Raw genomic sequence first — 115,343 nt, 5'->3', positions numbered from 1 at the left:
GTGCCAGCAGGCCGGGGACGTCGGTTCTTTCGAGTTCGCGCTGCTCGTTGTCGGCCGGATTGCTGAACACCGAAATGTGCCCGGTCGCCTTGTCGTACCAACGAAACGCCGGCACGTTGTGGTTGGAACCGTGCAGCACCCCCAGCTGGGTCGCACCCGTCTGACTGCTCCAATCGGTGTACCAGGGACGCAGCCTGTGCGTGTGGCGCACCAACTTCGCCAGTCCTGGCGTGACACCGTCGGCGATCGCGCGACGCAGCACGTCGTAACCGAGGCCGTCGATCTGGATGCACAACAGCCCCGGGGACGCGTTCCCGAGGTCGACGTTGCGCCGCAGCCGAAATCGCTGACGACGCACCTGCATCACTCGGTACGCGGTATCGGAGCGAGACGCGATAGCGCCCGACACCACGGAGGTGAACAATGAGAGCAGCGCTGCGAGGACGAACGCATCTCGTGGTTGGTCCACGACCGCGACCGGTACCAGGTACAGCGCCAGCAGCATGATCACGCCGCCGGCGAGGAACACCCCGATGAACAGCAGCACCGGACCGATCCACGACATCAGCCACATCATCACCGGCCACAGGGCGGCACTGAGTACGCCGAACACCAATGCGAGAACCAGCGCAGCCGGCAGGGTCGGCAGCGGAGTGAAACTCGACCCGTCCAGTGAAACCCCGCCGAGGAGGCGGTCGAGCACGATGATCGCGAGCGCTGACGACCCCCAGAGCACGAGGAACTCGACGAACACTCGCACCACACCGCTCACCGTGCGCATCGCAGCTCCCTCGTCATCTGGAATCGTAAGGGGTATGAGCGCAACGGCGGGGCAGGATGACGAGGCATTCCGTCTCCGCTGGCTCGGACATGCCAGCGCACTGATCGTGGACCGCGGGACGGTCATCCTGACCGATCCGGTGCTGACCGACCGCGTAGCCCACCTGCGCCGCCGCACCGGCCCCACCCCGAGCGGTGAGCATGTGCGCCACCCGGATGCCGTCCTGCTCTCACACCTGCACGCCGACCACACCCACCTGCCGTCGCTGCGGCTGCTCGATCCGGACGTACCGATCGTGGTGCCGTGGCGAGCGGTCGACGGCCTGCCCGCGTTGCGCGAGTTCGCCGATCGCCTGCTACCGCTGCGGCCCGGCGAACAGATAGAGATAGGCAAAGTAACGGTGCGTGCCGTGCCCGCCCGACACGACGGCCGGCGCTGGCGCCGCGGCCCGCAGCTCGCGCCGGCGATCGGGTATGTCGTCGAAGGAGACCGGCGAACCTACTTCGCCGGCGACACCGACCTGTACCCGAACCTCGCCGACCATGTCGGCCCGGTAGATCTCGCCTTGCTACCCGTCGGGGGCTGGGGCCCGACACTCGGCAAGGGTCACCTCGATCCACCACGAGCCGCGGTCGTCGCGCGCCTGGTGCAGGCAGGACTGGCTGTGCCCATCCACTACGGCACACTGTGGCCCATCGGCCTCGACGCCGTCCGCCCCCGGCTGTTCTTCGGTCCGGGCGCCGAGTTCGTCCGCCACGCTGTCCGGGAGGGCGTGGTGGCGGTGGAGTTGCACCCTGGAGATGAACTCGGTGAGCCGGGAATCCAGGGCGTGTAATTATCGGGTCGAATCACCGAGTGGCAGTGCCGGTATCGCTGAGGTTCGCGTCTCTTATCTCCCTCTCCGGACTCCACGTCGAAACAGCCCAGATGATGACGACGTCGAGAGCGATAATCAACAGTGACCAACCCGGGTAATAGGGCAACCACAGAAAGTTCGCCAATATCGAGACGGCCGCGACGATGATGGCCGACACTCGGGCCCACCCGGCGCCTGTGAAGAGAGCGAGGCCGACGATCGCGACGATGACGCCGAGGATGATGTGGATCCATCCCCAGGTGGTGAGGTCGAATTTATAGACATAGTTGATGCCGCTGACGAATACCTCGTCTTCGGCGACCGCCGCGATCCCCTGGAAGAACTGGATGATGCCGACGGTAACCATGATGACGGCGGCCGCCATCGACGTACCTGCCGCGAAACCCTGTTTGCCGGATGGATACTCAGAACTCGCTGGATTGACTCCAAAACTACGATCGGACATGGCTGACCCTTCCCGAGCTACGATGTACCGGAACCACAATTATCTGCCGCCGCGTGGTGCGTTCGCGGCGAGATTCCAATTCCCAACGAACCGGGCGACCCTCGTAAATTCTTCGTCACCGCTTACGACAGGCGTGGTGAGCGCCGTACGAACACACCCCACACTTTCCCGCTGCTCGTCACCGATCGTGTAACTGGCTCTTCGGTTGCGAGCACGGGTTCCGCCGCAAGCATCGGTGCGCTGCTGTACGTGGCATCGAGTGTGCGCATGGCGGCCCGCTCGACCAGTAGGGGAACGAAGTCCCGGATGCGGCAGTCGTCGAACCGGTGGAGAGTCGCCTCGATCAGATCCTCCACCACCCCCGGCTCGAGGTTCGGGAACCGCTGAATCAGCCGTATTCGGACGACGTCTATATTTTGTCTTTCATTGTCGCCCATGAGAAGAATTGTCCCGCTGTGTCGGGCCTGCGGGGACTCATTTCAATATCACTTCGCCTCATTCTGCTTCAGTGTGCATGCGGGTCGGCCTCGGTAACCTCGACTCCGCCGGTTATCTGCCCGCACCGGATTCGGACGCGGTGGGGAACGGGCTGGGTCCGAGAGCGACGACGATCGAGGCCGGGTGGAGTCCGATCTCGGTCCAGCTGGTGGTGACAGTCAGCGACCCGGTGCGAGGGTAGGTGCCGATCCAGTACCACGGCGTCGTCCGGTAAGGCCCGGACTCGCCGGTCGATGGCTCGCTCGAGTGAAGTGGGTCGGCAGGACCGCAGAGTTCGTCGGTATGGACCAGCACGGTCAGATAGGACCACCTCGCCGACCAGTCGTGGGGGTCGGTCAGGGGGCGGGTTTCGTATCGGGCGAAGTCGGCACGAATCCCGGTGACCTTCATCGCCAGTTGCAGCAGCAACCCAGACGGGAAAGCGGTGACCGCGGACAGCTCCAAGGTCAAATCTCTCTCGGCGGCGATCGGCATCGGGGCCTCTACGGGAAGGCCCCGATCTGCGGGTGGCGCGAGAGCCGGCCAGCGATGGCGGCGCATGCCTCATCATTGCATCGCGCATGGTCGATCGGGTCGATTTTCGGCAAGGACAGCAGACTTTCGTGGCCGAGAGGCCAACTGGCCCATATCAGTGCCAGTCGGAGTTGGGAATCGCGGTCATGACCGCCCAGATCATGACCGTGTCGAGTGCGATGACGAGGATCGCCCACGCCGGGTAGTGGGGCAGCCACAAGAAGTTGACCACGATCGATGCTGCCGCGATAGTGACCGTCAAAGTTCGCGCCCATAATCCACCGCGGAACAGGGCGCCGCCGACCAGCGCGATCAGCAACCCGAGCACGATATGGATCCAACCCCACACGGTCAGGTCGAACTCGTAGGTGTACTCGGTGCCGGCCGTCACGACGGCGTCGTTGCCTATCGCGGCGATCCCCTGAGCGATATGCAAGACGCCGATGGTCACCAGCAAGATCGCGGCACCAATCATCGCGTCGGCTGCGATCTTCTGCCTGTCGGTCGACTTGTCGGTCACGACGGTCACCTCTCCGGCTCGGATACTGTGAATCCTTTCCCAGTGTGCGCCGCACACCGGGGACGCGATCCCCGAATTCGCGCATTTCAAAGCCAGTCGCTCGATCGACCCCAGCTAGTGTTCGATAGATCTCAGCTGGCTTGCCGATGCCATGCCAGTTCGCGAAGCCGTACCCAGTCGACGGTGGGTGCGGCTGGGCGCACTCCCGGGCGGTCGCGGGGCACCCGAACCCGAAGCGCGCCGGCCTCGATCGTGCAACGCACAGGGGTGGGCAGGAGCAGTGATTCGCCGTCGACGCCGACCGGAGTCTGGGGTGTGTCGGAATCGACGATCACCTCGGTGGTCGTGTGTTGCGTCAATCCACGCACGTTGGCGCGGCGTAGCAGGCCGATGGCCTGGCGGGCGCTCGCGACCGAGACGGTCACGGCGCCGAGGACGCCGCGGTCGAGTCGGTCTCGCCGGTTGAGGCCGGCGAGATCACTGGTGCCGTACGGATTGTTGCTCACCAGCACTGCTTGCGGGTTCCGCACCGTAATGTCCCCGATCTGGGTCACAAGCGGGGCGCCCGCTCGTCCGGCGAGCAGGTCCGGAAGCATCTGCAGCACGGTGCCGGCCTTGTCGTCGCGGTACGCCGGGCTGCGGACCACCTCGGCGTACACCCCGAAGGAGGCATTGTTGACGAACGGGCGGCCGTTTATACGGCCGAGGTCGACGGTGACCTCGACTCCGTCGCGCAGGGCGTCGAGGCACCGACTCGGGTCGGTGCGGTCGAGCCCGAGGTCCATCGCGAAGTGGTTGCGTGTCCCGGCGCTGATAACCAGGAACGGCAGATCGTTCTCTGCCGCGACCGCCGCGACGAGGGCCTGCGTCCCGTCTCCGCCGGCCACGCCGAGTAGGTCGGCTCCGCGCTCGACGGCCTGGCGGGCCTCGTCGGTGACGTCGAAGGCACCTGGGCCTTCGAGCAGGACCACCTCGGCGCCCAGTTCCTCGGCCTTGCGTTGCAGGTCGAATTTCGCGACCTTGCCTCCACCGGAGTGCGGGTTCATGATCAGCACCGGATGCCGCACCGGCGGGGCAGTCACCTCTCGGACGGCGGTGTCCGACGGCCTTCCGCGCAGGGCAGCGCGGGCGTAGAGCACCGAGAGAAACGCCAGTACAACGGAGGCGACGACGACGGCCAGCAGATCGGCGCGGATGAAGAGGATCAACACCACGATCGGCGTCAGCACGGCGATGGGCAGTGACACCCAGCGCACGACAGCGCGACTGGCGAGAAACCAGTACAGGGCGGCGACGGTGACGACGACTCCACCGACTCCGACGAGGAGGAGGCCGACTGTGCTGAGAAGACCGGCGAACACCAGCGGCACCACAGCGGCGAGGATCGCGAGCGCGAACGCCGCCCGCGCCCACCACCGTCGGGAACCGGTCGTGGTGTGGGCGGCGACGGGTACCGCCGAGCTGTCGTCGATCGCCATCAGGTCCCCGATTGTGCGGAAATACGACCGTCGTCGATCGCTTTCCGCAGCGCGGCATGGTCGTGTTCATTCTGGTCGGCGTAGGTCTCGGCGAAGGCCGCCAGCGCCTTGTCGAAGTCCTCGCCCGAACCGAGGTACCCGGCGATGGCGAACCGGTCGCCGGCGCGTGCGTGCGCATACGCGAGCACCCTGGCACACAATCTGCCGTACATCGACATGAGGTCGGGTTTCATGGTTTCCACGACCGCTGACCCCTTGCCGTCACGCAATTGGCGTACATAGAAGTCCCGCGTCACACCCGCGGCATCGGGTCCCTGCTGCCAGCCAAGGAAGATGTCACTCGCCGCTTGCATCAGCTGCTGCCCGGTGACGACGCGCTCGCCGTGATTCGCGAATGACGGCCCGGGGACGTACTTCTCGAGAACCGACGGCTGCGCCTCCTTGGCCTGCAGGAATAGCGGGTCACCGCCCGGGCCGCGCAGCAGGATGATCCAGGCGCGGGTGCCGACACTGCCCACCCCAACCACCTTCCGTGCCGTTTGGACGTACTCGTATCGATCGAGCAGTACCCGGCGGGCAGCCGGCAGGGTGTCACGGTAATCGCGCAGTCGTCGGTTCAGCTCCCGTTCGATGTCTTCGGCTTGGGACCCGGTGAAGATTTCTTCGATCGGCACGATCAGCGGCGGTGTGCTCACGATTCGCGGCTGCCCGTCTACCACGGTCGTCAGCCTCGACAGTGCCTGCACGCTGTCGCGGCCGCGGGACTTGTCGATCGCCTTACGGACGCGTTTGCGAGTCGAGGAATCCAGGACGTCGCGGAGCTCATCCACCTGGGCGGCCACGTCGATGTGGGAGTACCAGACTTCCAATTCACCGCGCTCTGCCTGGGACGACATGGTCTCGCGGTATTCCGCGGCGCAGGCGAGGACGATTCGTTTGCGTTGTCTACGGCTGAATGCGTTGCTGCGTCCGGCGACGGCGAGACTGGCGACCAGTCTCTTGACGTCCCATTCGAACGGGCCGGGATAGGTTTCATCGAAGTCGTTGACATCGAACGCGAGTGCGCGCTCGGGTGTGGCGAATAGTCCGAAATTGCTCAGGTGCGCGTCCCCGCACAACTGGGTATGCAGGCCGGTGGACTGGGCTCGCGAGAGGTCGTCGGCCATCACCAGTGCGGCCCCGCGGTAGAACGCGAACGGTGACTGGACCATTCGCCCATAACGGATGGGTACCAGATCCGGAACCCGGTCCGCTGCCTGAGATTCGAGCAGTCCGAGCGGATCCCGGTCGGGAGCCGGAACATGTTCGGCCATTACACCGAACGGAATTCGGCGCCGAACCATTTCGCCGTGTTCGAGGCGATCCGCCCGCGTCGGCTGATCGACGACGCCGACGTGTCCCGCATCGGGAAAAGTGTCTCGCTGTGCCATGGCATGCCTCCGCCTTCATGATCTCGCGCATTCTGTCCTGACGTCAGCATTTCGGGTGCAATCGGTCTCGAGCCGGATGATTCCGGCCGCGCGTGCCCGATCGGAGTGGGTCCGCGAAAAAGCAGCCACCGTCTTGGAGATCGGAGGACACTGAAGGTCACGAAGACCACTTCACACGTCGCCCGGGAAGGGAACGATGATGTCCGAGGACTCGTTGGTCAAGCAGGGTGTGGCTAAGGGAACATCGATGGGCGGGGCGGTCCTGCTCGTCACGGTCGGGGTGCTCGAGGTCCTGCAGGGAATCTCCGCGATCGCCAAGGACGATGTCATCGTCGTCGGCATCGAATACACCTATCAGTTCGACGTCACTACCTGGGGATGGTTCCACCTCGTATTCGGCGTGATCGTGGCGGCCGTCGGCGCGGTTCTCTTCACCGGGGCGACATGGGCGCGAGTCGGTGCCATGATGCTGTGTGCCCTCTCGATCTTCGTGAACTTCCTGTGGCTGCCCTACTACCCACTGTGGGCAATCACGATCATCGCCCTGAACGCCGTCGTGATCTGGGCCGTCGCAACCTGGAACCCCGACGAGATCTGAGCGGCGATGACCGACGGCACCGGTACTCCCGCCAGCAACTCACTCGACACCGATGAACGCGCCGAACTCCTCCGCCTACGCGAGGAAGTCGCGGCGCTGCGCGGACACACCACCGGCACTGCCACCGACGTTCCCACTCGAGCGGTTCCGCGGCCACCCCGGCACGGGCTGCGCTGGACGGGCGTGGCGATTTTGCTGGTGTTGGTGGCCGTTCTCGCAATCGCGTCGGTCACCGCACGTTTCACTCGCAGCCAGATCCTCGACACCGACCGCTACGTCAGCACCGTGGCACCTCTGGGCGACGATCCGGCTGTCCAGGCCGAGATCAGCAACCAGATCACCGACGAAATTTTCACCCGAGTCGACGTCGAGGGACTGACCGAAGATGCCCTGACCGCACTGACCGACGTCTCGATTCTCGCCACGAATGCCCCCCGCCTCGACAAGGCCGTCGTCGGCCTCGCACCCGTGCTCACCAGTCAGGCAAAGAACTTCGTCCACGACACCGTCAGTTCACTCGTGCAGTCCCAGCAATTCGAAGACCTCTGGATCCAGGCGAACCGGTCCGCCCACAACACACTCGTCGCGGTGATGACGGGGAATTACGGCCTCAGCTCCGTCGAAGTCGACCAGAGCGGCACCGTCAGTATCTCCCTCGGCACCGTCATCGACAGGGTGAAGGCGGCACTGATCGAGAGAGGCTTTGCGTTCGCGGACAAGATTCCGTCCGTCGACAAGCAGTTCGTTCTGTTCCAGTCACCGGAGCTGGTGAAGGCGCAACGGGCCGTCGCCGCGCTCGACAAGGCGTCGGCAATCCTGCCGTGGCTGGGAATCGCATGTGCCGCCGCCGCGGTCGCCGTCGCCCCCACCGGCCGCCGGCTCCGCGCCCTCGCCCTCGTCGGGCTGTCGATCGCAGTGGGGATGCTCATCCTCGCAATCGCGATTCTCATCGGCCGCGCGATTTACCTCGACAGCGTCCCACCCGACATTCTGTCGCCCGACGCGGCCACAGCCGTCATCGACACCGTCCTGGTACCTCTGCGCACGAGTCTGCGAGCCGTCGCAGTCCTCGGTCTGGTGATCGCCATCGGCGCCTACCTCACCGGCGGCTCGTCGTCCGCCGGCACCGTGCGCCGCGGCTACGGGCAGGCACTTGACTTCGCCCGCCGATCCGGCAAAGGCCGGCCACCGAACGAGATCGAACGATGGGCACATCAGCTTCGGGTTCCCCTACGGTGCGCGATTATCGGTATGGCCGCCCTACTACTGACGTTCTGGCGTTACCCCACCGGACTGGTCGTGTTGTGGATTGTTCTCGGCGCCCTGCTGGCGCTCGCGGCACTCGAACTGCTCATCCGGCCCGCCCGCACAGCCACTCCACAAAACACCGAATCTACGTCGGTGGCATCGCCTTGATTACTGACTGTCCGCGGACGAGACCGCCGAACCCCGAATAGTCCGTCGCTCGAGTATTTTCGACCCGTCTGCCCAGATTGAAGGTTTACGACCACAGCGGGTCGGAACGGCGGACAATTATCGTACCGGGCCGCCTGGTTCGGTGAAGGAAGGGGACGGTCATGTCCGAGACAAGGTCGGTCAAGCAGGGCATCGCGGCAGGCACTTCGGTGGGGGCTGCGATCATCATGGTGACCGTAGGCATCATCCAATTTTGTCAGGGAATTGCCGCGGTCGCCGAGAACGAAGTGTTCGTGGCGGGGGTGGACTATGTCTACAAGTTCGACCTGACCACGTGGGGCTGGATTCACATCGTGCTCGGTGCGCTCGTTGCAGCGGTAGGTCTCGCGTTGGTCACCGGTGCGGGATGGGCGCGGGTGACGGCGATCGTGATTGCAGCGATCTCGATTCTCGCCAATTTCCTTTGGCTGCCCTATTACCCCTGGTGGTCGGTACTCATCATCGCCCTCGACATCGTCGTGATTTGGGCGGTCTCGACCTGGAAGCCGGACCGGGTCTGACCATTCGGCGGGCCGGGGAGTCACCGTGGGTTATAACTCGAAACACGAGGGGTACGGGGTCGACCTGCCCCGGCCGGACGCCGGCGAGACCCTTTCACCGATGAAGGACACGAAGTATCGCCGGCTTCTCTGTCCGCTGCACGGCGAGTCGCAGCCGTCGTTCCGCAACTCGCACGCCGATTTCGCGTCATGACCCGGGCAGGAAGCCTCTCGCAGCTACCGGGGATCGCGACGGCCCTGGCCTATCGTCGCGAGTGGCTGCGCCCCGACATCACCGCCGGACTCGTCCTCACCGCCCTGCTGATCCCCGCCGGGATGGGGTACGCGGAGGCCGCCGGGTTACCCGCCTACGCCGGCCTCTACGCCACCATCATTCCGCTCCTCGCCTATGCGGTGGTGGGACCATCGAAAATCCTCGTCCTCGGTCCGGACTCGTCCCTGGCACCGCTCATCGCCGCGGCGGTGTTGCCCCTCGCTGTGGCCGATGATCCGGAAAGCGCGCTCGCGCTCGCCGGAATCCTCGGCGTCCTCGTCGGGGTGATCCTCCTCGTCGGCGGATTCCTGCATCTCGGCTTCGTCACCGAATTACTATCCAAGCCCATCAGGCTCGGCTACCTGAACGCGATCGCACTCATCGTCGTGGTCGGCCAACTTCCCAAGCTCCTCGGGTTCTCTGTCGACGCGTCCGGTCTCATCAGAGAGATCGGGGAGATCGGACAGTCCGTGATCCGGGGAGAGATCGACCCCGTCGCCGCCGCGATGGGCATCAGTTCCCTCGCCGTCATCATCGGGTTCCGCATCTGGCTGCCCCGCATCCCGGGTGTTCTCGTGGCCGTGATCGGGGCGATCATCCTGTCCGCCGCGCTCGGACTCACCGACGACATCGGAATGGTCGGCGCCCTGCCCGCGGGCCTGCCACTGCCCTCGTTCGGCGGTGTCGACTGGGGAGACGTGGGACAGCTCGTCGGCCCGGCGGCCGGTATCGCTTTGATCGCGTTCGCCGATACCGGGGTGCTCTCCCGCACGTTCGCCGCGCGGCGCGGTGACGACGTCAACGGCAGCACGGAAATGAAGGCGGTCGGCGTGGCCAACATTGCCGGCGGACTGTTCGGCGGATTCCCTATCTCCGCCAGCGGATCACGGACCCCGGTGGCGGAACAGAGCGGTGCCCGCACCCAATTGGCGTGCGTCGTCGGCGCGCTCGCCGTGCTGGTCTTCGTTCTCGTCGCCCCCGGGGTCACCACCTACCTCCCCGACGCGACTCTCGGGGCCGTGGTGATCGTCGCCGCCACTGCACTGGTAGACGTGAAGGGTATGGTCCGGATGTGGCGTATGAGCTCTGTCGAGTTCGGACTCGCCGTCGCCGCATTCCTCGGGGTCGCCCTGGTGGGAGTCCTGCAGGGAATCCTCGTCGCGATCGGACTGTCCTTCGTCGCGGTCGTCGCGCAGGCCTGGCAGCCGTACCGCACCGAACTCGTCCGAACCTCGGACCGTCCTGGCTTCCACGACATCGAACGCCACCCAGATGGGCAGCGCATCCCCGGACTCGTGCTCGTGCGGTTCGACGCCCCCCTCTTCTTCGCGAACGGCGAGATCTTCGACGAATACGTGCGCTCGGTCGTGGCGACAGCACCTACCCCGGTCGAATGGGTGATCGTCGCCGCCGAACCCATCACCGGACTCGACACCACCGCCGTCGACGAACTCGTCGACCTCGACACCTATCTGGAAAGCAAAGGGATCCGGCTGGCTTTCGCGGAAATGAAAGGTCCGATCAAGGACCAACTGATCCGGTTCGGCGTCGGTGACCGGTTCGATTCGACTCATTTCTATCCCACTGTCGAGTCCGCCGTGACAGCATTCCACAACAGAGCCGACCACCCCGGTGAACTGGCCGACGAGTGAACCGGCCACACCGGTCAAGCTCGACAAGATCTCCCGTCACGCGTCGGCTTCAGCGCCGGCGATGGCATACGCCGCGCCGATGAGGGTCAGATGGCTGAACGCCTGCGGGAAGTTGCCGACCTGTCTTTGCAGGCGGACGTCGTACTCCTCGGCCAGCAGACCCAAGTCGTTGGACAGTGCGGTGAGCCGCTCGAACAATGCTCGCGCCTGGTCGGTGCGCTTGTTGAGGGCCAGCGCGGTGACCAACCAGAACGAGCAGGCGAGGAACTGTCCTTCGTCACCGGGTAGTCCATCGTCGGTCTGTGCAGTCGAATATCGCGAGACGAACCCGTCGCGGCCGAGTTCCTGGGTGATCGCGTCGATCGTTCCGCTCACACGGGAGTCGGTACCGGGCAGAAACCCGACGAGGGGAATGGTAAGCACGCTGGCGTCGAGTTCCTCGGACCCGTAGTACTGGGTGAAGGTGTTGCGCTTGGCGTCGAAACCGTGTTCGCACACCTCGCGATGGATCTCGTCGCGCACCTGCGCCCAACGTTCGACGGGAGCATCGAGTGTGAACTCCTCGGCGAGGCGCACGGCCCGGTCGAACACCACCCAGGCCATGACCTTGGAATGGGTGAAGTGTCGGCGTGGCCCGCGGGTCTCCCAGATGCCGTCGTCGGGTTCGCGCCAAATCGTTTCGATGTACTCGACCACGGTGCGCCAGCGCGGCCACCACTGCGGGTCGATTGTTCCGAGAATCTGCGTACCCGCATACAGCATGGCGACGACCTCGCCGTAGACGTCGAGCTGAAACTGTTCGGATGCGGCGTTTCCGACCCGGACCGGTGTGGAGCCTTCGTAGCCGGGGAAGCCGTCGAGGTCGAATTCGGTCAGGCGCCGCTCCCCGCTGATTCCATACATGATCTGGATCTTTTTCGGGTCGCCGGTGCCGACGCGGGAGAGGAAACCACGGAAGGCGAGCGCCTCGTCGGTGTATCCGGCAGCAAGCAGCGCCTCGAGGGCGAGCGCGGAGTCGCGCAGCCAGCAATAGCGGTAGTCCCAGTTCCGCACACCCCCGATGTCCTCGGGCAGGGAGGTCGTGGGCGCGGCGACCATTCCGCCGGTATTTTCCGACGTCATCGCCTTCAGTGCGATCAGTGAGGCGAGTACCTCGTCGCGGTAGGGGCCCGAGTAGGTGCAACGCCCACTCCACTCCCGCCACCACGCTTCGGTGCGCGCCAGCGCCGAGTCGGCGTCCTCGATCATCGGTGCCGGTTCGAACGAGGAGTGCCAGCACAGGGTGAAACGTGCCCGGCCTCCCTCGGTGACCACGAACTCGGCCCCGACGGTGCCCTCGCCGATGTGCAGCGGCACCGGCGTGCTGAGGTGGAAGGTGTCCGGTCCAGCGGTAGCGCGCATTCCGTCCGGAGCCGGTTCCACCCACGGGGAGATGGATCCGTAGTCGGGACGAAGCACCAGTTCCATCCGCATCGGCACCCTGCCACGCACACCCTGCACGATCCGCATCACCCGCGGTGGGCCGTCGCCGCGGCGCGGCATGAAGTCGATGATGCGCACCATGCCATCGGCAGTCTCGAAGTCCGATTCGAGCACCAGCGTGCCGGCACGGTAACGGCGGGCACTGACTCGTGTCTCACCGCTCGGTGCAAGGCTCCACAGGCCGTGCCGCTCGTCGCCGACCAGAGCGGCGAAACACGACGCGGAGTCGAAGCGGGGCAGGCAGAGCCAGTCGATGGTGCCGTTGTCGCCGACCAGCGCCGCGGTCTGCAAATCTCCGATGAGCCCGTAATTCTCGATACGCATGACCGATCCCCTATTCCACCGTCGTCCTCATTCGTCACCGAAAAGATTTGTTGCAGAACACATCACAGCGTGAGAAGAGCGATCATCTGATCTCCCCTCTTGGATGCACGCACAAGAGCGGACGACTGTGCGCCAGGCTTTCAGAATATCGCGGGTCGTAGGGCAACCAGGGGAAGTTGACGAGATCGGCGCCCGGCGACGAGCACATTGACAACGATGTACGTCCCATCCCGAGGGCACCGTCAATCATCCTCTGGGCGTTCGTCGGAGCTCTGCGGTGCGGGGTCTGGGATACGCCTCATGCGGAACGAGTTGAACACCCCGATCAGGCCCGCGAGGATGGGGATGAGTAGGGCGAATTGCAGGGCAAGCGGTCGCGCATCGGTGTTGATGCGGATGATCTCCTCCTGGATTTCGGGGGGTTGGCCGACGAGCAACTGTTCCAGCCGGGTGTTGCTCATGACCTCGGCGTCGTCCTCGAGCACCTGCGCCACCTGTTGCTGTTCTGCCGGCGGGAGCACGGCGCTCGACTGCGCCATCGCAGTGAACGTGAGGGACAGCGTTGCCAGCATGATGGCGCCCGCGAACGCCAGTCCGAACGAGAGCCCGAACGATCCCGCCGCGGAATTGACGCTGGCGGCTTCGCTGATTCGCTCCTCCTCGATCGGGGCGAGTGTGTAATTGTTGAGTTGAGACACCAGTAATCCCAACCCGGACCCGGCGATCATCAAGGGAATTACCAGGCCCCAACCGAACTCGGCACGCGGCACCAGTGGAATCAGTGCTGCGATCCCCACCGTCAGAAGCACGAATCCCCACCGGATGATGCTGCTCGGGCGCCGATCGCCCGCCTTCTTGCCGGCGAGCAACGCCACTGCGAACATGCTGAGGGAGAGGGGTGCGAGGGACAATCCCGCCTGCATCGCGTTGTACTCGAGCACCATCTGTAGGTAGATCGGCAGCGCGATCATCGTGCCACCGAGGGCGATCTGCTGGAGCATCTGCCCGGTGATACCCAGGCGGAATATTTTGGAGCGGAAGAGATCAGGGTCCAGCAGCGTCGGCTTACCAGCACGTTTACGCCGGACGAGCCAGTACGCCAACCCGGCCATCGCAATTGCACCGAGCGCCAGGAGTGCACCCACGGCTTCGCCGCCCTCCTGCCACACCAGGATGCCCAGCACGACGCCGCCCATGCCCAGAACGGAGAGCGCCGCTCCCACCAGGTCGATGACCCGAGGTCCGGTGTACCGAACGTCCCGGACGAGCCGGACGCCGGAAAGCACAACGGCGATGATGACGACTTCGAGCAGGAAACCGACGCGCCACGACAGATAGGTGGTGATGAAACCGCCGAGGAGCGGTCCGACGGCCGCGGCAATCGCAGCGGCCGCCCCGACGAGGGCGTACACCTTCTTCTGGGCGGCCCCTTCGAAGTTGCCGTGGATCAGGGACTGCATGGCGGGCAACAGCAGCGATGCGCCGATTCCACCGAGTATTGCCCAAAAGACGATGATCGCGGTGAGACTCTGCGCGAGTGCCATTGCCGACGCACCCACTGCGTAGCCGAGCAGACCAAGCACGTAAGCGCGTTTGCGTCCGATGAGATCGCCGACTTTGCCGCCGATCAGGATGAACGCCGCAGATACCAGCGCCTCGAGCGCGATCGCCGCCTGAACGCCGCTGACGGTGGCGTCGAGGTCGCGAACCACCGAGGAGATCGACACGTTCATCAGCGACGTGTCCACCACGAGCACGAACATCGCCATCGCCAGCAGTAGTCCGAGCAGGCGCTGTGAGCCCGCTGCCTTCTCCGAGGGATTGCTGGTCTTCGGTCCTCCGTTCATCGATCACACCGTTCTCTCGTCGAAGAACGTCATCTGGCGATCTGGCCGTTCTGCACGGTGCCTCCGCGCCCGGCCGACACGGCCCAGATCACCACGGCGTTGAGGGCGATGATGGTGATCGCCCACATGGGGTAGTAGGGCAGCCAAAGGAAGTTGACGAGGATCGACACGGCGCAGATCACGATGGCACCCACTCGCGCCCAACTGGCACCGGTGAACAGGGCGATCCCGACTGCGGTGACGATCGCCCCCAACACCAGGTGCGTCCAGCCCCACGAGGTGAGGTCGAATTGATAGGTGTAGTCGATTCCGGTGACGATCACCTCGTCCTTGGCGATCGCGGACAGGCCCTGGAGTACTTCGAGGACACCGACGGTGACGAGGAGGACCGCCCCGCCCATCGCGGTTCCTTGCGCCGCACCTTGCTTTACCAGAGATTTCTCGGACATAACCGTCCCCTTCCCGGGCAACGCGTGAAGTGTTCCGGCGAAATCATTGTCCTCCGAACTGGCCGGTTGGCGTGGCACTTCACAATAGGAATGCACCACCGCCAACCACCGGCCATGGCAGGTTCCGTGCGGGTAGGGTTATCGAGCAGCAGATCCCCACGCGCGGGACGAACTGGTATCGGATTCGTGGAGTGCGTCGGGTTGTTCGACACCGCTGCAACCCGAAGCAGGTGTGAGATGGCGCCACGAGACCAGGCAGGTCACGGCTCCGCCACCCTGCGCCGAGTGCTGATCCCGCTGGCGCTGGCACAGTTCATCTGCAGCTTCGCCGGCTCCAACATGAACGTGATGATCAACGACATCAGCGAAGACCTCGACACCAGCGTGCAAGGTGTGCAGGTCGCGATCACCATCTTCCTGCTGGTAATGGCGGCACTGATGATTCCCGGCGGAAAGCTGACCGACAAATACGGGCGCAAGCGTTGTTTCACCGTCGGCTTGCTCATCTACGGTGTCGGTGCCCTCATGAGCGCCGCAGCCCCGGGGCTGGGTGTGCTCATTCTCGGCAACTCCATTCTCGAAGGAGTGGGCACGGCGCTCCTGATTCCGCCGGTATACATCCTCACCACGCTGCTCTTCACCGAAGTCACCTCTCGAGCCCGAGCATTCGGGGCAATCAGTGCGATGGGTGGCATCGGTGCGGCTGCCGGGCCGCTGATCGGCGGGCTCATCACGTCGGCGATCAGCTGGCGGGCGGCGTTCGTGTTCCAGGCCCTGGTCATCGCGGTGATCATTTTGCTGGCCCGCAACATCACCGATCCGCTGCCGCCGGACCGCAGCCGTCCGTTCGATATCGGCGGGGCACTACTCTCCGCGGTCGGCCTCATCCTTGTTGTGACCGGAATCCTTGCCGCGGACAACAACATCTGGCTGACGATCATTCTGATACTTGCAGGTGCCCTCGTGCTGGTGTGGTTTTTCTGGTCGGTGCGCGCCAAGGAACGCGCCGGCACGGAACCGCTGCTGTCGAGCGCCTTGTTCCACAACCGCACTTCCAACCTGGGCCTGATCACCCAGAACACCCAGTGGCTGCTGCTCACCGGCGTCTCGTTCGTGGTCGCGGCTTACCTTCAGGTCGTGCGCGGCTACGACGCGATCGAGACGGGGGTGATCTTCACCGCGGAAACGGCGGGTCTGCTGGCCGCCTCCCTCGCTGCGGAACGGTTCGCGAAGCGCCGCGCGCAACGCACCCTGATCCTCGCCGGATTCCTCGTCGTGACCGGCGGCATCGCCGTCCTGTTGGCGCTGGTGAGCGGCACCCCGAGCGTCTGGGCGTTCGCGCCGGGACTGCTGCTGATCGGGCTGGGTCTCGGTGTCATGCTGACCCCGTCGGTCAACGTCGTGCAATCGAGTTTCGCCGAGCAGCTACAGGGCGAGATCTCCGGGCTCTCGCGCAGCATATCCAATCTAGGGTCCTCCCTCGGCGCCGCGATCGCCGGCACCATTCTCGTCGCCGGGATCACCTCCACTCCCGAGCGTTCGTACGCCCTCGCCATGATTGTCCTCGCGGCCGTCGGCTGCGTCGGGCTCGCCGCGTCCGTGCTACTCCCCCGCACGCTGTCGCCGCCGCTCCCGCCCGATGGCGACGCCCGGCGTGCTTAGGTTGCACCTTTCAGCGCGTTCAGGGCTCACATCGCTAGAAGCGAACCCCTGCAACGCATCCCGCCACTCTGCACACTGGCGTGGTAAATGTGGCTACCCCCGGACGAGTTCGGCGTTGCGCGGCGGGAAGGGTTCGCCGTTGTTGTATTTGCGTGCAAGAACGGCGAGGTAATGGGCGAGGGCTTCGTCGACGAGGTTGGACCAGCTGTTGGGGGCGCCGGCGATGTGGCCGATGGCGGCGACAGCATTCTTGCCGTCCTCGACCTTGGCGCGCTTGATGTAGACCGATTCCTGCTTCTTGTCTGCGGGGGCCCGTTTTGTAGTCTTCTTTTCCTCCCCAAGGGCCACCGGTTCGGCGGAGGCGGCTGCTTCCTGTGCGACGCCCACTCCCTGTTCGACGAGGTTCGGCAGTCGTCGCTTGCGGCGTTCGAAGGGATTGCTGGCGGGTCCTGCGACGTCCACTCCCTGCTCGACGAGGTTCGGCAGTCGTGGTTTGCGGCGTTCGAGGGGGTTGCTGGCGAGTCCGGGCTTCCGTGCGACGCTCGTCAGCACGTCCACGCGACGAGTTCTCGAGTACGTCCCCTCCGGGTGGGCGCCTGCCGGGGGCTGGTGGCGGCGTTCGAGGGGGTTGTTCGCGAGTCCGGGCTTACGTGTCGGGCTCATCACGAGGTCCTTTCGACGAGTTCTTGGGCGGCATCGCGGTAGGCCCGTGCTGCGGACGAGGACGGCGCCCACCTGACGACGGGTTCTTCGGCGCTGTAACTTTCGCTGACACGGACGGACTTCGGGATGATGGTGCGCATCGTCTGGTCGGGATAGGTCTCGCGGAGCGCGGCGAGGACCTGCTGGTCGATGACCTGTCCGAGTTCGACGCGGCCGCACAGAATGTGATTGAGCTTTGCAGTGGGGTTGAGCAGCTCGACCTGCTGGGTGATGTAGTTCTCGATCCGCATGAGCGCCTCGAGTTCCATGGCCCCCGTCATGACAGCGGCGAGCACTTCGGTGCAGGCGACGAGTGCGCTGATGGTCAGGTGGTCGAAGTCTCCGGGGCAGTCGATCAGGTTGAAGTCGACGTCGGGGGCACCGGCGAGGGCTTTGCGCAGGATGCCGTGTGCACCGGGCTTCTTGAGGAAGTAGGGCCCGACGGAATCGAGTTCCTTGGTGGCAGGAATGAGGTGGATCCCGGACGCGGTGATGGTGGTGGCGTCTTCGATGCTCGACACCAGCATGAGTACCGACAGCACATCGTTGTCGACGGCTTCGGGCGTGGCGCCGAGCCAGGTGGTTGCGTTGCACTGTGGGTCGAGGTCGACGACGCGGACGGTGTAGCCGGCTTCGACGAGGGCTTGGGCAAGGTTGACCGTGCTCGTGGTTTTGGTGGAGCCGCCTTTATGGTTGACCACTGCGATGGTGCGGGTCATGGGCCTGTCCCTTCGTGAAAATATTGTGACGTAAAAGTACTCATCCGTGACGGCGTACGTGTCGCGTTGAGTTTTTTCAGTCCTGAGACCATCTCTGGCGGAGGACGATTTTCTGTGACTATCGCTACGAGCAACCGGTCGCCACTCACTGCCCGGACCGGCGATCCGTCACGGTCCTGATCTTCGGGGTTCAACGGACTGGTTTGTGGCGGAACGCTTCTCGTGAATCGATGCCATGAGCTCGGTCAGGCCGGTGTCGGCCGCGATCAGCCCCGCGATGTAGTCGTTCGCAGTCATGCCGTGCGCCTTCGCGGCGCTGGCAGCTGCTTCTTTGAGCTCTGGTGGCACCAGCGCCTTGACGACAGCGCGGGTTCCCTTGCTGGGCCGCCCTCGGCGGCGGGAAGCAACAATCTCGGCCATGCCCGCAATTCTGGGACCAGAAAGTCGAACGACCTAACCGACACGCCGCACCCGACAGAATTGCTCACGGCCGGTCATTGCTTGCAGGCCCGCAGGCCTTGACGACCGGGAGGCGTTTCGCTCGGTGGTGTCTGCGGTCTATGCGGAATGGTCGGGCGAAGGTGGCGCGTGCCATCCGGGTTCGATCCAGGGTTGCTCGTCCGGTAGGCCGAGGCAGAAGCGTGCAGTGGGCGGAGTTGTGCCGAGTTCGAAGGAGACGGCCCCGAACGTCTGGGTCCGGCCTCCCTGCCGGGGTGTGACGCACAGGGGTGCGGTGCGGTCGGCGAGAAGCACCTCGGCGGTGATGCGATCACAGGCCCTGTTGGTGTTCGCCTCGAGGAAGTCGAGGCGAGCCACGGAATCGGTAAACCGTCCTTCTCTCTGCAGTTCTCGTTCGGCATCCGGATCGATGTCGTCGTTCGCCAGCGGGTGGTTGGTGTGCAACAAGAGCGGTGAGTCCGCGGGGCAACTGACCACCACCTCATCGGCCGAACACTCGACACCGTGGAATCCGTTCACATCCCCCACGGCGTAGTGTTGACCGCTCGCATGTGAGATGCGGTGCAGGAAGTCGACCGCTTGGTCGCGAGATGAATGAGCAAGTGCACCCCGAATCGCAGCGGCCACCGGCAGCCCGGCGGAGTTGTGGCGCAACATGCCGAGGGCGTTGACGCAGACGCCGACGCCGGCGTCGTTGACTCCGGTCAATCCGATCATTCCCGCCGAACTGAGCACGAGTGCCGCGGGCCCGACGTCCGGACGGATGCGCAGAACGATCTGGGATCCGTCCATGAAGTCGGGCAAGTCCATGTTCTGGGCGAGATACACGCCATTGGCGTCGGCCTTTCCGAGGACACTGCAGCCGAGTTCGATGTGTTCCCGGTGCACCCACCACTGTTCGTCCATGAAGTTGTACGCAAGGATTTCCGCGAACGGGACCGCTGCCGCCTCCGCGATGCCGCGCATCTCCTCGGCCAGGTCGGGAACGGCGGCCTCCACCGTCGCAAGCAGCCCCGTCGCCGCGAGGTGCTGGCGACTCCGAGCACTCGTACCCTCTCGCCACCGATCGAGAGCGGCCTGTACTGAGTCGCGGGCCTGCTCGCCGTGGGCGCGGCCGCGCGCCCGCCCGTTTCCGGCACATTCGATGACCGTCATCGGACCTCCTCTCGGTCATTCTCGGCTGCCGTGCGAATACAACCCGCAAGGCACGCCGGACAGTCGGCCGGTGGGTGGGCGGCAGCATCAGACGCGTCATTGTTCAGGACTTGACGGTGCGGGTACACGTCTCGGTATGGATCAGTCGCAGACACCGTTGTTGGATGCGTTGGAGGAATATCATCGGCTCGACCGATATGGGTTCTCCCCACCGGGGCATCGTCAGGGACGCGGCGCGGACGATCGGGTGACGAAGGTCCTCGGCGTCGGTCCGTTCCGTTCGGACGTGCTCGCTTCCGGCGGTCTGGATGACCGGAAGTCGAGTAACGGCTACCTGTCCAAGGCCGAGCAGCTGATGGCGGAGGCGGTTGGGGCCGAGCAGGCCTTTTTCTCGACGTGCGGCAGCTCGCTGTCGGTGAAGGCCGCGATGATGGCCGTCGCGGGCAATGATCCCGGCGGATTGCTGGTCTCACGCGATTCCCACAAATCGATCGTGGCGGGGTTGGTGTTCAGCGGTGTGACGCCCCGGTGGATCACCCCACGTTGGGATGAGGAGATGCACTTCTCTCATCCTCCATCGCCGGACCAGGTGCGGGCCATGTGGGAGAAGTATCCCGACGCGGCAGGTGCCCTGATCGTGAGTCCCAGCCCCTACGGCACCTGTGCGGACATCGGTGCCATCGCGCAGGTGTGCCACGAGCGGGGCAAGCCGCTCATTGTCGACGAGGCGTGGGGTGCCCATCTTCCTTTCCACGACGACCTGCCGACGTGGGCGATGGACGCCGGTGCCGACGTCTGCGTGGTCAGCGTCCACAAGATGGGCGCGGGCTTTGAGCAAGGCTCGGTGTATCACGTGCAGGGTGACCTGGTCGACGGCACTCATCTGTCCGCGTGCGCGGACCTGCTGATGACGACGAGCCCGAACGTGATGCTGTATTCGGCCATGGACGGGTGGCGGCGGCAGATGGTCGAGCACGGCGCGGACCTACTCGGCCGTGCTCTTGCGCTCGCCGGCCGCACCAGGGAACGAATCGCCGGAATCGACGGACTGACCGTACTCGAGGACCGGCTGCTCGGTGAGGAAGCGTCGCACGACCTCGACCGGTTGCAGATCCTCATCGACGTCAGCGAACTCGGTGTGTCCGGGTTCCAGTGCACCGACTGGGTGCGGGAGAACTGCCACCTCGACCTCGGGATGCACGATCATCGCCGGATCATGGCGACCATGTCGATGGCCGACGATGACGACACCGCCGACCGACTCGTCACCGCGCTCGACCAAGTCGCCCAGGCCGCTGCCTCTTTCGATCCCCCACCCTCGATTTCGTTGCCGAGCCCTGAGGAGCTGCAGCTCGAATCGGTGCTGTCGCCGCGGGATGCGTTCTTCGGTAAGGCCGAGATGGTCGACGCCGGTGAGGCGGCCGGCCGAATCGCAGCCGAGCAAATCACTCCGTACCCGCCGGGTATTCCCGCAGTGGTGCCGGGAGAGCTGCTCGATCAGGCCGTCGTCGACTACCTGCGCAGCGGTGTGGACGCGGGAATGAACATTCCGGACGCGACCGATGCCTCACTCCAGCAATTCCGGGTCGTTGTCGACAACTGATGAAGGACAACCGATTCCGCCGTCCATCCGGGTGACGACAAAAGGTGTCCCGCTACGCCGCTGGTCGACGTGCAGATCGGATGGCCATCGAGCGGGTGCGCGGGAGACCCTTGTGCTGTGGGCGGTTCATACGGAAGCCCGACGGGCGGTGTGCACTATCTGCGCGATCGCACGGCTGCAATCTGCTCGTGTGTAACCGAGCAGCGCGGTCTCGGTTGCGTCAGGCTCGTAGTGCATTAGGTTGCCCCGGCCCTGGACGATCATCGTGTCGGGCAGCAGGGGGTGCTCCTCGTCCCGTTCGTCGATGCTGCGTGTACCACCCGCGGCGTCGACGAGCATCTGGAAGTATTCGCGAAAGGTCAGATTCTCGTCGCCGACGAGGTACGCCTTGCCCGGTTCGGCGTGTTGAAGTGCACCCCAGATCGCCTGTGCAAGAGAATCAGCCGACATATAGTTCGATCCCCCGGGCGGCGCGAAGTCCGGGATATCGGGCAACTCACCGGCTGCCCACGCGATCATCCGCCCATACCGCCCCGCGGAGACTCCAGAGATAGCACCGAGGATCGATGGTGGATTGAGAGTGGAGACGTTGAACGACTCGTCGGCGAGGACCCGAGCACCCTCGTCGGCCGCACGCCGAGCCGCGATATAGGGGACGGTGTCGGCGAGGTCTGGACGCAGGTGGTGGTAGTAGCTGCCCACCTGGACGAAGCGCGGCACACCGGCGCGCTTGGCGAGCGCAGCGAAGCGGGGAATGCCGGAGATCTGCGTCTTCTCCCAGAATGCCGCTTGGTCAACGTCTCCGCTCATGTGGCGCACGTCTTGGCCGGCAGCGAAGACGATGGCATCGAAAGGGGAAAGCTGCTCGACGGTGAAGGTCTGCTCGGTGTAGTCACCGAGCAGGACCGGAAAGTCTCGGACCGGGGACTCGTCGCCGAGAGGGTTTCGCGCTGCCACGGTCACATCGTTGCCCTGCTCACGCAGATGTAGTGCGGTGTAGGCGCCGATCATTCCGGTGCCGCCGACGATAAGAACCTTCATTCGTGTTCGCCCTTCTTCGCGCCTGCCCCCAGCGCCGCTGGCCGAGGGAGCAGCGGGGTATGCGTGTGAGTGTTCCTGGACCTCGGCGTGGATGGCCGGATGCATCGCCCAACCTAGCCGTTGATCACGGTCTTTTCGATTCGTAATTCCCACTCAGTGGTCATCGGTGGGGCGTGTGGCTCGATCTCCCGGCCACCGCGTGCGGGGACTTCTGTCTGATGATCTCGAAACTACGGTACGAGATTCTGATTCAGGTCACGTCCATTGGTCTCGGGAGTGAGTGCGAGTGCTCCGATCGAGGCGAGAGCGGTGATTGCGGCAATCAAGCTCAACGGCACACTCGACCCGGTTGCCGCGACCAGGCCGCTGGCGATCAGGGGAGTGAATCCGGCACCGAGAAGGGCTGCGGTCTGGTACGCCATGGAAACTCCTGTGTAGCGCACACGGGTAGCAAACATTTCGGACAGCAGCGGCGTCAGCGGCGCGTACATTGCATTCTGCAGGAGTTGCGCAAACATCAAAGCGCCTACCATGACCAACATGGATTTCGTGTTGATCATCGCATACAGCGGAAACGCGAACAACACCGTTCCGATGGCCCCGGAGATCATGACTCGACGTCGACCAAGCCGGTCTGAGAGGGTCGAGAACAGTGGTATGAAGACGATCGATATGGCGACCACTGCGAGAAGCGCACCCATGACATCGGAGACCGCATAGCCAATTCCGGATGCGTAAGCCACAACATGCGTACTTGTCAGCGAGGTCAGGGCAAACGGAGCCAGGCCGGCGGCTACCGCCAAGACGAGTTGCTTCGGACGGCGGAGTACCTCCAGGGCGGGACTGCGCCGGTCCTTTCGTTTGGCTGACGCCTCCACGAAAATGGGACTCTCGACCACGTGGAGTCGGACGTAGAGTCCGATCACCATCAGGATAGCGCTCAACAGGAAGGGAATTCGCCATCCCCAGGTCAAGAGCGCGGATTCCGGGAGGAGAGTCACGACCGCGATCGCTGCCGTCGACAGAAGAAAGCCGAACGGTGTTCCGAGTTGCATGATCCCGGCCCACCGCCCGCGGCGGTCCGCATCCGCGTGTTCGACGACCATGAGCGCCGCACCTCCCCATTCTCCACCCACCGCGATGCCTTGAATAACGCGAAGGACGATGAGCAGGATCGGCGCGAGGATTCCTATCCCCTCATATGTGGGCAGCATTCCGATCAACACACTGGCGATACCCATAGTGGTCATGGTGATTACCAGCATCGACTTTCGGCCGAGCTTGTCACCGAAGTGCCCGAATATCACACCGCCGAGCGGTCGCGCGGCGTAACCGGCGGCAAGGGTTCCGAATGCGGCAACTGTACCGACAGCCGGATTCGAGGCCGGGAAGAACAGTTGCCCGAATACGAGGGCAGCCATGGTGCTGTAGAGAAGAAAGTCGTAGTACTCAATGGTTGTTCCCAGGAGGCTTGACAATGCGACCTTGCGGAGCAGGGATCCGTCGTGCGAGGAAAGACGGTCCTCGGTGGGTGTCGCCTGGCGTGCGGGCGGCACTTGGGGCGGATTCGTCATCAGGTGCTCCTTTGCAGATTTACACGGAAGCTGACTGGCGATGGGCATCCGAACCGATCGGATCGGAAGGGTCATTTCGCCAGTAGGGTTGAGACAAACGTCATTTCACCGGTTCACCATCATCGGTCAACGTAGTTCGCCTTGCACGGAGTCCGGCGGCGTGCTTTTGCATTGCCCACGGGCTCGATGAAATCCGAAAGACCGTGTGGAGCGGTGTGAACCTCCCGGTGACCGGGAGCAAAGGGGTATCGCGGCACCGACATGTCATGAGATGACAAGCATGACCCTCACTTTCACACCAGGCGCACTGTTGCGCGGCCGGCGTGCCGTCGTCACCGGCGGTGTGGCCGGCATCGGAGCCGCAATCGCGCGCAGCTTCGCGGCCCACGGCGCGCATGTCCTCATCGCTGACGTGAACCCCATCGGAGACGTCGACTTCGACGGTGCCGCCGGTGGGCGGCTGGACGCGATCGTGGCCGACGTCTGCTCTTCGCAGGTGGACCCGACGCTCGTCGAGCACCGACCGGACATCCTGGTCAACAACGTCGGACACTTCGTACGTGCGCCCCAAGAGTTCACCGCCGACACCGCCGAGCAGTGGGCCGGCCTACATGAAGTGAACTTCGCCCATGCGCTGCGGCTGACCCACGCACTACTTCCGGGGATGACCGAGCGCGGCCGCGGAGCGGTGGTAAACCTCACCACCGTCGAGGCGCACCGAGCAATTCCGGGGCACACCGTCTACTCCGCATACAAGGCGGCGCTGATGCAATTCACCCGCTCGCTCGCGGCCGAGGTGGGTCCGGCGGGAATCCGGGTCAACGCGGTTGCCCCGGACCTGATCGAAACGGCACAAGTTCCCTACGGAGACTTGGTGCCCGAGCAGGACCGCGCGCTGTGGCCGTTGTGGTCACCGCTCGGCGGCCCCGGCAAACCCGAGGACGTCGCGGGTGCCGCGCTGTTTCTGGCCTCCGACCTGTCCCGGTTCGTCACGGGCAGCACTATCCACGTCGACGGCGGCACGCACGGTGCCGGGGGCTGGGTGCCGCGCCCGACCGGTGGCTGGACAAACCGCCCCCGAAACCCTTGACCAGAAATGGAATAACCGCCGGCCGCAGTCGTCCTACCCGATCCGAATTACGAGTGCAGAGCGACCGGGTGGTCGGTAGCGCTGTCGTCGTCGTGGTCCGGGGGTGACGACTCGGTGCCCGCAAGCTCGTCAAGGAGAGCAAGTCCTTTGTGCCCCCAGTCGATCTCGGACCGGCTCCGGGCGATCATGCCGTCGTAGGTGTAAGCCTTGTACGCGATGATCCGTGCGTGTTCGTGCGCCGGGTAGTGATCGAGTCGCCGGACGATTGCTGGATCCGTACCGGCCTTGATTCCGTCCCGGACGGCGGTGAGCAACTCGACTTGAGTGCTGTAGTACTCGATGTGCTTGTGCAGGATTTCCCGCGCACGATCAGGGTCTGCCCATTCGAAGTAGGCGGCCTGCATGTGGTGGGCATCGCGTTCAGGGGCGTGGTCGAGCGGAGTATTCATCCACGCTCGGAAGGCGGCGATGCCGTCGTCGGTGATGCTGTATTGCGTTTTGGTGCTCCGGGGTCCCCACCTGACCTGCTCGCCCTCGATCAATCCGTCTTTCTGCATGCGGCGCAGTTCGGGATAAATCTGCGAGTCGGGTGCGTGCCAGACGTGCCCGACGGAACCCCCGAACCGCTTGGCGGCGTCATATCCGGTGAGCGGGCCCGCCGTGAGCAGGGCCAGCAATGCGTAGCGAAGGCTCATGTCTCCTCATCGGCCGGGCTGTCTTGCCAATCACTATATCGATAGATAGTGTGTGCGTCACATCACCCAATAGCTATGCATGTAGTTATTGCGGATTTCAGTAGGTGACGACCCCCAAGGACATCGCATGACCGATCTCGGCCCGGGCGGCGCGACCGCCAAGAACATGGCCTTCCCCCTCAACGCGTGGTACGTCGCGGCATGGGACTACGAAGTGACCTCCGCGAAGCTGCTTGCCCGCAGGATTGCCGACAAGCCGATGACGCTTTACCGCACCACGGATGGCCGCCCGGTAGCCCTTGCCGACGCCTGCTGGCATCGGCTCGCCCCGTTGTCGCTGGGCACCCGCATCGGTGCGGACGAGGTGCAGTGCCCCTACCACGGCCTGCGGTTCAACTCCGCCGGGCGATGCACCAAGATGCCGGCGCAGGAGACGATCAACCCGTCGGCGATGGTGGCGTCCTACCCCGTCGAACAGCGTCACCGGTTCCTGTGGGTGTGGCCGGGGGATCCGACGCTCGCCGACCCCACCACGATTCCCGACATGTTCCAGATGGACTCGCCGGAGTGGGCGGGCGACGGCCGCACCATCGACGTCCAGGCCAACTACCAGTTGGTGCTCGACAATCTCATGGACCTCACCCATGAAGAGTTCGTCCACTCCTCGTCCATCGGACAGGAAGAACTCAGCGAGTCCGACTTCGTAGTCACCCACGACGAGCGGACGGTCACGGTCACCCGTTGGATGCACAACATCGACGCGCCACCGTTCTGGCTGAAGAACATGCGTGACAAGTTCCCCGGGTTCGAGGGCAAGGTCGACCGCTGGCAGATCATCGAGTTCCAGGCCCCCGGCACCATTCGCATCGATGTCGGTGTGGCCAAGGCCGGCACCGGTGCCCCCGAGGGTGATCGCAGCCAGGGTGTCAACGGCTTCGTCATGAACACGATCACCCCGGTCGACGAGAAGACGGCGCTGTACTTCTGGGCCTTCCAGCGCAACTACCGCCTCGAGAGCCAACTGATCACCACCCAGCTGCGCGACGGAGTGCACGGCGTCTTCGGCGAGGACGAGGCCATGCTCACCGCTCAGCAGGCCGCCATCGACGCCAACCCGGACCACGAGTTCTACAACCTCAACATCGACGCGGGCGGGATGTGGGTCCGCCGCATCATTCAGCGCATGATCGAGAGCGAGCGCCTGCACACCGCGAATATCGATGCTCTCGCCGCCGAAACGGTGAACTGACATGACCGACAACAAGATTCTCTGGCAGCACGGCCAGGTCACGACCGTCGAGCCCGCCGCCGACGGCATCGCCAAGATCGTGATCGCCACCGAACACTCCCATCGCGCAGCCCCCGGATCGCATGTGGACGTCCGCATCGACAGCGGCGACGTCCGCTCGTATTCGATCGTCTCCGGCGCCGCCGACGGCCGTAGCGTGACGCTCGGGGTCCACCTGTCCCCCACCTCCCGCGGTGGGTCCCGGTATATGCACACCCTGCAGGCCGGTGACCGGATCGAGCTCACCGCACCACTGCAGAACTTCCCGCTGCGTGTCGGCGCACCGCGGTATGTCCTGCTCGCCGGAGGAATCGGCATCACCGCGATGGCGGCCATGGCGGCGGTGCTGCGGCGGGTCGGGGCCGACTACCGTTTCGTCTACGTCGCGCGCAGCCAGACCGCGATGGCGTTCCTGCCGGAACTGCTCGCCTTGCACGGCGACCGCCTGGAGGTTCACATCGACGACGAGGGCACCGGACTGGATGTCAGGGCACTCGTCGCCGCCGTCGACGAGGTGACGGAGTTGTACATGTGCGGGCCGATTCGGTTGATGGATGCCGTCCGCCGCACCTGGGTCGAGCGAGATTTGCCGCTGCCGAATCTTCGATACGAAACCTTCGGAAACAGCGGGTGGTTCCGGGCCGAGGAGTTCGTCGTGAACATCCCGCGGCTCGGCATCGAGACCACCGTCCGGTCGGGTGACTCACTGCTCGACGCTCTCGAGCGAGCCGGCGCGGACATGATGTTCGACTGCCGCAAGGGCGAGTGCGGTCTGTGCCAAGTCGATATCGTCGACGTCGAGGGCACCGTCGACCACCGGGACGTGTTCTTCAGCGAAGAACAGAAGGCCAACTCGAAGAAGCTGTGCGCCTGCGTGTCCCGCGTAGTGTGCGCCGAAGGCGGCGGCAGCGCGACCTTGACCCTCGAGGTCCCATGACCGCCGGCGTCGTACCGTGCGTGATTCCCCAGGTCGGACTGACCTGGGGAATCAAGCGCAGCTTCATCCGCTACATCGCCACGCTGCCCGACGGTCGACATTCGATGTCCGACGGCGCCTATCTGGGCGAGACGAGCTACTTCACCTTCCCCCCGGTTCCCTCACCGGACGTGCCGCAGGTGATGCGGTTCGGCGGAGTGGTGCGCATCGGTGGACACGGTGGGATGCTCGACCTCCTGATTGCAGAGCCGTGGGTAGAGATAACCGAGTCTGGGCAGATCCTGACGGTCGTAGATCCCACCGGCCCGCCGGATCGAACCCGGCGAATCACACTGGCCGAGCTGCACCCTCAAGATTCAGGACTTGCCGAACGGCAGTACACCGCGACCCTCGCGGACGCCGGTTCGGCGATCTTCGATCATCACTACCCGGCGGGTGCCGAACTCGACACGGTCGTCATCCAATAGACCCGCTTGCCGCCGCCGGGGTGGTCCCGCCGGCGAGAGCGGCATGCCACTGCGCCGTCAACACGTCGATCACGTCGGAGAGGTCGGCCGGAGCGGAGCGGACGAGCACGAAGTACAGGGTGCGCTCGAAGCCGAGCATCGTCGTGACCAGCGTCAGTCGTGCCCGTTCCCGTTCCGGGCCGTCCGGGTAGCGGCCGAGGAAGGTCGTCATCGCGTCCGCCGCTTCCGACAGTGTTTGGTACCACCGCTGCGAAACGATCGGTTCCACCGACAAGGCGTGCTCGAGGGTTTCGAGTTGCTGACGCCCGTCCACCCACAGCTGCGAGCTGTTCTCGACCCACCGCCGCAGGCCGTCGATATCGGTCGGATCGAGCGAATCCAGCGTTCGGTAGCTGTCGACGACCTCCGGACTGAGTTGTTCGAGCATGGCGTCGACCAGCTCGGCTTTGGCCTTGAAGTGCAGATAGAGGTTGGCGCGGCTGATGCCGGCGGCCTTCGCGATCGACTCCATGGTGATCTTGTCGTAGCCGTATTCGGAGAACAGGGGAATCGCACACTCGACGATGCGGGCGCGAGTGGCCCTCTTTTTCTTGCCCACGCGCGGTGCGGACGAGTTGGTCGAAGATGCGGTTTCCGTCGTGCTCATGTGGTCAGCCTATCGGGCCGCGACCAGCACACCGAACAGAACTAGACGAGAATCCAGAAAAAAACTAGACATGGATCCAGTTTTTGGTATCGTGTGTCTTGCACCACTCACGAGCCGTCATCGTGCTCGTCCCCTTTCTCGAGGAGTCTCTCCATGAAACTTGCTGGAAAAGTCGCATTCGTCACCGGCGCTGGATCAGGAATCGGCGCCGCCACCGCCCGGTTGTTCGCCGAGCACGGTGCGACCGTCATCGGCGCCGACATCTCCGAAGGCAACGTCAAAGAAGTACTGTCCGGAATCGACCACGGTGAAGGCATCGCCCTCGACGTCGCCGACAGCACCGCCGTCAAGGAAGCCTTCGCGCACGTCGAAAACCGCTACGGCGCACTCCATGTGCTGATCAACGCCGCCGGCATCAACGCACCGACCCGCGAGGAGAATGAGCGCCTGGTCGACGTCAACGTCCGAGTATTCGAAGCACGCAAACGCGGCGAAATCCTGCACCCGGACTTCCTGTCCGGAGTCACCGACGAGCACTTCGATCGCGTCCTCGCCGTCAATCTCAAGGGCCCCTTCTACACCATCCGTGAAGCTGCCCCGCTGATGAAGCGATCCGGTGGTGGGTCGATCGTCAACATCTCGAGCGTGTCCGCGCTGGTGGGAACACCGATGCCGTTGTACTACCCGGCCTCGAAGGCCGGTGTCCTCGGCATGACCCGGGCCGCAGCCGGAGAGCTCGCGCCCCACGACATCCGCGTCAACGCCGTCGCACCGGGCGCGGTGGACACACCGTTGCTGCGCGCACAGCCCGACGAGATCGTCGATTCCATCGCCGGTGTGCAGCCGATATCGAGCCTGGCCAAGCCCGAAGACCTCGCCGCCACCATGCTGTTCCTCGCCTCCGACGACAGCAAGTACTACACCGGACAGACGCTGTCGCCGTCCGGCGGCCTCTACATGTAATTCCGCCCGGACGCACCGACAAGAGAGCGCAACCATGAGCACACCCACGATCACTTTCGACCAGAACGCCCTGAGCCGCATCCGCACCTCGATCACCCAGGACATCGACGCCGGACGCTACGACGGCGCTGTCATCGCCATCGCCCGCCACGGCGAGATCGGACTGCACGAGGCCATCGGCTACGCCGACCGCACCACCGGACGCACCGCAACTGTCGACGACGTCTTCTGGATCTTCTCGATGACCAAGGCGTTCACCAACATTCTGGTTCTACAGGCCATCGACCGCGGTCAGCTGGATCTGACCACTCGGGTCGTCGACGTCATCCCCGAGTTCGTCGGCCGCGACCCGTTCCGCGCCGCGAAGAAGGATCGCGTCAACGTCGGTCATCTGTTGACGCACCGCGCCGGTCTCGTCGCCACCCCCACCCCTCTGCCGTACTCCGAGCTCGGCAACCTCGACGCGGTGATCGACGCGATCAGCCAGCTCGACGTCGTCGGTGAGCCGGGCGGGACCTTCAACTACTCACCCACCCTCAACCACGCGCTACTCGGAGAGATCGTCCGCCGCGTCACCGGATACCGCAGTTTCGGGGAACTTCTCGCCAAGGAACTCTTCGCCCCGCTGAAGATGAACAACACCGCACTCGGAGCCCCCAAGGCATGGGCCGATCGGATGGTGCCCATCAAGGCACACTTCCCACCCGGCGGATGGCTCAAGTCGTCGGACATCGAGGTCATGCAGGAAATCGTCGTGGAGGGGGCAGAAATGCCGTGGGTCGGCGCGGTATCCACCACCAGCGACATCTTGCGTTTCGCGGAAATGATCCGCCGTGGAGGCGAACTCGACGGTGTGCGTATCCTTTCGCCGAGCATCCTCGATCTGGCCACGACCCTGCAGACCGGCACGGCGCCGAACGATCTGTACGCGATGCTGTGCCACGCCCGCGGCTGGGACGTTCCCCCGGGGAACTTCGGTCTCGGCTTCGCACTGCGCGGCGAAGGGGTGTACCCGACGTTCTTCGGCGCATCGACCAGCCCGCGCACCCACGGCAACTACGGCGCCGGATCCACCCTGTTCTGGGTCGACCCCGACAAAGACCTCACGTTCGTCTGCCTCACCGCCGGGGTGATGGAGGAAGGCGACAACCTCGCCCGCTTCCAGCGGCTGTCCACCATGGCCGCGGCCACAGCCCTCTGAACGGACCTCGACATGACCAGCACCTTCGGGCAGCGACCCGCTGCACCACCAGAGTTCAATCCGCTGAGCGACAGCGCACTACTCGACCCGGCCTCGATGTACGACCAGATCCGCACCGAGCGGCCCGTGTTCTGGCACGAGCAGCTCGGCACCTGGGTCGTCACTCGCCGCGAAGACGTCGAGACGGTCCTGATGGACTGGAAAGCCTTTTCCTGCAGAGGTAACGGCGGAAACGTTCCCGTGCCCGAGCAGTTCACCTCCACGGTGACCTCCGAGCTGATGGCGCACATCTCCATCAGCATGGACCCGCCGATCCACACCGAGATGCGTCGGGTCGCCCAGCGAGGCTTTCTCAAGCCGGTCATCGACGCCCTCGAACCGGAGATCGAAGCCCGCGCCCATCGCATTATCGATCGGCTCGCCGACCGTGGTACTGCCGAGCTGATGGAGGACTATTGCCTCGAGCTCACCACCCAGACGCTGATGGCGCTGATGGACCTCCCGGACTCGTTCGAGCCGATGATGCGGCAACTGCGCGACGACCACTTCGCCGTCCTCGCCAGCGGACGAGAGCCGATGGAGGAGCCGCGCCGCACCGAGGTGTGGACGCGGTACACCACTGCGCAACTCGAACTCCGCAAAGTGGTGCGTGAACGCCGTGACAGCACCGCGTCGGATCTCATTTCGGTGATGGCCTCGGCACGCAACCGCGACGGCGAACCCACGCTGTCCGATGAGCGTGTGGCGCTTCATCTGTGTGAGTTCTCGGCCGCCGGGACCGACACCACCGCCCAGGGCATGGCGAACGCCGTCATCTTCCTCTCGCGCAACGAAGATCAACTCGCCGAGGTCCAAGCCGATCCGAGCCTGTGGCCCAGGGTGTTCGAGGAGACCCTCCGTCGCCGCCCGTCCGCGCCGTTCGCATCACGGCAGGCCACCCGTGACGTCGTATTGTCCGGGGTCACGGTCCCCGCCGGTGACATGGTGTGGGTAGCACTGGCCAGCGCCAACAACGACCCCGACCATTACCCGGAACCGAAGAAGTGGAACATCCACCGCGACGAACCCACCGACCACTACGCCTTCACCAAGGGCCGACACACCTGCCTAGGCCAGCCCCTCGGTCGTACCCAGGGCACCGCAGGCGTCCGTGTCCTGTTCGAACGACTGCCCAGCCTGCGCATCGCTCCTGATTTCGAACAGGACTTCCTCCCATTGGTCATGCTTCCGATCCGGCGCAGCCTCGTCGCGAACTGGGATCCGGCCGACAGCACGACCAGCTAGCAAGTCGACAAGGACCATCCCATGCATACGACGCCCCTCACAGATGCGGCCACACCGTTGCTCACCTCCACGGAATCCCGGATGGAGCTGACGATCACGGCACGAACCCCGGTTGCGGACTCCGTCGTGGAGTTGACGCTCACCCACCCGGCCGGGTGGCCACTGCCTAACTGGGCCCCCGGCGCACATCTGGATCTCGTCCTCGGACCCGATCTCATTCGCCAGTACTCCCTGTGCGGTGACCCGAGCGATCGCGCCTCCTACCGGGTGGCGGTGCTACGCGAACCCGACAGCCGCGGGGGTTCCCTTGCGGTGCACGAAAAACTTGCCGTCGGCGACACCATCGTCACCCAGGGACCGCGTAACAATTTCGCGTTGGTCGACGCACCGGAGTATCTGTTCATCGCCGGGGGAATCGGAATCACTCCACTGATTCCGATGATCGCCGCTGTGGAAGCCCGTGGCATTCCCTTCCGTCTCGTGTACGGCGGCCGCGCACGAGCATCGATGGCTTATGTCGAGTTACTGGAAAGCCGCTACCCCGGGTGTGTCGAGGTTTGTCCCCAAGATCAGGTGGGACATCTCGATCTGCCCAAGATCCTCGGCGAGCACCGACCCGAACGGCGGGTATACACCTGCGGACCTGCACCGCTACTCGACGCGATCGAACGATTCTGCACGTCGTGGCCGTCCGGATCGGTGAATATGGAACGTTTCCGGGCGAAAGAAGCCGACCCCGGTGCAATCGACACCGAATTCGAGGTCGAGCTGACGCAAACGGGTGTCACGGTCACGGTCCCCGCCGATCGGTCCATCCTCGATGTCGCCGAAGAAGCCGGCGCAGTCGTGATCTCGTCCTGCCGGGAAGGTACCTGCGGCAGCTGCGAGACGCCCATACTCGAAGGCACTGCCGATCATCGTGATTCGCTGCTCACTCAGGAGGAGAAGGACGCCCAGGAGACGATGTTCATCTGCGTCTCCCGCTCCTGCTCGGGCCGACTGGTGCTCGACCTGTGAGCGTCCGGTCGCCATTCGAGGTCGAAACCCCACACAGAAGGACAATGATGACAGCGAGTGCAAACCGCGCGGTGACTTATGTCGGCCCCGGCAAGGTCGAAGTGCGTGAGATCGAATTCCCGAAACTCGAACTGCGGGACGGACCGGGGGTCAACCCGGCCAATGTCGGACGCAAGTGCGAACACGGAGTCATTCTGAAGGTGGTCTCCACCAACATCTGCGGAAGCGACCAGCACATGGTTCGGGGCCGCACCACCGCCCCCGAAGGATTGGTCCTCGGGCACGAAATCACCGGTGAAGTCGTAGAAGTGGGCCGGGACGTCGAATTCATCAAGGTCGGCGACTTGTGTTCGGTGCCGTTCAACATCGCCTGCGGGCGGTGCCGCAACTGCAAGGAACGCAAGACAGGCATCTGCCTCAACGTCAACCCCGACAGGCCCGGATCAGCATTCGGGTATGTCGACATGGGCGGCTGGGTAGGCGGTCAGGCCGAATACGTCATGGCACCGTACGCCGACTTCAATCTGCTCAAGTTCCCCGACAGAGACCAGGCGCTGGAAAAGATCCGCGACCTGACCATGCTCTCGGACATCTTCCCCACCGGCTATCACGGCGCTCTCACAGCGGGCGTGCGCGCAGGATCGACTGTCTACGTCGCGGGCGCCGGCCCAGTCGGACTCGCCGCGGCTGTCGGTGCCCAGCTCCTCGGCGCTGCTGTCGTGATCGTCGCCGACCTGAACGCCGAGCGCCTTGCTCAGGCTCGCTCGTTCGGTTGCGAGACCATCGACGTCTCCCACGGCGCCCCGCAGGACCAGCTCGAGCAGCTGCTCGGCGACCCCGAGGTCGATGCGGCAATCGATGCCGTCGGCTTCGAAGCACGTGGTCACGGCGGCGACGCCGGGCACGAACAGCCCGCGGCAGTACTCAACTCACTGATGGAGCTGACCACCGCCGGAGGCGGCATCGGCATCCCCGGGCTGTATGTCACAGGCGATCCCGGCGCCGCCGACGACGCCGCGAAAGCTGGCTCACTGTCATTGAGTCTGGGCACCGGATGGGCGAAATCGTTGTCGTTCGCCACCGGACAGTGCCCGGTCATGAGCTACCACCGCGAGCTGATGAACGCGATCCTCGCGGACCGGGTGCAGATCGCGAAAGCCGTCAACGCGACCGTCATCACGCTCGATGATGCACCGCGCGGATACAGCGCCTTCGACAGCGGAGTGGCCCAGAAGTTCGTCATCGATCCACACGGGATGATCGCGGTCTGACCCCCGTTCGTGGCTCCTCCATCCACTCCATGAAACAGGTGAGTCTGGCGACCACTGCCCTGCCGGTCGGGGACGAGATTTGGCTGGGGACGCTCAGTGGTGACCGGATCGTGCGGTCGACCCGGGGCTGAGCCCAATGACCACCACGGATCTCCTCGTGGTGGTCACTGGTCGGGCGAGACGATCGTCTAGCTGGCCGCATCGTGACGTGCCCCAGGTACGAACCTACGCCGCCGTGATAGGGGCAGGTGGTGTTTCGATTGGTGACTTGGATTCTGCTGCAACAGTTGTCGAGAGTCTGACCAGTGCGAGCAAACACGCCATGGACACTGCCAACGCGACCACGATCGCCGCGGCAATCGCGTACGGCGTGCCGGTAGCGTCTACTTAAATCTCATACTATCTGCCACTGACGTGGCCGATGCCGGAGATGTAGGTACGTCACGGCTACCCGTAACACCGTGCGATGTGGCGGGTTTGACCGTGTCCCACACCGACGCTTGAGGTGCAGGAACATTCTTTTTCTGATTCACCCCCGCCTGTGGTGTCGCGGTGGGAACACTGCGGCGGACCCGGCGATGCCGTGGCCGGCTCGGGGTGGGACTGGTCTTGTCGCGGCACTGCCGGACCGGCGCATGCTCGGTGTTCCGGATTTCCGGGTTCTTCCCGCGCTTGTGAACGACTCTGCTGCGCCCGAGCAGTGCACGTTTAGCGAGGTTCACCGCTGCTACGTGGTCGCGATTGCCGCCGACCTTGCACCGTGCGCACCATGCCCGGTGGTAGCCGCCCGGGCGGGAGAGTGTGTCGTTGCAGCCCGGGCACAGCGCCGACGTGCCGCGGGCCGGGACGGACACCACCGTCACGCCGACCCCTGCGGCGGTGTGTGCGAGAGCGTCGACGGCCTTGCGGCGGGCGGACTGCGCGGCCCGGTTGTTGTTCACCCGGCCGTGACCCCGGGTTTCGAGGGTGGTGAGGTCTTCGACCCCGATCACCTTCGCACCGGCCGCGGCGGCGTAGTCGGTCACTTCCCGGCCGAAGTGGAAGGCGAGTTCCCGGTTGATCTTGCCCCGTTTGACACCGACCGCGGTGCGGTGGGCGTCGAGGACCGCGATCTTGTTTTCCAGGTTGGCGCGCACCTCGGGTGGTGCGGTCGCGGCGAGCCGCGTCAGTCGTGCGGCTTTGCGGTGCAGGTGTTGGCCTTCCGCTTGGAGGCGGGCCAGTTTGATTCCCAGGCCCCGGTCGTCGTAGGTGAAGCCCCGGTAGTCCGAGACCAATCCGTCGGGGCGTTCGGTGACGATGGCGGCTGCTCCGAGGGTGGCCAGTGACCAATCCACTCCCACCGCGGTTGATCCCGACGTCAGATCGGGCGCTGGAATAGATTCGGTGGCAGCGCAGCGCAGCAGCAGGCCTCGGTGGTCGAGGACGAGGGTCGGCAGATGCCAGTCCGTGATTGCTCTGGTGTGCAGGTGTGGTGGGATCGCGGCGGTCAACCGGACCCGCCGCCAGTGCGCCCGATCTGTCGGGGCGGCGGCGGTGGGCAGTTTGACCGTCAGCACCATGACGGCGTCTGCGACGGTGATCTGCGAGAGTTGGCGATCGGCAGAGGAAAGCCTGGCCATCACCGGCGTCTGCGGCGGTCCCTGCACGTCGGTGATCCGCAAGCAAGTAGTGGGAGCACCCGCGCTTGCGGTGGTGCGCGAGCGCGCTGCGAGTTGTCGTGCCACGCCGCGCGCGAAGCCGGCCGGCACACACTCACCCGCAGCAGTCGGCGGCGCGATTCGGCCGGTGACGGGGTCGAACCTGGCCGACAGCGAACCGATGGCGGTATCCCGATACGCCAAGGTCCGCAGAGTGCCGATCGCCTGGGAGGTGACCACCCGGGTCACCCGCGACGGCACGTACACCCCGGTCGGGTAGGACGGGTTCCACCCCAGACGCGCCGCAGCGACATGCCCCTGCATCGGGAGCTTCCGGCCCGAACTGTCACGTCCGGCGGCGAGGGCATCGAAGGTGGCCGGTTGCCACAGCCTCGACACCAACTCCGATTGCGCGGCGCCGATCAACTCGAGCAGCCACCGCACACGACGATCGATGGTATCGAGCCCGATCGGGGCGTCGGTAGCATCGTCGACCGCCCTGTACAGGCGGGTAGTGTACGAAAACTGACGCGGCACAGTGAATCCGGCAACAGTCATCGGCTATCCCTCCTCCAACCTCGCTGCCGCATCGCCCGAGAAGTCGGCGTTGATTCTGTTTCGACCGCAGCCGGTAGCACCGGCCCGAAAACGACGCGAGCAACGCCATGAAGTCATCCATCAACTCCTCCACCAGCGACTTGTCGCCATGCTCCCGCAGGACCTCGACCGTAACCCCGACCACCGACAAATACCTTTTCGATCCAGGCGACTCCGAACCGGGCCAACCGATCCCGCCACACCACCCGCACCACCGTGAAGTGGCCTTGGGCGGCGTCGTCGAGCATCCGGTCCAAACCGGCCCGCGTTAGTCATCGGCCGGAGGGGACACTACCGACTCTGTCATTCGATCTCCTTCGGTATGGATCGGCATCACCCCGACGGGTAATGCCCATATGTGCTGTCAGTGTTTACTTTTCGAGTCGCAGAGGGATGCTTGACCAGCCGGTACGCAGCGCTCTGCCCGATGTCTCGGCGGGTGCGGCGAGCGTAATGGAACGGGTGCCCGCGAGAAGCTGCGTTCCGAACGCGAGAAGTTCCTGCCGCGCGATGGGCGCGCCCACGCACATGTGCGGACCGAATCCGAACGTCAGGTGCTGGTTGCGGTCGCGATCCAACCGAACCCGGTGCGGATCGGCGAACCGTTCCGCGTCGCGGTTGGCTGAGGCGACATTGATCGCGACGAGCTCGTTTGCCGGGACTGTGGTGCCGGCAATCGTGACATCGGCGGTGGTTCGACGAACGGTCTGATGCAGCGGCGGCCCCAGGCGCAGCACTTCCTCGATGGCAGCGGGTAACAGATCCGGGTCGGCCCGCAGGCGGGCCTGGTCGTCGGGGTTCGTGGCCAGGTAGTGCGCCAATGATCCCATCGCCGAGCTCGTGGTATCTGCGCCCGCGGCGAAGATCTGGGTCCCGAGCGAGAGCACCTGTTCACGTGAGATCGGTTCGCCGTCGGGTCGCAGTTCGAGGATCCCACTCATCACATCCTGCTCGGGGTCCCGCGGATGCTCGGTGCGATCGGCGATCAGGGTGTTCACTGCGTCGTCCCACAACGTCGCCTGCAGGGCGCCGAAGGCACTGATGTCGTGGCGTAGAGAGTCGGCGCGGTCGAGGGTGGCAGCGAGTTCGACCCATCCCTCGTCGCTCAGTCCGAGCAACACCGAAAGCACCTGCGGCGGAACGGTACGCGCGACGGACCGGTAGATATCCCCTTCTCCTGCTTCGATGAGCGGAGTGAGTTGTTCGGCCACGATGTGGTCGATTTCCGGTGACAGCCGCGCGACCCGGTCGGGTCGGAAGTACCTGTTGAGGAAGGTTCGGTAGAAGGTGTGTTCCGGCGGATTCGTTGCGATGGGTATCGGCCGATTCGGCGACGGGTACTCGACGAAGGGGCGCCCACTCGCGAAGTTCTTCCAGTCCCGGCTGGCCTTCGAGGCGTCGGCGAAGGTCAGCACACTCCAGAACCCATCGAAGTCGTCACTGTGTACGACCGGAGAGGACGCACGCAGTCGGTCGTACTCGCTGTACAGGTCGGATGCGGTGCTCGGTCGATAGGACGCGGCTGAATTCGCATCGTTGCGCGCGCCCGTATTCGTAGTCGTCATGGTGTACCTCTCGGCAGATCGATCCCGCTGAATTAGAGGATTCCGCGGGTATCCCACGGGGAAGAGAATTGGTTCCCGCAACATCGAATCGGAGTGACACCCCGATCGGTTCGGCTACCGTCGAATGTAATCTTTGCCATACAAATCGGCAATACCCTGCTGTGAATCAGTTCGCTTGGGGCGCTTGGGATACGCGTGACGGACTGATCTGGCCGGCGGACACGACGCCGCCACCCTCGCACTGACCGGGGCGGGATGGCTATCCGGTGAGGTTGATCAGCTCGAGCTCGTTCCCATCCAGGCGTTTCGGAGGAGCTCGCCCAGTTCCGCGCGGGACACGGGGCGCGGGTTCGAGGCGGGCACTACGGGCAGGATCAGATCGGTGGCCTCGTCGAGGTCACCCTCGGACAGCCCGACGTCGCGTAGCGCGGTGGGCGCCTCAACAGATTTCAGCAGGGCACGCAGGCCGTCCACCGCGTCGGTCGCGCCGAGTGCGGCTGCCGTTCGTGTTGCCGCGGCCTGCGCATAGGGTGCGTTGAAGGCCAGGACGTGGGGCAGGACGATGGTGTGTGTTTGGGCGTGGGGCAGGTCGAACCGACCGCCGAGCACGTGGCAGATCTTGTGGTGCAGACCCGATCCCGCGCTGGCGAAGGCGACCGCAGCGAGATAGGCGCCGTAGAGTGCGTGCTCGCGTCCGGCGAGCGATTCGGGTCGGTCGGCAACCTCGGGAAGGGCATCGGCGAGGGCGCGGATCGCCTCGGTGGCGAGCGCGGAGTTGATCGGATTCGCGCGCGGCGCCCAGAGTGAGTCGACGCAGTGCGCGAGGGCGTTGCAGGCGCTGGCGACACTGAGCTCACGTGGGAGAGATCGGGTGAGTTCCGCGTCGTAGACGACGGTGTGGGGAAGGACGCGGTCGTCCTGGCCGGTCGTCTTGCGGGCTGCCTCGGTGATTCCCCAGACATTCGTCGCTTCCGAGCCTGCGTAGGTGGTCGGGACGGCAATGATCGGCAACCCGGTGGTCAAGGCGACGGCTTTGGCCAGTCCGGTCGTCGACCCGCCGCCGATGCTGATGAGCAGATCGGCACCGCGCTCTCGGGCAATGCTGCGAGCCTGTTCGGCTTGCTCGACGGGCACGTGGGGGCGCACGTCGTCGAATCGCACCGCGACATCGAGGCCGCCGAGGACTGCGTCGACGAGCGACCGATCGCCTCGAGCGGCCACGACCATGGGCGTGGATGCGCTCAAATCATAGGTCGCCGAACGTAAATGGTTCGCCGCCTGACCTGAACCGAACATCACGCGCTGGCCGAGGGTGCGGTGGTCGAATATCGGTATCTCGTTCATGAGGTTTCCTCGCGGACTCGTCGCGGGCCGAATGGGCCGACGGTATGTTCACTGGTCGGATTCGAGGGCGGCGAGCGCTGTGGTGGCGGCGGTACGCACGTGGGCCGCGCACAGTGCGGCGGCGCGGGAGGCGTCGCGTTCCTTGATCGCCCGGACGACGCCGCGCAACTCGGCGACCGCCTGCTCGGAGCGGCCGGATGTGGACAATGACGTCGCCCGCAGGATCCGGACTCGTGCCTGAATGCCCTCGATGAGCTGCTTGAGAGAGCTGCTGGCAGCACCTTCGACGAGGACGGTGTAGAACTCGTCCTTGGCCGCGAGGATGCTACGGATCTCCCCGCCGGCGGCGGTCACCTCGGCGAAGTGTTCCACCGCCGCGTCGAGCCGCATGACTTGGGACGGGGTGGCTCGTTCGACGAACCGGGTCACGATGATCGATTCGAGTGCGGCACGAACCTCGTAGAGATCGGCGGCTTCGGTGACCGTGGGCGCGCTCACCATGGCCCCGCGCTGCGGCACCACCGTAACCAGGCCCTCGGATGTCAATTCCCGCAATGCTTCTCGGACGGTGGTGCGTGAGACGCCGAGTTGCTCGATGAGTTCTCGCTCGATCAACCGTTGCCCCGGGCGGAGCCGGAAGTCGAGGATTGCTTCGCGCAGCGCCGCGATGACCTGCTCCCGAAGAGGGGCGGCCGCCTTCCCCACCGGACTCGTTGCCCAGACACTGGCCGTCTTCGTCGCCATCGGATCAGTGTACTTTTTGTACGTTGGTCATACAATTTCCGGGATTGCCGACTCTTCGACCCACCGGGCGATCTCGGTGTGGTCCGCGGCGGAATCGAGTGTCTCCGACGCTTGGCTCCACAGCGAGACCGCGTGCTCGCCGAGGAGGCTGGGCCGGCCGAGCTGCCGCGCCAAATCGGTGGCAATGCGCATATCCTTGAGCATCAGGTTCAGCGCGAAGCCGGAATCGTATGTCTTCGGCACAATGAAGTTCGGCCACTTGTTCTCGGTCGATCCGCTCCGTCCGCTCGAGCCGTTGATGACGGTGAGCATGACTTCCGGGTCGAGACCGAATCGCTCCCCCGCGAGGATCGCCTCACTGGTCACCATCAGATGAGTAGCCGAGAGCAGGTTGTTGAGCGCCTTCAGCGCATGTCCGGCGCCGATATCGCCGACGCGGACGGGTCGGCCCAGAAGTTCCAGGATCGGTAGCGCAGCGGAGACAACGGACGGCGCGCCGCCGACCATGATAGTCAGCGTGCCGTTGACGGCACCTTTCACTCCGCCGGAAACCGGGGCGTCGATCAGGTCCACGCCCCGTTCGTCGGCGATGCGCCGGGCGAGTGCCCGGGTGCGCATCGGCTCGGACGAGCTCATGTCGACCACGACCGCACCGGGCCGTAGCACCGCGGCGAGTCCGTCGTCGAGGACCGACTCCACTACTGCAGAGCTCGGCAGCATCAGGATTGTCACGTCGGCGTCCGACGCGGCTGCGGCTGCCGAGTCCGCCGCCACGCCGCCGTGTTCCGTAAAGCGTTGTACCGCTTTCTCGGACAGATCGAAGCCGATCACTCGGTGGCCTGCCTCGAGTAGGCGGCCCGCCATGGGGGCGCCCATGTTTCCGAGCCCCACGAATGCGACCGTGGCGGTCGACGACAGGTCGTGAGTCGGCAGATCAACACCGACAGCAGTGTCAGACATCGGCGCGCAGCTCCTTCAGGGTCGCCTCGGCGATGCGGAAGGATTCGAGCGCGGCAGGAACACCGACGTACACCGCGGCCTGGAGGAGAACCTCCTGAATCTCTTCGTCGGTGCAGCCGTTGGTCACTGCCCCACGCACGTGCACCGCGAGTTCGTGAGAACGGTTGACGGCGGTCAGCATCGCCAGGTTGAGCAGGCTGCGGGTCCGGGGAGGCAGTCCGTCGCGGGTCCACACGGTGCCCCAGCAGTACTCGGTGACGAGTTCCTGGATGGGACGGGAGAACTCGGTGACGTTGCTCAGAGAGCGCTCGACATGCGCGGCTCCGAGGACCGCCTTGCGCATGGCAATGCCATCTTCGTAGGTCTCCTTGTGCGTCCGACTGGTGGTCATGGATTACTCACTCTCGTTCAGATTGTATGACGATAGTTGCGATAGCGCTGCAGACTTTGCTGATCGCCCCGTGATCAGGCATGCAGTAAACCGGAGAATCGGCTCACCCGGTCGAGTCAAGGCCGTAGTCCCGACGCGGCTGCCCAACATCGGCCCACGTGGTGCACCTTTCGGTGTCACCATTTCAGTCTCCCCCCAGAACTAGACTCATGTCAAGTATTGCGGTGACTCGCGTCACTCGGTACGGTAGCTTCAACACGGCAGATTGTCATACATATTTCCTCCGCGGGCTCACCACGATGCGTCGCATCGTCGCCGGATACGAGCGGAACACCAGGCTGCCCACTGCAGAAGAAACGGAAGAAGACATGACTGAACAGACGGTGCTCATCGCAGGCGCCGGCCCGGTCGGGATTCTCAATGCCCTGGGACTCGCGCGGGCGGGAATCTCCGTCACCGTGCTCGAGCGGGGCAGCGAGGTAGTGCAATCACCGCGCGCCATGGTTTATCACTGGTCCGTGCTCGACGGACTCGAGCGACTCGGGCTGTTCGACGCGGCCGCCGCTCGGGGGTTCCTCAAACAGGGGTACACCTACCGTGTCCATGCCACCGGCGAGCAGGTGTCCTTCGGACTCGACGCACTCGAGGGCAGGGTTGCGCACCCCTACAACCTGCATCTCGGGCAGAACGCTCTCGTCGAATTTGCACTCGAGGAGCTTTCGGCGTTTCCGCACGCGAAGGTGTTGTGGAACACCGAGGTTCACTCAGTTGATCAAGATGACAACGTTGTGCGGGTGAGGACCATCTCGGACGGCGACCCCCTTGTCTTGACCGCACAGTGGCTGATCGGCGCCGACGGGGCACGCAGCACGGTCCGTGAGTCGGTCGGTATCGCATTCGACGGGCACACGTGGCCCGAGCGGTTCGTGGCCACCAACATTCGCATCGATCTCGAAGCTCACGGCTGGCCCCTGACGACCATGCTGATCGACGATCGGTACGGAGCGATCATCTCCAAGATCGACAACACCAACCTCTGGCGGTTCACCTACTGCGAAGACGAGGCATTACCGATCGAGACGGTGCTCGACCGCATGCCCGAGTACTTCGGAGCCGTCTTTCCGGGCATCGACGACATCGAGCTGGTCGCCTTCTCCCCTTATCGGATGCATCAACGCGCCGCTGCCACGTTCCGTGCCGGCAGGGTGCTCCTCGCGGGCGATGCCGCCCACGCCACGAACCCCACCGGTGGCCTGGGGCTGACATCCGGGTTGTTCGACACGTACGTCCTCTACGAGGCTTTGGCCGCGGTGATCGACGGTCGAGTGTCCGACGAGGTGCTCGACGAGTACGCCCGCCTTCGCCGGGAAGTGTTCGTCGACAAGGTCAGTCCCGCAGCGTCGGCGAACAAGAAGCTCGTCTACCACTCCGGGAAAGGTGCGGCGCTCGACGACGCGATGGCCGGGCTGCGGCAACTGTCCTCCGACCCCGACGCCTTGTTCGCGCGGTTGATGTTCCCCAAGTCCTTGGAGACGCCGTCTTTGGTTGCGGAGGTGCACGCATGAAGGTTTTGAATGAGCGGGTGGCGGTCGTGACGGGCGCAGCGAGCGGGATCGGGCTTGCCTTGGCGCGTCGCCTGGGCGCCGAGGGAATGCATCTCGTGCTCGCCGATGTGGATTCAGACGCCCTCGAACACGCCACAGCCCTGGTACGGGCCGACGGTGCGGAAGCCATCGGAGTGCGCACTGATGTTCGCAAGCTCGATGCCGTGCAGGAGTTGGCCGCGCGCACGATCGAGCGGTTCGGTGCGGTGCATCTGGTCTGCAACAACGCCGGTGTCGAGACCGGTGGATCCTTTCTGGAGATCCCCGACGGTGCGTGGCAATGGGTGATGGACGTCAACTTCTACGGTGTACTCCACGGCTGCCGGGTGTTCCTTCCGCTCCTGGCCCAACATCCACAGGCACATATCGTCAACACCGCCTCGGTCGCCGCATTCACCAGCGGCACAGCAACGATGACCCCGTACTGTGTGTCCAAATCGGCCATCCTGAGCCTGACGGAATCCTTGGCCGTCGAACTGCATACCGCGGGCAGCACTGTGGGGATCTCGCTGCTCGCACCCGGCCCGGTGAAGACCCGGATGCCCGATGCGGAGCGGAACATGCCCGACGGCCTCGAACCCGCCCGCGAACCACATCGAGTCGCGCTCATGGAGGAACTGCGGACCAAGGCCCAGCAGGTGGGACTCGAGCCGGCCGAGGTCGCCGACATGACTGTGCAAGCGATCCGGGACAACCAGTTCTTCGTGCTGCCGCATCGCGAGATGGCACTTGCGGGTGTACGCCGGCGTCTGCAGTGGATGGAGACCGGCGAGCTGCCGGCACCCCGCAAGGCCGGTACCTGAGGCCGGCCCGGCCCGTCCCCACCATATCTGAGAACCGAGGAACCATGACTACTGCCGTAACCCATGCTCCAAGTTCGGATTACGACCCGTTCGATGCCGAAGTCTTGCAGGATGTCCATGCGCATGACGGTCTCCTGCGTGAGGTCGCGCCTGTCGTGCACATCGACAAGTACGATTTCTACGCGGTGACCCGCCACGCCGAAATTCAGAAGGCGCTGCGTGACTGGCGCACGTTTTCCTCGACGGATCGTCCGTTCTACCAGCCGAACCCGTTCCGGCCCAATGCACCACTTATGCAGGACCCTCCCGATCACACGCAGACCAAGTCGGTGATGATGCGAATCTTCTCCAAGGAGAACATGGCGAAGATGCAGGCGTACTTCACCGAATCGGCCTCACATCTGGTGGACGACCTTCTCAGCGGTGGTGTGGTGGACCTCGACGGATACCGTGACGTTGCCGCCCGGTACGTGCTGCAGGTCTTTCCCGATGTTCTCGGATTGCCCACGGAGGGCAGGGAACTACTGTTGAAGTTCGGTGATGCGGTGTTCAACGCGTTCGGCCCACAGAACGAGCATCACCACGCCAAGATGCGCAGCGGGGCCCCGGCACTCGCATGGGTCGAGGAAAATATGAAGCGGGAACTGCAGAGCGACGGCGGAATAGGCTGGCAGCTCTACGCTGCCGCGGACGAGGGTGTGATCAGCGAGACCGAGGCCGAACAGCTTCTCAAAGCCGTTTTCGGTGCCGGCTTCGACACCACGATCTTCGGGATCTCCGGCATGTTGCGGGCGTTCGCCGACAATCCGGAGCAGTGGCAGTTGCTGCGTGCCCGGCCTGATCTGGTCGAGTCCGCGTTCGAGGAGGCGCTGCGCCTGTACCCGCCGTCCCGATTCGGTGGCCGGGTCGCGCTCCGGGACACCGAACTCGGCGGAATCACCATCCCCGCCGGAACCAAGCTGCTGCTGATGTGGCTCGGCGCCGGACGGGATCCCCGCAAATGGACCGACCCGGACCAGTTCCGGATCGACCGCCACGACGCCGGAAGCCATCTGTCCTTCGGCTTCGGCATCCACACCTGCGCCGGGCAGGCCGTCGCACGGTTGGAAGCGAAGAGCCTGCTCAGCGCGTTGGTTGACCGTGTCGAGCGGATCGAACTCACCGGTGAGCCCCGCCGCGCGATCAACTTCCAGGCGTTCGGGCACGAATCGATTCCGATCCGCCTCGTTCCGGCCGGTTGAGCCGATGACCGCCACCACACAATCGGCGCACTCGGCCCCGCATCGCAGCGCACCTGCCGCGTGGTTGCGGCGTGGGGAGTTCTGGGTGCATACCGGCACCGGCACCACACGGTGTGCCTCGTACGTCCGCTGGGAAGCGCCCGGCACCGAAACCGGTGAGCTGCCGGTCGTGCTCGTGCACGGCGGAGGTGGACAGTCGCTCGACTGGACCACCACACCGAATGGTGAACCCGGATGGGCGCCGTTGCTCGTCGAGGCCGGTCACCCGGTGTATCTACCGGATCGCCCTGCCCATGGCCGCTCCCCCTACCGTCCTGACGTCCACGGCGACCTGATGCCGGCGGCAGCACCCGCCGACGTCCAGCGACTGTTCGCTCCAGGACCGAACGACAGCCGGCACCGGGCGCACACCGAGTGGCCGTGGACGCGGGAATCGGGGTCCACCCAGTTCGACGCTCTCGCATCCGCAGTGCAGCCCCCTCCACGAAACCTGGCCAATGGGCACCGGCTCGACGGTGACATGCTCGTCGCGCTACTCGAGCGCATCGGACCGGCCGTGGTGATCACCCATTCCGCCGGCGCACCCGCCGGCTGGATCGCCACGCAGCGCCGGCCGGACCTGGTCGCAGCCCTGGTGGCCGTCGAACCTCTCGGTCCGCCCTTCCGCGACCTCGGAGACCGGGGCCGACTCGCGTATGGATTGACCGCGGTCCCGCTCGACAACCGATCCCGCACCGACTCGGTCGATCCGGCGCGATCGCAACGACTTCTCGGACTCGCCTCGACACCGATCGCCGTGGTAACCGCCGATGCCTCGGGCCGTCACGACGACGATCTCGCCACGGTGACGTTTTTGCAGGCCGCTGGCGTCCGCGTCGACCACCTCGTACTCGCCGATCTCGGGTTGCCGGGACACGGGCACGGCCTCATCTTCGAGCGCGGCCACGATCGCACACTGTCGATCGTCCGGGACTGGTTGTCCACCAGCATCACTCGTCACACCCCTCCTGCCGAAGGACTGTCATGACCGTATCCACCGCACTGCGCATGTGGGCGCTCGACGCACCGACAATGGATCTCGATGCCGGAGATCTGGTCGTCGGCGCCGAAGGCATGATCACCTTTCCACTTCCGGCGTTCCTGATCGAACATCAGCGTGGACTCATCCTCTTCGACACCAGTTTCTCGCCGGTGCTTAACGACGACCCGCGCGCCTATTTCGGTGACCTGGCCGAGACCCTCAATATCGTCACGCACCCGGAACAACGCATCGACCGTCAACTCGGAAAGCTGGGTTTCCGCACCGAGGACGTCACCCACGTCGTCCTCTCGCACACCCACTCCGACCACGCCGGCGGCCTGTACCTGTTTCCGCAGGCGAAGTTTTTCGTCGGCCCTGGAGAGTTCGACTGGGCGGCCGACCCGAGCGCCATGCAAGCCCATCTCATGCGGCCTGACGACCTGGCACCGACCCGTGAGTTCGACTGGACGACGATCCGGACGGCACAGCACGATCTGCTCGGCGACGGGTCCATCCAGATCCTGCACACTCCCGGCCACACCCCGGGAGAGCTGTCCTGCGTGGTGAACCTGCCCTCGCAGTCCATCGTTCTGACCGGCGACACCGTCCACCTGCGAGAAGGTCTCGACCGAGAGGCACCCGACCCTCACGACTGGGATCCGGTGGCCGGGCGCGAAAGCATCCGCGCCCTCAAACGACTGCGCGACGACGAAGGTGCCCGCATCTGGATCGCGCACGACCCCCAGGACTGGTCCGCATTCGGTGGGCCACTCGTCGCCCAGGAGTGATTCGAATGATCCTCGTCGATTACCGCTGTGGCGCGTGCGCCGTCACCACCGAAACGCTCACCTGCACCCCTGTCCCGCCACACCGGCTATGCCCGCGCTGCGGGGGCGACGCGCACCGCCGCTACGGCGCTGCCGGACTCACCGGACGCGCCACCGCACCTGCCGCCGGCAGTACCGCGTGTGTCGACAACCCTGATGTCCCCGGACTCTGCCACGTCGGCCCGGCCGCCAAACGCACCCTCATCGCACGTCACCGCGGCGACACCGACACGCTCGCGCGCGAGCAACAGCGGCAACGCGCGGAATACGAACGGTCCGGACCTCCGGATTCGGGCCAGATCCGCGGCCACAGCCACTCGGCGCCCGCACGAAGCGGAGTGGTCTCATGACATCGAATCCTCATCTGCACGGCGACCTGCTGCCGCACGGAGTCCGTGACCTGGGGCAGGCACCGCTGGTGGTGTATGCCGTGCACGGTCGAGGTCAACAGCCGGGGTTCATGGCGGAGGTCGCGAACAGGATCGCCAGGCCGGAAACGGCGTACCTGCTGCCCAGCGCGGACGGCAGCAGCTGGTATCCCGAAAGCTTCCTGAAGCCGCACGAAGACAACGAACCGTTCCTCGGCCACGCCCTCGACGCCGTCGACACCCACCTGTCCCGGATCTCGGACCAGGGAGTGCCTGCAGAACGCACCGTGCTCATGGGTTTCTCGCAAGGGGCGTGCCTGCTTGCGGAGTACCTGCTACGTACCGGTCGCCGCTTCGCCGGTGCGGCCCTGCTCACCGGCGGCTACCTCGGCCCCGAAGAGAAGTCCTGGTCCGCGGGCGGTAAGCCCTTCGACGGGATGCCGGTGCTGCTCGCCACGTCGGCGCGCGACGAATTCGTGCCATTGGCAAGGGTGCATGCCACCACCGAATCGTTCGTCGAACTCGGTGCCTCGGTACGCCTGCATGTCGACGACGACCCCGAGCACCGCGTCAACGACGACGTCATCGATCACACCCGAAAACTGTTCGACACCATCACCAAAAGGAGATAGCCCATGGCCTACGTAGAAGGCTCGCACCATGTCACCCTGTCCGTCGGCAAGGCCCAGGACGACGTCGATTTCCACGTGAAAACCCTCGGCATGCGCTTCATCAAGCGGACCGTCCTCTTCGACGGCAGCAAGCCGATCTACCACCTGTACTACTCCAACGCCACCGGCGATCCGTCCTCGGTGGTCACCACCTTCCCCTGGGCGCAGGCCGGACTCTACGGCAAGCGTGGAACCAACCAGGCCCGCGAAGTACTGCTGTCGGTTCCGGCCGGCTCACTCGACTACTGGCACGGCCGCCTCACCGAGCACAAAGTCGACGTCGACAACCTCGATGTCTTCGACCGGCGCCGACTCGCCTTCCGGCACCCCAGCGGCATCGAGTACCAGTTCGTCGAGAACGACAACGACGAGCGCGAGGGAAACGCCGGCAACGGTGTGCCGCAGCAGTATGCAATTCACGGCATCCACGGCGTCGGCATCCACGTCACCACCCCGGAACGGATGGTCGATTTCGCCAACGACACCTTCTTCTCCCAGAGCAAAATCGCCGAGGAAGGCGACCGGGCAACCTTCCAGGTCGGTAACGCCAAGTACGGCAACTACATCGAACTGACCGCGAACATCAGCGAGGACCAGGGAACCTGGCATTACGGTTCGGGCACCTACCACCACTTCGCGTGGAACCTCGACACCCTCGCCAATCAGGACGAGGTGAAGTTCGGGATGGAAGGCGCCGGATACACCGACATCTCCGAGCTGAAGGACCGTAAGTACTTCAAGAGTGTCTACGTGCGGACGCCCGGTGGAGCCCTGTTCGAGCTCGCCGTCACCCACGAGGACGGCGGCTGGACGTGTGACGAATCGCCGCAGGAACTCGGCAGCAAGTTCATGCTGCCGAGCCAGTTCGAGAACCGTCGCGGGGAGATCTTCGAACAGCTCGAGCACATCGAGGTATAGATCGTGACCCGAACACTGGCGTCGGCCGCTGCCTCCGTGCAGACAGCGGCCGGCCCCGGCCACCCCCCAGCCGGACTCACCTGGGGTATCAAACAAAGTTTCCTCCGCTACCTGTCGTGCTTGCCCGACGGTGGGCACGCCGCTTCCGGCGGTGCCTACCTCAGCGAGAGCAGTTTCTTCACCTTTCCCCCACACACCGACGAGCAGAGAGTTGCGGGTGAACTCCGGTTCCGCGGGGCGATTCACCTCAGCGGCCACGCCGGCCTACTGCAAATTCTCATTGCCGACCCACGCCTGATCCTGCGTGATACCGGAGCCCTCCTCACGGTCGCGAACCGCATCGATGCGCCGGAGGGTTCCGAGCGAATCCCTCTCGCAGAACTCGAGATCAACGACTCCTACAGCACACAGCAAGGCCTGGTACTGCCTTTGATCACTGCCGAACTCACCGCAGCAGGATGCGACCTCTTCGGTGGCCACTACCCGGCCGGTGAACCCCTCGACCCCATCTTCGTATTCGCTCCTCAGCCCAATCTCCGCAGCACCTGGCAGCGGCACTGACCACGCATAGCAACTCGGAGGACCCTCCTATGCACTCAATAATGACCGCTTCCGACTCCGACGCTCATGACACAGAACGCCGCCTGGAACTGACGGTGGCAGGAAAAGAGGTGGTGGCGGAAGGTGTCGTCCGCCTGACCCTCACGTCACCGGACGGTGCTCCTCTGCCTGCGTGGACGCCAGGCGCTCATCTCGACCTCGTTCTCGGTGACGGACTCGTGCGGCAATACTCGTTGTGCGGTGATCCCGCCGACCGCACCCGCTATCGGGTGGGAGTGCTCCGCGAACCAGACAGTCGAGGTGGTTCCCGTTACGTCCACGACACCCTCACCGTCGGCGATGCCGTGGTGGTTCGGGGCCCTCGCAACCACTTCCCGCTCACCGATGCGAAGGAATACGTGTTCGTCGCTGGTGGCATCGGTATCACCCCATTGATACCGATGCTGGCCACGGCGGCAGCACGCGAAGTCCCGTTCCGCCTGGTCTACGGCGGTCGGACCCGGTCCTCGATGGCGTTCGTCGACGAACTGCGGGAGCTCTATTCGGACCGCGTCGAGGTAATCCCTCAGGATGAATACGGGCATCTTGATCTCGCCACCGTCATCGGTGACCAACGTGACGGTGTTGCGGTGTTCACCTGCGGACCGGGACCGATGCTCGACGCGATCGACAAACACTGCAGTGCATGGACTCCCGGAGCACTGCACATGGAGCGATTCCGAGCCAAGGAGTTGCCGGCCGGCACCGTGGATACGGAATTTACGGTCGAGTTGGCGCAGACCGGTGTGACGGTGACCGTGCCCACCGACCGATCGATTCTCGACGTCGTCGAAGAGGCCGGTGTGACCGTTCTGTCCTCGTGTCGCGAGGGCACCTGCGGCACCTGCGAGACCCCGATCCTCGAGGGTGAGGCCGACCATCGGGATTCGTTGCTCACTCAGGAGGAGAAAGACGCCAACGAGACGATGTTCATCTGCGTCTCGCGCTCCTGCTCGAAGCGGATCGTCCTCGATCTCTGACGCCCCGCCGGGAAGCGGCGCGCTAAACCTGACAGCACACGAAAGATCACCGGAGGACTTGCCGTGAAGAATGAAAGTTGGATCGTGGACCGGGCGTCGACCGGCACATACGATCCCAGCTGTTTTCGCCTGTTCGAAGGCCCGATCCCCGCCGCTCCAGACGGCAAGATCGTGGTCCGAACGCTGCTGATGTCACTCGACCCGACGAATCTCAATTGGCTCAAACTCGATCCTCAACTGCAGGCGATACCGTTCGGTGTCGGAGATCCGATGTTCGGTGTTTCCATCGGTGTCGTCATCGAATCCCGCGCGCCTTCCCACGCCGTCGGTGACGTCGTGACGGGAATGTGGGGTTGGCGACGATTCGACGTCGTCGATCCCCTCTTCGTGCGTCCCGCAAAATCTGCTACGGAAATGTCGTTCGAGCAACAATTGGCGATCTTCTCGCACGTCGGGCGCGCGGCAGCAGGCGGCATGACTCTCATCGGTGAAGTGAAGCCGACCGATGCGGTGTTGGTGTCCGGTGCCGCCGGGGCCACTGGCTCGTTGGCCGCCCAAATCGCGAAGGCGCAGGGCTGCCGAGTGGTCGGCATCGCCGGTGGACCGGACAAGTGTGAGTTCCTTCTGGAAGAGTTGAAACTCGACGGTGCAATCGACTACAAGAAGGAAGATCTTCGCGAGGCTATCCACCGGCACTTTCCGGACGGTATCGACCTGTTCTTCGATAACGTGGGCGGAGAAGGAATCGACGCCGTCCTGACAAACATGGCAGTAGGATGCCGGATTGTTGTGTGCGGGGCCATGTCCCAGTACGACATCAGCGAAAAGTCCAATCTGTATGGCGTAAAGAACCTCCCGATGCTCATCTTCCGCAGCGCACGCCTTCAAGGTTTCGTTGCAGATTTCGGTCCACGCAACCAAATCGTAGACGAACTGCTCGACGACCTTGCACAGCGCGGACAGTTGGTTGCGCGCACACATGTTATCGACGGCTTCGAGAAGATTCCCGACGCGTTGACTCTCCTACTCAACGGGAAGAACCAAGGAAAACTGGTGGCGCAAGTTTCTTTCGACTGACACACGGGATGATCGCCGGCCGACCAAAGCCGTCACCACAGTCCGGCCGCACCGCCAGACAGGTCGGTACCGCGCAACTTCCCAGACCACCCTTTACGCCGGTGTCGCTTCCTTCTGTGTACTGGTCGAGGGGTCGCGTCGCCTGGTTCGGTGGCCTCTCGGGGCGGTCAGACCGAACACCAGAATCGAGAGTGCTGCAATTACCAGCGAAGCCGCGCCGATAGCAGTCGCCCACATGTAGCTGCCTGTGCTGTCACGAACGAAGCTGAACACGTAGGGGAAGGCGACACCCGAGACCCCGCTGAATGCGAGGGCGGTGGCGTACAGCGTTCCGAAGTTGCGCCGGCCGTACTCCTTGAGCAGGAAGTATGCGCCGAAGTCCGCCTCCGCGCCCTGACTGGACGCCACTAGCATGACGGCGACTGCCGTCAGGAAGACCGGGAGGGTTCCTACTGCCGTCATCGCCAAGGACCCCAGGGCAGCAATCAGCAAGAACGATACTGCCACTGCAATCTTTCGTCGGGGAAACAGGTCGAGTAGTGTCCCGGCGCTGAGCCGGCCGACAATTGTTCCCACGCTGTACAGCGTGGTCATCGTCGTCGCGACCGCCAGGCTCGCTCCCCCATCGAGCAGGATCGGTTGCAAGTTTGCCAAATAGGCGGAGGTTGCGGCGGTCACTGCGACGATACTGAACGAGAAGATCCAGTACCGGGGCGTGCGAAGCACCTGTTTCACGCTCGCCTCGGACTCGAGTGCATCCGCCGAAGCCTCATCGGAAACTGTCGAGAAGCCCTGCTCCCGGTCGCGAGGACGTTCCTGAATACCGAAGATCACGGCTGGCAGTGAGATCAGCAGCGCAAATCCGGCAAGTACCAGATAGCCCGCCTGCCACCCCGCGCTGTAGATAACCACGGTCACCAACGGTATTGCGATCAGCGGCATTACAGCCGAACCGGTTCCGACCAGACCGAAAGCCTTTCCAGCTCCCTTGTCGAACCAGACGGTCACCGCACGATTGAATGGGACCATGTACGCGAACGAACCCATGATTCCGATGCCCACAGCCAACCCGTAGAACGTAAGTTTGCTGACCGGCAACGTTGCAAACAAGATCAGCAGCACCGCGTATGCGACGACTCCCGTCGAGATCGTTCGTCGAGCGCCCCACCGATCGGATGCCCTACCCGCAAGCGGCCCACAGGCCGTGAGCAGCATCAGGACAATCGGCGACACCAGCACCTCGCTGGTACTCCAACCCGTCGCTTGCATCGTCGGCTTGACGAATACACTCGCAGTAATAAGGAAGAGAACCGAGGCAGACCCATACCCGACGAAGGCGGAGGCGACCGTGCGGCCGCCGCGTCTCCATTCCGTCGCCTCGGTGGTCGGCACGGACTGAGAATCGCTGGTTGAACTCATTTGTCCTCACATCACATAGTTTTCGTAGGAATGTGTTGGTAGCGCTCTAGGTCGCGTTCTTCCACTACAGCTGCGTACGCCTACGGCAGCGACCAAATACTGGGCAGGAGAGATGAATACCCGAGCCGCCATCCGTCGTGGCGAAGCGATTCACACAACCGCTCTCGACCATCCTGGTATCCAGTTTCACGATCTCACGCTCCCTCGGGCGGGAACTACACCCGCATGCGAAGTAACTGAACAACCAACTAGTCTTCCTGTCAAGCCCCCACTATGATCGAAGGACCAACGCGAACGCGACGCGGGCGTGGCGCGAGCGAGCGCTATCCCCGAAGCAGCGACATGCGCCCTACGCACTCGACGGCCTGCGCGGGTCGAGCACTTTCTCAACTTTCGGCCGCGCAAGAACTTGCAGTGTGCTACGCCGATAACGGTTTTCGCTGCTCGAATGCCACGCGATCACGCACGCCTTGCGCCGCCGGTTCGGATCCGCCCCGAACCTCAGTGATCATGGAGTCTCGTTCGCTGATGCGTATCCGTCTCTGATCAACGCCCGGAGGTGCGATTGAGACGACTCATCTGCCAGCGACGAACCTCTGGCCCAGCTCAAGGCCAGCGCGGTCAGGAAGAGGTCACGCGCTCGAAGCCAGCGTGGCGCCTTTCCGTCGCGCTGTGCGGCACCTAGGAACTGGCCGGTCAGATCGATGAAGCCGGAGCAGCTGACCGCGAGGGGATTGTGTTCGGTGAGGAAAGCACTGCGCAGCGGCCCGGGCAGGCCCTCGAACGCCCCGAAGAAGTCTTCGAGCGCGCCCATCCATTGCTCCAGGGCCGCGCCACTGTCGACGAGCTGTTCGATCCGATGCTTCTCGGACACGATCTGGCTCTCGCGCTTGCTCAGCACCTCGGCGAGTAGCGCATCACGCGTCGGAAAATGGCGGTAGAGGGTTGCCGACCCGACCCCGGCGTCACGTGCCACCGCTTCCAGCGAGGTGCCTACCCCCTCCTCGGTGAAGCGTTTTTCCGCCGACTCCAGAATTCCTGATCGGTTCCGTTCGAAATCCGCCCGCGATCGACGACCTCGCGTCTCACCACTCGCCATGTTCCACCTCGAGCTCTCACCAGAACGCCGCACTCACGACGCCGATTTGCTAAACGGGGTGGTCCCCCGTTTATTATGTGGGGGCAGCCCCCGCTTCAGTAGCGTACCTCGCCACTCCAGCCACCGAGCAGGACCGTCCCCTGTGCTGCAGCCGCTACTTCACGGCATCGACAGCGTCGACGACGACACGAAAGAGAGCACCGCGTGACACCTCACGAGGCATCCACCGAGACCGAATCTCCGGCAATTTCCGCTGACCCCCGAGCCGACGGTTCGAGCAACATGCTGCTGTGCCTGCAGCTGACCAGCGGCTACGGAGCTCAACCCGGCTCATGGCGGGCGTCCGGGGCGAACCCCTCCAGCTACACGGATATGGACCAGTTCGTGCGGTATGCCCAGGCGGCCGAGCGTGGAAAGATCGAGCTGCTCTTCTTCGCCGACACCCCTGTGCTGGATGTGAACCTCGAGCACGAGGCTCCTCACTTCGCGATCGACCCACTGCTGGTCTTGACCGCGATCGCCCGGGAGACCGAGCGGATCGGTCTGGTCACCACCTCCTCCACGACCTTCAACGAGCCCTACAACCTGGCTCGCCAGTTCAAGGCTCTGGACGTGATCAGCCACGGCCGGGCCGGATGGAACGCAGTCACCACCTCCAACGCCGCCGCCGCGGCGAACTTCGGCCGCTCGGTTCCTCCGCGCACCGAGAAGTACCAGCGCGCCGACGAGGTCATCCAGGCGGTACAGGCGCTGTGGGGGAGCTGGGAGCGGGACGCCTGGGTGCACGACGTCACCGGCAAACGGTTCGCCGACATGAGCAAAATCCAGCCGATCAACATGCGGGGCCGCCACGTCGCCGCGCGTGGACCGCTGCCCATCCCGCCGTCCGAGCAGGGCCAGCCCGTCGTCTTCCGGGCCGGCGGCGGCGGGCACGGGCTGGAATTGGCCGCCCGCTACGCCAGCGGTGTCTACGCCAATCCCTTCACCATCGAAGAGGGGCAGGCACACCGTGCTGCGCTGCGCCGGGCAGCCGAACGCGCCGGCCGGAACCCCGACGAGGTGAAACTGTTCGCCGGCTTCATGCCGAGCGTCGCGCCCACCCGCCGGGCGGCCCTGGACCGGCGGCGTCGGCTGGACGAGTCGGTCGATCTGGCCCAGCGTGTGACCTACCTCGGCGCGATGATCGGGCTGCGCCTGAGCCCGGGTCAGCTCGATGAGCCGCTCACCGCCCGCCAGCTCGCCGACGCAACCCCCAACCCAGCGGATCCGCGCTCTGCCCGCGCCCTGGAGGTCGCGCACGAAGGCTGGTCCCTCCGAGACGTCCTCGCCCACGGGGTCATCGACTACCACCCGGTCGTGTCCGGCACCGCCGCCGACGTGGCCGACCACATGCAGCGGTGGTTCGAGGCCGGAGCCTGCGATGGCTTCTCCCTGGCCATCGACGTCTACCACGACGGCATCGACGCGTTCGTCGACGAGGTCGTCCCACTGCTGCAGCGCCGCGGCCTATTCCATAAGGACTACGAGGGATCCACCCTGCGCGACCACCTGGGCGCGCCCGCCCAGTACGGGCTCGACCCACGCCTCGCCGGCACGGCCCTCGTATCCCGCTGACCACTCACCTCCGACCCATCCTGCCCAGACAGAGAGCACCCCATGACCAAGACCACCCACGACACACTCCCGGACACACCGCCCGCGACCGTCACAGCTCCCGCATCCCGCACCCACCCCGAGGAACGCCTGGCACCAGGGAGCACGCTGGTCATCGGATTGCTGATGGTGTCGGCGTTCATCGTCCTCCTCAACGAGATGCTGCTGGGCGTGGCACTTCCCACCCTGATCCTCGATTTCGGCATCACCCCGAGCGCCGGGCAGTGGGTCACAACGGGCTACATGCTGACGCTGGCCGTCCTCATTCCGGCCACCGGGTACGTGATGCGGCGGTTCCACCTGCGCACGATTTTCCTCGGTGCGCTGTCACTGTTCACCGCCGGGACGGCAATCGCTGCCCTGGCACCAGGCTTCGAGGTCCTGCTCGCCGGACGCATCGTGCAGGCAGCCGGGACCGCGGTCTTCATGCCACTGTTGATGACCACGACGATGCGCCTCGTACCCGCCGGTCGCCGCGGCCAGACCATGGCTCTGGTCACCGGCCTGACCGCCGTGGCACCGGCTGTCGGTCCCGCGGTCTCCGGTGTCGTGCTGTCTCAGCTGAGCTGGCGGTGGCTCTTCCTTCTCGTCCTGCCGATCACCCTGGCAGCGCTGGCACTCGGGGCGATGAAACTCCGCAACATCACCACCCCGGAACCGGTCACGCTCGACGTCCTGTCATTGCTGCTGTCGGCCATCGGATTCGGCTCCCTCGTCTACGGCCTGGCCTCGATCGGTGAGGCCGTCTCGGGCCACACACCCCTCCCGCCCTACCTCCCGATCACCGTCGGGCTCGCCGGCGTCGCGGCGTTCGTATACCGGCAGATCGTCCTGCAACGTGACCGCGACCCGCTCCTCGACATGCGAATCTTCAGCACCAGATCGTTCACCCTGCCACTGCTGGTCATGGTCATCGTCGCGCTCAACGGCTTCGGCACGCTGATCGTCCTGCCCCTCGTGTTGACCCACATCGTCGGTCTGAGCACCTTCGCGATCGGTCTCTTCCTGGTCCCCGGCGGGGCCCTCATCTCGATCGTCTCCGGTCTCGGCGGACGGGTCTACGACCGTTTCGGCCCACGACCACTGGCGATTCCCGGCGCGGTCGTCTGGACGGCGGCACTGTGGTTCCTCAGCCGCATGGACGAGCACACGAGTGTGGCCACACTTCTGGTGACCTACCTCGTCATCTCTGCTTCGCAAGCCCTGATGTGGGCGCCGATGACGACGACCGCGTTGGCTTCCCTGCGTGCCGATCTCTACCCACACGGCACCGCAGCCTTCACCACCGTCCAACAGCTCGCGGGGGCCGCCGGTGGTGCCGTACTCATCTCCGCCTACACCATCGGGACCAAGGACGCGGGCACACTCAGCATGGCCCAATCCGTGTCCGCCGCCCAGGCCGCCTTCACCACCGCCGGAATCATCGCCCTCGGCGCCGTCCTCGGCGTTTTCTTCGTCCGCAGATCACCCGTTCACAGCGAGAAATGACAAAGGAGTCCTTTATGAAGATAGGCATAATCGGAGTCGGACATATCGGCAAGACCCTGAGTCGGAAGTTGGGCGCCGCCGGGCACGACGTGAAGGTGGCCAACTCCCGCGGCCCGGAGACGATTCAGGCAGACGTTCTTGCCACGGGTGCGCGTGCTGTTTCCACGGTTGACGCGGTGAAGGATGTGGACGTCGTGATCCTGTCGATCCCACTGAACCGTCTTCCGGAGGTAGCGCCGCTGATCGCCACCGTGCCCGCCGATACAGTCGTCATCGACACGTCGAACTACTATCCGGCCCGTGATTCCACGATCGATGCCATCGAAGCCGGCCAAGTCGAAAGCCTCTGGGCTGCCGCGCAACTCGGTCGCCCGATCGTCAAGGCATGGAACGCCATCGGTTCCGGTTCACTCGCCGGGAAGGGCATGCCCGCCGGCACCGCGGGCCGTATCGCCATCCCGGTCGCGGCCGACGACGACAGGGAACGCGCAGTGGGCATGTCCTTGGTCGACGACACCGGATTCGACGGGTTCGACGCGGGAACACTCGCGGAATCATGGCGCCAGCAGCCCGGCGCACCCGCCTACTGCACAGACCTCACGATTGAAGAGTTGCCAGCCGCACTGGCGGCGGCCGAGGCCGCGAGATTGCCGGTGCGGCGCGACCTGGCAGTCGCCGCCTTCGCCGAAAGGGTCGGCGACGGGACAACGAATCCGGACCCGGAATTCGGTGTGCGCGTGAGCCGTGCCCTGTTCATGTGACTGATGTCGACCTACTTCGCCAGCAACGAAGTAGGTCGACATTCGGGGCGCACACTCACCGCGGCGGAAGCCGATCTGCCGCCGACATCAAGGCGCCGGCGGGATCACCGGCAGGATGATGCGCCCTCGCGGGGCCGATTCACCACTCAGTCTCGTAGATGGCGTCATTCGGGAAGAGGTCTCCCACCCGCGCAGTCTCCGGAATACCTCCGAACACTGCTGCGAACGCGTTGGCGGACGGGAATTGTGCGGTATGGTCGAAGATCACCGTGCGGCGCAGCACCCGCCACTCCCCACTGCGGCGCTCACACAGATCCCTGTAGCGTCCGCCCATGACGTCAGTCGGTTCGCCATCCGGCTTGACCATTACATATACGACCGAGCTCTCTCGCTTGGCGAAGTCCCCGTCGAGTTCGATGATCACATTGGTGATGTAGTGGTGAGACTTGTGACGCGTCGATTTCTGGTTCTCATACGACCACTCGCAGAATTCATCTGCGGATCCCACGAACATGCCGTGGTTGTCGGTCGCCTCGGGCCAGAACGTCGCTTTCATAGCATCGAGTTCTTTGCGATCCTGGCCGCGACAGTACATTGCCAGGTTCTCGTATAGTTTCTGCTTCGCGATGAGATCTGCGATCGCATCGGAGGTGCTGGCTGAACCGGGGTGGTCAACCTCTGGATAAGCATTGGACATACATTGCTCCTTTCAGGCATTCCGCGCGGGAAAGGTGATGACCGTGCGGGCGAGGCTGTTACGCTCCATTTCCTCGTAAGCCTCATTGATCTCGTCGAGCGCAATCGTCCGTGACACGAGATCGTCCAGATTCAGCCGACCACCGAGATACAGATCCACATACATGGGAATGTCCCGGTAGAAGTTCGAGGACCCGAGCCAGAGCCCTCGCACTCCTTGCTGCCGCGGCAGCAGCCCGCTCTCGGCGGGAGATGGACGAAGGACCAGTTCGGCGCCCGGAGACATACCACCTACCAAGTAGGCCGTACCGCCGAATCCGAGGGTGGACATTGCGGTCTCTGCCACCGCGGGAACACCGATCATCACGAAGGCATGATCGACGCCGCCGCCGGCGGTGATCTCGAGGACGGAGTCGACCACGTCGGCCTGTGAGGAGTCGATGACGTCGGTGGCGCCGAATTGTGTGGCCAGTGCCAGCTTCTCGGCTTGGATATCGACGCCGATGATCCGGGACGCACCGGCGAGGCGCGCTGCCTGGATTGCGTTGAGTCCGACCCCGCCACAGCCGAACACTGCGATGGTCTGCCCGGGCGTAACCTTCGCCGCATTGAATACCGCTCCGCCGCCGGTCACCACGGCACATCCGATGACCGCGGCCTTCTCGAATGGCATTGCGGGGTCGATCGTGACCAATTGATTCTCATGGATCAGCGCCTGCTCCGCGAAGCCGCCGAGACCCTGCAACTGCCCCAGGGGCCCCAACTCGTCCTGGAGGCGCGGTGCGGCCTCGGGAGCACGATCCAGCGCACCGGCATTGGCACATGCATTCAGATTGCCGCCGAGACACGCCACGCATCGCCCACAGGGCTGGAGCGCCGCTGCGACAACGTGGTCGCCGACTTTGATTCGGGAGACGTCGGGCCCTACCGCCGAGACCACACCCGCGATCTCATGTCCCAGCACGATCGGCATGTCCACGCCCATTCCGGTATGGGCGACCGTGATATCGCTATGGCACAGACCTGAGGCACGGACCTCTACGAGGACTTCCCGGCCGACCGGCTCTGCGACGGTAACGTCACAGACCTCGAACTTATCGCCGACTTGCCTTGTCACCGCTGCTCGCACGGATTACTCCCTATGTCATGAGTGCCCAACCGGGCCCCGAGTGATGCAAACCACTTTAATTGTTTGTCGAACAACTAGCCATGTCAAGCAGTCGGCCGAATCGGCACTCCACCGCAGGCGACGAGACACGCGCTCACCACCGGCACCGCAGCTTCCCTTACAGATAGACCGCTCTGGAGAGGCGCAATAGGTCATCATTCGACGGAGTACCCTCGATCGCCTTCATTCTTGCGACCATCTCTTCACGCTTCGAGGCCGACGCCTCTCGATCGGCCGACGCAAGCGCGCGTTCCAACTCGTGAGCGGAGAGATCTGTGCAGTAGGCGGGCGTGCCGGGTTGCTGACGCCACGACTGGTTGATCGTCCCTGCATCCACGGCATCGAACCCGGTCAGATCGACAAACTGCATTGCTACTGATTTCGACCGCGTGTCGTCGCCGGCAACGGCCAGCGCGATCCTGCCTCGGGTACCCGACTCTGCACCCTTGGTCGCGAAACTTCCGGCCAGGATATTGTTCCAAGCTTTGACGACCGGTCGCCCGAGCTGCTCAGCCACCCATTCACTTTCGACCTGCCCGTTCTCCACCGCGGTGATGGTGCCGTCTCGGAAGGGGAAGTAATTGGAGGTGTCGATGATCACCGCCTCGGCTGGTGCCACTGAAATTGCAGCACGAAGAGAGGGGACGCGGGCGAAAGGGACCGACGTGATCACCACGTCGGCGCCGCGTGCCGCATCTGCGGCATACACAGCCCTCGCTCCCGCGGCGACGGCGACATCACGGATCGTCTCCGGGTTTCGCGAGTTCGCCAGTAAGACTTCGTGACCACCCGCGGAGAGCCGCCCAGCGATCGTGCTACCGATCTTCCCGGCTCCCAAGATCCCGACAATCATGATTTCTCCATTACTGAGTTGGTACACGGATGCGAAGAGGGGACGACTATTTGGTCCTGATCAGCCCAGGCAGTCGTCGCCGGCGGCACACCTCAAGAGGACTTCTCGAACGGGATGATCCTCGCCGTGTCACCGGACTGCATCTTGTTCACCCACTCCGGATCCGCCAACAGGGACCGGCCGAGCGCGAGCAGGTCGAACTCGTCGCGTTCGAACTGTTCGATCACGTACCGCAGCCGCAGACGCGGGTCATTCCCGTCGGCGCCGTCATCGCCGATGAACATATGGTCGACTCCCACCGAGCCCACCATGATCACCGGAAGTCCCGTGATCTTTTTTACCCAGCCCGCCAGACCGAGACGGCCTTCCGTCGAGCCGTCTTCCGGGAAGGCAGGTAGCCAGTGCCGGCGGGTCGAGGGATGGAAAACATCGGCTCCGGCCGCGGCCAGCGGGCTCAGCATCTGCTCCAACTCGGTGGGCGTAGTTGCGATGGCGGCGTCGTACGCGCCGACCTTCCACTGCGAGAACCGATAGGCGATGGGGAAGTCCGGTCCCACCGCGGCGCGAACCGCCGAGACGACCTCGACGGGAAACTTGACGCGGTTCACGAGGCTCCCCCCGTATCCGTCGGTGCGCTGGTTGGTGCGAGCCCAGAGGAAATTGTCCAGCACCATCCCGTGCCCGCCGTGGATCTCGACACCATCGAACCCGAGCTCAGACGCCAACGTCGCCGATTCGACGTAGGAGGCAATGATCGCATCGAGATCGGCGGTGGTCAGCTCGCGGCCGACCGGTTCGCCGTCGATACCGATAGCAGAGGGGCTGACGGTGGCGAGTTGGGGCTCGAACTGTGACTCATGTCCGCGCATAGCACCCATGTGCATGAGCTGGCTGACGATGGCCGCCCCTTCGCTGTGCACCGCTTCCACTACTTCGCGCCATCCCGCTGCACTCGCCGGGCCGTACATGTGGGGCATGCCCGCGCTGTTGCCGGCCGCGGGTCCTCGCACGAGGGTGCCCTCGGTGATGATCAATCCCACTCCCCCGGCTGCTCGCCGACGGTAATACTCCACATTCTCGGCGTTCGGAATCCCTCCGGGCGAATTCTCCCGTGTCATCGGCGCCATCACGAACCGATTGCGCAGGGTCAGCGATGATGCGACGAATCCGGTGTACAACGGCTCCAATACTGAAACCTGCGCATCGAGAGCGCTCTGTTCTGCCATTGTCTCGTTCTTTCTGTTTCGGCCCTCGTCGTGGGGCATACGACACTCTTTGCCGGCTCGGCGGCTGGGGCATGCCTCGGGAGAGAAGATCGGCAACGCCCTGGGTGGATATCCGGCTGCACGCATGCCCGGGATCGGAAGCTCTCCGGACATGTCCAGACCTGCTCGTGACGCGCATGATCCCTCGCACTCGGATCCCCGCGGACCGCGGCCGGTTCGGTCGGATGTGGAGAGATGAACTGGCCGAAGTCAGGACATCACGCAATTAGTAGCTTGTCAACGAACAATCTTTTTACAGGGGTCGGCTCGTATCTCGACCGGAACAAGATGGAGTGTCGACGCCCTACTTCGGCAGCCGAACTAGAAGTCGCGAAAACGCGCTGTTGACACGTGGTTACTAGTTGGTTGACAATCAATGTGGTAGCGATCACCATTGGCTGCGAGAAACTTCGAGCCGTACCCGACAGTCGGTGTAAGGGGCGAATCATCGGACCCATGACGAGTGACGAGTCACGGGAAGCCATGCCCGAATCGGCGATCTGTGTGCCGTAGCGCGCATGCTCGTCGTCAGCGGCAGTGCCAATCAACAGGAGACTTCATGAACAACCCGGCCCCCCCACCTCGCGTGACACGCTCTACATCGCGGGCATGTGGAGCGAAGACAGCGATCGTGCGTGGATCGAGGTCGAGAATCCGGTGACAGAGGACGTCATCGGGCGGGTCCCCTCCGCCACAAACGCCGACGTCGATCGTGCCGTTACCGCCGCTGTGGATCTGCACCGGCGAGGCGGCTGGCGCGATATCGGTATCAGCGAACGGGCGAAGGCGCTCAGTGCACTAGCCGACGGAATCGAACGGCGCGCGTCCGACTTCGAAGCGCTGTACACCCTGGACCAGGGCGGACTGGCCGCCTTTGCGAACTTCACCGCCGCAGCCGCCGCTGCCATCTTTCGCGACACGGCATCACTTGCACAACAGATAGACCTCGGTCCCACCCGGCGCGACACCACCACCGGCTCTGTGTACGTAAGCCGCGAACCCGTGGGCCCAGTCGCAGCCATCGTGCCGTGGAACGCGCCGTTGGTACTGGCCGCCGTCAAGATCGCGCCGGCCCTGCTGGCGGGCTGTCCTGTCATCGTCAAGATTTCTCCCGAGACCCCGCTCGTGTCATTCGTATTGGCGGAGGTATTCGCTGAAGCAGGCCTCCCGGAAGGATTGATCTCTTTCCTGCCCGGCGGACGCGACCTGGGTCGCTATCTGATCTCACGGCCCGGCATCGGGCACATCTCCTTCACCGGCAGCACCGCGGCCGGCCAGCAAGTGATGGCTACCGCCGCCGAACGAATGACCCGGGTCACGCTCGAGCTGGGTGGGAAGTCGGCCGCACTCGTCCTCGACGATGCCGAGCCCGAGCAGTTCGCGCCGCTACTGGCCGCCGGATGCACGGTTCAGTCAGGCCAGGTATGCACGACGCAGAGCCGTCTGCTGGTACCGGCCCGAAATGGGAAGCAATGGCTCGACGCGTTGACCCAGGCGTTCGACAACCTGCCTGTGGGCGACCCCGCCGACCCTTCCACCGCCGTAGGTCCCCTCGTCTCCCGCGCACAGTTGGATCGAGTCGAGTCGTTCGTCGAGACCGCCCGACAGGAAGGTGCCACCGTCTTGACCGGCGGCGGTAAGCCGGCGGGCGCTCCATTCGAGCACGGTTACTGGTATCTGCCGACTCTCCTGACCGGCACGAATTCGACCATGCAGGTCAACCGGGAAGAGGTGTTCGGGCCCGTCATCACCGTCGAGACCTACGAGGATCTCGATGCCGGCATCGAGGCGGTCAATGACACCGAGTTCGGACTGAGCAACGGAATCTACACATCCGATATCGACAGAGCGCTATCCATCGCACCTCGTCTGGAGAGTGGCGCTGTGGCGATCAACTCCGCCGGCCCCAACGTCACCGCACCATTCGGTGGTCTCAAGATGTCCGGACTCGGACGCGAGGGCGGAATCGAAGGCGTCGAAGCATTCCTCGAAACAAAGCAAGTGAACCTGCCCGCATCGTCGTGAGGCCCGTCAGGCTCCACTGATGCGCCCGTGGGTGTAGTCCGAAGTCGGTGTGAGCGCACGCCGTTGTCCCAGTAGCGTTCTGGCTTGTGCAGGATCAGCCGGCTACATCTATGGGGAACGGCGTGCGCGGCGTCCGTTGCTGGGTGTCGAAAGCACCGAAACCCGTTCTTCGGGCCTATACCTCAGACTTCGCCGACCGCCCACCACGGCGACCGGTCTTGACAGGCCGGTTAGCCGACGTAGTCGATTTGGTCCGCCGCGACCGGCCCCGACTGAGATTCTCCATGCACTGCTCCAGGAAGAGCGTGAGTACGCTCTCCGGATCGACGCCCTCCGGATCGAGCTGCCACAGGTAGCCGACTCCGCGCATTTGCGCGATTATCATCGACGCCTGCTGCTCCGGCTCGACCTTCGGATCGATCGAGCCGTCCTCGATTCCGGCGCTGACAATCGACGCGATACGTGAATGCAGGTCTCGGTGCATGTCCGTGATCCGTCCACGGAGATCCGGGACCGGCCGGAGAGCTTCGAACATCAATGCGTACATCACTGCCAGCGACCACGGATCACGCTTGTACGCGTCCCGGATATTGACGATGAATGTCCGCAGAGTTTCGAGGCCGGACTGCCCGTCATGGGTTGGCAACGCCGTCTCGATGTCCCAGTGTTGCTCGATCTCGTCGACGAGCGCTTCGAGGAGCTTGGCCTTGGAGCCGAACCTGGCAGTCGCGAGACTCCGGCTGTACCCGGCCCGTTCCCCGACGGTCGCTAACGTCATCGTCTGATAGCCGCCTTCGACCACAAGGTCACCCGCCGCACGGATGATCAGGCGTGTCGAGCGTTCGGATCGGACCTGGTGGCCGTTCTGCTCGCTGGATTTTTCCACACTTCAATCATAGTTGACCGACCAGCACGCAGTCCTGCGGGCGACCCGAACGTGTACGCACGGGCGCTCGTCCTAGGCCGGGTCCGGGGGTCGCTCCGGCCAGCGGCCACGACGCTCGTGCTGCCCGCGACTTCCTCTTCCGTCGCTGGCTTGCCCACCCCGAGGTCATCCTGGTGTGGGCCCACTCCGCTGAGGAGGTCAGTTGCCGGGAACGGTGACGACGATCTTGCCGACCTGTCCGCCGGCTTCCAGGTACCGGTGAGCCTCGGCGATGTCCTCGAGCGGGAACGTCTTGTCGATGGTAGGGGTCAGCTCGCCCTTGGCGAGACCGTCCGCCACGAAGGCGACTGCTTCGGCGCGTCGCCGGTCGTCGGTGGTGATCTCGAAGAGTTCGAACCCCCGGATGGTGAGGTGCTTGAAGAGGACCTCACCGACGTCGAGCGGGGTGGGGGTGCGGTCGAGGACGCCGTAGAGAACGAGGTGGGCCTCGTCGGCGGCGGCGGTGACGAGGTCGGCCAGGGCCGTGCCGCCGACGGGGTCGAAGATGATGCGGGCGCCCTGGCCGTCGGTCAGCTGCCGCACCCGGGTGGGGACGTCCTCCTCGGCGGTGGCGATCACCTCGTCCGCGCCGGCGTCCAGTAGCTGCTGCCGTTTGGCGCCGGTACGGGTCAGGGCGATGGCGCGGGCGCCGGCCTTGTGGGCGACCTGGATCGCGGCGAGGCCGACGCTGCTGGAGGCCGCGGAGATCAGGACGGTGTCGCCGGGGCGTACGCCCGCGAGGTCGACCAGGCCGCCGTAGGCGGTGATGAACTGCATCCACACCGAGGCCGCCTCCTCGAAAGAGAGCCGCTCGGGGTGGGCGACGACCGCGTGGGCGGGGGCGAGAACCGCCTCCCCGTGCACGGGATAGTCGGTCATGGTGAAGGACGGCACCACGCTGACCGCCTCGCCCACGCTCAGCCCGCGCACGCCGTTACCGAGGGCCTCGACCACTCCGGCCGCCTCGTAGCCGATTCCGGAGGGGAAGACGGGATCGGTGCCGTACTGGCCGAGCCGGAACATCGACTCCGCCCGGTTCAAGCCCAGCGCCCGGGCCCGGATCAGGACTTCGCCCGGCCCGGGCTCGGGCAGGGGGACCTCCTCCAGATGCAGGACTTCGGGTCCGCCGGGCTGATGGAAACGGACGACGCGGTTCATGCGTAGCTCCTTGATGCGGTTCGGTGCGCTGGGGAAGCCGGTGTCGCACCGGCCTCCTCCTCCACCCTGCTCGAAGGTTCGATGAGTGTCAAATTTTGACCGTCATCAAAATATGTACCCCTCGAGATCGGGCCATCTCTCAGTCGACGCCCGAGCCGCTCTCCGCCGCGCAGGCCGCGATCACGGCCGGGAGCAGGCCGGGGAACCGTTCCTCCATCTCGTCGGCGCGCAGCGTGTTCATCTTGGTCACGCCCACGTAGTACTGCCGGATCACCCCCGCTTCGCGCAGCACGTTGAAGTGGTGGGTGAGCGTGGAGGTGGAGACCGGTGCCTCGAATGTGCCACAGCTCATGTCCTCGCCCTTGCGCACGAGCTGGGAGACCACCATCCGGCGCACCGGGTCCACCAGTGCCTCCATTACCTGCTGAAGATCCACCTGAGCAAGGTCGGGATGATCCACTGTCCGGGGGGCAGTACGGGGGCGGGCCACAGTCAACTCCTAGAGGCGATACCGGCAACTCACCCATACTACGACTGTCATCGAAGTAATGGTCAGAGCTGGCCGACCGACAAGAACGCCCACGCGACCTCTGATCGAGGTCGCAGACGAGTTCGTCGGCAGGCCCGATTTCGGCATCGGCTGCCGCGCAGAGGGTTCAGGGACGTAGGTGATCGCCGGCGCCCGACAGCTCCGGTGTCGGATCCTCACTGTCCGACATCAGATTCTCCACCTGGCGTGGCGCGACCCACCGGACTGCGGCCATCCCGATCGAGGCGACAATCGCCGGAACGACGGCCAGCAGGAAAATCGTTTTCGCCGGTACGTGCGCGGCCAGCAGTGCCCCACCGATCGTGGGACCGACCACCGATCCCACCCTGTCGACGCCCGACAGCACGCCCATACCGGTTGCCCGCAACCAGCTCGGATAGATCTCCGCCGCGACCGCGTTGACACACATCTGAGTTCCGATAGCGAACGCTCCGACCACGAACACCGAGACCATCAGAACGACTATGGACCCGATAGACAATGCAGTGGCCACGATCGCCACCGCGGCGATGGTGAAACAGATACTCAACATCCGGGAAGGATTTCTGCGGCGATCGGCCATGATCCCGATACCGACCCCACCGAACATGGCACCGAGATTGCAGACCGCCGAAGCGGCGACGGCATGCCCCGTCGAGAGACCGGCGTCGGTGAGTACCGAAGGAATCCACGACATCAAGAACAGGATCAACAGAACCGCGTTGAAGAAGACGACGCAGAGCACCAGTGTCACCGGCGCGAGTCGGCGGGTGAACAGCAGCTTCATCGACGGCTTCTCGCCCCGGCGATGGTCCTGCATGACCAGCGGCACGTCCACCGGGCCGACTGCGTCGCGGTCGATCGACCGCAACAACGCCCGCGCCCGGTCGTCCTTCCCGGACAGCGTCAGGAACTGCACCGTCTCCGGAAGCCAACGCAGCAGCGCAGGAATGAGGAGTAGCGGCAGGATTCCACCGAGCACGAACACCGATCGCCACCCGAAGGTCGGGATGATGGCGCTCGCCAGCAGTCCGCCCACGAATCCGCCACCAGCGCTACTCGCACCCACCACCGTGACAGCGGTTGCACGCCGACGTTTCGGCGCGAACTCGGCTCCGTACGCATACGTGTTCGGCATGACGGCGCCGAGCCCAATGCCCGCGATGAACCGCAACGGAATCATCTGGTCGATGTTCTGCACGGCCACGACCGCGAGGGTCATGACGCCGAAGAGGAGGACGCCCCCGATCAGCACCGGGCGCCGACCCCAACGGTCCGCACGCGGAGCGAGGAAAAGGCCACCGATAATCATGCCGAGCAGCGACGCAACAATCGCCGACGTGAGACTGGCCGTGGTGGTCCCCCAGTCTTCGGCGATCGCCGGAGCGCTGATGGCCATGATCAACGCGTCGAACCCGATGAACACGGATATCGCCATCACCATCCCGATCGATCTGCGCTGAGCAGGAGAGAATGGAGCGTCGTCGATTATCTGCTGGACATCCAGCACTGGAGATATAGACACGTACGGTCCTCCGGAGGATAGCGATGCGGTGGGATTCGACGCCGAAATGGCACCCGCGATGTGCGCGGGGCTCTACTGCTCCCTGACAGTGTCGCGGGTCACATACATTTTCAGCCGCCGTAACTTTGTTTGTCAACTTACAATTATTTTCGTGCGGGAACACCGAGGGCGGATCGCAGACGGAGTCCCGCTCTGTCACTCAGCAGGCGCGCAGGCGCGGCAGCACCTCGTTGACCAGAAGTTCGTACGAATGCACTACTTCGGGAGTCTGCGTGTAGGGAACCACCAGTGTCATCCGGTCGAGCCCCAGGTCCATCAACCCCCGGAGTCGGTCGACGCAGGTTTCGACGTTACCGACGATGGCGAACTGGTCGATGAACTCGTCGGTGAGTGCCTGACACTGGGGCGCCATCTCACCGTGCCTGTTCATGTCGTATACCTTGGCGATCTCGAGCATGATTTCGGACTGCGCCGCGGTAGACGGACCGATTACCTTGTTGTTCATCACGGAGAATCGGGCCATAGTTGCGACCGTCGGCTTCACAATCTCGCGGGCGACCCGGATGTCCTCCTGCGGCATCGCGATCACGACGCATCCGAGGCCAACCTCCTTGCCAACGTCCGCGGCGGCCGTGCGCGCGAGGTCGACACCCCAGGCGACACGGTCGACTTCCGCCGCCAGCCCCAGAACGACGGTTTCAGCAACACGGGCGGACGACGCGATCGCCTTGGGACCGGTCGAGAACGATTCGATCGGAACCTTGGGAATGTCGTAGGCGCCCAGCCATTTCAGGCTGCTGCCCGTCGGACCGGATCCGATCGCCAGGTCGCCGAACCCCACCTTGGCGTTGAGGACCATTGCGCTGGCATCCGTCATGGCGACCATCTCGCCGCGCAGGTAGGTCTGGAGCATCTCGAGGTAGTGCTCGAACTTCGCGATCGACATCGGTGATGCGCCCACGTAGGCCAGCGCGGAATCTCCCCTCCCGATCCCCAGCACAGCCCGTCCGTTCGAGATCAGCTGCAGCGACGCAGCCGCCGCCGCTGTGACTGACGGATGGCGCGTGATCGGGTTCGTCACCCCTGTCGCCAGCTTTATCCGACTCGTCGCCTGCGCACAGGTCGCCAGATAGGACCAGACCTCCGGGAACATCGACTGCGAATCAACCATTACCGCCCCATCCCAACCGTCAGCCTCCAATCGCGCCGCTTCCGCCGGGGCTCGACGCGGGTCCTTCGAGGTGAGATTGGTCCAGAACTCGGTGCGCTTGGTCATAGTTGTCCCTTTCCGGCGCTTCGACTTCGGTGCGAACGATGAGGTCGCGCTCGTCCTACCACCGGATCGACGGCCGCTTTCTGCTACCTAGGCCACCGCGAGCCTACTCCAACATTGCTTGTCGACTAACTAATAACGAAGAATAAGAGCCGCACGCCGATCGGAAAACTAGTTGCTTGACAACCTATCGATATGCGGCAGACTAGCCCCTGTGGTCCACCTCACTCCCTCCCGGGAGCGCTGGGCAGCGCCACCCGCCGGCTCGGCTCCGACCGGACATCCGCCGCGCGAACGTCGGCCCCCCGCCGCTGATCGCCTGCACGAAGGAGATTTCATTTCATGAGGACACGCGCAGCTGTGCTGCACGAAGCACCGGGCAAATGGAGCGTCGAGGAGGTGGTGCTCGACAAACCGCAAGAAGGTGAGATCCTCGTCGAGATGGTGGCAACAGGCCTGTGTCACAGCGATGATCACATCGCGACCGGCGATATGCCGGCCGCTCATCTGCCGATCGTGGCCGGACACGAGGGTGCCGGCATCGTCAAGGAACTGGGGCCGGGGGTCACAGGGCTCGAGGTCGGCGACCATGTGCTGACCTCCTTCATTCCCGCATGTGGCCAATGCCGTTGGTGCGCGTGCGGAATGCAGAATCTGTGCGACCGCGGTGCGCTCATCATGCTGGGACATCAGCTCGATGGCACCTTTCGCATGCACACCTCAGACGGCCGCGATATCGGTACTGCCGGGTTGCTCGGCACCTTCGCCGAGTTTCAGGTGTTCGACCAGCAGTCCGTGGTCAAGATCGAGAAGGATATCCCGCTCGAGATCGCCTGCCTCGTGGCGTGTGGCGTTCAGACCGGATTCGGGTCCGCCTCGGAAGCGGGTGCTGTGAAGCCAGGTGACACCGTCCTCGTCGTCGGTGTCGGTGGCATCGGCATTAACGCGGTTCAAGGCGCGCGCGCGGCCGGCGCGGCACACATTATCGCCGCGGATCCCGTTGCGCAGAAGAAACAATGGGCCCTCGAGTTCGGCGCGACCGAGTCACACGACTCCGTCTCCGCCTCGATGGAGCGCATCCGGCACCTCACCAACGGTCAGGGCGCGGATGTCGTTATTCTCTGTCCCGGCGTGGTGACCAACGACCTTCTCGGCGAGGCGTACCAGGCTGTCCGCAAGGCCGGAACGCTCGTGGTGACGGGGATCGGTCGCGAATCCGAGGAGGCGATCATCCCGGGGCTCAACGCAAACGCACTGGCACTGCCGCAGAAGCGCATCCAAGGTGCCCTGTACGGCATGAAGTCGCCGCGCGAGGCGATGCCGATGCTGTTGGACCTGTACCGCGCCGGCAAGCTCCTCCTCGACGATCTTGTCACCGCCACGTACTCTCTCGACCAGATCAACCAGGGTTTCGAGGACATGCGCAACGGTCGCAACATCCGTGGCGTCATCCACTTCGCCCAGTAGCGCCTCCCTGAACGGAACGCCGTGAAGTATCAGTGTTTTGAAGTCGTGGTCCACGCGGGTATCGCTGCGGTACGGCTCGACAGGCCGACAGAACTCAACACGATGATTCCACAATTCTGGCGGGAGCTCCGCGACATCGCTACGCGATTGAACGCGGATCCGAAGGTTCGCGTGGTCGTGCTGAGTTCGACCGGAAAACATTTCAGCGCGGGAATGCACCTCGATGTCTTCTCGAGCCGCGACCCGTCGCGGTATGCCGACCCGGCCCGATACAACGTGGTCCGGGGAGAGTCTGTGCGACACTTCCAGGACGTCATTTCTGCTGTGGAACGAATCCGGGTCCCGGTTCTAGCCGCGATACAGGGCGGATGCATCGGTGGTGCACTGGACCTCGTCACAGCATGCGACATGCGCTATGCCACGGGCGATGCCTTCTTTGTCATTCAGGAAACCAATATCGGGATCACAGCCGATGCGGGTACCCTTCAGCGGCTCCCCACATTGATCCCTGACGGCATCGCCCGTGAGTATGCATATACAGGGAATCGCCTCCATGCCGATCGCGCACGTGAGATCGGCTTGCTCAACGAGGTATTCGCCGACTTCGACGAGATGATGACAGCTGTTGATCGCACCGCTGAAACGATTGCGTCGAAGAGTCCACTCGCCATCGCAGGAACGAAGTCGGCTCTGCTCTACTCTCGCGATCACAGCGTGCGGGAAGGACTGGACCGTAGCGCGATCTGGAGCGCGGCAGCGCTCTCCTCGCACGATATGCAGAAGGCACTACAAGCGCAGCGCGGCGGCCACCCAGCCCAGTTCGACGACCTTCCAGATTTCGAATGGGACATCTGACAACCACTGCACGGTCGTCTGGTCGCTGTAATCACAGCAGTAAGCGGGTCTTCGATTGCATCGAGGACCCGCTTACCGGTTTCGTTCGAGGCGCGCGTCAGGTGCGAGCGAGATCGAGATCGGTCAGCTCGTCGATCCGCGCTGCGAGAGTCAGAATTCGCTGCGCGTCCCTCACGTGCAAACTTTCGATCATTCTTCCGTCCACCGTGATGACGCTGTCTCCGGCAGCTCTGGCATTCTCGTAGGCCGAGACGACCGTACGAGCGTATTCGACCTCCTCTGGAGACGGTCCGAAAGCCGAGTTAGCGGGTCCGATCTGAGAAGGATGCACCACCGTCTTGCCATCGAAACCCATCTCCCGCCCCTGGCGAGCTTCGGCGATGAAGCCGTCCCCGTCTCCTATGTCATTGAAAACCCCATCCAAGATCACCCTTCCCGCCGATCGGGCACCCAGAACAGCCAAGGACAACGCCGTCATGACAGGCGCCCGTCCAGGACGCTGTAACGCGTGGAGATCATTGATCAAGTCGTTGGTACCGATAACCAGCACAGAGACACGATCGCTGGCCGCAGCGATCTCCTCGGCATGCAAGAAAGAACCGGGAGTCTCGATCATCAGCCAGAGGGTCGTCTGATTGTCGGCGCCTGCGGCCTCCAGCTCCCCCACAAGAGCGCGGACATCATCACCGGAACCGACCTTGGGCACCAGAACACCATCGGCACCAGATTGCGCGACTGCCGCCATATCGTCTTCGTGCCACTCGGTGCCGAGCCCGTTGACGCGGATCACCACCTCACGAGGTCGCAGCACGCCAGAGCGCACGATGTCGCACACTCTGTCGCGCGCGGCGGGTTTCGCATCGTCACCGACGGCGTCCTCGAGGTCGAGAATCACCACGTCAGCTGGCAGACCCGCGGCCTTCTCCAGGGCGCGTGAGTTGTTCCCCGGAACGTAGAGAGCGGAACGGCGGGGACGCGCTGCATCGGTCATCAACTGGCCTTCTTTCGCTTGGCTTGGCAACCGTCGTGCCAGAATTGTTGGTCGAATAACTAACTTTGTCAAACGCTGCTCGCCTGCGGGTTTATCGTCGCAGCGGTTGGATGTGCTCGGTCTTACCGATTACGGCTTCCCGAACCTGAGTTCTCCTCGGCCTCCACCAGGTCCGACTGTTCCAGCGCATCGGCAGGTGCCTGAATGCGTCGGCGGCTCGTTGCGACGGCCCCCACGACACCCATCCCGACCGCAGCAACGATCGCGGGGATCACGGCAAGCAGAAAAATCGTTCTAGCCGGCAACTGAGCCGCCAAAAGCGCTCCGCCTATCGACGGTCCGACCACCGATCCGACACGTCCGACCGCGGAGAGAAAGCCCATACCTGTCGCCCGCAACCAAGCGGGATAAACCTCGGTTGCCACCGCATTGACGCACATCTGAGTACCGATTGCGCACGCGCCCACGACGAACAGGGAGATCATCAGTACGACCAAGGAACCAAGCGACAGGGCAGTCACCACAATCGCGATACCGGCAACGAGAAAGGCAAGGCTCAGGACGCGGTAGGGAGACTTACTACGGTCGATCCGGGCGCCCAGAGCGACTCCACCGACCATCGCACCCAGGTTACAAATCGAAGATGCAAAGACGGCTTGCCCAGTCGAGAAACCAGCGTCTTTGAGGACGGACGGTATCCACGACATAAGGAAGAGAATCAAGAGCACCGCGCTGAAAAACACCACGCAGAGCAACAGCGTTACCGGCGCCAAATGCCGCGTGAAGAGCAATTTCATCGAAGGTTTGGTGCCTTCGCGCGAGAGTGGCACAGTCAGTGGTGCAGCGAAGGAACCAACGGCTCGCGCGTCCACCGATCGCAGGATCGATCGTGCCTGATCGTGCTTGCCCCTGAGCGTCAAGAACTGCACAGTTTCCGGGAGCCAACGCAGGAGGGCCGGGATCAGCAGAAGCGGAAACAATCCTCCGATGAGGAAAACGGACCGCCATCCTAGGGAGGGCATCACGGCACTGGCCAGCAGACCGCCGAGGAATCCACCCGCGGCACTGCTCGCACCGACGATCGTGACTACGGTAGCGCGTATCCGCTTCGGGGCGTACTCCGCGCCGTAGGCGTAACTATTCGGAATGACAGCCCCGAGCCCGATGCCAGCAAGGAATCGCAATGGAATTATCTGCTCGATACTTTGTGCGGCGACAGCACAGAGCGTCATCGCCCCGAAGATGGCAACTCCGGCAATCAGCAGCGGTCGTCGACCATAGTGATCTGCTCGCGGGGCCAAAAGTACAGCGCCAACGATCATTCCAAGGAGTGATGCGACTATCGCGGGCGTAAGACTCGCCGTAGTCGTACCCCATTCCTCAGCTATCGAAGGCGCAGTGATGGCCATGATGAGGGCATCGAAACCGTCGAAGAAAGATACCGCCATGATCATCGCGATCGCCCTGCGCTGCACGAAGGACAGCGGCGCGTTATCGATGATGTGCTGGGCATCCAGCGTGGGAGACATAGGCACGTGTTAGTCCTCTGGTGTCAGAGCGATGGGGGTTTCGGCAGGGCGCAGCCTCTTACGTCCGCCCGGAACCGTTCCGGAGCGTGTGCGGGCGTGGCGCGCATCACAGCAATCGTCAGCCAAGGAACTTTGGTTGTCAACCTACAAACTTCCCCCTCGCTGCGGCGCGGCCCAACACTTGCCGCACACCGGCACAACGGCTACCCTGCGATACATTGCTAGTTGACTAACTATGATTGGGGCTCTTCGTGAACCGTCCACTGGCCGATCCGCGACCGAGAATTCCGTTCGCCTACCGGACCGATGAGCGCGAAGCCATCCAGCAGATGGCCCGCGATTTCGCCATGCGCGAAGTCCTCCCGGTGGCGAACGAGCTCGATCCGAAGCACGGGCTGATCCCCGACTCGCTTCGTACCAAGATGGCGGATCTCGGGTTCTTCGGAGTCCTGATCCCGGAAGAACACGGCGGCCTTGGCCTCGGCGTCTTCGAGTACGCACTGATCACCGAAGAGCTTGCCCGCGCGTGGATGAGCGTGGCAAGCATCATCACGCGCTCAGGCGTCGCTTCTGCTCTGGACCCGACCCAGCGCGCGGAGATCCTCCCACGCGCAGCGCGGGGCGAATGGCTGGGTGCATTCGCGATGAGTGAGCCCGGTGCCGGGTCCGACATTGCGTCCATCCGCACCAGGGCCGACAAGGTCGAGGGTGGTTGGGTGATCAACGGACAGAAAATGTGGTGTACATTCGCCGACCAATCCGACGGGATCATCGTGGTCGCGCGGACCGAACCATACGACCCCGAGAACCGACACAAGGGTGTTCGCCGATTCATCGCGTACAAGAATCGAGGCGAGTTCCCGAAAGGTTGTACGGGCACGGCCGTCCGAAAGATCGGTTATCACGGCTGGCATACGTTCGAGTTGTCCTTCGATGATTGCTTCGTGCCGGACGACGCACTCCTAGGCCATGAGCAGGATCCGAAAAGCCCCGATCAAGGTTTCAAGCGCGTTGCCGCTGGAATGTTGACGCCACGCGTCCACACTGCTGCGCGCTCCATCGGGCTGGCACGTGGTGCGCTCGAGGACTCGATCAAATACGTACAGGAGCGAGAGCAGTTCGGACACTCCATCGGCGACTTCCAGGCGACCCGATTCAAAATTGCGAAAATGGCGACGGAGATCGAGACGTGCCGCGCGTTGATGTACGAAGTGGCCGCCGACATCGATGGCGGTGAGGCGTCCGATATGCGGGCCGCGATGGTGAAATATGCAGCAGCAGAGATGTCCGAACGGGTGACTTCGGAAGCCCTGCAGATTCATGGGGGCGCCGGGTACACCACGGACTTCCCGATCGAACGCTATTGGCGCGACGCACGTCTGACGAAAATATTCGAAGGCACCTCCGAAATCATGCAACGCCTGGTCTCCGATCGGCTTCTGCCTCCCACCCCCTTTCGATGACTGCCATAGCCTTAGGACACCGCCCTTGGCCAGCTGAACCAGGTCAACCCCAAACTCAGATTCTTTTTGGTCGACAAACTAGGATTGAGAGATGGAAGATCAGCCGACGCTCAACGGACATCAGGTACGGTCCGAACGTTCCACCCGTCTCCTCCTCCGGGCCGCAGCCGAACTCGTCGCCGAAGGCGGCTATCAGTCGATGACGCTTGCGACGGTCGGCGAGCGCGCCGGATACAGCCGCAGCCTCGCGACCGCTCGTTTCGGATCCAAGGCGAAACTACTCGAAGCTCTCGTCGAGGAGATCGTGGTGCGCTGGGACGTGGAAAAAGTCGAGCCGGAACTACACGACTTGACCGGCCTCGACGCGTTACGAGTGATGTTGACCGAGATCAAAAACTCGTACGAGAAGAGCCCTCGTTCGTTGAGTACCCTCTACGCCTTGATCTTCGAGGCCGTCGGCCCGGTTCCCGAACTACGGGACCGTTTCGTGGCTTTCCACAAAAATCAGCGATCTCGCGTCGCTACCTACATCAGAAGCGGCCTCGAGGATGGCTCGATTCGGGCCGGCATAGACCCTGATCAACAGGCCGCGATGGTAGTCACGCAGCTGCGAGGCGTCGGATACCTGTGGAAGCTGGACCCGGATGGCATCGACTCCGGCGCCGTCCTCACCGCGTTCATAGACCAAGTCGTCCGGAACCTCGCCGTCGCAGACAGGCCGACCGGGAGCGACCTTTACGACGCCCGTCTGCCCGCCTGAGGCCCCCGCAGGCGGAACCCAGTTTCACCACCCCTACTCGAGCCTGTGAGGTCGACGCCTGCAGGTGGATTGAGGTATGTCATGTCAGGACCTTTGGCAGGTATCAGGGTCATCGAATTGGCCAGCATCGGCCCCGGCCCGCATGCCGGCATGATCCTTGCGGATCTCGGCGCCGACGTAGTCCGAGTCGAACGTCGGGACGCGCCATTCGGCCTGGGGACCCAAGGCCGCAATGAGCAGTTGCGTGGACGACGCGTCATAGTTGCCGATCTCAAGTCCGGCGCTGACCGGACAACCGTTGTGGAGCTGGTGAAACAGGCCGATGTGCTCATCGAGGGATATCGGCCCGGCGTTGCCGAGCGGCTCGGCCTCGGGCCCGAGGAATGCCACGCGGTAAATCCTCGCCTCGTCTACGGACGGATGACCGGTTGGGGACAGGATGGTCCGCTCGCGAACCGGGCGGGACACGACATCAACTACCTGTCGATCGCAGGTATCCTCAACGCTGTGGGCCGCGCGGGACAACGGCCGGTACCGCCGCTGAACCTCATCGGCGATTACGGCGGCGGCTCGACATACCTCCTGATCGGCATTCTGGCTGCGCTGTGGGAGCGGGAACGATCAGGGAACGGCCAGGTCATCGACGCCGCGATGATCGACGGTGCCAGCAACCTCGCGCATATGCTGTGGTCGATGTACGGCGGAGGCGCCTGGAATATCAACCGTGGAGAGAACTTCCTCGACGGTGGCGCACCGTTCTATGACACCTACGAATGCGCGGACGGTGGTTACATGGCGGTCGGAGCCGTTGAGCCCCAGTTCTACCAACGACTGCTCGAAGGTACATCTTTGGCGGGAGAAGACCTGCCCGGCCAACACGACCGAGCCGGATGGCCTACGATCCGAGCCCGGTTGACCGAGGCCTTCCTCGCCGAACCGCGCCGCCACTGGGAGAACGTCTTCGGATCGGTCGACGCGTGCGTGACGCCCGTATTGTCTTTCGACGAGGCCAGCCGCCACGAGCACGTTGTCGCCCGCCGCATTGTCGAAAACATGGGTGGCATTGTCCAACCCACCCCGGCACCCCGGTTTTCCCGTACCGGGACGAGCACTCCGGAACGGCCTCCGAGTCACGCCGTCAGTGCCGATGACATTCTCGCGGACTGGAGTGCGGCGAGTGCGAACGAGCCCGACGTGTCCTGACGCGAACACGCTCGACCGGATCGCTGCGGACGTCAGAAACCCTCCACTCGAAGGAGTGGAGGGTTTCCGATTTCGGCTGCGCCCGATCAGCGTACGGCCCAACGGCCGGTGTATGCAGGAGGATCCGACTTGTCCAGGAACGCACGGAACGCGGCGGGCGCGTCCTCGGTAGCAAAGTTTACTGCCTGGGCAGCAGCTTCGTTGCGAAGTGCGGTCGGTAGATCGATTCCTACCCCTTCGTTGAGCAGTCTCTTCGTCTGCTCGAGGGCGATCGGGGGCATCGCCGACATCCGCTGCGCGAGAACGGCGACGAAATCGTCGAGGTCATCAGGCGGTCGTACCCAGGTCACCATCCCGAGGCGGTGCGCTTCGTCCGCATCGATGACCTCGGCGAGCAACGACAACCGTTTCGCCTGCTGGAGACCGACGACCCGCGGTAGCAGCCACGAGCCTCCGAAATCAAGTGAAAGTCCGCGGCGGACGAATATTTCGCTGAACCGAGCCCGGCTGGACGCAACTACGAAATCGCAGGCCAAGGCCATATTGCATCCGGCCCCTGCAGCCACCCCGTCCACTTTGGCGATCACGGGCATCGGAAGCTCGAAGAGCGCGAGCGCGACGTCTCCGATGCGCCGCAGACGAGGAATGGGATGCTCGTCGTGTTTGCTCTTGGCAACATCGGCGCCCGCGCAGAAGGCCCCGCCTGCACCTTGCAGGACGACCACCCGAGTATCGGCGTCGTTGCGCACGCTCCGAAGCATCTCCGCGAGCATTCGCCACATCGATTCGTCGACAGCGTTCTTCCGCTCCGGCCGGTTCAGCGTGATCGTTGTGACGCCCTGAGCGGAGGTGAGGACCACCGGATCGTGTGTGTTCATGATTGCACCTGTCTTCATCTGCCTTGGAACGATGGCGTTCGTCGCCGCTGACGGCGACGCGCGCACATCAGGGCCATGTCCATCCCGGGCGCCCACCACCGTTCACGGCGGCTACGACGCGCTCTCGGCGTGGGGACGATTCAACAGAATTGTCCCCACGCCGTCTTGAACGGTGTTCTCGAAATCAGCGATCTGCCGGCCTAGCGGGGTGCCATGCGAAGAGCACCGTCGAGACGGATTGTCTCGCCATTGAGGTAGGCGTTCTCCAGGATGTGGTTCGCAAGGTGGGCAAACTCGTCCGGTGTGCCGAGACGCTGCGGGTTCGGAACGCTGGCCGCCAGGCTCTGCCGGACGTCCTCGCGGAGCCGACCGAGGAGCGGCGTGTCCATGATGCCGGGCGCGATTGCGCAGACGCGGATCCCTTTGCTGGCCAGGTCGCGAGCGGCAGTGAGCGTCATGCCCACAATTCCCGCCTTGGATGCGGTGTACGGAATCTGCCCGATCTGGCCCTCGAATGCCGCCACGGAGGCGGTCATGATGATCGCGCCGCGTTCCCCGTCGATCGCCTCGTGCTTGGCCATGCGCGCCGCGCCGAGCCGCAGCGCGTTGAAGCTGCCGACCAGATTGAGCTTGATGACGAACTCGAAATCTTCGAGTGAGCCCGGGTTACCCTCCTTGTCGAGCAAGCGAAGCCTGCGGCCGGAGCCTGCGCAATGCACCAGACCCTTCAGTGGTCCCCATTGGTCCGCAGCGTCGAGGGCCTCGGCGAAGGACTTCTCATCGGTGACGTCACCCGGCGTGAAGATCGCGTTCTCACCGAGCTCTTTTGCCGCGGTGTCGCCGTTGGAACCGGGAAGGTCCACCAACGCGACCTTTGCGCCTGCGTCGACCAGACGCTGCGCCGTGGCCAGGCCGAGGCCCGACGCTCCGCCCGTCACCGCTATGACGGATCCTTTCACCTGCATGCTGTTCTCCTCCGTGAGTTTGTGGTGGGTGGCGCCGCAAGCGCTGCCCTTACATCTCGCCCTGTGCATCAGGGGCGAGTGGGATTGTCATCTGCCGCGAATTGCCGACCGGTAACGCGTCAGAGCAACTCGAGGATCGTCGCGTTAGCGAGACCGCCGGCTTCACACATCGTCTGCAGGCCATATCGAATTCCGTTGTCGCGCATGTGGTGCACGAGACGGGTCATCAGTATGGCCCCTGATCCGCCGAGAGGATGACCGACAGCGATGGCTCCGCCGAGTGGGTTCACACGGTCTTCCTTGGCTCCGGTCTCGGCGAGCCAGGCCAGCGGTACCGGTGCGAACGCCTCGTTGACCTCGAAAGCGCCGATCTCGTCGATCGAGAGTCCGGACTTCTTCAGTGCCAGCTCGGTGGCCCGAATGGGGCCGGTCAACATGATCACCGGGTCGTCGCCGGCCACCACCGCAGTGTGAATGCGGGCGAGGGGCTTCATTCCACTCGCCCGGGCGATCTCGGAGGTGGTCAGCAGCAGGGCGCCGGAACCGTCCGAGATTTGCGAAGCGTTGCCTGCCGAGACGACACCGTCGCTCTTGAACGGGGTAGGGAGCGTTGCCAGTTTCTCCAGCGTGCCACTCCGTCGCACGCCTTCGTCGGATTCCAAGCCACCGAGTGAGATCAGTTGGGAGTCGAATGCGCCGGCGTCGATGGCCTCGGCGGCCAGCCGATGAGACCGCAGCGAGTACTCGTCGAGTTCCGTGCGGGACATCCCCCACCGCTCGGCGATCATCTCGGCCCCGACTCCCTGGTTGAAACCTTCGACGCCGTACCGCTCGAGCAGGACAGCAGGTGCAGGCTGGCCTCCCTGCGCCGCGCTGCCCATCGGGACCCGGGTCATCGATTCCACGCCACCGGCCACGGCGAAGTCGTAGTGTCCCGCGATGACCCCGGCCGCCGCGAAACTGACTGCCTGCTGACTGGATCCGCATGCCCGGTTCACCGACGTCGCAGGGACGGTCTCGGGCCAGCCGGCCGCCAGTACCGCGTTCCTGCCGATGTTGCTGGCCTGCTCGGATACCTGACTCACGCACCCCCAGATCACGTCATCGACAGAAGCTGGATCGAGGCTGTTGCGCTCAGCCAATGCCTGCAGCACCGTGGCGGAGATGACGGCGGGGTGGATGTCCGCCAACGCTCCATTCCGCTTGCCGATCGGTGTGCGGACGGCATCGACGATCACCGCATCTCTCATATTCTTGCTCCCTGCTTGTCTTTGTCTGTCAACCAACAATTAAATAACCATGTATGGCGGTGACTCACGACAACACCCGCCTCTACTGCACAGCGAAGTGCTACTGCTTCGCTGTCTCGCCTCCATCGATGACGTACACGGCCCCGGACACGAACTGCGAAGCCGACGATGAGAGGTAGCAGACCAACGGCCCGATCTCGTCCGGCTCCGCCATTCGCCTGGCCGGAATCTTTCGCACTCGCTTGGCCAGGACGTCCGGGTTGCCGGTGACGAACGACTGGGCCTCGGTGGCAAAAGCTCCGGGCGCGATGGCATTGACCTGAATGTTGTGCCGAGCCCACTCGGCCGCAAGCGCCTTGGTCAGCTGAATTGCCGCACCCTTGGACGCCGAGTACGCGGCCAGCGTTGCCTTGCCGAGGATGCCCGAGGTCGACACGACGTTGATGATGCGGCCACCCTTCCCCCGCTCGACGAAGTGACGCCCGGCGGCCTGCGAGAGCACCGCAATGGAGGCGACGTTGACCTCCATGGTCTCGTCGAAGAGCGACATGTCCATCTCGAGAAAGTTTGCCGCGGGAGCGATACCCGCGTTGTTGACAACGGCGTCGAGACTTCCGAGTTGGTCCACGGCGACCGTGGCAAGCGCTGCGACCTGATCACGGTCGCGCATGTCGCACACGTGGGGACGGATGGTCCCAGCGAATTTCTCCGCTGCCAACTCTTTCAGGCTGGCTTCAGTCCTCGCCACAGCCAGGACATTCGCGCCTTCGGCAGCCAGCGCCCGTGCCGCGGCTCGTCCCAGGCCCTTACTCGCGCCGGTGACGATGACCCCGCGGTCGGTCAGGTTCAGGTCCATGTCGTCTTCCTCTCTCGTTCGGATACGCGGTGACGGCTCACGAGCCCGTCCATACCGGTGCACGCTTCTCGGTGAAGGCGAGCGCGCCCTCCTTTGCATCCGCCGAGGACCGCACCGGCGCAGTCAGCTCGGACTGCCGCTCGAATGCCTCACCCGCCGGCCAACCCGGACTGTCCTGCAAAATCCGCTTCGTCGCCGCCACAGCCAGTGGCCCGCAGGCGGCCACTTCGCCGGCGAGTTCGAGGGCAGCCTCAACCGCGGTACCCGGTGCCACCATCCTGTTGACCAGGCCGAGGCGCTCGGCTTCGCTCACCGAAATCTGCCTTCCGGTCAGCGACAGTTCCATCGCAAGGGCGTAGGGCAGACGCCCAGGCAGGCGCAGCAATCCGCCTCCGGCGGCAACGAGACCACGCTTGACTTCAGGCAGCGCGAAGAAGGCGTTCTCCGCGGCAACGATCATGTCGCAGGCGAGGACGATCTCGAAGCCACCCGCGACAGCGGGACCGTCGACCGCCGCGATGATGGGCTTGCGAGGCGGCTCCTGCGCAATACCGGCGAACCCGCGCCGCGGCGTGAGCGGTCGCTCGCCCCGCAGGAACGCTTTGAGGTCCATACCGGCGCAGAATGTGGGGCCGTTCGCGGCCAGGACCGCGACAGCGAGGTCGCGGCGGTCATCGAACTCGGTCAATGCCGCATCGATCGCTGTGGCCATTTCCAGATTGACCGCATTGCGTGCCGCAGGCCGGTTCAGCGTGATGGTACGCACGCCATTGTTGTCGGAAACGAGCAACGGTTGCTCGATGTCGGTGTCCGTTGTCACGGAAAGCTCCAGGAAGGTCGTGGGTGGAATCGAAATGGACGGGCCGCCGGACCGATAGTCAGGCGAAATACCGAACCAGTGGATCTATCCGGCTGCTGTCGGCGCGATCCGCAGCAGCCGCGCGAGGTTCCCGCCCAAGATCCCGCTCTCTTCCTCTGCGGTGAGGCCGAGTGCCTTGATGGCGGCGATTTCTGTTGCAGGGTCGGTCATCGGCCAGTCCGATCCGTAGACGACGCGATCGGCCCCGTGGCGGCGAATGATGTTTCTGATCCGCTCCTGGGGCAATGTCCCCATGCTCGGCGGCCACGATGTCTCGAGGTGGACATCCGTTCCGACCGACCACTGCTCGGCCTCATCGAGAACCTGGTAGCCGCCGTAGTGGGCGGCGATGAGACGCAGACCCTTGACCGCGGTCAACATCGCATGGAAGTCCTTCGGCGCCCCCCGCTCGTTTTGATGCGCGTCCCCGCCGGAACCGACGTGCGCGATGACCGGGATGTCGTTCTCGGCCAGTGCGGTGAGAATTTCACGGGTGCGGGAATCGGCGAAGGCCACGGACTGGAACAGTGGATGCAACTTCACCCCGACCACACCGTTGTCCCGCAGAGCGACGAGGTTTTCTTCCACGGACAGGTCGGGATGGACTGTGCCGAAGGGAACAAACCGCGAGCGGTCGACCTTTCCGACGAATTCATTAGTGCGCCAGACGTTTTTACCGACGTTGGCAACCGCGAGGGTCATCGCCATATCGATACCGGCGGCGTCCATCGTGCGCCGCAGTCCGTCCAGCGTGCCGTCGTGAACCGGATCCAAGCCAACAGGTCTGTCGGCGAGTACTTTACGAGCGATCTCGTCCGGCCACACGTGGCAGTGAGCATCAATGATCACTGGAATACTCCTTGATGAGTTTCTTCGACAGCGAATCGAGGAGAACCTCTGTTGCGCCTTCGTACACACGCATCGGGCGTGCTGCCCGGTAGAGACGTTCGATCCGAGACCCACGAATCAGGCCGAACCGACCCATGACCTGAACACTGCGGTCCACAACACGGCCGGCGACCTCGGTCGCGCCGATCTTGGCCATCGATGACAGGTGGAGACTGCCGGTGGGGTCGGAGGCAGCGGCGCGGGCAACCTGGTAAGTGAACGTGCGCGCCATCTCGATCTCGGTCCACGACATCGCCAGCATCTGAGGTACCGGACCGAGACGTGCCAATGGTGTGCCGAACTGTTGGCGACCGGTGGTGTGCCCGAGCGCGTCGTCGAGTGCCGCCTGAGCAGTACCGATGGCAGCACCGGCCACCGACACCCGGAAGGTGGCCAGCGTGGCGAGCACGAGCGCGAAACCTCTGCCGGGGACGCCGAGCCGATGCGAGCTCGGCACGCGGACCTCGTCGAACACGATGTCGCCCAACACGTGTGGAGCGATGATCTGATGGGGCCGGCTTGTCGTGACTCCCGGAGTATGGGCAGGCACTAACGCCAGGGAGTAGCCCACCCCGTCTGCAGTGTTCTCCTTGCCGAGCACACAGTAGTAACTCGCATCGCCCGCATTGGTGATGAAGCTTTTCGTGCCGTTCACGACGAGGTCGTCACCGTCGGCCGTGATCGTGGTGCTCAGCGCCTTGAGGTCTGATCCCACGTCCGGCTCGGTCAGTGCCAATGCGGCAATCGCGTCCATCTCGGCAACTCGCGGGAGCCAATACTCTTTCATCTCGTCGGAGCCGCCCACTGCGATGGCATAGCTCCCGATGCCTTGCATCGCGAAAAGCGAATCGAGGTGGCTCGAGGACGCCGCGAGTTGCTCACGCACGATTGTCACGGCGAGCGAGTCAGGGCTCTCGAAGTGGCCCCCGTACGCGGCCGGAACCTGCACCGCCGCCAAGCCGCTGTCCTTCAAGAGCTTGAGAATCTCGGTATCCACCGAATCGCTCTCGTCGGCGTGATCGGCGTGCGATAGACAGAGGTCGGCCAGGTCACGGGCGCGTTCCTGTAGGGCGACGTACTCCGCCTCCAGCGGCGGGAACTGAGCGCTCACAGCTTCACCACCACGAACCGGGTCTGCGTGTAATGCCGCAATGCCTCCATACCCTTCTCTCTTCCGTATCCACTGCTCTTGACGCCACCGAACGGACCCTCGACGAGACCCGCCAGCCAGTCGTTGACATAGACCTGGCCCGCCTCCAACTGAGACGCAACGCGGTGGGCCCGCGCGACATCGCCGGTCCATACCCCGGCGGCGAGTCCGAACTCCGAATCGTTCGCGATCGAAATGGCCTCGTCCTCGGTGTTGAACCGGAGGACGGCCAACACCGGCCCGAAGACTTCCTCGCGGGCAATCGCCATCGTGTTCGTCACGTCGGTGTAGACGGTCGGTTCGATCAGCCATCCCTCACCCGTCGCGGCACCACCGGCAGCCAGGGTCGCACCGTCTTCGCGGGCGACCTCGAAGTACGACTGCACCTTCTCGAATTGGTCTTGCGTGGTCATCTGGCCGTAGGACTCCCCCGGCCGCACCTTTTCGACCTCTTCGAGCACGAGAGCGACGAATTTTTCGTGAATCTCCTCGGCCACCAACAGACGGGTGCCGGCACTGCAGATCTGGCCGGCGTTCGCCGTGAACGCCCGTACTGCGCCCGCTGCAGCCTCGGGCAGATCCGCGTCGGCAAAGACGATGTTGGCCGATTTGCCGCCGAGTTCGAGTGTCAGGGGCAGTACTCGATCCGCGGCGATCCGCCCGATCTCCCGACCCGCTCGTAGCGAACCGGTGAAAGCCACCTTGCGGACGTCGCGGTGCTCGACCAGCGGCTGTCCCGCCCCCTGACCGGTGCCCGTCACGACGTTGAGCACGCCGTCCGGGAGACCTGCCGCGGTCGCGATACGAGCAAGTTCGAGCGTGGTCGCCGAGGTGAATTCCGACGGCTTGACCACCGCCACGTTGCCCGCCAGCAACGCGGGTGCCACTGCACGTGCCGCCTGATTGAGCGGTGCGTTCCACGGGGTGATCACCCCGATGACGCCGTACGGCTCGTGGGTCGTATACCCGTGCCTGCCCGGACCGAGATCGATCACCTCGCCTGACGGGATGTTGGCCAGCCCGGAGTAGAAATCGAAGTAGCTTGCTGCAGCGTCGATCTCACGCAGCGACTGGGCGGCAGGCTTTCCGGCCTCCTCGCCTTCGAGCTGGGCGAGCAACTCCCGCTCGGCCCGCAGGCCGTCGGCGATGTCGGCCATCACCCGTCCGCGTGCACCCGGCTTGAGAGACTTCCAGGCAGCGAAGGCGGCCGATGCGGACTCGACCGCCGCCTCGACGTCGGAACGGTCTCCTGCCGCGATTTCGGCAACAGTAGAACCCGTCCACGGTGACGTCGACGAAAGTCGCTCCCCACCGTCCGGGACGCGTTCGGCACCGCCAATCCAGTGGCCGTACTTCTTCACGAGATCACCTCCTGCTCGGTCGCCGTCGACCGTCCGCTTTTCATGGATTCAGCATGCCGGAAAGTTTTAATTTGTCAACCAACAAAGATTTTACTTCACTTCACGGCCCTGGTGCGCTATGACTGTTACAGGCACCACATTTTTCCGGCGCATCCGGCACAGCCCGGCAATCGAGCCACGAGGCCGCGGCAGCCGTACCGCGCTTGCCGTCCTCACCGGCTGCGCTCACGCATCAGAGAGACAATCCATGGACTTTGACGACACCCCTGATCAAGCCCGCCTACGGGCTTCGGTACGCAAGTTCCTCACAGAACACGACGGCGAACTCGCCCACGGTGACGGCGCCTACCTCGAGGAGCCGGGAACAGACAGGATCGACGCGCTTCGACGAACGCAGGCTGTGCTTTTCGACGGAGGTCTCATCGGCCTGACGTGGCCGGAAGCCTATGGTGGCGGAGGTGGCACGAACGCCCAGCAGGCTGTCATCAACGAAGAGCTACACCGGGCCCGAGTCGCCGGGCCGATCGGACACGTCGGGTTGGGCATGTGCGGGCCCACGGTGCTCCGCCACGGCAGCGAGGACCAAAAACAACGCTACATTCGCCGACTACTGCGCGCCGATGATCTGTGGTGCCAGCTCTTCAGCGAGCCCGGAAGCGGCAGCGATCTGGCGGCCCTGCGGACGAAAGCGGTGCGTCGAGACGACGGCTGGCACATACAGGGACAGAAGGTGTGGACCACACTCGCGCAGCATTCCCGCTACGGGATACTGTTGTGCCGCACCAACCCGGACGCCCCCAAGCACCGCGGCCTGACGATGTTCGTCCTCGATATGCAAGCGCATGGGGTCACCGTCCGACCGCTTCGCCAAATGAATGGTCACCAAAGCTTCAACGAAGTATTTCTGGACGACGTCGTGATAGACGATTCGGAGCGTCTCGGCGACGTCGACGACGGGTGGCGCGTCGCACTCACCACGCTGATGAACGAGCGGATGGCAGTGGGCGGCGGCGGCGGCGAGCTCGGCGTCCGCAGTGACGCCCTCGTCGCGCATGCGGCGGAGAAACTCCCCCAGCTCAGCAACGACCGGCGCGTCCTTGCGGTCGAAGCACTCGGCAGAGTCCTGGTCGAATCTTTGGCGGCGCGATATACCGGTTACCGCCTGCAGACGAGCATGGAAAAGGGCGGCCGCCCAGGTCCCGAAGCCAGCGCCGGGAAGCTGACCGCAGTCCGTGTGGCACACGCAACCGCGGATCTCGGCCAGCGCCTACTCGGCGACGAGGCCGTATTGGCGCGCTCCGGTGAGGGCGACTGGCGCTGGGCGACGTCTCAAGCCTCGACCCCGGGCATTGCGCTCGCCGGCGGTGCCGATGAGATTCTCCGCAATATCCTCGGCGAGCGCGTGCTGGGGCTCGCACCGGATCGCACTCCCGCCACCACGACGCAAGCCGAGAGCAGGTAAGGCACCGATGAATTTCGATATCAACGACGAACAGAGAAACTTCGCCGAACACTCCCGTGACTTCTTCACCGAGCACGCCGGGCCGGAGTGCGCCCGGGCACTGCTCGACAAGCCGGGCGAGGAAGCGGCACCCGGCCGGAAGATGCTTGCCGAGTTGGGATTTTCCTCTCTGACGATCCCCGAGGAAGCCGGAGGCATCGGGGCAGACCTGCTCGACATGGCGCTGGTCGCGGAACAAGCCGGCCGCCAACTTGCCGGGCCGTCCCTCGCCTCGGCGGCGCGGATCGCCGTTCTCCTCGAGGGGGATACCGACCGCCTACGAGCCATCAGCGAGGGACGCATGGCGGTCGCGGTGCTCGATGGCTCCCCATCTCGTTCGACTCCGTCGATGGATGTCGTCGGCGCCACTCACTTTCTCACCCTCGACGGAGACGATCTCGTCCTCGGACAGGGTGTGGTGACTCCCGGTGAGCCCATCGACGCCACGCGTGGTCTCGGCGACGTCGACTTGACGTCGTCGGAGATCATCCGTCCCGATGCCCGCGACCGTTGGGCAAGAGCCAAACAGGTTGCCTGCGTGGTCCTCGCAGCCGAGGGGCTCGGTGCCGCCGACCGCGTCGTCGAACTCGGTGTCGAACACGCCAAGGTCCGCAAGGCTTTCGGGCGGGAGATCGGCGGGTTCCAGGCGGTCAAGCACCGACTGGTCGACGATTGGATTGCCGTCAATCAACTTCGGTCCCTCGTCTGGTGGGCAGCGTGGGCTGCGGACAACGCGCCGGACCAGCTCCCGATCGCGGCGTCAGCCGCGAAGGCCTACTGTGCCGACACCTTCCAGACGGCGTGTGAGACCCTCATCCACGTGCTCGGCGGCGTCGGCTTCACCTGGGAGCATGACGCACACCTGTACTGGCGGCGGTCCAAGGTCGACCGCCTCCTGTTGGGAGACGAGAGTGAACATCTCGCCGAGGTGGCCCAGCGCAGCATCGCGGCCACTCGATCTGCCGGCACAGAGGCTGAGGCCATCCCCGCCTGATTGTTCGCTCACCGGCCGATTCAACGAACACGCAAGACCGAAAGTCGGGCCCTTCCGGATTCGAGACGTAGCTGCATACGGCATCTCGGAATCGGGAAGGGCCCGACTTTTTAGTGTGGCAGGCTCGAATGCTCGCGCGGCCGACCGGCGCCCGTCACCACGACAAGAGCGGTGACGCCCAGGGCCATTCCCTGGACGCCACCGCAAATGCGTTGCGCTACCCGATAGGTCAGATGTAGTAGCCGCCATTGACGGCAACATTCTGACCGGTCATGAACCGTGCACCGTCACCCACCAGGAAAGTGATGACCGGTGCGATATCTCGATCCGGGTCTCCGAACTTGCCGCCCAGCGGAACCTTCTGCCGCATCATTTCAGCGTAGGAGGCCTTCTCCTCGTCGTTCATCTTGCTGAGGTGCTGCTCAACCATCGACGTCGCCGCGGACGGGTGGACCACGTTCGCCCTGATTCCGAACTGCGCCCATTCGACCGCGATCGTCCGGGTCCACGCCGTCACTGCGCCCTTCGAGGCTGCGTATACCGCGCCATTCGGGTACGCAGTCAATGCAGCCGACGACGCAAAGTTCGTGATGCTGCTCCGTTCGCCCTTCTTGAGGTGCGGAAGGGCTGCCTGATTGGTCAGCATCGGGCCACGCCCGTTGATGTCCATGGCGCGCGCCCAATCCTGATCCGTCGCTTCCTCGGCCGGCCCCTGCACCAGAATGCCTGCGACGTGAACCAACGCGTCGAGCCCTCCCATGTCGGCTGCCGCTCCGTCGACGGCAGTGAACACCTGGTCACGGTCCGTGACGTCGCACAGCCGAAAGCGTTGGCCGGCCTGTCTTGCCACCTCCCGGCCCGCCTCCTCGGAGCGGTCGAGCGATACAACCGAGGCACCGGCCGCGGCCAGAGAACGCACGCAGGCCGCGCCTACCCCGCTGGCTCCCCCGACGACGATGACCTTCTTGTCCATCTCAGTTATCCTGTTCGTCAGCCGAATTGAGCCAGCGCGCCGGACTCGATTCGAAGCTCCTCGGCTCGTCCGTCGTGGCGACCTCGGTGTGGAGGATGTGGCCAGTTCCGGGATCGAGGTACTTTCGAGTTTCGACGCCTTCGTTCACCGATTCCACCAGTACCGGACATCCATCGCTCCAATGCGTCGGCGCCTGCGCCAGAATCGCACCTGAACGGACACTTACGGCGAAGCGGCCTCGCTGTTCGATACCCGGTGCAATCGGAAGTGCTCGACTCGACGCACGTTCTTCCGCTACTCGCTGATCCGGTGTGGTCACCGGAGGACGCGCCTCCGCCAGACGCTGCTTCAGGAGTTCGGCACGCCGAGTGGTGGACCCGTCCGAAACATCGACGCCGTACACATCACTCGCCTGTTCGGCGGTGATCAGACCCGCCTCTACATCAGCCAGGACTGCCGCGACCTCCCGATCGAGGGGGTCGCCCCAGCCACCGCCACCGGCGGCCTTGATGGCATAGCTGTGCCCTTCCGGTAGGTGGAATCCCTGTGTGAGCGTTCCGATCGGGGTGGCGCCGGCGTCGGGGTCGATCAGTTCGATCGACGTGGGACGTCCGGGCACCCCACCGGCACTGCCGGGCATCGGGATAAGCCCGTGCCCGCCGATGCTGGACCCGGTCAGTTCCGGAGAACCGTCGACGGTGAAGGCGAAATCGACTCCTCTGCCGCCGCGGTACCGGCCGGCCCCCGAGACGCCCTGAGAGCGGCGCCGGTACTCGAAGCGCAGCGGGTACCAGGACTCGGTGACCTCCACGTCGTTGGTCTGAATGGCAGCCTGCTTACCGACCAGATAGAAGTTGAAGTCGGTTCCGTCACGATCGTTGCCTGCAGGCGAGCCGACCGCAGTGCCGTCGATCATGATCCACGAGTCCGTCGCGCCGGTGAGCCCCCTTCCGGAGAAGGTCACGACGGCGTTCGCCGACATCGTCTGGGAGCTGGACAGGTATGGACGGCTCGGGCTGTCCGGTGAAGCGGCGACCGCCTGATGGAAGGTGCGCAGCGCGGCCTCACTTGCATCATGCGAGGCCGCGAGATGTGCCGCTCCCACCGGCGCCGGATGCGTGCAGTTGAGCATGCTGCCGACCGGACAATAGACGTCGACCGCGTCGTAGTACCCCTGGTTGAGAGGAAGTTCCTGTCCGATCAGACGTTGGAGTTCGACACCGATCTTGCCCTTGATGATGTACTCCTTCGAGTTGAAGAAGTGTGGTGTCTGAGGCGCGGTACCGGTGAAATCGAATCGGATGGAATCGCCGTCGACGGTGGTGGTGCAGGGAATACGGAACTTCTCGTCGTTCCACTCCGTCCAACTGGTAGACCGGTAGACCCCGTCTTCGATGCGCGCAATCTCGCGTCGTAGCGCCTCTTCCGTACGACGGTTGAGCTCGTCGAAGCCGTCTTGGAGGGCGTCGGCACCAATTCGCTCTGCCAGCTCCCGCAGCTTTGTGGCCCCGACGTCGACCCCCGCCATGAGCCCTCGGATGTCCATCTCCACGAGGCGGGGCATGCGGACATTGTTGAGAAGGATGTTCCAGGTGTCGCGCTGTTCCACGCCGCCTGCGGTGACCTTGACAGCCGGAAGCCGGATGGCCTCCTGAAAGCAATCTGTCGCGTTCGGCGCGAAGGACCCGGGTGCCATTCCCCCGACGTCCACAAGGTGCGAAGAATTCGCCATCCACGCAACCAAGCGTTCCTGTGCGAACACCGGCTTCATGATGAACACGTCCTGCGCGTGGAGCCCGCCGCCCCGGTGGGGGTCGTTGGCCAAGAAAACATCCCCGTCGGAAATGTTGTCACCGTGTTCGATGAACACACCTGCGATGGCGTTGGTGGCCGCGTAGAAGTGGTACGCGATGTGGCCCCCTCCGGTCACCAACTTTCCTCGGGCATCGAGCAGGGTGCACGAGTAGTCACCACCTTCGACCACCAGCGGACTCACCGCCGTGCGTTTGATTGTTGCGGCACCCTCACCGCAGAACGCCTCGAGCTGGTGTCGCAGAACCTCCACCGCGATGTTGTCAAGCTGCATCGAAATTCACATCCAATCGAAGAGAGCGTCGCTCACCAACCACGAGTGTGGCGCCGCGAGGTATGAAGACTGTGGTGTCGACGTCGTCGGCAAGGGCCGGGCCATCGATGCGATCTCCGGGAATCAAGTCGGGGGTGCGGTAGCAGGGGACCTGCTCACTGCCATCACGATCCAGGAACACCGTGCGGTGAGACGAAGGTTCTACGGCGCCACCGGTCCGCGATGCGCGGTCGATCGGGAATGTCGCGCGTGGCAACCGTCCGGTCGCCACGGCACGGAGGAATGTCACCTCCAGTTGTGCGTCCCTGCCGATGGCACCCACTCCGTAGCGGGCGGCGTACTGCTCGAGGAATGCCGTGCGGATGGCATCCTGGTCGAAAGTTGCGGTTTCGAGTGGAACCGATACCTCGGACGTCTGCCGGAAGAACCGAACGCCGACGTCGTAGGTCACGACGCGATCCTGCTCGGGCACTCCGTCGTCACCGACGTCCTTGGCGACGCCCACGCCGAGCTTCTCGAGTTCGGCACCGATCTCTTCCGCATCGGCCCTGTCGAGCAACACGTCCGCTGACTTGATCCGCTGCCGTCGCACGTCGGCCGACGCCGCACCGAATGCGGACAGGACCGATGCCGCCGGAGGCACGACCACTCGCGGAATATTCGCCTCTGCCGCGATACTCGCCGTGAACAGCCCGCCGCTGCCGCCATAAGAAATAAGGGTGAGGGTGCGTGGGTCCAGACCACTCGCGCCCGCATGGAGACGGGTTGCCTTGGTCATCTCGGCAAGTGCGATCTCGCGGATGCCCCAGGCCGTCGCTTCTGCGGACAGGCCGAGCGACTCTCCGAGCGTCCCGCAGACCTTCAGGGCAGCGTCGCGGTCGAGGGTCATCGTGCCCCCGACAAAGCTGCTCGGGTCGATGTAACCGAGTACCACCAGCGCATCGGTGATCGTGGCGTCTTTTCCGCCGTTGCCATAGCAGGCGGGCCCCGGCCATGCCCGCGCCGAGCGCGGCCCGACCCGTAGTAGTCCGCGCCCGTCGACCCATGCGATGGACCCGCCACCCGAGCCGATGGACAAGGTGTCGATCCTCGGTTGCGCGAGAATCATCCCGTGCAGCTCCCCGCGCTCGGAACGCTGTGGGAGCGACCCCGCGATGACCGCAAGGTCGAAGCTCGTCCCTCCCATGTCACCGCAGATGGCGTCGGTGATGCCCTCATCGGCACACACTTCCGCCGCGGCCATGACGCCGGCCGCAGGTCCGGACGCAACCAGGATGACGGGTGAACGGCGTGCCTCGGCAAGGGTGACCGTCCCACCGCTGGTTTGCAGAAGGAGAAGCGGAACACGCAGACCGCTGTCGGCCAACTCCTGCGCGAGCGCCTCGATCCCATCGAGGGCCTTGCTCATGACAGCATTCACCGCGGCAACCAGCGTCCGCTCGTATTCCCGGATACTCGGGTGCAACTCGACGCCGCTGAAAACTGGAATGTCGGGGAATTCCTCACGGAGGAACCCGACCACCGACCGCTCGTTCTCCGAGTTCTTGAACGACCACAGGAACGACACTGCGAGCGCCTCGATCTGGTGCGTTTCGATGAGCTCGGTGACGGCCGCTCGAACGTCGTTCAGATCGACGTGCTGCAGGACTTTTCCGTCGCGATCCACGCGCTCTCGAATGCCGACTACCGCTGATCGTTCAATGGGGCTCCACGGCGGGACCAGGTAGCCCTCACTGGAGACTCGGCGAGACCGTGCCATGGCGATGGTGTCTTCGAACCCGGCTGTGGTGAGCAGCCCGGCTTTGACTCCCTGCTTCTCCACGAGCGCATTGGTCACCGCCGTGGTTCCCAGGCCGAAACGCTCAACCTTGTTCAGAAAAGTACCGAGGTCCAGACCGATCTGGTCGGCCACGAGCCGGCATGCTCCCAGCACTCCGCGCCCGAAATTCTGAGGGTCCGTCGGGGATTTGGCACGCCACAACGACTCGCCGTCACCGCAGGCGAGGTCGGTGAACGTTCCGCCTACGTCAATCCCGATCGAGAATCCCTGTGATGCCGAAAACGACACCTCGTTGACACTCATCAAATCTCCTTGTCGCTTTCGATACATCCGTGCGCAAATCCGTAGACGGTGGCCCCGTCCGTGGTGTCGAGCAAGATCGCTCGCACCGAAGTGCCCGGCGTCAATGCTCGGTCACAGGTACACAGGATCCGGCCAGGCAGTCGGACCCCGGCGTCCATGTCGACTGCACCCGTCAGGTAAGGCGCCATGCTGTGCCAGGGTTGGGGAAGACTGGCACCACTCGCAGGCAGGTTCGTTACGGCCTTGTGAACGCGGATCGCGACGTTCACCGTGCCGTGCGGGTCGAGAGGCTCCCACTTGTACTCGCCGCTCAGACAATGCGGGCAGTTGGTCGAGAGGGGGAACCGTATGATCGCGCATTCACTACAGCGTTGCAGTGACAGATATCCGTCGCGCAGCGATTCCCAGAAGCCCGCGACATCTGGGTGCACGTGCTGCCCCGGGCCCGCCGCTGCGGCAATTCTCTGCAACGCGACCGCAGAATCGTCCCTGCCGTTCGGTGTCATGTCAGCTCGCCTTCTCATTCGTCAACACCAGCGAGTCACCCCACGGAGTGCCCCACTGCAAGAAATTCGCGTCCGCGATCTGGCGTGCGCCTGCCTCGCCCCGCAACTGCCGGACCATCTCGAGCATGTGACCGTAGCCATAGAGGTGACCTTCGGCCAGGCTTCCTCCCGAAGTGTTCATCGGCAGGGGTGAGTCCAGACCGATGCCCTTCTCGCGGCAGTAGGCGGCGGCTTCGCCGGCTGCACAGAAGCCCCACCGCTCCAGCGCCATCCAGATCTGATGCGAAAAGGGGTCGTAGGTGTAAAAGCCGTCCAGGTCGTCACGTTCGATGCCGGCCATCTCGAGAACAGGGAAGGTCTTCGGAGCCACGTAGTCGTAGCTCGGGCTCACTCCAGCCCCCATACCGGGACGAGAAAAGAACGTATAACTGTCGCGGCTCGACGGGATACCTTGCATGCCTGCGATGCGTACCAGCGGCCGCCCTAGATCGGCGGCGCGTTCTTCCGTCGTCACGAGCAGGCAGGTAGAGCTGTCCACCATCTGGCAGATGTCCGCCTCTCGAAGAGGCCCAAGCAATTCCGGTTGGTCCAGGTACTGCTCGACGGTGAGCTTCTCATCGCGCAACACGGCCATCGGATTCTGGTGGGCGAACCGACGCAACGTCACCGGGATCGCGGCAAGGTCTGCGCTCGTGGCACCGTAGCGGTCCATGTATTGCTGTGTGGCAAGCGCGGCCCCGGCACCGGCGCCCGGCGTGCCATGCAGAGTCCAGTTCGCGTACGGCCCCCCACCGTCGCGAAACGCCTCGTCCACGCCACCGAGCGGAGTGCTCATCGGAGCCAGCTCGCGGGCGTAGCCTGTGGCCGATACGGAGCTGTTGATGACCGCTACCACGTCGGCCAGGCCCATCGTGACAGCCATGGCTGCCTGCTGCACGGTTGTCGCTGTCCAGCGACCGTGGGTCCACAGCTGGGTCACCCATTTCAGATCGAGGTCGGCCGCGACGGCGAACTCGTCGTAGTCCACCCCTCTCGGGGCTCCCCACGCAGTTACCATTCCGTCGATGTCAGCCTTGTCCAGGTTGGCATCACGCAGAGCGGCGCGGAACGATTCGAATTGCAACCGCAGCGGACTGCGCCCCGGGTCGCCGATGACGTCACTTGTGCCCAAGCCCACTACACAGGCATTTAGCTTCACGGCGTGGAGCTCCTCTCTGGCGGGACCGTTGCCGCTCCCGCTGTCAACCATCGTGGCGTTCGTCATTGCGCCAACGTGATCTGCAACATATCAGTTTATAAGTGGACAGCCAACTACTATTTGCACAACATCGGCCCAGCGGCGCGAGTCGAACACCAGGAAATGCGTCCTATCCTGCGCTTATGCTCGGCCAAGAAAACTTGTTCGTTGACAAACTTTGATTTGCCGTCATCATGTAACACATGAACTCGAACCCTGTCCGGGCCCCGGCCCCGCACGAAGCTGTGCCTGATGCATCCTCCGGACCACGAACATCGCAGGGCGCGCGTGACGTCGGTGAGCCCGACCTCGACTCCTTCCCTCTCGTCCCGAAGGGCAACAAGTACGAGGACTTCGAGGTGGACCAAACGATGGCCCACCACTGGGGCCGGACGCTGACGGAGGCCGATAATGTGTCGTTCTCCACTGCGACCTGCGCCTGGCTGCCGCTGCATTTGAATGTCGAATACGCCCGATCACAGGGCCACCCGGACACGGTGCTCAACCCGATGCTGGTGCTGTGTACCGCAGTAGGGCTATCCGTCGAGGATCTCAGCGAAAGTGGCGGTCCATTTCTCGGCATCGACGACTGCGTCTTCGCGCGCCCGGTCTACCCCGGCGACACCATCGTGGCCAACTCACGCGTCCTCGAGATGCGCCCTTCGGCCAGCAAAGCCGGCGTCGGCATCGTCACCTGGCAGACCACTGCAACCAACCAGCACGGCGAGACAGTCGTCGAATTCGTCCGAACAAACCTGGTCGCCGCGCGCGATCGTCAACTCACAACGTAGGGAACATCATGTCTGACAATCGACTTCGACGTAGCGAGCTCTCGACCCCCGGCCACAGCCCCAAGATGATCGCCAAGGCTGCAGCCAGCGAAGCGGATCTGGTCTTCCTCGACCTCGAGGATTCTGTAGTCGCGTCACAGAAGGTCGCTGCTCGGCGCAACATCATCGAGGGCCTCAACACCCTCGACTGGGGGAACAAGACCCGTGCGTGCCGCATCAACCCCGTCAGCACGCAATGGTGCCACGGCGACCTTATCGAGATCGTGTCCGCGGCCGGCCAGAATCTCGACGTCGTCATCATCCCCAAAGTGTTCAGCCCGCGCGACGTGTGGTTTGTCGACGATCTCCTGACACAGCTCGAGATGAGCCTCGGTCTCGAAGTGGGACGCATCAAACTCGAGGTTCTCATCGAGGAGACCCAGGCCCTGTCTTGCGTCGAGGACATCGCGTCCTGCTCACCGCGTCTGGAGGCGCTGATTCTCGGCGTTGGCGACCTCTCGGCCAGCCAGGGTATTCGTCTGGGGCACATCGGCGCTGCGGCTGAAGGCGCATATGGCTACCCCGGAGATGTGTGGCACTACGCGCGCAACCGCATGATCGGTGCGGCGCGCGCCAATGGGCTCGACGCCGTCGACGGGCCTTTCGGCGCGATCTCCAACCCGGACGGCTACGAGCGTGAGGCATCCTGGGCCGCAACGCTGGGCAGCGTGGGCAAATGGGCCATCCACCCCAGCCAGATCGCCATCGCGAACAAGGTTTTCGCGCCGACTGATATCGAGATCGAACGCGCCACCGCAGCCGTGCGCGCAGTACAGGAGGCCGAGGAGGCCGGCCTGGGCGCCGCCGCATTCGAAGGCATGATGATCGATGCCGCCACCGCACGCATCTTCGACGGTGTCCTGGAACGCGCTCGCAAATGCGGTGTCGCATGACAACTGCCGCCGCCGTTGGCCCCCTGAACGGCATCAAGGTACTCGACCTCACCGCCATGCTCGCCGGTCCCTACACAACCATGCTGCTGGCCGACCTCGGGGCCGACGTCATCAAGGTTGAGCCCGTAACCGGAGACAGAACCAGGGGAGTTGGGCCCCACCGCGTCGGCGACGACCCCGACCAAGCACTCGGCGGATACTTTCAATCGGTCAACCGCGGCAAACGCAGCATCGTCCTGGATCTGAAGAGCACCGACGGCTCCGCGAAGTTCCGAGAACTGGTCCGCGTGGCCGACGTCATCGTGGAGAACTTCTCCGCCGGTGTCATGGAACGCATGGGCTTGAGCTACGAATCCCTCGCCGAGGAGAACCCCCGGTTGGTGTACGCGGCCCTTCGAGGTTTCGGCGACGCCAGAACCGGCAAAAGTCCCTATGAATCTTGGCCTGCTTTCGACATCGTCGCCCAAGCCATGGGAGGTTTCGCCGGGATCACCGGCCCGCTCGACGGCACCCCACTGAAGTCGGGGCCCGGTATCGGCGACATCTTCCCCGGCGCGCTACTTGCCCTGGGCGTCCTCGCCGCCGTGCGACACGCCGAACACACCGGCGAGGGCCAATTCGTCGACGTAGCGATGTATGACGCGGTACTCGCGATGTGCGAGCGTATCGTGTACCAGCATTCATATCTTGGAATTGTGCCGCGCCCCATGGGTAACGGGCACCCGTTGCTCGCACCATTCGACATCATGCAAACTCTCGATGGCTGGATCGCCGTTGCTGCACCCAGCGACAACCACTGGCGCATTCTGGCCGAGGCCATGGACCGACCCGACCTCAGCGATGATCCCCGATTCGTCAACAACGCTGCGCGGCTGGCTAATATCGTCGAGGTCCGCGAAATTCTCGGCGCGTGGCTTGCCGACCGAACAACGTCGGCGGTTGTGGAGGCACTCGGTGGCCGTGTGCCCATCGGACCCGTGCACGATGCCGCCGACATTTTCAACGACGAACACGTCTACCTTCGCGAGATGCTTGTCGAGGTGGAACAGCCCGGTTCGGACGCACCCGTGACCATCGCCGGCTCGCCGATCAAGCTCAGTTCCACCCCGGCCCGCGTCCGTGGACGCGGTCCCAAGCTCGGTGAAGACGACGCCGACACTGTCCTCGCCGAGTGGTCCACGATCCACGATCACGTCACGAATACGAATACAAAGGGGGGCGGCAGCAATGGCTGACCACCACGACGACCACGATGCGCTACTCGGGCACTGGGGCTGGTTCGAGGATTTCTACCCCGGCCAGAAGATGCGGCACTCGCGAGCCGCGACAGTTGGCGAGATCGAAGGCAGTGGGCCGGCAAAACAGGTGATGAACACGGCACAGGCGCATTTCAATGACCACTTCTTGAAGGGCTCTCCCCTGGGCGACGAACGCCTCGTCTTCGGTCTTGCCACCGCCTCCCTGGTCTACGGCCTGGCTTCGCAGGACACCGCCGAGCACGCGTCGGCCGAGCTCGGTTGGTCGCGGTTACGTTTTCGTGCGCCCGTACACCACGGGGACACCATCGAGGCCTTTACGGAGGTCGTCTCGGTCACCCCCGGCGACGACGCGGCTGCCCCCGGGACCGTGGTGTTCCGGCATTGGGGTCGCAGACAAGACGGCCGCATCGTCTTCGAGGGCGAGCGGTCGGCGCTCATCCGCCGGCGCGGATCTCGACTGGCAGCTTGATGGCGGCATCGATGGAAGCACGGACACAGTCGGTTTCGACGATGGTGAGGCGCTTACGATGAGCGGACCCGACAGCGACCGACTCGCTACGGTCGGTGCGATCCAGCAGACGCTCACCAGTCAGGTCATCACACGGGTTCGAAGTCTCGACCATCTCCCACAGGAGGTCGTCACCGGTGCCCTGCACTGCATACTCGACACGCTCGGAGTCGCGATCGCAGGGGTACATGAAGCCGTGACGGCGCATGTTCGAGACGATGTGCTCGACGAGGGTGGAAGCCCGCAGGCCACGCTGTGGGGCACCGGTCACCGAGTCTCCCGCCCCCAGGCAGCCCTGGTCAACGGCACCGCAGCACATGCCATCGATTTCGATGACGTCGTATCCCGGATGGACGGCCACCCCTCGGCTCCCCTGCTGCCTGCAGTCATGGCTGCCGCGGAGGGCATGCCGATCAGTGGGAAGGATTTCATCGCGGCGTTCGTGGCCGGATTCGAGACCGAAGCCTTGATCGGCCAGCTGATGAAGCCGTCGCACTATGCGCGCGGCTTCCACGCGACGGCTACCGTGGGCACGTTCGGCGCCGCGGCAGCCGTCGCACACCTGCTACGGCTCGATGACAACCAGTGGGCGCATGCGTTCGGCATTGCCGGGTCGCGCGCGGCCGGTCTCAAGTCGATGTTCGGGACGATGACAAAGCCCCTACAGGTGGGCTCTGCCGCCGAAAACGGCTTGAGAGCCGCGACTCTCGCTGCTCGTGGGGTCACGGCACACACCGACGTTCTGGGCACGACGCAGGGCTTCCTCGACACGCAATCCGATGGCGGCGGCACCTCGGAGGCCTGGACCTGGACCGAACTAGCTATCACGGAGGTCCTGTTCAAGTATCACGCTGCATGCTATTTGACGCACTCGGCGATCGAGGGCGCGTTGTCGCTGCGCGAGTCCGGGGTGAAACCAGAAGTCATCGATTCGATCACTGTGCTCGTCCCGGCGGGACACCTTCGGGTGTGCAATATTGGGGAGCCTTCCACACCGCTCGAGGGGAAATTCAGCCTGCGGTTCACCACGGCCATGGCGTTTGTGACGGGCGACCTCAGCGAACAGGCCTTCTCGCCGGTGTCGCTGATCAACCCGCAGGTGGTGGCTCTGCGTGATCGAGTCCAGGTCGACGCTCGCACCGACAGCGACAGTCGGTCCTCCATCGTGCGGGTCATTCTCGCCGATGGATCCGAGCGCGTCGCAGAAGTAAACGTCAACCAATCGACGCCCGCGCGTCACTTGGCTCGGCGCTGGGACACCCTCGTCACCAAATTCCACTCGCTCGTCGACCCTGTGATGGGTCGAGCTGCCGCAGACCGCATCGTGGAAGATGTCGCCCGGCTCCCCTCAGCTGAAAGCCTTGAATCCCTGCTGAATGCTCTGTCTGCACGTACGCGGTAAGTGTGCGACATCGCGGAGCAGCCCTGCCGCATCGATTTACCTGAGGGAGAAGACACACACGATGCCAGACACCAGCAATGTGCGACCCACCGAAAAGGCGCGAATACTCAGTTTCGCGCTCCAATGGCAACACTACGGCGGTGGTTCCAACGAGGATATCTACGTAAACTTCGGACTCTCCCCCAGGCAGTACTTCATGCGCCTGCTCAGGATTCTCCGCGGCCCCACCGAGCTGGAGATCAGAGTGATCTCAGAACTCAACGAGCTCTGCGCCAGTCGCCTCGGCACCGAACTAGCCTGCCACGACAACACAGGTCGACCTCGCGCGGAGGAGTAGTCGCACCTTCCTATTCCGTGGCGCTGTCGAGCACGGGCACCAGGACCGTCATCGCCGGAGCGTTGCCGATGGCGTCTCGCCGAACTTCTCTCGGTACTGCACGGAGAAGCGCCCGAGATGCAGAAATCCGCACTTGCCCGCCGCATCGGAAACCGTCGTGGTCGACGGATCTGCCTCGAGCAGCAGGGCGTGAACAGCTTTCATACGGACTTCCCGGAGATACCCCATCGGCGTGGTGCCGTAGTACTTCTTGAAACCGTCTTGCAGCGCCCGGACGCTGATGCCCGTAGCCGATGCGACATCCTCGACAGTGAGCAGCTCGTCCGCGTGATGTTCGAGTATTTCGACTGCACGGCGAATCGTTCGAGGCGCCACCGGCACTGGCCGCTGCAATGCCTCTGTGTAGTTGTTGGGTTGCGCCACAATAAGTTGACTGAGCAAAAGCCGTTCGAACTCTTTCATCACGATCGGCTCGTTCGGCAGGGTGCCACCATTTTCCATCTCGCCCCGCAGAAGGTCGAGCACGCCACGCCAGGAGCGAATTCCCGGTTGCTCCAGCTCCATTCGAACGTCGAACCGCAGTGGCTCGCGAAGCGAGGCACCGAGCGCCTCTTGCACTTGCCGCTCCAGACTCTGGCGATCGATCCGAACGATCAGCTGCCGGTTCCCCTTGTGCCATTCCATGGTCGTCGACCCTCCCGGCTGGAGAATAGACGCGACAGTTGGCGTCGACTCGAATGTTTCAGATCCCCAATGAATTTCAGCCACTCCCGAGAGGGGAATCTGAACGAGGTAGAAGTCGTCGAGATCGCTCGGGCGAATCCGCATGCCGGTGCCGTAGTCCAAATAGTGCAAGCCTATGGTTCCGGCGGTCGCTGAATGGAACCTGACGGACGCTGCGCCGTCGCCGTCTGTGGGTTCGAGCGTGTGACGACAGAAGGCGGAACCGACCACCGAGCGAACCTGGTCCAGATCGACGGTGTGGACCTGCTCGAACTGGGCAAAGGGCAGCGCTGCCCTGTCCGCAGTCACTGTCGGGTCCATCGCCATCCCAGCCTTCCATTGTGCTCGAAATAGCGGCGCCGGAACGATCGTCACCATCTCTACCTATTGATCGTACCCCGGGATTTCGTCTTCACCCCAGGGTCCGATCAGGGCACCTTCCGGTTCGGCGAGCGGTCCGCCCCCTCCGTTGAAGGTGACCGGCTGCTGCGGTGCGGTGTTGACGTTGAGGGAGAAGATGTCGAAGCGATTGTAGTGACCGATGATGTCGTGCATCTGCTTCGGCGCGATGCAGCGAGCCAGGTCGATCTCGCCGTAGACGATTCCTTCCTTGTCCACCAGGGGTTCGGAGAGGGGGCGCCCGTCGGGTCCGAAGATCCCGGACAAGGCGCTGCGCTCGCGCCGCAGCATCTGCGCTGCTTCCTCGTCGTCCCCGGCGACGATGTCGATGATCTCCTCGGAGACGGTCGAGCAGGAGACGACCGAGAACAGTTTGCCCTCGAAGGCGTGTGCGGCGGTACGAATGGCGATGGCGTCGGCCATGTCGTAGTCCTTCGGCGCCACCGGCAGCGAGATGTAGTTGGCGACGTGTACGAGCTCCCCCTGCGCCAGGAGTGTGAAGCGGGCGAGGGTGTTCGTGTTCTCCCCGCACGCCAGGACGCCGAGTGGACCGACCTCGGTGTTGTGCACGCGCAGGGTGGATCCGTCGCCGTTGGTCCAGGTGAGCTTCTCCGCCCAAGTGGGGACCAGTTTCCGGTGTACGGCGATCAGGGAACCGTCGGGCCCGATCGTGAGGACGCTGTTGTACAACACTCCCAGGCTGTGGCGGCCGCGTTCGTTGACGCCGATCACGACCGTGGTCTTGGTGGCGGCCGCCGCGGCACGAAGGGTGTCCAGATGCCGGCCGGGTATGTCGATCGCGGCGCGATAGAGCCGTTCGAACCACTCCCCTCCCTTGACCGGGTTCATCGTCCAGTTCCAGTACGGATAGCCGGGGACGAACACCTCGGGGAAGGCAATCAGCGTGGCGCCGGCCGCAGCGGCCTCGTGGATGAGCCCGACCGCCTTCTCCACGGTGGCGTCCGGGTCGAGGTACACCGGAGACGCCTGCACGGCTGCAGCGGTGAAACGTGGGAAGGTGTCCATCAGCGTGCCGCCTCGGTCATGGTGCCGGCATTTGGGCGCCAGCGTTGGTGGATGGTGGGCTCCGCCTCCCCGAACAGGGCCAGCTGGGGCCGCGCCCGTCCGGTTGTGGGCGGCCTCGCCGATCCGGCCGCGTAGAGAGCCGGCCATTGGCCACCGGCGCCGCGGTAGCCGATCTCGGCAGCGGCGTGCAAGGTCCACGAGGGGTTGTGCAGGTGCGCGCGGCCGATCCCGATGAGGTCGGCGCGACCGGCCAGCAGGATCGAGTTGGCGTCGTCGTCGGAGGAAATGGCGCCGACCGCGATCGTGCAGATACCGACGTCGGCGCGGATGCGCTCGGCGAAGGGGGTCTGGTAGCCGCGCCCGTACTCGGGGCGCTCCTCGGCCACGACCTCGCCGCTGGAGACGTCGATGGCGTCGACACCGTGTTCGGCGAACGCCCGCGCGATGGCGACGGCGTCGTCGATGGTTGTGCCGCCCGGGTACCAGTCGACGGCCGAGATCCGCACCAGGAGGGCCTTGCCCTTGGGCCAAGCTGCCCGAACCGCGTCGATGACCTGCAGCGGGAAGCGGAGGCGGTTCCGCAGGCTTCCGCCGAAGTCGTCGGTGCGCTTGTTTGTCAGCGGCGACAGGAAGGTCGAGAGGAGGAACCCGTGCCCGGCCTGGATTTCGAGCACATCGAATCCGGCCGTGTCGGCGGCCCGGGCGGCCCGGGCGAAGTCCTCGACAATGTCCTCGAGCTCGGAGCGGTCGAGTTCGCGGGGCGCGGGGAGGTCACCGAAAGCGATCGCGGACGGCCCGACGGTCTCCCAGCCCTTGTCACCGAGGGAGGTACCGAGGGTGCCAGCGATGGGAACGGTGGTCGCACCCTTGCGTCCGGAATGGTTGAGCTGGACGCCGATGGCCGCGGTGGTGTTGTTGTGGACCAGATTGGTGATTCGACGGTAGGCGAAGATTTGTTCGGGGGCGTACAGGCCGGCACACGCGGGGGTGACGCGTCCGGCAGCGCTGACGGCCGTCATGCCGGTCATCACCAGACCGGCGCCGCCGAGTGCCGCGCCGGCCAGGCGTGCGAGTTCCGGGTCGCCGACAATCCCGTCCGTGGCGGAGTAGGTGGCCACGGGTGCGGCGACGATGCGGTTCTTCAGCCGGGTGTTCGCGATGCGGTAGGGCTCGAACATCGGACGGGGCGGCTGTTCGGTGGAGTCCGGTGACTGCGCCCAGTGGTACCAGTCGTTGAGGGTGTCGATGTATTCCGGATCGCGATCGCGCAGGTTGTCGTAGGTGACGCGGCGGCTGCGGGTGAGGAGGTTGAACCCGAACTGCGGAGGTGCCTGACCGACGGAGTGCTCGATCGACTCGAACCACTCCAGGCTGGCCTGCGCCGCGCGTTGCGTGGATTCGACCACGGGCCGCCGTTCCTGCTCGTAGCGGAGCAAGGCCTGTGCGACGTCCCGGTCGTCGACGGTCAGGCTCGCCGCCAGAGCGAGGGAATCCTCCATGGCGAGCTTGGTTCCCGAGCCGATGGAGAAGTGCGCGGTGTGCGCGGCATCGCCGAGGAGGACGATGTTGCCGTCGCGCCACGACGTGTTGCGGACCGTCGTGAACTGGATCCAGCGAGAATTGTTGGTCAGCAGTTGATGACCCTCGAGGTGATCGCCGAGCAGGCTGGCGCACAACTCGACGCTCTTCGTATCGCTGTGTCCCAGGGCGAACTCTTGGGCGGCGAACGCGTCGAATCCCGCGTTACGCCAGCTCTTCTCGCTCATCTCGACAATGAAGGTGCTGCGCTCACTGCTGAACGGATAGGCATGCACCTGTATCGGGCCGAATTCTGTCTCCGCGACGATGAAGGTGAACGCGTCGAAGATCTTGTCGGTGGCCAGCCACATGTAGCGGCAGTTCCGGACATCGAGGTCGGGGCCATATGCTTCGGGGCTCGACTTACGAGTGAACGAGTTGACTCCGTCGGCGGCCACCACGAGGTCGTGCGTGCGGGCGAGATGTTCCGCGGCGGGAGCGATGGTGTCGTACCGCACGTCGACACCGAGTTGCGCGCACCGCGTCTGCAGAATGTTGAGCAGGGTCCGCCGCTCGATTGCCGCGAAGCCGTGCCCGCCGGATGTCAGCACCTCACCGCGGTAGTGGATGTCGATGTCGGTCCAGCGGGCGAACTGTGCTTCCATGTCTGCGAAGATCTTCGGATCGGCCGCGGTGATCCCGTCGAGGGTTTCATCCGAGAACACAACGCCGAAGCCGAAGGTCGTGTCCGCGGCGTTACGTTCGAAGACTGTGATTTCCCTTCGCGGATCCAATTGCTTGGCCAGAGCGGCGAAGTACAAGCCGCCCGGGCCGCCACCGATGACGGCGATTTTCAACGACGGCAGTCCGTCGTCGACTCGCGCCGAGCGCACTGTTGCTTCTTGACTGGTCACTTGGTCACCACTGCTTCCTGGGTACGAATCGGGTCGAATGCGTCGAGGACGGGTTGCGGCCACGGCGTCGACGTCGGCGACTCCGGGGTGGCGTGGGCGACGATGAGGGTTCCGTCGGCTGCCACGCCCTCTTTGCCGCGGACCTCGAAGGTGTACGCGAGAGAGGTGTTTCCCAACCGTGCCACCTCGAGGGTCACGGTCACGGTTTCGCCGAACCACAGCCGCGATCGGTAATTGATCTCGTGGCGTACCCGCGGGGTCTGCCCGAACAGCCATGCCAGGCCGTGCTCACGAAGAAGCGCCGCCTCGGCGGCTTCTACGAATCGCACGATGCACGAATGATGTTGGTGGCCTGCAGCATCGGTGTCGTACCACTCCACCGTCCGCTCGATCGTCACTTTCGCCATCTGTCACTGACCACCTTTCATCGAAGTCGATGACCGAACTTTATAGCGCCCTTGTGACGATCGTCAAGACAGGTGTATATTGGAAATTGCGACGGGCGGTGAATGCTTGCGCAGCACGATCGACATCCACTGAGAACAGGTCGGCCGCACGCGCCCAACGCCATACACATGCGTTGCCGACACAAGGGAGGAACACACATGTCACTCAGTGACGACGTTCTCGGTCGGGCTCGGGTCAAGGACACCGCAGCCTTGGAAGCGTTCTATGACGAACTCGGCAAGCGCGACACGGTGGCGCTATGGACCGTGGCCAACAAGATCGAGCCGTGGTTCCCCCAGCCGGCATCGGTGCCCATCCTCTGGCGCTACGAGGACATCCGCCCGTTCGTCATCGACTCGCTCGCGCTGGTCAAGCCGGAAGACGCCGGTCGACGGGTGGTGGCCCTGGTCAATCCCGAACGCAAGGACGTCACCGCCGCGGTCGGGTTGCTGTACACCGGCCTGCAGGGAATGGGCCCCGGCGAGTCGATGACCGCGCATCGCCACATGGCGGCCGCCCTGCGCTTCGTCGTCGAAGGACAGGGCGCCTGGACGGTGGTGGACGGACAGAAACTGAAGGTCGGCCCCCGTGACTTCGCCATCACCCCCAGCTTCACCTGGCACGAGCACGGCAACGAGGACTCCGACGAGCCGGTCATCTGGCAGGACGGACTCGACATCCCCCTGGTCAATGCCCTCGACGCCGGGTTCTACGAGGTCCACCCGGACCACTACCAAGAGCGGGGCGCGGTGGTCAACTCCTCGCTGCTCACCTACGGCGCCGGCCAATTGCGTCCCGTGGGCTTCGAGGAGGGTTGGACCAAGCCCTACTCGCCGCTGTTCGCCTACCCGTGGGAACCCACCTACGCCGCCCTGCAGAACGCGGCGAAAGCGTCGGAGGGATCACCCTACGACGGCATCCTGCTCGAATACTCGAACCCGCGGACCGGCGGGTCGGTGATGCCGACATTGAGCGCCCACATCCAGTTGCTGCGAGCCGACCAGCACACCCGCGCCCACCGGCACACCGGATCGGTCGTCTACAACGTGGCCAAAGGCGAAGGCTACTCGGTCATCGCGGGCCGACGATTCGACTGGAAGCAGGGTGACATCTTCGTCGTGCCCTCCTGGGCGTGGCACGAGCATGCCAACCTCGGCGCCAGCGAGGAGGCGGTCCTGTTCTCCTTCAACGACTTCCCCGTCATGCGTTCGCTCTCCTTCTGGCGCGAGGAGGCGTACCTGGAGAACGACGGTCACCAGCCGATTCAGTAACTCGCCTCGCACACCACCATCACCAACCCCCAGAACAAGGACCGTTCATGATTCTTCTGACCTTCTCCACCCGTGACAACACCCCCCGGCTCGGCGTCCAGCGCGACGACACGGTCATCGACGTCACCGCCCTGGCACGGAGCACCGGCGCCGAGGTGCCGGCCGATCTGTCGACCCTGATCCACCAGGGCAGTGCGGGTCTCGCCGCACTGACCGCGCTGATGGCCAGTGACCGGGCGCAGCAGTTCAGCCTCCCGATCGCCGACGTCACCGTGCACGCTCCGCTGCGCCCGGGCAAGATCATCGGCGTCGGCCTCAACTACACCGAGCACGTCGCCGAGTCGGCACGGACCCTCGACACCGACAAGGATCTGCCCCAGCGCCCGGTGTTGTTCAGCAAGCCAGGCACCGCGGTCGTCGGCCCCGGCGAGCCGATCCGCCACAACGCGAACCTCACCAACCAGCTCGACTGGGAATGCGAGGTGGCCGTCGTCATCGGCCGCACCGCGAAGAACGTGTCGGCAGGCGACGCACTCGACTACGTCTTCGGGTACACCATCATCAACGACATCAGCGCCCGGGACCAGCGTCGCGGCGGACAGTGGTTCTTCTCCAAGGGACAGGATTCGTACGCGCCGCTCGGACCGGTCATCCGCACCGCGGACGACGTCGCCGACCCGCACGCCCTGGACCTGTCCCTGCGCGTGAACGGCGAAGTCAAGCAGAAGTCGAACAGCCGCTACATGCTCTTCACGATCCCCGAGCTGATCGAGGACATCACCTCCGGGATGACCCTCGAGCCCGGAGACGTCATCGCCACCGGCTCCCCCGCCGGCGTCGGCGCCAGCTTCGTGCCCCAGCAGTTCCTCACCCCGGGCGACGTGGTCGAGTGCACCGTCGAATCGATCGGAACGCTGAGCAACCCGGTCATCGACGCTCGCTGATGCCTGTCCGATCAGAAAGGGAAGCCCGATGAGCAACCGCCCGTACCGTATCGGCCAGATCGTGCCGAGCTCCAACGTGACGATGGAAACGGAAATACCCGCCCTCTTCCGGGCGCGGGAAACCGTCGCCCCCGAGCGATTCACCTTCCACTCGAGCCGCATGCGGATGAAGGAGGTGACCAAGGAGGAACTCGAGGCGATGGATGCCGACTCGACTCGATGCGCCGCCGAACTCTCCGACGCACGAGTCGACGTCCTCGGCTACGCCTGCCTGGTGGCCATCATGAGCATGGGCAAGGGCTACCACTGCGTCTCCGAACAGAAGCTGGCCCAGATCACCCTCGACAACGGCGCCCCCGCGCCCGTGGTCACCAGCGCCGGCGCGCTGGTCTCCGCGCTCGAGGTGCTGGGAGCGAAGAAGATCGCGTTGGTGGCGCCGTACATGAAGCCCCTCACCCAGCTCGTGGTCGAGTACATCCAGGATCAGGGCATCGACGTCGGTGACTACCGGGCGCTGGAGATTCCCAACAATCTCGATGTGGCCGCACACGATCCGCGCAACCTCGTGCAGATCGCGAAGCAACTCGACTACCAGGACGCCGACGTCATCGTGCTCTCGGCGTGCGTCCAGATGCCATCACTGCAATCGATCGAGATCGTGGAAAACGAACTCGGCAAACCGGTGATCTCGGCCGCCGTCTCCACCGCGCACCAACTGATGCGGGCGCTCGATCTGCCTGCCATCGCCCCCGGCGCCGGGGCTCTGCTGTCCGGAGACTATGCCCACGCCCCCTACATCCCGAGTCTGCCGATCGCCGTGAAGTGATCCTTCCGGCCCTCGGCTCGAAGTGACCGACTCGAAGTGACCGTGTGGGCCGCGGCGCGATCCGCCGCGGCCCACACGGACCTTGGACCGCACCCACGCTGGTGTGATACTGGGTCAGAGGTGGTGAGATGGCTGACCCCGATCCCTTCGCGACACAAGCCGACGCCCCCCACGCGATAGCCGGCGAACTGATCCTGGACGGCTTCGATGAACCCGTGGAGATCGGGCGTGGCGGGTTCGGTGTCGTCTACCGTTGTATGGAGACTGCCCTCGATCGGACGGTCGCGATCAAGGTGCTCTCCGGTGTGGATGACGAAAACCGGAATCGCTTCCTCCGCGAGCAACAGGCCATGGGCCGCCTGTCGGGCCATCCGAACATCGTGACCATCTACCACGCCGGGAGCACACCGCGGGGGCAGCCGTACATCGTGATGGAGTACCACCGCCACGGCTCGCTCGAAGCGATCATTCGTCGCGACGGACCGCTCGGCTGGGAGAAGGCCTTCGATCTAGGCATCAAGATCTCCCGCGCTTTGGGCAGAGCGCATCAGGCGGGGATCCTGCACCGAGATGTCAAACCCTCGAATATCCTGCTCACCGACTACGACGAACCCCAACTCACGGACTTCGGCATCGCCCGCATCCACGGTGGTTTCGAGACCGGGACCGGTGTAGTGCTGGGTTCGCCTGCCTTCACCGCACCGGAAGTGTTCACCGGACGGGCACCGACGGTGCAGTCCGATCTCTACAGCCTGGCCGCGACTCTTTTCTGCCTCATCACCGGCCACGCCGCCTTCCAGCGCCGCGACGGTGAACAACTGGTCGCGCAATTTCTTCGAGTGGCCTCCGAACCGGTGCCCGATCTCCGCCAGGCCGGAATCCCGGCGCAGGTGTGCCGTGTCATCGAGCGCGCGATGTCGGAAGACCCGACGCGCCGCCACGTGTCCGCGGACATCCTCGAGCAGGACCTCCGCACAGCTCTACGACGCACCCGCGCCACATCCCCCGATCTTCCGGCGGACGCGGACGTCACGCAGCGCGGGCACCCGTACCTGATCGAGGGTCCTGAAGCTCATGCCGGACCACCGTCGGTGACCCCGCCACGGTTGTCGACGAAGTACCGGCCACGTACCCAGCCTCGCGCCACGGTGCAGCGGCGCCGCCTGATCGAGGCCCTGCACGCCGGTGGGGATCGGCGGCTCGCGCTGATTCATGCGCCGGCAGGATTCGGCAAGAGCACCCTGGCCGCCCAGTGGCGCGACTTGCTGACCGACTCCGGGGCGCCCGTCGCCTGGCTCAGTATCGACCACGACGACAACAATGTCGTCTGGTTCCTGGCGCACCTCCTCGAAGCGATTGCGTTGGTGAGGCCCGCACTCGCCTGCGATCTCCCACAGGTGCTGCAAGAGCAGGGTGAGCACGCAACCAGATACGTCCTGTCCACACTCGTCGACGAGATCCATGACACGGGCGAGGTGGTCACGGTCGTCCTCGACGACTGGCACCGGGTTTCCGACGCGGCAACCGTCGCAGCAATGGCGACTCTGCTCGACAGCGACTGCCACCACCTGCGCTTCATCGTGACGAGCCGAACACAAGCCGGGCTTCCGCTGAGCCGGTTGCGGGTTCGCGACGAGTTAGTCGAAATAGATTCCACTGCACTGCGGTTCGACCTCCCGGAAGCGCGATCGTTCCTGTCCGACCAAGGAGGACTCGCCCTCACCGCCGACGACATGGCCAATCTTCGCGAGACGACGGACGGATGGGTTGCCGCCCTGCAACTGGCCTCCCTCTCACTACGCGGGCACACCGATCCGGCCACCCTGATCGGGCAACTCTCCGGGCGCCACCACGCGATCGGCGAGTACCTCGCCGAGAACGTCCTCACCTCGCTCGAACCCGAGCTTCTCCACTTCCTGCTCGCAACATCGGTGACCGGACGCATCAGCGGCGGACTCGCGTCGGCGCTGACAGCTAGCAGTGACGCCCAGGCTCGGCTCGAGGAAATCGAGAACCGGGACCTGTTCCTGCGAAGACTCGACGAGGACGGCGAGTGGTTCCGCTTCCACCACCTGTTCGCAGAGTTCTTGCGTCGCCGGCTCGAGCGAGACCAACCGGACATGGTCGGCGAACTCCACCTCCGTGCCTCCCACTGGTTCGGTGAGCACCACCTGCTCAGTGAGGCCGTCGATCACGCCTTGGCATCGGGTAATCCCGAGCTGGCGGTGCAGTGGGTGGAACGCGAGGGAATGCGATTGCTCGAACAGTCCCAGATGGCGACGCTCATCGGTTTGATCGACAAACTCCCACCCCGACAGGTGCTCGCACACCCAGTGTTACAGATTGCGTTGGCCTGGTCGCACGTACTGCTGCATCACCCGGCGCCCTCGGCGCTTCGGGCATTGGACCGCGCGGAAGCAGCGCTGACCCAGCACCCTCACGCAGACGGGGATCAGACCGCCCTGTTGATCGAGGCTTCGTTGGTCAGGGGCGTCGTCGAGTTGTTCGCCGATCATTCCGTCACGCTCGGTGAGCGGATCTCGGACTGTCTCGAACGCCCCGAGACCGTACGGCCGTTCGTGGTGTCGGGGGCAGCGAACGTCGCGTCGTTCGAGGCGATCTACCGGTTCGATTACGACGCCGCCCGCCGATGGCAGGAGTGGGCGACTCCCTACAACCAGCAAACGTCGGGACCCTTCAGCGTCCTCTACGGATACTGCTTCGCGGGGATCGCCGCACACGAGCAGCTCGACACGACCGCTGCCGAGAAATACTTCCGGATAGCGCTACGGCTGGCGAAACAGTCCGGCGGCGGGCAATCGTACGCAACCCGCGTGGCCGGCGCGATCTTGGGAGACTTGCTGTACGAGCAGGGCCATGTGTCCGAGGCCGAAGTCCTTCTCGACGCCAGCCATACCCTCCGGTCCGAGGGCGGCATCGTCGATTTCATGCTCGCGACGTACGGCACCGGGTCTCGTATCAAGGCGCTGCGCGGAAATCTGGGCGCCGCGTACCAACTTCTCGACGAAGGGGCCGAGATCGCCGCGATGCTGACGTTGCCGCGCCTGACCGCCCGCATCCGGAACGAGCGAATACGGTTGGCGCTGGCCGATCCTTCGATTTTCGACGAGCATCCGCGATGGGCACAGACAGTTCCCCGCGACAGCGACGACCCCGCCTCACACACAAGCGGGATCGACCTGATCACGCAAGAGCTGCATGAAGACTCCGACATTCGGCTCCTGCTCCACGCTGCCTCGCCGACGAATCAGGAAGCAACGGCGACCGCGTGCCATCGGTCGCAGGCGATGCTCGAGCGTATCTCCCGGCAGTCGCGGCCGAAAGCGCTCCTGAGGGCTCGGCTTCTGCACTGCACGTGCTTGTTCGCGGCCGGCCGTACGTCGGAGGCGAAGGAGTGCGTGATACCGGCTCTGGCCCTGTGTGCCGACCGCGAACTCCCCCGCGTCGTGCTCGACGCAGGACCAGCTGTGGCCGAGGTGGTGGCCTCGCTCGAGTCCGATCTGCAGCTCGGCAGGTGGCAGCCACAATGGGAACGAGTCCCGAGTTCATTTCTCACTCGGTTGACAGACGACTTCGGGTCCAGCAGCCACCGCGCGTAGGGCCGCTACGCGATCGGCTTGCCCTCGCTGTTCGCCCAGCTGGGCATGAGTCCGTTCGAGGGAAGCGATTTGTCGAGAAGTTTCTTACCCTGTGCGGTCCCGGCAACGGGAAGCCCCGTCGGATCGAGCAGCCCGATCTGCACCAGTACACCCGCCTGATCCCAGTAGATGTGCTCGTTGTACAGCTTGTCTCCGCGCAGGGTGACGACAGCAACCAACGGAATTTCGACGTATCGTCCGGTCGGCGCGACACCGGGAAGCATCCAGTCGATCTCGCGGTCGTGCGTGAAGCAGAACAACTGCTCTTCGACGATCCGATCGGCTCCGACGGTGCGAGAAATCGGAATCGTCTTGGTGTCGTCAGGGTTGTTGTGCACGAAATGGTGGGCGTAGAACCGCGCGAGGTCGTTCTGTCCGACGCCACCGGTCAGCGTTGGAACGTGGTTGACATAGGGTTCGTCGACCATCGTGGCCATGGTGGCCGGAACATCGCGGGCCTCGAACTCGTAATAGATGTGCCGGTCCCAGAGTGCGGACAGATCGTGTCGGGGTCCGATAGTGGTACGCATAACCTCGAGGGTGCGCGAGTAGGCGAGTCCGGCGGAGAGGGGTTCGTAAACCTCGCGGCCGTGGGTGGCGAAGGCATGATCGACGCCGGCGTAGTCGTAGATACGCACCCGATCGTTATCGCCGAACGCCTTCCGGATGGAATTGCGGGCATCCTCGGGGCAGTAGGAGTCGTGCTCAGCCAGATGGAAGACCATGGGAACGGTCAGCTCGGCCGCTTCGTCGAGGTGGTCGTGGACACCGACACCGTAATAGCTGATGGCGCAGTCGACGTCGAGCCGAACCGCGGACAGGTAAGCGAGCAGCCCGCCGAGACAGTATCCGATGAGGCCGATGCCGCCGACGTGAGTGGCCAGGCCACGCAGGGCCGTGACGGTGTCGCCGATGTCCGTGACGGCCAGGTCCTCGTCGAGTGCGTCCCGCAATTCGAGCCCCCGGGTGAACCCGGCCTGGTCGTAACCGAGTTCCTGCCGAGCGCCCGAGCGCCAGAAGAGATCCGGGACAAGGACCACGTACCCTTCCTCTGCATAGCGGTCGGCCATGTCCCGCATGTAGTCATTGATCCCGAAGATTTCCTGTAAGAGAATCAGTCCCGGGCCGGAACCCTGTGCCGGTTCCGCAAGATACGCGGTGAAGGACTCACCGGAGCCCTTGGCGATTTCGATGTACTTACCCATTGAGTGGTGTCGCTTTCGGTAGAGAAGCAGCGGCGGTCAGAAGTCGGGATGCTTGGTCACCAAGCGGTAGGACCCCGAGTGGAAGACCAGAGGCTCTCCGGGATCCGCATCATATTGTTCGATCTCACCGAGGAAGATGATGTGGTCGCCGGCCTCTACTCGCTGGACCGTCCGGCACTGGAAATGCGCGATGGCGTCATCGATCAGGGGAACGCCGGCAATTCCTTCGGTGGTCGCCACACCGGCGAACTTGTCCTCGGCCGGCGTCGAGAATTGCCGGGACAGATCGTGTTGGTTTGCCGCGAGGACGTTGACAGTGAAATGCGTGGCCGCCGTGAGGTCGGGGAGGCTCGGCGCCTTGCTCGCCGGACACCACGACACCAAGGGCGGATCCATCGACACCGAGGTGAACGAGTTCGCCGTGACACCGACCTTCCGACCGTCCGGGGCCCGCGCGGTAATCACCGTTACCCCCGTGGCGTACTGGCCGAGAGCACGCCGTAGGTCACGGGGATCGAACTGAGCCTGCTCGGCGGCCCGCCCGGTCTCGATCACACGCTGCGCCTCGGCGGCGTCGAACCACCAGTTATGCACGGTACGTGGATCATCGAAGCCTGCGGCGATGGCCGACGCCAGCGCCGGCGAGTCCTGCGCCGCCGCGAACAACCCGAGGACCGGGTCGGACGGTCCACGAAGCAGGCTGTTGGTCCACGACACGGCCCATTGCGCCCAGCCGCGCCAGAACTTGTCGAACGTGCGTTGCATCCACTGCGCGTCGAACGGTTGATCACCCCGGTTCACGATCGCATCGAGGTACACAGCGACCGCGTGGGCAGCGTTGTTGCTGCCCTGACCCGTGAGCGGATCATTGAGGACAACAGCGTCAGCCATGCCGAGCACGACGTTGCCCGAGGCAAGTTCGGCTACCGGGCGCCGGACCGTCGGTGTAAGTCGGCCGCGCAATACTCCGGCCTCATCGGTGAGAGCGATGTCTCCGGTCCTGGCGAATTCCGCAGGGAAGTGCTCTGCCAGCACCTCCTTGGCGCGCTCGAGATGCGCCTGCGGAGTGTGGACATCGTCCCAGCAATCCATCGGTCCACCCGGGACGCCTTCGAACACCATCACATGACAGGGGCCGGTGGTGGTCAGCGCCGGAAGGACGAAGTACTCCCCGACCCCGGGGACGATGTTCAGTGAGAGATCGGCACCGGCGGGGTGTTCGGCAAGGCCGCTCACGTACGCCAG

104 protein-coding genes and 1 pseudogene (1 of these 105 running past the window's edge) are annotated in these 115,343 nt (G+C 64.3%); 49 read left to right on the top strand and 56 right to left on the bottom strand.

The window, feature by feature from the left end:
* On the bottom strand, positions 1–781 hold the start of the coding sequence (locus L1080_RS00525; protein WP_250772305.1) for a phage holin family protein. 1,253 nt of this gene lie to the left of the window's left edge; only the first 781 of its 2,034 coding nucleotides appear in the window; its start codon is at positions 779–781; its stop codon lies off the left edge, out of view.
* A gap of 34 nt (positions 782–815) precedes the next feature.
* Here L1080_RS00525 and L1080_RS00520 point away from each other — a divergent pair, with 34 nt between their 5' ends.
* Positions 816–1,616: an MBL fold metallo-hydrolase gene (locus tag L1080_RS00520; RefSeq protein WP_250772307.1), complete on the top strand. Its 801-nt coding sequence runs from the start codon at positions 816–818 to the stop codon at positions 1,614–1,616.
* A gap of 13 nt (positions 1,617–1,629) precedes the next feature.
* Here L1080_RS00520 and L1080_RS00515 read toward each other — a convergent pair whose 3' ends face one another.
* The 6 genes from L1080_RS00515 to L1080_RS00490 all read right to left on the bottom strand — a co-directional run bounded on the left by L1080_RS00515 (position 1,630) and on the right by L1080_RS00490 (position 6,542).
* Positions 1,630–2,103, bottom strand: a complete 474-nt coding sequence (locus L1080_RS00515) for a DUF4383 domain-containing protein (RefSeq protein ID WP_250772309.1) — start codon at positions 2,101–2,103, stop codon at positions 1,630–1,632.
* Between the two features lie 122 nt (positions 2,104–2,225).
* Entirely contained in the window at positions 2,226–2,540 is a 315-nt protein-coding gene (locus tag L1080_RS00510; RefSeq protein WP_250772312.1) for a three-helix bundle dimerization domain-containing protein, read from the bottom strand.
* A 112-nt stretch (positions 2,541–2,652) separates the two neighbouring features.
* Entirely contained in the window at positions 2,653–3,141 is a 489-nt protein-coding gene (locus L1080_RS00505; protein WP_250772313.1) for a hypothetical protein, read from the bottom strand.
* Between the two features lie 88 nt (positions 3,142–3,229).
* Entirely contained in the window at positions 3,230–3,634 is a 405-nt protein-coding gene (locus tag L1080_RS00500) for a DUF7144 family membrane protein (RefSeq protein WP_250772315.1), read from the bottom strand.
* A gap of 131 nt (positions 3,635–3,765) precedes the next feature.
* Entirely contained in the window at positions 3,766–5,112 is a 1,347-nt protein-coding gene (locus L1080_RS00495; protein ID WP_250772317.1) for a diacylglycerol/lipid kinase family protein, read from the bottom strand.
* Positions 5,112–6,542 carry a DUF2252 domain-containing protein gene (locus L1080_RS00490; protein ID WP_250772319.1) on the bottom strand — a complete coding sequence of 477 codons (1,431 nt, stop codon included), beginning with the start codon at positions 6,540–6,542 and terminating at the stop codon, positions 5,112–5,114. Before L1080_RS00490 ends, L1080_RS00495 begins: the two co-directional genes overlap by 1 nt.
* Before the next feature lie 199 nt (positions 6,543–6,741).
* Between L1080_RS00490 and L1080_RS00485 the strand changes: the two genes are divergently transcribed.
* From L1080_RS00485 to L1080_RS00465, 5 genes are all read left to right on the top strand, one after another.
* Entirely contained in the window at positions 6,742–7,140 is a 399-nt protein-coding gene (locus tag L1080_RS00485) for a DUF7144 family membrane protein (protein WP_250772321.1), read from the top strand.
* A gap of 6 nt (positions 7,141–7,146) precedes the next feature.
* Positions 7,147–8,556: a hypothetical protein gene (locus L1080_RS00480; RefSeq protein WP_250772323.1), complete on the top strand. Its 1,410-nt coding sequence runs from the start codon at positions 7,147–7,149 to the stop codon at positions 8,554–8,556.
* Positions 8,557–8,717: 161 nt separating this feature from the next.
* Complete coding sequence (locus tag L1080_RS00475) at positions 8,718–9,116, top strand: DUF7144 family membrane protein (protein ID WP_250772325.1); 399 nt, start codon at positions 8,718–8,720, stop codon at positions 9,114–9,116.
* Between the two features lie 25 nt (positions 9,117–9,141).
* On the top strand, positions 9,142–9,309 hold the full coding sequence (locus L1080_RS00470; protein ID WP_250772327.1) for a hypothetical protein: 168 nt from the start codon (positions 9,142–9,144) through the stop codon (positions 9,307–9,309).
* Positions 9,306–11,021, top strand: a complete 1,716-nt coding sequence (locus tag L1080_RS00465; RefSeq protein ID WP_250772330.1) for a SulP family inorganic anion transporter — start codon at positions 9,306–9,308, stop codon at positions 11,019–11,021. The genes L1080_RS00470 and L1080_RS00465 overlap by 4 nt, the downstream gene beginning before the upstream one ends.
* Positions 11,022–11,057: 36 nt before the next feature.
* Here L1080_RS00465 and L1080_RS00460 read toward each other — a convergent pair.
* The 3 genes and pseudogenes from L1080_RS00460 to L1080_RS00450 form a co-directional block, all read right to left on the bottom strand.
* Positions 11,058–12,839, bottom strand: a pseudogene (locus L1080_RS00460) (glycoside hydrolase family 15 protein); the annotation flags it as partial.
* Positions 12,840–13,069: 230 nt separating this feature from the next.
* Positions 13,070–14,674: an MFS transporter gene (locus L1080_RS00455; protein WP_250772354.1), complete on the bottom strand. Its 1,605-nt coding sequence runs from the start codon at positions 14,672–14,674 to the stop codon at positions 13,070–13,072.
* A 29-nt stretch (positions 14,675–14,703) separates the two neighbouring features.
* On the bottom strand, positions 14,704–15,123 hold the full coding sequence (locus L1080_RS00450) for a DUF7144 family membrane protein (protein WP_250772356.1): 420 nt from the start codon (positions 15,121–15,123) through the stop codon (positions 14,704–14,706).
* 237 nt (positions 15,124–15,360) lie between these two features.
* Between L1080_RS00450 and L1080_RS00445 the strand changes: the two genes are divergently transcribed.
* Positions 15,361–16,785, top strand: a complete 1,425-nt coding sequence (locus L1080_RS00445) for an MFS transporter (protein ID WP_250772358.1) — start codon at positions 15,361–15,363, stop codon at positions 16,783–16,785.
* Between the two features lie 93 nt (positions 16,786–16,878).
* Here the strand turns inward: L1080_RS00445 and L1080_RS00440 are convergent, their stop codons facing one another.
* The 4 genes from L1080_RS00440 to L1080_RS00425 form a co-directional block, all read right to left on the bottom strand.
* Positions 16,879–17,448 carry a hypothetical protein gene (locus L1080_RS00440; protein WP_250772360.1) on the bottom strand — a complete coding sequence of 190 codons (570 nt, stop codon included), beginning with the start codon at positions 17,446–17,448 and terminating at the stop codon, positions 16,879–16,881.
* Positions 17,448–18,206: a ParA family protein gene (locus L1080_RS00435; protein WP_109333157.1), complete on the bottom strand. Its 759-nt coding sequence runs from the start codon at positions 18,204–18,206 to the stop codon at positions 17,448–17,450. Before L1080_RS00435 ends, L1080_RS00440 begins: the two co-directional genes overlap by 1 nt.
* Before the next feature lie 168 nt (positions 18,207–18,374).
* Complete coding sequence (locus tag L1080_RS00430; RefSeq protein ID WP_250772362.1) at positions 18,375–18,626, bottom strand: hypothetical protein; 252 nt, start codon at positions 18,624–18,626, stop codon at positions 18,375–18,377.
* 138 nt (positions 18,627–18,764) lie between these two features.
* Positions 18,765–19,820 carry a C45 family autoproteolytic acyltransferase/hydolase gene (locus L1080_RS00425; protein WP_250772364.1) on the bottom strand — a complete coding sequence of 352 codons (1,056 nt, stop codon included), beginning with the start codon at positions 19,818–19,820 and terminating at the stop codon, positions 18,765–18,767.
* Between the two features lie 136 nt (positions 19,821–19,956).
* Between L1080_RS00425 and L1080_RS00420 the strand changes: the two genes are divergently transcribed.
* Entirely contained in the window at positions 19,957–21,423 is a 1,467-nt protein-coding gene (locus tag L1080_RS00420) for an aminotransferase class I/II-fold pyridoxal phosphate-dependent enzyme (protein ID WP_250772366.1), read from the top strand.
* Between the two features lie 126 nt (positions 21,424–21,549).
* Here L1080_RS00420 and L1080_RS00415 read toward each other — a convergent pair whose 3' ends face one another.
* Both L1080_RS00415 and L1080_RS00410 read right to left on the bottom strand, forming a co-directional pair.
* Positions 21,550–22,464, bottom strand: a complete 915-nt coding sequence (locus L1080_RS00415) for an NAD-dependent epimerase/dehydratase family protein (protein WP_250772369.1) — start codon at positions 22,462–22,464, stop codon at positions 21,550–21,552.
* A gap of 230 nt (positions 22,465–22,694) precedes the next feature.
* Positions 22,695–24,038: an MFS transporter gene (locus tag L1080_RS00410; protein WP_250772371.1), complete on the bottom strand. Its 1,344-nt coding sequence runs from the start codon at positions 24,036–24,038 to the stop codon at positions 22,695–22,697.
* Between the two features lie 271 nt (positions 24,039–24,309).
* Here L1080_RS00410 and L1080_RS00405 point away from each other — a divergent pair, with 271 nt between their 5' ends.
* A complete protein-coding gene (locus L1080_RS00405; RefSeq protein ID WP_250772373.1) occupies positions 24,310–25,128 on the top strand; it encodes an SDR family NAD(P)-dependent oxidoreductase in 819 nt (272 codons plus the stop codon).
* 47 nt (positions 25,129–25,175) lie between these two features.
* Here the strand turns inward: L1080_RS00405 and L1080_RS00400 are convergent, their stop codons facing one another.
* The gene (locus tag L1080_RS00400; RefSeq protein ID WP_250772375.1) at positions 25,176–25,823 is read right to left on the bottom strand and encodes a PadR family transcriptional regulator; all 648 of its coding nucleotides are present in this window, start codon (positions 25,821–25,823) and stop codon (positions 25,176–25,178) included.
* Positions 25,824–25,950: 127 nt separating this feature from the next.
* Here L1080_RS00400 and L1080_RS00395 point away from each other — a divergent pair, with 127 nt between their 5' ends.
* Genes L1080_RS00395 through L1080_RS00385 form a run of 3 tightly spaced genes read left to right on the top strand, consistent with a single transcriptional unit; the run spans position 25,951 to position 28,515 of the window.
* Entirely contained in the window at positions 25,951–27,072 is a 1,122-nt protein-coding gene (locus L1080_RS00395; RefSeq protein WP_250772377.1) for an aromatic ring-hydroxylating dioxygenase subunit alpha, read from the top strand.
* Between the two features lies 1 nt (position 27,073).
* Positions 27,074–28,048 carry a PDR/VanB family oxidoreductase gene (locus L1080_RS00390; RefSeq protein ID WP_159924396.1) on the top strand — a complete coding sequence of 325 codons (975 nt, stop codon included), beginning with the start codon at positions 27,074–27,076 and terminating at the stop codon, positions 28,046–28,048.
* Positions 28,045–28,515 carry an HtaA domain-containing protein gene (locus L1080_RS00385; RefSeq protein WP_250772379.1) on the top strand — a complete coding sequence of 157 codons (471 nt, stop codon included), beginning with the start codon at positions 28,045–28,047 and terminating at the stop codon, positions 28,513–28,515. The genes L1080_RS00390 and L1080_RS00385 overlap by 4 nt, the downstream gene beginning before the upstream one ends.
* Here L1080_RS00385 and L1080_RS00380 read toward each other — a convergent pair.
* Positions 28,505–29,161, bottom strand: a complete 657-nt coding sequence (locus L1080_RS00380; protein WP_159924392.1) for a TetR/AcrR family transcriptional regulator — start codon at positions 29,159–29,161, stop codon at positions 28,505–28,507. The genes L1080_RS00385 and L1080_RS00380 overlap by 11 nt on opposite strands.
* 153 nt (positions 29,162–29,314) lie before the next feature.
* On the opposite strand from L1080_RS00380, the gene L1080_RS00375 reads away from it, so the two are divergent.
* The 5 genes from L1080_RS00375 to fdhA are packed head-to-tail and all read left to right on the top strand — an operon-like array spanning position 29,315 to position 34,897.
* A complete protein-coding gene (locus L1080_RS00375) occupies positions 29,315–30,124 on the top strand; it encodes an SDR family NAD(P)-dependent oxidoreductase (RefSeq protein WP_159924390.1) in 810 nt (269 codons plus the stop codon).
* Positions 30,125–30,158: 34 nt separating this feature from the next.
* On the top strand, positions 30,159–31,325 hold the full coding sequence (locus L1080_RS00370; protein WP_250772381.1) for a serine hydrolase domain-containing protein: 1,167 nt from the start codon (positions 30,159–30,161) through the stop codon (positions 31,323–31,325).
* Positions 31,326–31,337: 12 nt separating this feature from the next.
* Positions 31,338–32,609, top strand: a complete 1,272-nt coding sequence (locus tag L1080_RS00365) for a cytochrome P450 (RefSeq protein WP_250772384.1) — start codon at positions 31,338–31,340, stop codon at positions 32,607–32,609.
* Positions 32,610–32,630: 21 nt separating this feature from the next.
* The gene (locus tag L1080_RS00360) at positions 32,631–33,626 is read left to right on the top strand and encodes a PDR/VanB family oxidoreductase (protein WP_250772387.1); all 996 of its coding nucleotides are present in this window, start codon (positions 32,631–32,633) and stop codon (positions 33,624–33,626) included.
* Between the two features lie 44 nt (positions 33,627–33,670).
* A complete protein-coding gene (gene fdhA / locus L1080_RS00355) occupies positions 33,671–34,897 on the top strand; it encodes a formaldehyde dehydrogenase, glutathione-independent (protein WP_250772390.1) in 1,227 nt (408 codons plus the stop codon).
* Positions 34,898–35,280: 383 nt separating this feature from the next.
* On the opposite strand, the gene L1080_RS00350 is transcribed toward fdhA, so the two are convergent.
* The 6 genes from L1080_RS00350 to L1080_RS00325 form a co-directional block, all read right to left on the bottom strand.
* Entirely contained in the window at positions 35,281–37,092 is a 1,812-nt protein-coding gene (locus L1080_RS00350; RefSeq protein ID WP_250772392.1) for a zinc ribbon domain-containing protein, read from the bottom strand.
* Between the two features lie 410 nt (positions 37,093–37,502).
* Positions 37,503–38,696 (bottom strand): cytochrome P450, encoded by a 1,194-nt coding sequence (locus tag L1080_RS00345; RefSeq protein ID WP_250772394.1) that lies wholly within the window; start codon positions 38,694–38,696, stop codon positions 37,503–37,505.
* Positions 38,697–38,972: 276 nt separating this feature from the next.
* Positions 38,973–40,040: a maleylacetate reductase gene (locus tag L1080_RS00340; protein WP_250772396.1), complete on the bottom strand. Its 1,068-nt coding sequence runs from the start codon at positions 40,038–40,040 to the stop codon at positions 38,973–38,975.
* Positions 40,041–40,088: 48 nt separating this feature from the next.
* Positions 40,089–40,784, bottom strand: a complete 696-nt coding sequence (locus L1080_RS00335; RefSeq protein ID WP_250772404.1) for a GntR family transcriptional regulator — start codon at positions 40,782–40,784, stop codon at positions 40,089–40,091.
* A gap of 27 nt (positions 40,785–40,811) precedes the next feature.
* Positions 40,812–41,744: an NAD(P)-dependent oxidoreductase gene (locus tag L1080_RS00330; protein ID WP_250772406.1), complete on the bottom strand. Its 933-nt coding sequence runs from the start codon at positions 41,742–41,744 to the stop codon at positions 40,812–40,814.
* Entirely contained in the window at positions 41,737–42,135 is a 399-nt protein-coding gene (locus L1080_RS00325; RefSeq protein WP_250772408.1) for a carboxymuconolactone decarboxylase family protein, read from the bottom strand. The genes L1080_RS00330 and L1080_RS00325 overlap by 8 nt, the downstream gene beginning before the upstream one ends.
* A gap of 368 nt (positions 42,136–42,503) precedes the next feature.
* Between L1080_RS00325 and L1080_RS00320 the strand changes: the two genes are divergently transcribed.
* From L1080_RS00320 to L1080_RS00270, 11 genes are all read left to right on the top strand, one after another.
* Positions 42,504–43,700 (top strand): FAD-dependent oxidoreductase, encoded by a 1,197-nt coding sequence (locus tag L1080_RS00320; protein ID WP_250772410.1) that lies wholly within the window; start codon positions 42,504–42,506, stop codon positions 43,698–43,700.
* Complete coding sequence (locus tag L1080_RS00315; RefSeq protein ID WP_250772412.1) at positions 43,697–44,542, top strand: SDR family NAD(P)-dependent oxidoreductase; 846 nt, start codon at positions 43,697–43,699, stop codon at positions 44,540–44,542. Before L1080_RS00320 ends, L1080_RS00315 begins: the two co-directional genes overlap by 4 nt.
* A gap of 44 nt (positions 44,543–44,586) precedes the next feature.
* A complete protein-coding gene (locus tag L1080_RS00310; protein ID WP_250772414.1) occupies positions 44,587–45,783 on the top strand; it encodes a cytochrome P450 in 1,197 nt (398 codons plus the stop codon).
* Between the two features lie 4 nt (positions 45,784–45,787).
* Positions 45,788–46,810 carry an alpha/beta fold hydrolase gene (locus tag L1080_RS00305; protein ID WP_250772427.1) on the top strand — a complete coding sequence of 341 codons (1,023 nt, stop codon included), beginning with the start codon at positions 45,788–45,790 and terminating at the stop codon, positions 46,808–46,810.
* Complete coding sequence (locus L1080_RS00300; protein WP_250772429.1) at positions 46,807–47,592, top strand: N-acyl homoserine lactonase family protein; 786 nt, start codon at positions 46,807–46,809, stop codon at positions 47,590–47,592. The genes L1080_RS00305 and L1080_RS00300 overlap by 4 nt, the downstream gene beginning before the upstream one ends.
* Before the next feature lie 5 nt (positions 47,593–47,597).
* A complete protein-coding gene (locus L1080_RS00295; protein ID WP_159924362.1) occupies positions 47,598–47,981 on the top strand; it encodes an FmdB family zinc ribbon protein in 384 nt (127 codons plus the stop codon).
* Complete coding sequence (locus tag L1080_RS00290; protein WP_250772431.1) at positions 47,978–48,631, top strand: alpha/beta hydrolase; 654 nt, start codon at positions 47,978–47,980, stop codon at positions 48,629–48,631. Before L1080_RS00295 ends, L1080_RS00290 begins: the two co-directional genes overlap by 4 nt.
* A 3-nt stretch (positions 48,632–48,634) precedes the next feature.
* On the top strand, positions 48,635–49,588 hold the full coding sequence (locus L1080_RS00285) for a VOC family protein (RefSeq protein WP_250772433.1): 954 nt from the start codon (positions 48,635–48,637) through the stop codon (positions 49,586–49,588).
* A gap of 3 nt (positions 49,589–49,591) precedes the next feature.
* Positions 49,592–50,149 (top strand): HtaA domain-containing protein, encoded by a 558-nt coding sequence (locus tag L1080_RS00280; protein ID WP_250772436.1) that lies wholly within the window; start codon positions 49,592–49,594, stop codon positions 50,147–50,149.
* Positions 50,150–50,190: 41 nt separating this feature from the next.
* Positions 50,191–51,168, top strand: a complete 978-nt coding sequence (locus L1080_RS00275) for a PDR/VanB family oxidoreductase (RefSeq protein WP_250772438.1) — start codon at positions 50,191–50,193, stop codon at positions 51,166–51,168.
* 63 nt (positions 51,169–51,231) lie between these two features.
* Positions 51,232–52,245, top strand: a complete 1,014-nt coding sequence (locus tag L1080_RS00270; protein ID WP_159924352.1) for an MDR family NADP-dependent oxidoreductase — start codon at positions 51,232–51,234, stop codon at positions 52,243–52,245.
* Positions 52,246–52,338: 93 nt separating this feature from the next.
* Here the strand turns inward: L1080_RS00270 and L1080_RS00265 are convergent, their stop codons facing one another.
* Entirely contained in the window at positions 52,339–53,664 is a 1,326-nt protein-coding gene (locus L1080_RS00265) for an MFS transporter (protein ID WP_250772440.1), read from the bottom strand.
* Between the two features lie 508 nt (positions 53,665–54,172).
* Positions 54,173–54,763, bottom strand: coding sequence for a TetR/AcrR family transcriptional regulator (locus L1080_RS00260; RefSeq protein WP_250772442.1), 591 nt, complete (start codon positions 54,761–54,763; stop codon positions 54,173–54,175).
* 204 nt (positions 54,764–54,967) lie between these two features.
* Between L1080_RS00260 and L1080_RS00255 the strand changes: the two genes are divergently transcribed.
* Genes L1080_RS00255 through L1080_RS00245 form a run of 3 tightly spaced genes read left to right on the top strand, consistent with a single transcriptional unit; the run spans position 54,968 to position 58,665 of the window.
* Positions 54,968–56,377, top strand: a complete 1,410-nt coding sequence (locus L1080_RS00255; protein ID WP_250772445.1) for an NtaA/DmoA family FMN-dependent monooxygenase — start codon at positions 54,968–54,970, stop codon at positions 56,375–56,377.
* Positions 56,378–56,419: 42 nt separating this feature from the next.
* The gene (locus tag L1080_RS00250) at positions 56,420–57,904 is read left to right on the top strand and encodes a DHA2 family efflux MFS transporter permease subunit (RefSeq protein WP_250772447.1); all 1,485 of its coding nucleotides are present in this window, start codon (positions 56,420–56,422) and stop codon (positions 57,902–57,904) included.
* A gap of 14 nt (positions 57,905–57,918) precedes the next feature.
* On the top strand, positions 57,919–58,665 hold the full coding sequence (locus tag L1080_RS00245) for an NADPH-dependent F420 reductase (RefSeq protein ID WP_159924344.1): 747 nt from the start codon (positions 57,919–57,921) through the stop codon (positions 58,663–58,665).
* A 139-nt stretch (positions 58,666–58,804) separates the two neighbouring features.
* On the opposite strand, the gene L1080_RS00240 is transcribed toward L1080_RS00245, so the two are convergent.
* The 4 genes from L1080_RS00240 to L1080_RS00225 all read right to left on the bottom strand — a co-directional run bounded on the left by L1080_RS00240 (position 58,805) and on the right by L1080_RS00225 (position 62,608).
* Positions 58,805–59,362: a nuclear transport factor 2 family protein gene (locus L1080_RS00240; protein ID WP_250772449.1), complete on the bottom strand. Its 558-nt coding sequence runs from the start codon at positions 59,360–59,362 to the stop codon at positions 58,805–58,807.
* Positions 59,363–59,374: 12 nt separating this feature from the next.
* Positions 59,375–60,478: a zinc-binding dehydrogenase gene (locus L1080_RS00235; RefSeq protein WP_236603517.1), complete on the bottom strand. Its 1,104-nt coding sequence runs from the start codon at positions 60,476–60,478 to the stop codon at positions 59,375–59,377.
* A gap of 169 nt (positions 60,479–60,647) precedes the next feature.
* On the bottom strand, positions 60,648–61,382 hold the full coding sequence (locus L1080_RS00230) for an NADPH-dependent F420 reductase (protein ID WP_250772451.1): 735 nt from the start codon (positions 61,380–61,382) through the stop codon (positions 60,648–60,650).
* A 92-nt stretch (positions 61,383–61,474) separates the two neighbouring features.
* Complete coding sequence (locus tag L1080_RS00225; RefSeq protein ID WP_250772453.1) at positions 61,475–62,608, bottom strand: NADH:flavin oxidoreductase; 1,134 nt, start codon at positions 62,606–62,608, stop codon at positions 61,475–61,477.
* 648 nt (positions 62,609–63,256) lie between these two features.
* Here L1080_RS00225 and L1080_RS00220 point away from each other — a divergent pair.
* Positions 63,257–64,672, top strand: coding sequence for an aldehyde dehydrogenase family protein (locus tag L1080_RS00220; RefSeq protein WP_250772462.1), 1,416 nt, complete (start codon positions 63,257–63,259; stop codon positions 64,670–64,672).
* 175 nt (positions 64,673–64,847) lie between these two features.
* Here the strand turns inward: L1080_RS00220 and L1080_RS00215 are convergent, their stop codons facing one another.
* The 5 genes from L1080_RS00215 to L1080_RS00195 form a co-directional block, all read right to left on the bottom strand.
* Positions 64,848–65,558 (bottom strand): TetR/AcrR family transcriptional regulator, encoded by a 711-nt coding sequence (locus L1080_RS00215; protein WP_159924331.1) that lies wholly within the window; start codon positions 65,556–65,558, stop codon positions 64,848–64,850.
* A gap of 198 nt (positions 65,559–65,756) precedes the next feature.
* Positions 65,757–66,755 (bottom strand): zinc-dependent alcohol dehydrogenase family protein, encoded by a 999-nt coding sequence (locus L1080_RS00210; protein WP_250772465.1) that lies wholly within the window; start codon positions 66,753–66,755, stop codon positions 65,757–65,759.
* A 139-nt stretch (positions 66,756–66,894) separates the two neighbouring features.
* On the bottom strand, positions 66,895–67,245 hold the full coding sequence (locus L1080_RS00205) for an ArsR/SmtB family transcription factor (RefSeq protein ID WP_250772467.1): 351 nt from the start codon (positions 67,243–67,245) through the stop codon (positions 66,895–66,897).
* Positions 67,246–67,411: 166 nt separating this feature from the next.
* Entirely contained in the window at positions 67,412–68,809 is a 1,398-nt protein-coding gene (locus tag L1080_RS00200) for an MFS transporter (RefSeq protein WP_250772469.1), read from the bottom strand.
* A 199-nt stretch (positions 68,810–69,008) separates the two neighbouring features.
* Positions 69,009–70,085: an LLM class flavin-dependent oxidoreductase gene (locus L1080_RS00195; protein WP_250772472.1), complete on the bottom strand. Its 1,077-nt coding sequence runs from the start codon at positions 70,083–70,085 to the stop codon at positions 69,009–69,011.
* A 339-nt stretch (positions 70,086–70,424) separates the two neighbouring features.
* On the opposite strand from L1080_RS00195, the gene L1080_RS00190 reads away from it, so the two are divergent.
* Together L1080_RS00190 and L1080_RS00185 are read left to right on the top strand one after the other, a co-directional pair.
* The gene (locus tag L1080_RS00190; protein WP_250772474.1) at positions 70,425–71,549 is read left to right on the top strand and encodes an NDMA-dependent alcohol dehydrogenase; all 1,125 of its coding nucleotides are present in this window, start codon (positions 70,425–70,427) and stop codon (positions 71,547–71,549) included.
* Between the two features lie 21 nt (positions 71,550–71,570).
* Positions 71,571–72,404: an enoyl-CoA hydratase-related protein gene (locus tag L1080_RS00185; protein ID WP_459030087.1), complete on the top strand. Its 834-nt coding sequence runs from the start codon at positions 71,571–71,573 to the stop codon at positions 72,402–72,404.
* A 97-nt stretch (positions 72,405–72,501) separates the two neighbouring features.
* Here L1080_RS00185 and L1080_RS00180 read toward each other — a convergent pair whose 3' ends face one another.
* Together L1080_RS00180 and L1080_RS00175 are read right to left on the bottom strand one after the other, a co-directional pair.
* Positions 72,502–73,395 (bottom strand): HpcH/HpaI aldolase/citrate lyase family protein, encoded by an 894-nt coding sequence (locus L1080_RS00180; RefSeq protein ID WP_250772478.1) that lies wholly within the window; start codon positions 73,393–73,395, stop codon positions 72,502–72,504.
* 122 nt (positions 73,396–73,517) lie between these two features.
* Entirely contained in the window at positions 73,518–74,924 is a 1,407-nt protein-coding gene (locus L1080_RS00175; protein WP_250772481.1) for an MFS transporter, read from the bottom strand.
* Between the two features lie 251 nt (positions 74,925–75,175).
* Between L1080_RS00175 and L1080_RS00170 the strand changes: the two genes are divergently transcribed.
* From L1080_RS00170 to L1080_RS00160, 3 genes are all read left to right on the top strand, one after another.
* Positions 75,176–76,387 (top strand): acyl-CoA dehydrogenase family protein, encoded by a 1,212-nt coding sequence (locus tag L1080_RS00170; RefSeq protein WP_250772483.1) that lies wholly within the window; start codon positions 75,176–75,178, stop codon positions 76,385–76,387.
* Positions 76,388–76,478: 91 nt separating this feature from the next.
* A complete protein-coding gene (locus L1080_RS00165; protein ID WP_159924317.1) occupies positions 76,479–77,147 on the top strand; it encodes a TetR/AcrR family transcriptional regulator in 669 nt (222 codons plus the stop codon).
* Between the two features lie 81 nt (positions 77,148–77,228).
* A complete protein-coding gene (locus tag L1080_RS00160) occupies positions 77,229–78,350 on the top strand; it encodes a CaiB/BaiF CoA transferase family protein (RefSeq protein WP_250772485.1) in 1,122 nt (373 codons plus the stop codon).
* 86 nt (positions 78,351–78,436) lie between these two features.
* Here the strand turns inward: L1080_RS00160 and L1080_RS00155 are convergent, their stop codons facing one another.
* The 8 genes from L1080_RS00155 to L1080_RS00120 all read right to left on the bottom strand — a co-directional run bounded on the left by L1080_RS00155 (position 78,437) and on the right by L1080_RS00120 (position 86,557).
* Positions 78,437–79,228, bottom strand: coding sequence for an enoyl-CoA hydratase/isomerase family protein (locus tag L1080_RS00155; protein ID WP_250772488.1), 792 nt, complete (start codon positions 79,226–79,228; stop codon positions 78,437–78,439).
* Between the two features lie 200 nt (positions 79,229–79,428).
* Positions 79,429–80,193, bottom strand: a complete 765-nt coding sequence (locus L1080_RS00150) for an SDR family NAD(P)-dependent oxidoreductase (RefSeq protein ID WP_159924311.1) — start codon at positions 80,191–80,193, stop codon at positions 79,429–79,431.
* Positions 80,194–80,312: 119 nt separating this feature from the next.
* Entirely contained in the window at positions 80,313–81,443 is a 1,131-nt protein-coding gene (locus tag L1080_RS00145) for a thiolase family protein (RefSeq protein WP_250772491.1), read from the bottom strand.
* Between the two features lie 100 nt (positions 81,444–81,543).
* Positions 81,544–82,299, bottom strand: a complete 756-nt coding sequence (locus L1080_RS00140; protein ID WP_250772493.1) for an SDR family NAD(P)-dependent oxidoreductase — start codon at positions 82,297–82,299, stop codon at positions 81,544–81,546.
* 37 nt (positions 82,300–82,336) lie between these two features.
* A complete protein-coding gene (locus L1080_RS00135) occupies positions 82,337–83,119 on the bottom strand; it encodes a crotonase/enoyl-CoA hydratase family protein (RefSeq protein WP_250772495.1) in 783 nt (260 codons plus the stop codon).
* Between the two features lie 84 nt (positions 83,120–83,203).
* Complete coding sequence (locus L1080_RS00130; RefSeq protein ID WP_250772497.1) at positions 83,204–84,007, bottom strand: amidohydrolase family protein; 804 nt, start codon at positions 84,005–84,007, stop codon at positions 83,204–83,206.
* Positions 83,997–85,157, bottom strand: coding sequence for an acyl-CoA dehydrogenase family protein (locus L1080_RS00125; protein ID WP_250772500.1), 1,161 nt, complete (start codon positions 85,155–85,157; stop codon positions 83,997–83,999). The genes L1080_RS00130 and L1080_RS00125 overlap by 11 nt, the downstream gene beginning before the upstream one ends.
* Positions 85,154–86,557, bottom strand: coding sequence for an aldehyde dehydrogenase family protein (locus tag L1080_RS00120; RefSeq protein WP_236603229.1), 1,404 nt, complete (start codon positions 86,555–86,557; stop codon positions 85,154–85,156). The genes L1080_RS00125 and L1080_RS00120 overlap by 4 nt, the downstream gene beginning before the upstream one ends.
* A 247-nt stretch (positions 86,558–86,804) precedes the next feature.
* Between L1080_RS00120 and L1080_RS00115 the strand changes: the two genes are divergently transcribed.
* Both L1080_RS00115 and L1080_RS00110 read left to right on the top strand, forming a co-directional pair.
* A complete protein-coding gene (locus L1080_RS00115; RefSeq protein WP_159924303.1) occupies positions 86,805–88,019 on the top strand; it encodes an acyl-CoA dehydrogenase family protein in 1,215 nt (404 codons plus the stop codon).
* A gap of 7 nt (positions 88,020–88,026) precedes the next feature.
* Positions 88,027–89,052 (top strand): acyl-CoA dehydrogenase family protein, encoded by a 1,026-nt coding sequence (locus L1080_RS00110; RefSeq protein WP_250772502.1) that lies wholly within the window; start codon positions 88,027–88,029, stop codon positions 89,050–89,052.
* Between the two features lie 229 nt (positions 89,053–89,281).
* On the opposite strand, the gene L1080_RS00105 is transcribed toward L1080_RS00110, so the two are convergent.
* The 5 genes from L1080_RS00105 to L1080_RS00085 are packed head-to-tail and all read right to left on the bottom strand — an operon-like array spanning position 89,282 to position 95,898.
* Positions 89,282–90,025, bottom strand: coding sequence for an SDR family NAD(P)-dependent oxidoreductase (locus L1080_RS00105; protein WP_250772504.1), 744 nt, complete (start codon positions 90,023–90,025; stop codon positions 89,282–89,284).
* A gap of 1 nt (position 90,026) precedes the next feature.
* A complete protein-coding gene (locus L1080_RS00100; protein WP_250772506.1) occupies positions 90,027–92,111 on the bottom strand; it encodes a hydantoinase B/oxoprolinase family protein in 2,085 nt (694 codons plus the stop codon).
* Positions 92,101–94,194, bottom strand: a complete 2,094-nt coding sequence (locus tag L1080_RS00095) for a hydantoinase/oxoprolinase family protein (protein WP_250772509.1) — start codon at positions 94,192–94,194, stop codon at positions 92,101–92,103. Before L1080_RS00095 ends, L1080_RS00100 begins: the two co-directional genes overlap by 11 nt.
* Complete coding sequence (locus L1080_RS00090) at positions 94,194–94,700, bottom strand: Zn-ribbon domain-containing OB-fold protein (RefSeq protein WP_250772511.1); 507 nt, start codon at positions 94,698–94,700, stop codon at positions 94,194–94,196. The genes L1080_RS00095 and L1080_RS00090 overlap by 1 nt, the downstream gene beginning before the upstream one ends.
* A 1-nt stretch (position 94,701) precedes the next feature.
* Positions 94,702–95,898, bottom strand: coding sequence for a thiolase family protein (locus L1080_RS00085; protein WP_159924291.1), 1,197 nt, complete (start codon positions 95,896–95,898; stop codon positions 94,702–94,704).
* Positions 95,899–96,140: 242 nt separating this feature from the next.
* Between L1080_RS00085 and L1080_RS00080 the strand changes: the two genes are divergently transcribed.
* The 6 genes from L1080_RS00080 (at position 96,141) to L1080_RS00055 (ending at position 101,166) form a co-directional block, all read left to right on the top strand.
* The gene (locus L1080_RS00080) at positions 96,141–96,728 is read left to right on the top strand and encodes a MaoC family dehydratase (protein WP_159924289.1); all 588 of its coding nucleotides are present in this window, start codon (positions 96,141–96,143) and stop codon (positions 96,726–96,728) included.
* Between the two features lie 8 nt (positions 96,729–96,736).
* Positions 96,737–97,660 carry an HpcH/HpaI aldolase/citrate lyase family protein gene (locus tag L1080_RS00075; RefSeq protein ID WP_159924287.1) on the top strand — a complete coding sequence of 308 codons (924 nt, stop codon included), beginning with the start codon at positions 96,737–96,739 and terminating at the stop codon, positions 97,658–97,660.
* The gene (locus tag L1080_RS00070; RefSeq protein ID WP_159924285.1) at positions 97,657–98,895 is read left to right on the top strand and encodes a CaiB/BaiF CoA transferase family protein; all 1,239 of its coding nucleotides are present in this window, start codon (positions 97,657–97,659) and stop codon (positions 98,893–98,895) included. The genes L1080_RS00075 and L1080_RS00070 overlap by 4 nt, the downstream gene beginning before the upstream one ends.
* Positions 98,888–99,388, top strand: coding sequence for a MaoC family dehydratase (locus L1080_RS00065; RefSeq protein ID WP_159924283.1), 501 nt, complete (start codon positions 98,888–98,890; stop codon positions 99,386–99,388). The genes L1080_RS00070 and L1080_RS00065 overlap by 8 nt, the downstream gene beginning before the upstream one ends.
* A gap of 58 nt (positions 99,389–99,446) precedes the next feature.
* Positions 99,447–100,829, top strand: a complete 1,383-nt coding sequence (locus tag L1080_RS00060; RefSeq protein WP_250772513.1) for an MmgE/PrpD family protein — start codon at positions 99,447–99,449, stop codon at positions 100,827–100,829.
* Positions 100,830–100,890: 61 nt separating this feature from the next.
* Positions 100,891–101,166 carry a DUF3263 domain-containing protein gene (locus L1080_RS00055; protein WP_250772515.1) on the top strand — a complete coding sequence of 92 codons (276 nt, stop codon included), beginning with the start codon at positions 100,891–100,893 and terminating at the stop codon, positions 101,164–101,166.
* Between the two features lie 48 nt (positions 101,167–101,214).
* On the opposite strand, the gene L1080_RS00050 is transcribed toward L1080_RS00055, so the two are convergent.
* From L1080_RS00050 to L1080_RS00035, 4 genes are read right to left on the bottom strand one after another with little or no spacing between them, the layout of a single operon-like run.
* Complete coding sequence (locus L1080_RS00050; protein WP_250772517.1) at positions 101,215–102,267, bottom strand: AraC family transcriptional regulator; 1,053 nt, start codon at positions 102,265–102,267, stop codon at positions 101,215–101,217.
* Positions 102,268–102,273: 6 nt separating this feature from the next.
* The gene (locus L1080_RS00045) at positions 102,274–103,314 is read right to left on the bottom strand and encodes a carbon-nitrogen hydrolase family protein (protein ID WP_250772519.1); all 1,041 of its coding nucleotides are present in this window, start codon (positions 103,312–103,314) and stop codon (positions 102,274–102,276) included.
* Positions 103,314–105,746, bottom strand: a complete 2,433-nt coding sequence (locus L1080_RS00040) for an oxidoreductase (protein WP_250772521.1) — start codon at positions 105,744–105,746, stop codon at positions 103,314–103,316. The genes L1080_RS00045 and L1080_RS00040 overlap by 1 nt, the downstream gene beginning before the upstream one ends.
* A complete protein-coding gene (locus L1080_RS00035) occupies positions 105,743–106,153 on the bottom strand; it encodes an acyl-CoA thioesterase (RefSeq protein WP_159924277.1) in 411 nt (136 codons plus the stop codon). The genes L1080_RS00040 and L1080_RS00035 overlap by 4 nt, the downstream gene beginning before the upstream one ends.
* 198 nt (positions 106,154–106,351) lie before the next feature.
* Between L1080_RS00035 and L1080_RS00030 the strand changes: the two genes are divergently transcribed.
* The 4 genes from L1080_RS00030 (at position 106,352) to L1080_RS00015 (ending at position 112,854) form a co-directional block, all read left to right on the top strand.
* Positions 106,352–107,464 (top strand): cupin domain-containing protein, encoded by a 1,113-nt coding sequence (locus L1080_RS00030; RefSeq protein WP_250772523.1) that lies wholly within the window; start codon positions 106,352–106,354, stop codon positions 107,462–107,464.
* A gap of 47 nt (positions 107,465–107,511) precedes the next feature.
* On the top strand, positions 107,512–108,408 hold the full coding sequence (locus tag L1080_RS00025) for a fumarylacetoacetate hydrolase family protein (RefSeq protein ID WP_250772525.1): 897 nt from the start codon (positions 107,512–107,514) through the stop codon (positions 108,406–108,408).
* A gap of 28 nt (positions 108,409–108,436) precedes the next feature.
* Positions 108,437–109,234 carry a maleate cis-trans isomerase family protein gene (locus L1080_RS00020; RefSeq protein WP_280123272.1) on the top strand — a complete coding sequence of 266 codons (798 nt, stop codon included), beginning with the start codon at positions 108,437–108,439 and terminating at the stop codon, positions 109,232–109,234.
* A gap of 128 nt (positions 109,235–109,362) precedes the next feature.
* On the top strand, positions 109,363–112,854 hold the full coding sequence (locus tag L1080_RS00015; protein WP_250772527.1) for a serine/threonine-protein kinase: 3,492 nt from the start codon (positions 109,363–109,365) through the stop codon (positions 112,852–112,854).
* Positions 112,855–112,859: 5 nt separating this feature from the next.
* Here L1080_RS00015 and L1080_RS00010 read toward each other — a convergent pair whose 3' ends face one another.
* Together L1080_RS00010 and L1080_RS00005 are read right to left on the bottom strand one after the other, a co-directional pair.
* Entirely contained in the window at positions 112,860–114,098 is a 1,239-nt protein-coding gene (locus L1080_RS00010) for a dienelactone hydrolase family protein (RefSeq protein ID WP_250772529.1), read from the bottom strand.
* A gap of 36 nt (positions 114,099–114,134) precedes the next feature.
* Positions 114,135–115,343: flavin reductase (locus L1080_RS00005; protein WP_459030073.1), on the bottom strand; the 1,209-nt coding region annotated here is incomplete at its 5' end.

Source organism: Rhodococcus sp. MSC1_016 (assembly GCF_023667485.2).
Classification (GTDB): domain Bacteria; phylum Actinomycetota; class Actinomycetes; order Mycobacteriales; family Mycobacteriaceae; genus Rhodococcus_F; species Rhodococcus_F oxybenzonivorans.
Note: the sequence above shows the minus strand (reverse complement) of the source record. Positions and strands in the feature narration are given on the sequence as shown.

Coding starts and splice junctions, on each gene's coding strand:
- L1080_RS00520 (WP_250772307.1), top strand. CDS start 816: ATGAGCGCAACGGCGGGGCAGGATGACGAGGCATTCCGTCTCCGCTGG.
- L1080_RS00515 (WP_250772309.1), bottom strand. CDS start 2,103: ATGTCCGATCGTAGTTTTGGAGTCAATCCAGCGAGTTCTGAGTATCCA.
- L1080_RS00510 (WP_250772312.1), bottom strand. CDS start 2,540: ATGGGCGACAATGAAAGACAAAATATAGACGTCGTCCGAATACGGCTG.
- L1080_RS00505 (WP_250772313.1), bottom strand. CDS start 3,141: ATGCGCCGCCATCGCTGGCCGGCTCTCGCGCCACCCGCAGATCGGGGC.
- L1080_RS00495 (WP_250772317.1), bottom strand. CDS start 5,112: ATGGCGATCGACGACAGCTCGGCGGTACCCGTCGCCGCCCACACCACG.
- L1080_RS00490 (WP_250772319.1), bottom strand. CDS start 6,542: ATGGCACAGCGAGACACTTTTCCCGATGCGGGACACGTCGGCGTCGTC.
- L1080_RS00485 (WP_250772321.1), top strand. CDS start 6,742: ATGTCCGAGGACTCGTTGGTCAAGCAGGGTGTGGCTAAGGGAACATCG.
- L1080_RS00480 (WP_250772323.1), top strand. CDS start 7,147: ATGACCGACGGCACCGGTACTCCCGCCAGCAACTCACTCGACACCGAT.
- L1080_RS00475 (WP_250772325.1), top strand. CDS start 8,718: ATGTCCGAGACAAGGTCGGTCAAGCAGGGCATCGCGGCAGGCACTTCG.
- L1080_RS00465 (WP_250772330.1), top strand. CDS start 9,306: ATGACCCGGGCAGGAAGCCTCTCGCAGCTACCGGGGATCGCGACGGCC.
- L1080_RS00455 (WP_250772354.1), bottom strand. CDS start 14,674: ATGAACGGAGGACCGAAGACCAGCAATCCCTCGGAGAAGGCAGCGGGC.
- L1080_RS00450 (WP_250772356.1), bottom strand. CDS start 15,123: ATGTCCGAGAAATCTCTGGTAAAGCAAGGTGCGGCGCAAGGAACCGCG.
- L1080_RS00445 (WP_250772358.1), top strand. CDS start 15,361: ATGGCGCCACGAGACCAGGCAGGTCACGGCTCCGCCACCCTGCGCCGA.
- L1080_RS00440 (WP_250772360.1), bottom strand. CDS start 17,448: ATGAGCCCGACACGTAAGCCCGGACTCGCGAACAACCCCCTCGAACGC.
- L1080_RS00435 (WP_109333157.1), bottom strand. CDS start 18,206: ATGACCCGCACCATCGCAGTGGTCAACCATAAAGGCGGCTCCACCAAA.
- L1080_RS00430 (WP_250772362.1), bottom strand. CDS start 18,626: ATGGCCGAGATTGTTGCTTCCCGCCGCCGAGGGCGGCCCAGCAAGGGA.
- L1080_RS00425 (WP_250772364.1), bottom strand. CDS start 19,820: ATGACGGTCATCGAATGTGCCGGAAACGGGCGGGCGCGCGGCCGCGCC.
- L1080_RS00420 (WP_250772366.1), top strand. CDS start 19,957: ATGGATCAGTCGCAGACACCGTTGTTGGATGCGTTGGAGGAATATCAT.
- L1080_RS00415 (WP_250772369.1), bottom strand. CDS start 22,464: ATGAAGGTTCTTATCGTCGGCGGCACCGGAATGATCGGCGCCTACACC.
- L1080_RS00410 (WP_250772371.1), bottom strand. CDS start 24,038: ATGACGAATCCGCCCCAAGTGCCGCCCGCACGCCAGGCGACACCCACC.
- L1080_RS00405 (WP_250772373.1), top strand. CDS start 24,310: ATGACAAGCATGACCCTCACTTTCACACCAGGCGCACTGTTGCGCGGC.
- L1080_RS00400 (WP_250772375.1), bottom strand. CDS start 25,823: ATGAGCCTTCGCTACGCATTGCTGGCCCTGCTCACGGCGGGCCCGCTC.
- L1080_RS00395 (WP_250772377.1), top strand. CDS start 25,951: ATGACCGATCTCGGCCCGGGCGGCGCGACCGCCAAGAACATGGCCTTC.
- L1080_RS00390 (WP_159924396.1), top strand. CDS start 27,074: ATGACCGACAACAAGATTCTCTGGCAGCACGGCCAGGTCACGACCGTC.
- L1080_RS00385 (WP_250772379.1), top strand. CDS start 28,045: ATGACCGCCGGCGTCGTACCGTGCGTGATTCCCCAGGTCGGACTGACC.
- L1080_RS00380 (WP_159924392.1), bottom strand. CDS start 29,161: ATGAGCACGACGGAAACCGCATCTTCGACCAACTCGTCCGCACCGCGC.
- L1080_RS00375 (WP_159924390.1), top strand. CDS start 29,315: ATGAAACTTGCTGGAAAAGTCGCATTCGTCACCGGCGCTGGATCAGGA.
- L1080_RS00370 (WP_250772381.1), top strand. CDS start 30,159: ATGAGCACACCCACGATCACTTTCGACCAGAACGCCCTGAGCCGCATC.
- L1080_RS00365 (WP_250772384.1), top strand. CDS start 31,338: ATGACCAGCACCTTCGGGCAGCGACCCGCTGCACCACCAGAGTTCAAT.
- L1080_RS00360 (WP_250772387.1), top strand. CDS start 32,631: ATGCATACGACGCCCCTCACAGATGCGGCCACACCGTTGCTCACCTCC.
- fdhA (WP_250772390.1), top strand. CDS start 33,671: ATGATGACAGCGAGTGCAAACCGCGCGGTGACTTATGTCGGCCCCGGC.
- L1080_RS00350 (WP_250772392.1), bottom strand. CDS start 37,092: ATGACTGTTGCCGGATTCACTGTGCCGCGTCAGTTTTCGTACACTACC.
- L1080_RS00345 (WP_250772394.1), bottom strand. CDS start 38,696: ATGACGACTACGAATACGGGCGCGCGCAACGATGCGAATTCAGCCGCG.
- L1080_RS00340 (WP_250772396.1), bottom strand. CDS start 40,040: ATGAACGAGATACCGATATTCGACCACCGCACCCTCGGCCAGCGCGTG.
- L1080_RS00335 (WP_250772404.1), bottom strand. CDS start 40,784: ATGGCGACGAAGACGGCCAGTGTCTGGGCAACGAGTCCGGTGGGGAAG.
- L1080_RS00330 (WP_250772406.1), bottom strand. CDS start 41,744: ATGTCTGACACTGCTGTCGGTGTTGATCTGCCGACTCACGACCTGTCG.
- L1080_RS00325 (WP_250772408.1), bottom strand. CDS start 42,135: ATGACCACCAGTCGGACGCACAAGGAGACCTACGAAGATGGCATTGCC.
- L1080_RS00320 (WP_250772410.1), top strand. CDS start 42,504: ATGACTGAACAGACGGTGCTCATCGCAGGCGCCGGCCCGGTCGGGATT.
- L1080_RS00315 (WP_250772412.1), top strand. CDS start 43,697: ATGAAGGTTTTGAATGAGCGGGTGGCGGTCGTGACGGGCGCAGCGAGC.
- L1080_RS00310 (WP_250772414.1), top strand. CDS start 44,587: ATGACTACTGCCGTAACCCATGCTCCAAGTTCGGATTACGACCCGTTC.
- L1080_RS00305 (WP_250772427.1), top strand. CDS start 45,788: ATGACCGCCACCACACAATCGGCGCACTCGGCCCCGCATCGCAGCGCA.
- L1080_RS00300 (WP_250772429.1), top strand. CDS start 46,807: ATGACCGTATCCACCGCACTGCGCATGTGGGCGCTCGACGCACCGACA.
- L1080_RS00295 (WP_159924362.1), top strand. CDS start 47,598: ATGATCCTCGTCGATTACCGCTGTGGCGCGTGCGCCGTCACCACCGAA.
- L1080_RS00290 (WP_250772431.1), top strand. CDS start 47,978: ATGACATCGAATCCTCATCTGCACGGCGACCTGCTGCCGCACGGAGTC.
- L1080_RS00285 (WP_250772433.1), top strand. CDS start 48,635: ATGGCCTACGTAGAAGGCTCGCACCATGTCACCCTGTCCGTCGGCAAG.
- L1080_RS00275 (WP_250772438.1), top strand. CDS start 50,191: ATGACCGCTTCCGACTCCGACGCTCATGACACAGAACGCCGCCTGGAA.
- L1080_RS00265 (WP_250772440.1), bottom strand. CDS start 53,664: ATGAGTTCAACCAGCGATTCTCAGTCCGTGCCGACCACCGAGGCGACG.
- L1080_RS00260 (WP_250772442.1), bottom strand. CDS start 54,763: ATGGCGAGTGGTGAGACGCGAGGTCGTCGATCGCGGGCGGATTTCGAA.
- L1080_RS00250 (WP_250772447.1), top strand. CDS start 56,420: ATGACCAAGACCACCCACGACACACTCCCGGACACACCGCCCGCGACC.
- L1080_RS00245 (WP_159924344.1), top strand. CDS start 57,919: ATGAAGATAGGCATAATCGGAGTCGGACATATCGGCAAGACCCTGAGT.
- L1080_RS00240 (WP_250772449.1), bottom strand. CDS start 59,362: ATGTCCAATGCTTATCCAGAGGTTGACCACCCCGGTTCAGCCAGCACC.
- L1080_RS00230 (WP_250772451.1), bottom strand. CDS start 61,382: ATGATTGTCGGGATCTTGGGAGCCGGGAAGATCGGTAGCACGATCGCT.
- L1080_RS00225 (WP_250772453.1), bottom strand. CDS start 62,608: ATGGCAGAACAGAGCGCTCTCGATGCGCAGGTTTCAGTATTGGAGCCG.
- L1080_RS00220 (WP_250772462.1), top strand. CDS start 63,257: ATGTGGAGCGAAGACAGCGATCGTGCGTGGATCGAGGTCGAGAATCCG.
- L1080_RS00210 (WP_250772465.1), bottom strand. CDS start 66,755: ATGAACCGCGTCGTCCGTTTCCATCAGCCCGGCGGACCCGAAGTCCTG.
- L1080_RS00195 (WP_250772472.1), bottom strand. CDS start 70,085: ATGACCAAGCGCACCGAGTTCTGGACCAATCTCACCTCGAAGGACCCG.
- L1080_RS00190 (WP_250772474.1), top strand. CDS start 70,425: ATGAGGACACGCGCAGCTGTGCTGCACGAAGCACCGGGCAAATGGAGC.
- L1080_RS00180 (WP_250772478.1), bottom strand. CDS start 73,395: ATGACCGATGCAGCGCGTCCCCGCCGTTCCGCTCTCTACGTTCCGGGG.
- L1080_RS00175 (WP_250772481.1), bottom strand. CDS start 74,924: ATGTCTCCCACGCTGGATGCCCAGCACATCATCGATAACGCGCCGCTG.
- L1080_RS00165 (WP_159924317.1), top strand. CDS start 76,479: ATGGAAGATCAGCCGACGCTCAACGGACATCAGGTACGGTCCGAACGT.
- L1080_RS00160 (WP_250772485.1), top strand. CDS start 77,229: ATGTCAGGACCTTTGGCAGGTATCAGGGTCATCGAATTGGCCAGCATC.
- L1080_RS00155 (WP_250772488.1), bottom strand. CDS start 79,228: ATGAACACACACGATCCGGTGGTCCTCACCTCCGCTCAGGGCGTCACA.
- L1080_RS00150 (WP_159924311.1), bottom strand. CDS start 80,193: ATGCAGGTGAAAGGATCCGTCATAGCGGTGACGGGCGGAGCGTCGGGC.
- L1080_RS00145 (WP_250772491.1), bottom strand. CDS start 81,443: ATGAGAGATGCGGTGATCGTCGATGCCGTCCGCACACCGATCGGCAAG.
- L1080_RS00140 (WP_250772493.1), bottom strand. CDS start 82,299: ATGGACCTGAACCTGACCGACCGCGGGGTCATCGTCACCGGCGCGAGT.
- L1080_RS00115 (WP_159924303.1), top strand. CDS start 86,805: ATGGACTTTGACGACACCCCTGATCAAGCCCGCCTACGGGCTTCGGTA.
- L1080_RS00110 (WP_250772502.1), top strand. CDS start 88,027: ATGAATTTCGATATCAACGACGAACAGAGAAACTTCGCCGAACACTCC.
- L1080_RS00105 (WP_250772504.1), bottom strand. CDS start 90,025: ATGGACAAGAAGGTCATCGTCGTCGGGGGAGCCAGCGGGGTAGGCGCG.
- L1080_RS00100 (WP_250772506.1), bottom strand. CDS start 92,111: ATGCAGCTTGACAACATCGCGGTGGAGGTTCTGCGACACCAGCTCGAG.
- L1080_RS00095 (WP_250772509.1), bottom strand. CDS start 94,194: ATGAGTGTCAACGAGGTGTCGTTTTCGGCATCACAGGGATTCTCGATC.
- L1080_RS00090 (WP_250772511.1), bottom strand. CDS start 94,700: ATGACACCGAACGGCAGGGACGATTCTGCGGTCGCGTTGCAGAGAATT.
- L1080_RS00080 (WP_159924289.1), top strand. CDS start 96,141: ATGAACTCGAACCCTGTCCGGGCCCCGGCCCCGCACGAAGCTGTGCCT.
- L1080_RS00075 (WP_159924287.1), top strand. CDS start 96,737: ATGTCTGACAATCGACTTCGACGTAGCGAGCTCTCGACCCCCGGCCAC.
- L1080_RS00070 (WP_159924285.1), top strand. CDS start 97,657: ATGACAACTGCCGCCGCCGTTGGCCCCCTGAACGGCATCAAGGTACTC.
- L1080_RS00065 (WP_159924283.1), top strand. CDS start 98,888: ATGGCTGACCACCACGACGACCACGATGCGCTACTCGGGCACTGGGGC.
- L1080_RS00060 (WP_250772513.1), top strand. CDS start 99,447: ATGAGCGGACCCGACAGCGACCGACTCGCTACGGTCGGTGCGATCCAG.
- L1080_RS00055 (WP_250772515.1), top strand. CDS start 100,891: ATGCCAGACACCAGCAATGTGCGACCCACCGAAAAGGCGCGAATACTC.
- L1080_RS00050 (WP_250772517.1), bottom strand. CDS start 102,267: ATGGTGACGATCGTTCCGGCGCCGCTATTTCGAGCACAATGGAAGGCT.
- L1080_RS00045 (WP_250772519.1), bottom strand. CDS start 103,314: ATGGACACCTTCCCACGTTTCACCGCTGCAGCCGTGCAGGCGTCTCCG.
- L1080_RS00035 (WP_159924277.1), bottom strand. CDS start 106,153: ATGGCGAAAGTGACGATCGAGCGGACGGTGGAGTGGTACGACACCGAT.
- L1080_RS00030 (WP_250772523.1), top strand. CDS start 106,352: ATGTCACTCAGTGACGACGTTCTCGGTCGGGCTCGGGTCAAGGACACC.
- L1080_RS00025 (WP_250772525.1), top strand. CDS start 107,512: ATGATTCTTCTGACCTTCTCCACCCGTGACAACACCCCCCGGCTCGGC.
- L1080_RS00020 (WP_280123272.1), top strand. CDS start 108,437: ATGAGCAACCGCCCGTACCGTATCGGCCAGATCGTGCCGAGCTCCAAC.
- L1080_RS00015 (WP_250772527.1), top strand. CDS start 109,363: ATGGCTGACCCCGATCCCTTCGCGACACAAGCCGACGCCCCCCACGCG.
- L1080_RS00010 (WP_250772529.1), bottom strand. CDS start 114,098: ATGGGTAAGTACATCGAAATCGCCAAGGGCTCCGGTGAGTCCTTCACC.